This is a genomic window from Rhodoplanes sp. (genome assembly GCF_013377085.1).
Classification (GTDB): Bacteria; Pseudomonadota; Alphaproteobacteria; order Rhizobiales; family Xanthobacteraceae; genus Rhodoplanes.
Genome location: NZ_JACAAX010000002.1, coordinates 1 through 114,942, shown reverse-complemented (window position 1 = coordinate 114,942; position 114,942 = coordinate 1). Strand labels below are relative to the sequence as shown.

At 69.1% G+C, this 114,942-nt stretch carries 101 protein-coding genes and 1 tRNA gene (1 of these 102 only partly in view); 62 read left to right on the top strand and 40 right to left on the bottom strand.

Annotated elements, in window-relative coordinates:
- Positions 1-339 carry the 5' portion of a GNAT family N-acetyltransferase gene (locus HXX10_RS02445; protein WP_296519862.1) on the bottom strand. It extends 267 nt beyond the left edge of the window, so the window shows 339 of its 606 coding nt (coding positions 1-339); its start codon is at positions 337-339; its stop codon lies off the left edge, out of view.
- 403 nt (positions 340-742) lie between these two features.
- Here HXX10_RS02445 and zapE point away from each other — a divergent pair, with 403 nt between their 5' ends.
- From zapE to HXX10_RS02390, 11 genes are all read left to right on the top strand, one after another.
- Positions 743-1,915: a cell division protein ZapE gene (zapE, locus tag HXX10_RS02440; protein WP_296519859.1), complete on the top strand. Its 1,173-nt coding sequence runs from the start codon at positions 743-745 to the stop codon at positions 1,913-1,915.
- 216 nt (positions 1,916-2,131) lie between these two features.
- Positions 2,132-3,097, top strand: coding sequence for a malate dehydrogenase (mdh, locus tag HXX10_RS02435; RefSeq protein ID WP_296519857.1), 966 nt, complete (start codon positions 2,132-2,134; stop codon positions 3,095-3,097).
- 129 nt (positions 3,098-3,226) lie between these two features.
- Positions 3,227-4,396, top strand: coding sequence for an ADP-forming succinate--CoA ligase subunit beta (gene sucC, locus HXX10_RS02430; RefSeq protein ID WP_296519855.1), 1,170 nt, complete (start codon positions 3,227-3,229; stop codon positions 4,394-4,396).
- A complete protein-coding gene (gene sucD / locus HXX10_RS02425; RefSeq protein ID WP_296519853.1) occupies positions 4,396-5,280 on the top strand; it encodes a succinate--CoA ligase subunit alpha in 885 nt (294 codons plus the stop codon). Before sucC ends, sucD begins: the two co-directional genes overlap by 1 nt.
- 341 nt (positions 5,281-5,621) lie before the next feature.
- Positions 5,622-8,576: a 2-oxoglutarate dehydrogenase E1 component gene (locus tag HXX10_RS02420; protein WP_296519851.1), complete on the top strand. Its 2,955-nt coding sequence runs from the start codon at positions 5,622-5,624 to the stop codon at positions 8,574-8,576.
- 129 nt (positions 8,577-8,705) lie between these two features.
- The gene (gene odhB, locus HXX10_RS02415; protein WP_296519849.1) at positions 8,706-9,947 is read left to right on the top strand and encodes a 2-oxoglutarate dehydrogenase complex dihydrolipoyllysine-residue succinyltransferase; all 1,242 of its coding nucleotides are present in this window, start codon (positions 8,706-8,708) and stop codon (positions 9,945-9,947) included.
- A 102-nt stretch (positions 9,948-10,049) separates the two neighbouring features.
- A complete protein-coding gene (locus tag HXX10_RS02410; RefSeq protein WP_296519847.1) occupies positions 10,050-10,388 on the top strand; it encodes a hypothetical protein in 339 nt (112 codons plus the stop codon).
- Positions 10,389-10,444: 56 nt separating this feature from the next.
- The gene (locus HXX10_RS02405; protein WP_296519845.1) at positions 10,445-11,074 is read left to right on the top strand and encodes a LysE family transporter; all 630 of its coding nucleotides are present in this window, start codon (positions 10,445-10,447) and stop codon (positions 11,072-11,074) included.
- Position 11,075: 1 nt separating this feature from the next.
- Positions 11,076-11,483 carry an MAPEG family protein gene (locus tag HXX10_RS02400; RefSeq protein ID WP_296519843.1) on the top strand — a complete coding sequence of 136 codons (408 nt, stop codon included), beginning with the start codon at positions 11,076-11,078 and terminating at the stop codon, positions 11,481-11,483.
- A gap of 24 nt (positions 11,484-11,507) precedes the next feature.
- On the top strand, positions 11,508-12,908 hold the full coding sequence (gene lpdA / locus HXX10_RS02395; RefSeq protein WP_296519841.1) for a dihydrolipoyl dehydrogenase: 1,401 nt from the start codon (positions 11,508-11,510) through the stop codon (positions 12,906-12,908).
- 228 nt (positions 12,909-13,136) lie between these two features.
- Positions 13,137-13,739: a hypothetical protein gene (locus HXX10_RS02390; protein WP_296519840.1), complete on the top strand. Its 603-nt coding sequence runs from the start codon at positions 13,137-13,139 to the stop codon at positions 13,737-13,739.
- A 36-nt stretch (positions 13,740-13,775) separates the two neighbouring features.
- Here HXX10_RS02390 and HXX10_RS02385 read toward each other — a convergent pair whose 3' ends face one another.
- The 4 genes from HXX10_RS02385 to HXX10_RS02370 form a co-directional block, all read right to left on the bottom strand.
- Positions 13,776-14,369, bottom strand: coding sequence for a DUF4337 domain-containing protein (locus HXX10_RS02385; RefSeq protein ID WP_296519838.1), 594 nt, complete (start codon positions 14,367-14,369; stop codon positions 13,776-13,778).
- 129 nt (positions 14,370-14,498) lie between these two features.
- Positions 14,499-15,794: a RuBisCO large subunit C-terminal-like domain-containing protein gene (locus tag HXX10_RS02380; protein WP_296519836.1), complete on the bottom strand. Its 1,296-nt coding sequence runs from the start codon at positions 15,792-15,794 to the stop codon at positions 14,499-14,501.
- Positions 15,795-15,798: 4 nt separating this feature from the next.
- On the bottom strand, positions 15,799-16,227 hold the full coding sequence (locus HXX10_RS02375) for a secondary thiamine-phosphate synthase enzyme YjbQ (protein WP_296519834.1): 429 nt from the start codon (positions 16,225-16,227) through the stop codon (positions 15,799-15,801).
- 93 nt (positions 16,228-16,320) lie between these two features.
- Positions 16,321-17,292 carry a tyrosine recombinase XerC gene (locus HXX10_RS02370; RefSeq protein ID WP_296519832.1) on the bottom strand — a complete coding sequence of 324 codons (972 nt, stop codon included), beginning with the start codon at positions 17,290-17,292 and terminating at the stop codon, positions 16,321-16,323.
- Between the two features lie 272 nt (positions 17,293-17,564).
- Here HXX10_RS02370 and HXX10_RS02365 point away from each other — a divergent pair, with 272 nt between their 5' ends.
- Complete coding sequence (locus HXX10_RS02365) at positions 17,565-19,736, top strand: primosomal protein N' (protein WP_296519830.1); 2,172 nt, start codon at positions 17,565-17,567, stop codon at positions 19,734-19,736.
- Between the two features lie 305 nt (positions 19,737-20,041).
- On the opposite strand, the gene HXX10_RS02360 is transcribed toward HXX10_RS02365, so the two are convergent.
- From HXX10_RS02360 to HXX10_RS02345, 4 genes are all read right to left on the bottom strand, one after another.
- On the bottom strand, positions 20,042-21,868 hold the full coding sequence (locus HXX10_RS02360) for a cisplatin damage response ATP-dependent DNA ligase (RefSeq protein WP_296519827.1): 1,827 nt from the start codon (positions 21,866-21,868) through the stop codon (positions 20,042-20,044).
- Positions 21,865-22,944: a ligase-associated DNA damage response exonuclease gene (locus HXX10_RS02355; RefSeq protein WP_296519825.1), complete on the bottom strand. Its 1,080-nt coding sequence runs from the start codon at positions 22,942-22,944 to the stop codon at positions 21,865-21,867. Before HXX10_RS02355 ends, HXX10_RS02360 begins: the two co-directional genes overlap by 4 nt.
- 189 nt (positions 22,945-23,133) lie before the next feature.
- A complete protein-coding gene (locus HXX10_RS02350) occupies positions 23,134-24,231 on the bottom strand; it encodes a quinone-dependent dihydroorotate dehydrogenase (RefSeq protein ID WP_296519824.1) in 1,098 nt (365 codons plus the stop codon).
- 84 nt (positions 24,232-24,315) lie between these two features.
- Positions 24,316-25,671, bottom strand: coding sequence for a tetratricopeptide repeat protein (locus HXX10_RS02345; protein ID WP_296519822.1), 1,356 nt, complete (start codon positions 25,669-25,671; stop codon positions 24,316-24,318).
- 96 nt (positions 25,672-25,767) lie between these two features.
- On the opposite strand from HXX10_RS02345, the gene HXX10_RS02340 reads away from it, so the two are divergent.
- On the top strand, positions 25,768-28,365 hold the full coding sequence (locus HXX10_RS02340) for a ligase-associated DNA damage response DEXH box helicase (protein ID WP_296519820.1): 2,598 nt from the start codon (positions 25,768-25,770) through the stop codon (positions 28,363-28,365).
- A gap of 37 nt (positions 28,366-28,402) precedes the next feature.
- The gene (gene pdeM / locus HXX10_RS02335; protein ID WP_296519819.1) at positions 28,403-29,134 is read left to right on the top strand and encodes a ligase-associated DNA damage response endonuclease PdeM; all 732 of its coding nucleotides are present in this window, start codon (positions 28,403-28,405) and stop codon (positions 29,132-29,134) included.
- A gap of 291 nt (positions 29,135-29,425) precedes the next feature.
- Here the strand turns inward: pdeM and HXX10_RS02330 are convergent, their stop codons facing one another.
- From HXX10_RS02330 to HXX10_RS02295, 8 genes are all read right to left on the bottom strand, one after another.
- Positions 29,426-33,265 (bottom strand): PHP domain-containing protein, encoded by a 3,840-nt coding sequence (locus HXX10_RS02330; protein WP_296519817.1) that lies wholly within the window; start codon positions 33,263-33,265, stop codon positions 29,426-29,428.
- A 6-nt stretch (positions 33,266-33,271) separates the two neighbouring features.
- Entirely contained in the window at positions 33,272-35,158 is a 1,887-nt protein-coding gene (locus HXX10_RS02325) for a DNA polymerase Y family protein (protein ID WP_296519816.1), read from the bottom strand.
- Positions 35,055-35,816 (bottom strand): DNA repair protein, encoded by a 762-nt coding sequence (locus HXX10_RS02320; protein WP_296519814.1) that lies wholly within the window; start codon positions 35,814-35,816, stop codon positions 35,055-35,057. Before HXX10_RS02320 ends, HXX10_RS02325 begins: the two co-directional genes overlap by 104 nt.
- A 372-nt stretch (positions 35,817-36,188) precedes the next feature.
- Complete coding sequence (locus HXX10_RS02315; protein ID WP_296519813.1) at positions 36,189-36,944, bottom strand: DUF2865 domain-containing protein; 756 nt, start codon at positions 36,942-36,944, stop codon at positions 36,189-36,191.
- 123 nt (positions 36,945-37,067) lie between these two features.
- Positions 37,068-37,802 carry a L,D-transpeptidase gene (locus HXX10_RS02310; protein WP_296519812.1) on the bottom strand — a complete coding sequence of 245 codons (735 nt, stop codon included), beginning with the start codon at positions 37,800-37,802 and terminating at the stop codon, positions 37,068-37,070.
- A gap of 681 nt (positions 37,803-38,483) precedes the next feature.
- Positions 38,484-39,035 (bottom strand): hypothetical protein, encoded by a 552-nt coding sequence (locus tag HXX10_RS02305; RefSeq protein WP_296519810.1) that lies wholly within the window; start codon positions 39,033-39,035, stop codon positions 38,484-38,486.
- 198 nt (positions 39,036-39,233) lie between these two features.
- Positions 39,234-41,099 (bottom strand): HWE histidine kinase domain-containing protein, encoded by a 1,866-nt coding sequence (locus HXX10_RS02300; RefSeq protein WP_296519809.1) that lies wholly within the window; start codon positions 41,097-41,099, stop codon positions 39,234-39,236.
- A 685-nt stretch (positions 41,100-41,784) separates the two neighbouring features.
- The gene (locus tag HXX10_RS02295; protein WP_296519807.1) at positions 41,785-42,588 is read right to left on the bottom strand and encodes a response regulator; all 804 of its coding nucleotides are present in this window, start codon (positions 42,586-42,588) and stop codon (positions 41,785-41,787) included.
- Between the two features lie 200 nt (positions 42,589-42,788).
- On the opposite strand from HXX10_RS02295, the gene HXX10_RS02290 reads away from it, so the two are divergent.
- The 5 genes from HXX10_RS02290 to HXX10_RS02270 all read left to right on the top strand — a co-directional run bounded on the left by HXX10_RS02290 (position 42,789) and on the right by HXX10_RS02270 (position 47,361).
- On the top strand, positions 42,789-43,019 hold the full coding sequence (locus tag HXX10_RS02290; protein ID WP_296520058.1) for a NepR family anti-sigma factor: 231 nt from the start codon (positions 42,789-42,791) through the stop codon (positions 43,017-43,019).
- Positions 43,016-43,594: a sigma-70 family RNA polymerase sigma factor gene (locus HXX10_RS02285; protein ID WP_296519805.1), complete on the top strand. Its 579-nt coding sequence runs from the start codon at positions 43,016-43,018 to the stop codon at positions 43,592-43,594. Before HXX10_RS02290 ends, HXX10_RS02285 begins: the two co-directional genes overlap by 4 nt.
- Before the next feature lie 268 nt (positions 43,595-43,862).
- Positions 43,863-44,255, top strand: a complete 393-nt coding sequence (locus HXX10_RS02280; RefSeq protein ID WP_296519803.1) for a hypothetical protein — start codon at positions 43,863-43,865, stop codon at positions 44,253-44,255.
- 32 nt (positions 44,256-44,287) lie between these two features.
- Entirely contained in the window at positions 44,288-46,750 is a 2,463-nt protein-coding gene (locus tag HXX10_RS02275) for a DUF3772 domain-containing protein (protein WP_296519802.1), read from the top strand.
- A complete protein-coding gene (locus HXX10_RS02270; RefSeq protein ID WP_296519800.1) occupies positions 46,747-47,361 on the top strand; it encodes a CAP domain-containing protein in 615 nt (204 codons plus the stop codon). Before HXX10_RS02275 ends, HXX10_RS02270 begins: the two co-directional genes overlap by 4 nt.
- Before the next feature lie 34 nt (positions 47,362-47,395).
- Here HXX10_RS02270 and HXX10_RS02265 read toward each other — a convergent pair whose 3' ends face one another.
- The 3 genes from HXX10_RS02265 to HXX10_RS02255 all read right to left on the bottom strand — a co-directional run bounded on the left by HXX10_RS02265 (position 47,396) and on the right by HXX10_RS02255 (position 50,680).
- Complete coding sequence (locus HXX10_RS02265) at positions 47,396-48,532, bottom strand: GNAT family N-acetyltransferase (protein WP_296519798.1); 1,137 nt, start codon at positions 48,530-48,532, stop codon at positions 47,396-47,398.
- 3 nt (positions 48,533-48,535) lie between these two features.
- On the bottom strand, positions 48,536-49,921 hold the full coding sequence (locus HXX10_RS02260; RefSeq protein WP_296519797.1) for a lipopolysaccharide biosynthesis protein: 1,386 nt from the start codon (positions 49,919-49,921) through the stop codon (positions 48,536-48,538).
- A 336-nt stretch (positions 49,922-50,257) separates the two neighbouring features.
- Positions 50,258-50,680, bottom strand: coding sequence for a c-type cytochrome domain-containing protein (locus HXX10_RS02255; RefSeq protein WP_296519795.1), 423 nt, complete (start codon positions 50,678-50,680; stop codon positions 50,258-50,260).
- Between the two features lie 347 nt (positions 50,681-51,027).
- On the opposite strand from HXX10_RS02255, the gene HXX10_RS02250 reads away from it, so the two are divergent.
- Genes HXX10_RS02250 through HXX10_RS02240 form a run of 3 tightly spaced genes read left to right on the top strand, consistent with a single transcriptional unit; the run spans position 51,028 to position 51,911 of the window.
- The gene (locus HXX10_RS02250; protein WP_296519794.1) at positions 51,028-51,519 is read left to right on the top strand and encodes a hypothetical protein; all 492 of its coding nucleotides are present in this window, start codon (positions 51,028-51,030) and stop codon (positions 51,517-51,519) included.
- 32 nt (positions 51,520-51,551) lie between these two features.
- Complete coding sequence (locus tag HXX10_RS02245; RefSeq protein WP_296519792.1) at positions 51,552-51,740, top strand: hypothetical protein; 189 nt, start codon at positions 51,552-51,554, stop codon at positions 51,738-51,740.
- 21 nt (positions 51,741-51,761) lie between these two features.
- Positions 51,762-51,911: a hypothetical protein gene (locus HXX10_RS02240; protein ID WP_296519791.1), complete on the top strand. Its 150-nt coding sequence runs from the start codon at positions 51,762-51,764 to the stop codon at positions 51,909-51,911.
- Positions 51,912-51,933: 22 nt separating this feature from the next.
- Here the strand turns inward: HXX10_RS02240 and cysK are convergent, their stop codons facing one another.
- The 3 genes from cysK to HXX10_RS02225 form a co-directional block, all read right to left on the bottom strand.
- Complete coding sequence (gene cysK, locus HXX10_RS02235; protein WP_296519789.1) at positions 51,934-52,923, bottom strand: cysteine synthase A; 990 nt, start codon at positions 52,921-52,923, stop codon at positions 51,934-51,936.
- A gap of 260 nt (positions 52,924-53,183) precedes the next feature.
- Complete coding sequence (locus HXX10_RS02230; RefSeq protein ID WP_296519788.1) at positions 53,184-54,680, bottom strand: M48 family metalloprotease; 1,497 nt, start codon at positions 54,678-54,680, stop codon at positions 53,184-53,186.
- A 29-nt stretch (positions 54,681-54,709) separates the two neighbouring features.
- Positions 54,710-55,651 (bottom strand): thermonuclease family protein, encoded by a 942-nt coding sequence (locus HXX10_RS02225; RefSeq protein ID WP_296519787.1) that lies wholly within the window; start codon positions 55,649-55,651, stop codon positions 54,710-54,712.
- Between the two features lie 211 nt (positions 55,652-55,862).
- On the opposite strand from HXX10_RS02225, the gene HXX10_RS02220 reads away from it, so the two are divergent.
- A tRNA-Arg gene (locus HXX10_RS02220) sits at positions 55,863-55,939 on the top strand.
- Between the two features lie 153 nt (positions 55,940-56,092).
- Here HXX10_RS02220 and HXX10_RS02215 read toward each other — a convergent pair.
- A complete protein-coding gene (locus HXX10_RS02215) occupies positions 56,093-56,347 on the bottom strand; it encodes a hypothetical protein (protein ID WP_296519786.1) in 255 nt (84 codons plus the stop codon).
- Between the two features lie 202 nt (positions 56,348-56,549).
- Here HXX10_RS02215 and HXX10_RS02210 point away from each other — a divergent pair, with 202 nt between their 5' ends.
- Positions 56,550-56,984 carry a hypothetical protein gene (locus HXX10_RS02210; RefSeq protein WP_296519785.1) on the top strand — a complete coding sequence of 145 codons (435 nt, stop codon included), beginning with the start codon at positions 56,550-56,552 and terminating at the stop codon, positions 56,982-56,984.
- A 120-nt stretch (positions 56,985-57,104) separates the two neighbouring features.
- On the opposite strand, the gene HXX10_RS02205 is transcribed toward HXX10_RS02210, so the two are convergent.
- The 4 genes from HXX10_RS02205 to HXX10_RS02190 form a co-directional block, all read right to left on the bottom strand.
- On the bottom strand, positions 57,105-57,938 hold the full coding sequence (locus tag HXX10_RS02205; protein ID WP_296519783.1) for a fructosamine kinase family protein: 834 nt from the start codon (positions 57,936-57,938) through the stop codon (positions 57,105-57,107).
- A complete protein-coding gene (locus tag HXX10_RS02200) occupies positions 57,935-58,405 on the bottom strand; it encodes a low molecular weight protein-tyrosine-phosphatase (protein ID WP_296519781.1) in 471 nt (156 codons plus the stop codon). The genes HXX10_RS02205 and HXX10_RS02200 overlap by 4 nt, the downstream gene beginning before the upstream one ends.
- Before the next feature lie 77 nt (positions 58,406-58,482).
- Positions 58,483-58,794 carry a hypothetical protein gene (locus tag HXX10_RS02195; protein ID WP_296519779.1) on the bottom strand — a complete coding sequence of 104 codons (312 nt, stop codon included), beginning with the start codon at positions 58,792-58,794 and terminating at the stop codon, positions 58,483-58,485.
- 125 nt (positions 58,795-58,919) lie between these two features.
- Entirely contained in the window at positions 58,920-59,123 is a 204-nt protein-coding gene (locus HXX10_RS02190; RefSeq protein ID WP_296519777.1) for a hypothetical protein, read from the bottom strand.
- A 529-nt stretch (positions 59,124-59,652) separates the two neighbouring features.
- On the opposite strand from HXX10_RS02190, the gene HXX10_RS02185 reads away from it, so the two are divergent.
- The 10 genes from HXX10_RS02185 (at position 59,653) to HXX10_RS02140 (ending at position 69,979) form a co-directional block, all read left to right on the top strand.
- The gene (locus HXX10_RS02185) at positions 59,653-60,738 is read left to right on the top strand and encodes an ABC transporter substrate-binding protein (RefSeq protein ID WP_296519775.1); all 1,086 of its coding nucleotides are present in this window, start codon (positions 59,653-59,655) and stop codon (positions 60,736-60,738) included.
- Positions 60,739-60,748: 10 nt separating this feature from the next.
- Positions 60,749-61,591 (top strand): ABC transporter ATP-binding protein, encoded by an 843-nt coding sequence (locus tag HXX10_RS02180; RefSeq protein WP_296519773.1) that lies wholly within the window; start codon positions 60,749-60,751, stop codon positions 61,589-61,591.
- A 6-nt stretch (positions 61,592-61,597) separates the two neighbouring features.
- Positions 61,598-62,419: an ABC transporter permease gene (locus tag HXX10_RS02175; RefSeq protein ID WP_296519771.1), complete on the top strand. Its 822-nt coding sequence runs from the start codon at positions 61,598-61,600 to the stop codon at positions 62,417-62,419.
- A gap of 19 nt (positions 62,420-62,438) precedes the next feature.
- Positions 62,439-63,221, top strand: coding sequence for an SDR family oxidoreductase (locus HXX10_RS02170; protein ID WP_296519770.1), 783 nt, complete (start codon positions 62,439-62,441; stop codon positions 63,219-63,221).
- A gap of 220 nt (positions 63,222-63,441) precedes the next feature.
- A complete protein-coding gene (locus tag HXX10_RS02165; RefSeq protein ID WP_296519768.1) occupies positions 63,442-64,572 on the top strand; it encodes a pyridoxal phosphate-dependent aminotransferase in 1,131 nt (376 codons plus the stop codon).
- Positions 64,573-64,721: 149 nt separating this feature from the next.
- A complete protein-coding gene (locus HXX10_RS02160; protein WP_296519767.1) occupies positions 64,722-65,603 on the top strand; it encodes an alpha/beta hydrolase in 882 nt (293 codons plus the stop codon).
- A 27-nt stretch (positions 65,604-65,630) separates the two neighbouring features.
- Positions 65,631-66,890 (top strand): Zn-dependent hydrolase, encoded by a 1,260-nt coding sequence (locus HXX10_RS02155; RefSeq protein WP_296519765.1) that lies wholly within the window; start codon positions 65,631-65,633, stop codon positions 66,888-66,890.
- A 13-nt stretch (positions 66,891-66,903) separates the two neighbouring features.
- Positions 66,904-67,653, top strand: a complete 750-nt coding sequence (locus HXX10_RS02150; protein WP_296519763.1) for a GNAT family protein — start codon at positions 66,904-66,906, stop codon at positions 67,651-67,653.
- Between the two features lie 35 nt (positions 67,654-67,688).
- Complete coding sequence (locus HXX10_RS02145; protein WP_296519761.1) at positions 67,689-68,390, top strand: GntR family transcriptional regulator; 702 nt, start codon at positions 67,689-67,691, stop codon at positions 68,388-68,390.
- Between the two features lie 236 nt (positions 68,391-68,626).
- Positions 68,627-69,979, top strand: coding sequence for a UbiD family decarboxylase (locus HXX10_RS02140; RefSeq protein WP_296519758.1), 1,353 nt, complete (start codon positions 68,627-68,629; stop codon positions 69,977-69,979).
- A gap of 348 nt (positions 69,980-70,327) precedes the next feature.
- Here HXX10_RS02140 and HXX10_RS02135 read toward each other — a convergent pair whose 3' ends face one another.
- The gene (locus HXX10_RS02135) at positions 70,328-70,615 is read right to left on the bottom strand and encodes a hypothetical protein (protein WP_296519757.1); all 288 of its coding nucleotides are present in this window, start codon (positions 70,613-70,615) and stop codon (positions 70,328-70,330) included.
- Positions 70,616-71,649: 1,034 nt separating this feature from the next.
- On the opposite strand from HXX10_RS02135, the gene HXX10_RS02130 reads away from it, so the two are divergent.
- The 7 genes from HXX10_RS02130 to HXX10_RS02100 all read left to right on the top strand — a co-directional run bounded on the left by HXX10_RS02130 (position 71,650) and on the right by HXX10_RS02100 (position 79,775).
- The gene (locus HXX10_RS02130; RefSeq protein WP_296519755.1) at positions 71,650-72,573 is read left to right on the top strand and encodes an amidohydrolase family protein; all 924 of its coding nucleotides are present in this window, start codon (positions 71,650-71,652) and stop codon (positions 72,571-72,573) included.
- A gap of 19 nt (positions 72,574-72,592) precedes the next feature.
- A complete protein-coding gene (locus HXX10_RS02125) occupies positions 72,593-73,522 on the top strand; it encodes an amidohydrolase family protein (RefSeq protein ID WP_296519754.1) in 930 nt (309 codons plus the stop codon).
- A gap of 60 nt (positions 73,523-73,582) precedes the next feature.
- A complete protein-coding gene (locus HXX10_RS02120) occupies positions 73,583-74,446 on the top strand; it encodes a xanthine dehydrogenase family protein subunit M (RefSeq protein ID WP_296519753.1) in 864 nt (287 codons plus the stop codon).
- Between the two features lie 17 nt (positions 74,447-74,463).
- Positions 74,464-74,955 (top strand): (2Fe-2S)-binding protein, encoded by a 492-nt coding sequence (locus tag HXX10_RS02115; protein ID WP_296520057.1) that lies wholly within the window; start codon positions 74,464-74,466, stop codon positions 74,953-74,955.
- Between the two features lie 191 nt (positions 74,956-75,146).
- On the top strand, positions 75,147-76,160 hold the full coding sequence (locus tag HXX10_RS02110; RefSeq protein WP_296519752.1) for an ABC transporter substrate-binding protein: 1,014 nt from the start codon (positions 75,147-75,149) through the stop codon (positions 76,158-76,160).
- A 127-nt stretch (positions 76,161-76,287) separates the two neighbouring features.
- Positions 76,288-78,570, top strand: coding sequence for a xanthine dehydrogenase family protein molybdopterin-binding subunit (locus HXX10_RS02105; RefSeq protein WP_296519750.1), 2,283 nt, complete (start codon positions 76,288-76,290; stop codon positions 78,568-78,570).
- Positions 78,571-78,776: 206 nt separating this feature from the next.
- Entirely contained in the window at positions 78,777-79,775 is a 999-nt protein-coding gene (locus HXX10_RS02100) for a GTP-binding protein (protein WP_296519749.1), read from the top strand.
- Between the two features lie 186 nt (positions 79,776-79,961).
- Here HXX10_RS02100 and metZ read toward each other — a convergent pair whose 3' ends face one another.
- A complete protein-coding gene (gene metZ / locus HXX10_RS02095; RefSeq protein ID WP_296519748.1) occupies positions 79,962-81,179 on the bottom strand; it encodes an O-succinylhomoserine sulfhydrylase in 1,218 nt (405 codons plus the stop codon).
- A gap of 446 nt (positions 81,180-81,625) precedes the next feature.
- On the opposite strand from metZ, the gene HXX10_RS02090 reads away from it, so the two are divergent.
- From HXX10_RS02090 to HXX10_RS02060, 7 genes are all read left to right on the top strand, one after another.
- Positions 81,626-82,597: an ABC transporter substrate-binding protein gene (locus HXX10_RS02090; RefSeq protein WP_296520056.1), complete on the top strand. Its 972-nt coding sequence runs from the start codon at positions 81,626-81,628 to the stop codon at positions 82,595-82,597.
- Positions 82,598-82,610: 13 nt separating this feature from the next.
- Positions 82,611-83,360, top strand: a complete 750-nt coding sequence (locus tag HXX10_RS02085) for an ABC transporter permease (RefSeq protein WP_296519746.1) — start codon at positions 82,611-82,613, stop codon at positions 83,358-83,360.
- Positions 83,348-84,112: an ABC transporter ATP-binding protein gene (locus HXX10_RS02080; RefSeq protein WP_296519745.1), complete on the top strand. Its 765-nt coding sequence runs from the start codon at positions 83,348-83,350 to the stop codon at positions 84,110-84,112. Before HXX10_RS02085 ends, HXX10_RS02080 begins: the two co-directional genes overlap by 13 nt.
- Positions 84,113-84,441: 329 nt before the next feature.
- Positions 84,442-85,689, top strand: coding sequence for an ergothioneine biosynthesis protein EgtB (gene egtB / locus HXX10_RS02075; protein WP_296519744.1), 1,248 nt, complete (start codon positions 84,442-84,444; stop codon positions 85,687-85,689).
- 33 nt (positions 85,690-85,722) lie between these two features.
- Entirely contained in the window at positions 85,723-86,691 is a 969-nt protein-coding gene (gene egtD, locus HXX10_RS02070) for an L-histidine N(alpha)-methyltransferase (protein ID WP_296519742.1), read from the top strand.
- A gap of 279 nt (positions 86,692-86,970) precedes the next feature.
- Positions 86,971-87,852 carry a polysaccharide deacetylase family protein gene (locus HXX10_RS02065; RefSeq protein ID WP_296519740.1) on the top strand — a complete coding sequence of 294 codons (882 nt, stop codon included), beginning with the start codon at positions 86,971-86,973 and terminating at the stop codon, positions 87,850-87,852.
- A 250-nt stretch (positions 87,853-88,102) separates the two neighbouring features.
- The gene (locus HXX10_RS02060) at positions 88,103-90,085 is read left to right on the top strand and encodes an amidohydrolase (protein WP_296519739.1); all 1,983 of its coding nucleotides are present in this window, start codon (positions 88,103-88,105) and stop codon (positions 90,083-90,085) included.
- Positions 90,086-90,309: 224 nt separating this feature from the next.
- On the opposite strand, the gene HXX10_RS02055 is transcribed toward HXX10_RS02060, so the two are convergent.
- Complete coding sequence (locus HXX10_RS02055) at positions 90,310-91,245, bottom strand: methylenetetrahydrofolate reductase (RefSeq protein ID WP_296519737.1); 936 nt, start codon at positions 91,243-91,245, stop codon at positions 90,310-90,312.
- 9 nt (positions 91,246-91,254) lie between these two features.
- Entirely contained in the window at positions 91,255-92,652 is a 1,398-nt protein-coding gene (locus HXX10_RS02050) for a hypothetical protein (RefSeq protein WP_296519736.1), read from the bottom strand.
- Positions 92,653-92,890: 238 nt separating this feature from the next.
- Here HXX10_RS02050 and HXX10_RS02045 point away from each other — a divergent pair, with 238 nt between their 5' ends.
- Both HXX10_RS02045 and HXX10_RS02040 read left to right on the top strand, forming a co-directional pair.
- Positions 92,891-93,676, top strand: coding sequence for a TIM barrel protein (locus HXX10_RS02045; RefSeq protein ID WP_296519735.1), 786 nt, complete (start codon positions 92,891-92,893; stop codon positions 93,674-93,676).
- A gap of 127 nt (positions 93,677-93,803) precedes the next feature.
- A complete protein-coding gene (locus HXX10_RS02040; protein ID WP_296519733.1) occupies positions 93,804-94,019 on the top strand; it encodes a hypothetical protein in 216 nt (71 codons plus the stop codon).
- Positions 94,020-94,034: 15 nt separating this feature from the next.
- On the opposite strand, the gene HXX10_RS02035 is transcribed toward HXX10_RS02040, so the two are convergent.
- Positions 94,035-94,943 carry a metallophosphoesterase gene (locus HXX10_RS02035; protein ID WP_296519732.1) on the bottom strand — a complete coding sequence of 303 codons (909 nt, stop codon included), beginning with the start codon at positions 94,941-94,943 and terminating at the stop codon, positions 94,035-94,037.
- Positions 94,944-95,164: 221 nt separating this feature from the next.
- A complete protein-coding gene (mbfA, locus tag HXX10_RS02030) occupies positions 95,165-96,121 on the bottom strand; it encodes an iron exporter MbfA (protein WP_296519731.1) in 957 nt (318 codons plus the stop codon).
- 204 nt (positions 96,122-96,325) lie between these two features.
- Here mbfA and radC point away from each other — a divergent pair, with 204 nt between their 5' ends.
- From radC to HXX10_RS02010, 4 genes are all read left to right on the top strand, one after another.
- Entirely contained in the window at positions 96,326-97,045 is a 720-nt protein-coding gene (gene radC, locus HXX10_RS02025) for a DNA repair protein RadC (protein ID WP_296520055.1), read from the top strand.
- Between the two features lie 89 nt (positions 97,046-97,134).
- Complete coding sequence (locus HXX10_RS02020; RefSeq protein WP_296519730.1) at positions 97,135-97,800, top strand: GntR family transcriptional regulator; 666 nt, start codon at positions 97,135-97,137, stop codon at positions 97,798-97,800.
- Between the two features lie 14 nt (positions 97,801-97,814).
- Positions 97,815-99,077, top strand: coding sequence for a dicarboxylate/amino acid:cation symporter (locus tag HXX10_RS02015; RefSeq protein ID WP_296519729.1), 1,263 nt, complete (start codon positions 97,815-97,817; stop codon positions 99,075-99,077).
- On the top strand, positions 99,074-100,129 hold the full coding sequence (locus tag HXX10_RS02010) for a GntG family PLP-dependent aldolase (protein WP_296519727.1): 1,056 nt from the start codon (positions 99,074-99,076) through the stop codon (positions 100,127-100,129). Before HXX10_RS02015 ends, HXX10_RS02010 begins: the two co-directional genes overlap by 4 nt.
- A 71-nt stretch (positions 100,130-100,200) precedes the next feature.
- On the opposite strand, the gene HXX10_RS02005 is transcribed toward HXX10_RS02010, so the two are convergent.
- Together HXX10_RS02005 and HXX10_RS02000 are read right to left on the bottom strand one after the other, a co-directional pair.
- On the bottom strand, positions 100,201-101,073 hold the full coding sequence (locus tag HXX10_RS02005) for a hypothetical protein (RefSeq protein WP_296519725.1): 873 nt from the start codon (positions 101,071-101,073) through the stop codon (positions 100,201-100,203).
- Between the two features lie 127 nt (positions 101,074-101,200).
- Entirely contained in the window at positions 101,201-102,160 is a 960-nt protein-coding gene (locus tag HXX10_RS02000) for a DUF6282 family protein (protein ID WP_296519724.1), read from the bottom strand.
- A 181-nt stretch (positions 102,161-102,341) separates the two neighbouring features.
- On the opposite strand from HXX10_RS02000, the gene HXX10_RS01995 reads away from it, so the two are divergent.
- The 5 genes from HXX10_RS01995 (at position 102,342) to HXX10_RS01975 (ending at position 107,527) form a co-directional block, all read left to right on the top strand.
- Positions 102,342-103,142: a DNA-binding transcriptional regulator gene (locus HXX10_RS01995; protein ID WP_296519723.1), complete on the top strand. Its 801-nt coding sequence runs from the start codon at positions 102,342-102,344 to the stop codon at positions 103,140-103,142.
- A gap of 126 nt (positions 103,143-103,268) precedes the next feature.
- Complete coding sequence (locus HXX10_RS01990) at positions 103,269-104,147, top strand: 3-keto-5-aminohexanoate cleavage protein (protein ID WP_296519722.1); 879 nt, start codon at positions 103,269-103,271, stop codon at positions 104,145-104,147.
- 92 nt (positions 104,148-104,239) lie between these two features.
- Positions 104,240-105,208 carry a tripartite tricarboxylate transporter substrate binding protein gene (locus tag HXX10_RS01985; protein ID WP_296519721.1) on the top strand — a complete coding sequence of 323 codons (969 nt, stop codon included), beginning with the start codon at positions 104,240-104,242 and terminating at the stop codon, positions 105,206-105,208.
- 20 nt (positions 105,209-105,228) lie between these two features.
- Positions 105,229-105,990, top strand: a complete 762-nt coding sequence (locus HXX10_RS01980; RefSeq protein ID WP_296519720.1) for an SDR family NAD(P)-dependent oxidoreductase — start codon at positions 105,229-105,231, stop codon at positions 105,988-105,990.
- A 112-nt stretch (positions 105,991-106,102) separates the two neighbouring features.
- A complete protein-coding gene (locus HXX10_RS01975; RefSeq protein WP_296519719.1) occupies positions 106,103-107,527 on the top strand; it encodes an aldehyde dehydrogenase family protein in 1,425 nt (474 codons plus the stop codon).
- A gap of 62 nt (positions 107,528-107,589) precedes the next feature.
- Here the strand turns inward: HXX10_RS01975 and HXX10_RS01970 are convergent, their stop codons facing one another.
- Positions 107,590-108,564: a tripartite tricarboxylate transporter substrate binding protein gene (locus HXX10_RS01970; protein ID WP_296519718.1), complete on the bottom strand. Its 975-nt coding sequence runs from the start codon at positions 108,562-108,564 to the stop codon at positions 107,590-107,592.
- A 460-nt stretch (positions 108,565-109,024) separates the two neighbouring features.
- Here HXX10_RS01970 and HXX10_RS01965 point away from each other — a divergent pair, with 460 nt between their 5' ends.
- Together HXX10_RS01965 and HXX10_RS01960 are read left to right on the top strand one after the other, a co-directional pair.
- Positions 109,025-110,245 carry an efflux RND transporter periplasmic adaptor subunit gene (locus HXX10_RS01965; RefSeq protein WP_296519717.1) on the top strand — a complete coding sequence of 407 codons (1,221 nt, stop codon included), beginning with the start codon at positions 109,025-109,027 and terminating at the stop codon, positions 110,243-110,245.
- Between the two features lie 2 nt (positions 110,246-110,247).
- On the top strand, positions 110,248-112,221 hold the full coding sequence (locus tag HXX10_RS01960; RefSeq protein WP_296519715.1) for a MacB family efflux pump subunit: 1,974 nt from the start codon (positions 110,248-110,250) through the stop codon (positions 112,219-112,221).
- Positions 112,222-112,261: 40 nt separating this feature from the next.
- Here HXX10_RS01960 and HXX10_RS01955 read toward each other — a convergent pair whose 3' ends face one another.
- Together HXX10_RS01955 and HXX10_RS01950 are read right to left on the bottom strand one after the other, a co-directional pair.
- Positions 112,262-113,005: an AprI/Inh family metalloprotease inhibitor gene (locus tag HXX10_RS01955; protein WP_296519713.1), complete on the bottom strand. Its 744-nt coding sequence runs from the start codon at positions 113,003-113,005 to the stop codon at positions 112,262-112,264.
- A 68-nt stretch (positions 113,006-113,073) separates the two neighbouring features.
- Positions 113,074-114,051 carry a 2-hydroxyacid dehydrogenase gene (locus HXX10_RS01950; protein ID WP_296519712.1) on the bottom strand — a complete coding sequence of 326 codons (978 nt, stop codon included), beginning with the start codon at positions 114,049-114,051 and terminating at the stop codon, positions 113,074-113,076.
- Between the two features lie 147 nt (positions 114,052-114,198).
- Here HXX10_RS01950 and HXX10_RS01945 point away from each other — a divergent pair, with 147 nt between their 5' ends.
- Positions 114,199-114,816, top strand: coding sequence for a PH domain-containing protein (locus HXX10_RS01945; protein WP_296519711.1), 618 nt, complete (start codon positions 114,199-114,201; stop codon positions 114,814-114,816).
- Between the two features lie 7 nt (positions 114,817-114,823).
- Here HXX10_RS01945 and HXX10_RS01940 read toward each other — a convergent pair.
- Positions 114,824-114,942 (bottom strand): 2-oxo acid dehydrogenase subunit E2 (locus HXX10_RS01940; RefSeq protein ID WP_296520054.1); only part of this gene is annotated, 119 nt, incomplete at its 5' end.

Sequence of the window (114,942 nt, the reverse complement as noted above, 5' to 3'; positions counted from 1 at the left end):
GGCCAGCAGGCAGCGCTCCAGCAGCGCCGATCCGACACCGTGGCTCTGCCACCTTTTTTCGACGCTGAAGGCGGCCTCGGCCTCGCGGCTCGTCACCGGGGGCATCAGGCGCAGGTCGGCCGCGCCCCGCAGAATTCCGTCGACGAAAAAGCCGTGGATGATGGTGTCGGTGGCGTTCAGCGTTTCCGCATAGGCGCGGACCATCTCGTCCGAGACGGCGCCCCCGAAGCGGCTGCGACGGCTGTCGGCGTCGAGGCGCAAGAGATGGTCCCGGTAGGCATGCGCCTCCATGGGCCAGAGCTTGCGGATCAATCCACCTTCGACAAATACGACCTGCATTCCGGGGCTCCTGCGCTGTTCGCGTCTTCTGTCCCCGGACGTTCCCCCAATTTCCTGTGCCGGACGTTGCCGGCGATACGCTTATGGTGCAGTGCAATATGGTGGCGTCGAACTGGAATGCCAGGGCAGTATCTCAGTGCCGACGACACCGAGATTTGATCCAACGTAAGAAAACGGACGAAATTCCCGTTATCCGAGAAGACTTCGACGAAAGTCTAAAGCCGATTGTGGGCGCCGCAGCAAAACACCGGACCGTCCTCGCGGCTTGCCTGCACCGAGCCGGAAGACCGGCGCCGGCAGCCCGCCGAGAGGGGCCCATTCCGGCGCCAAGCCCAACGATCCGCTTGTGGAACGCCGGCCTCCCCCGCTATCTGAGGGTGCCAGCCCCGGTCGGAAACCCGCCTTGTCCATTACCGAGCGATATGCGGCCCTCGTCGCCGCCGGAGAGATCGAGCGCGACCGCGCTCAACTGCGGATCGTCGAGGCGCTCGGCGAATTGCAGGAGCGGCTGATCACCGACCGGATCGCCAAGAAGTCGTCGGCACTCGGCTGGCTGTTCGGCGGCCGCGACACCAAGCGGCCGCCGTTCGTGCGCGGGCTCTACCTCCATGGCGAGGTGGGGCGCGGCAAGACCATGCTGATGGACCTGTTCTACGGCACCAGCCGGGTCGAGCGGCGCCGCCGCGCCCATTTCCACGAGTTCATGGCCGACGTGCACGAGCGCGTCCACGTCTATCGGCGCCGCCTCAAGGCCGGCGACATCCCGGGCGGCGACCCGATTACGCTGACGGCCGGCGATCTCGCAGACGAGGCCTGGCTCCTGTGCTTCGACGAGTTCCACGTCACCGACATCGCCGACGCCATGATCCTGGGGCGGCTGTTCACCCGGCTGTTCGCGCTCGGCGTCGTGGTGGTCGCCACCTCCAATGTGGCGCCCGGCGATCTTTACAAGGACGGGCTCAACCGGGCCCTGTTCTTGCCCTTCATCGGCCTGCTCGAGGAGCACATGGAGGTGCTGCGGCTCGACGCCCGCACCGACTATCGCCGCGAAAAGCTCGCCGGCGTGCCGGTCTGGCACACGCCGGCCGACGCCCGCGCCGATGCCGAGCTCGACGATGCCTGGCGGCGCCTCACCCACGGTCACGAGACCGCCGACCACACCATCACGGCGAAGGGCCGCGTGCTGCGGGTGCCCCGCTCCGGCATGGGGGCGGCGCGGTTCTCGTTCCACGCCCTGTGCGAGCAGCCGCTCGGCGCCTCCGACTATCTGCGCATCGCCCGCGAGTTCCACACCATCGTGCTCGACCACGTGCCGGTGATGGACTTCCCCAAGCGCAACGAGGCCAAGCGGTTCATCGCCCTGATCGACACGCTCTACGACCAAGGCGTGAAGCTGGTCGCCTCGGCCGAGGCCGAGCCCGAGGGGCTCTATCTCGCCACCGTCGGCTACGAGGCGAACGAGTTCAAGCGGACCGCCTCGCGGCTGATCGAGATGGCGTCGGAGTCCTATCTGGAGCTGCCGCACGGGCGACGCGCCGGCCAGTCGGGCGACACCGCCGGGCTGGTCGAGACATGAGCGGCCAAATTCCGCAGCCTCGCCGGGCCGGCCTCGCCGGTGCCGGGCGAACTGTCGACCGGTCTCTTTCGGCGCCGTCGCGTCGACCGCTTCGGCTCGCGGCGAGGCGACGATCACGAGGACCGGCGCGACTTGCCGGCGCGACTTGAACGCACCGCGGGAACGCGTTAACACCCAAAACCCCCACCGGACATCCAGGTCGAGGACTCCCCCACTATGGCACGGCAAAAAATCGCGTTGATCGGCGCGGGTCAGATCGGTGGCACACTGGCCCATTTGATCGGCCTCAAGGAGCTCGGCGACGTCGTGATGTTCGACATCGCCGAAGGGATCCCCCAGGGCAAGGCCCTGGACATCGCTCAGTCCTCGCCGGTCGACGGTTTCGACGCCCGCTATGCCGGCGCCAACTCCTACGAGGCGCTCGAGGGCGCCGCGGTGTGCGTCGTCACGGCCGGGGTGCCGCGCAAGCCCGGCATGAGCCGCGACGACCTGCTCGGCATCAACCTCAAGGTCATGGAGCAGGTCGGCTCCGGCATCCGCAAATACGCGCCGGGCGCCTTCGTGATCTGCATCACCAACCCGCTCGACGCCATGGTGTGGGCGCTGCAGAAGTACAGCGGCCTGCCGAAGCAGATGGTGGTCGGCATGGCCGGCGTGCTCGACTCGTCGCGCTTCCGCTACTTCCTGGCCGACGAGTTCAACGTCTCGGTCGAGGACGTCACGGCCTTCGTGCTGGGCGGGCACGGCGACACCATGGTGCCGCTGATCAAGTACTCGACGGTCGCCGGCATTCCGCTGCCCGATCTGATCAAGATGGGCTGGACCACGCAGGCGCGTCTCGACGCCATCGTCGACCGCACCCGCAACGGCGGCGCCGAGATCGTCAACCTGCTGAAGACCGGCTCGGCCTTCTACGCGCCCGCCGCCTCGGCCATCGCCATGGCCGAGAGCTATCTGCGCGACAAGAAGCGGGTCGTGCCCTGCGCCGCCTATCTCAACGGCGAGTACGGCCTGAAGGACACCTATGTGGGCATCCCGGTGGTGATCGGCGCCAAGGGCGTCGAGCGCATCGTCGAGATCGAGCTCGCCGGGGCCGATCGTGCCGCCTTCGACAAGTCGGCCGAGGCGGTCAAGGGCCTGATCGACGCCTGCAAGAAGATCGCGCCCGACCTCGCGGCCTGACGCGGCCCGGCCGCGACGACAAGCTTCACAGCGACGTCGGAGCGCCCGGCTCATGGCCGCGGCGCTCCGGATGGTAGACCGATCGTGGCAACGCCGTCCGGCGCCGCCGGACACGAGCGAGGTGTGGGCATGAACATTCACGAATACCAGGCCAAGGCCGTGTTGCGGGAATTCGGCGTTCCGACACCGCGCGGGATCGCGGCCTTCTCGGTCGAGGAGGCCGTCAAGGCGGCGCGCGAGCTCGCCTCGGCCGTGACGGTCGTCAAGGCGCAGATCCATGCGGGCGGCCGCGGCAAGGCCGGCGGCGTCAAGGTGGTGAAGTCGGTCGAGGACGTCGAGAGGGAGGCCAAGCGCCTGCTCGGCTCGATCCTGGTCACCCACCAGACGGGGGCGCGTGGAAAAGAGGTGCACCGCCTCTACATCGAGGAAGGCTCGGCGATCGACAAGGAGTTCTACCTGTCGGCGCTGGTCGACCGCGGCACCGGGCGGGTGTCGTTCGTGGTGTCGACCGAAGGCGGCATGGACATCGAGCATGTCGCCGCCGAGACTCCCGAAAAGATCATCTCGTTCTCGGTCGATCCGGCGACCGGCGTGATGCCGCACCATGGCCGCCGCATCGCCCAGGCGCTGGGCCTCAAGGGCGATCTCGCCAAGCAGGCCGAGAGCCTGGTGGCCAAGCTCTACGAGGCGTTCCTGGCCAAGGACATGAGCATGCTCGAGGTCAACCCGCTGGTGGTCACCAAGTCCGGCCAGCTCGTCTGCCTCGACGCCAAGATCAGCTTCGACTCCAATGCCCTCTATCGCCACCCGGACATCGTCGCGCTGCGCGACCTGACCGAGGAGGACGAGAAGGAGATCGAGGCCTCCAAGCACGACCTCAACTACATCGCGCTGGACGGCACGATCGGCTGCATGGTCAACGGCGCCGGCCTCGCCATGGCGACCATGGACATCATCAAGCTGTACGGCGAGTCGCCGGCCAACTTCCTCGATGTCGGCGGCGGCGCCAGCAAGGACAGGGTGACGGCGGCGTTCAAGATCATCACGGCCGATCCCAACGTGAAGGGCATCCTGATCAACATCTTCGGCGGCATCATGCGCTGCGACGTGATCGCGGCCGGCGTCGTCGAGGCCGTCAAGGAGGTCGGGCTGCCGGTGCCGCTGGTGGTGCGGCTGGAAGGCACCAATGTCGACCTCGGCAAGAAGATCATCGCCGAGTCGGGTCTCAACGTCGTGTCGGCCGACGACCTCGACGACGCCGCCCAGAAGATCGTCAAGGCCGTGAAGGGAGCCGTCTGATGTCCATCCTGATCGACCGCAACACCAAGGTCATCTGCCAGGGCTTCACCGGCAAGAACGGCACCTTCCACTCGGAGGCGGCGATCGCCTACGGGACCAAGATGGTCGGCGGAACCTCGCCCGGCAAAGGCGGCTCGACCCATCTCGGCCTGCCGGTGTTCGAAACCGTCGCCGAGGCGAAGGAGAAGACCGGGGCTGGCGCTTCCGTCATCTACGTGCCGCCGCCCGGCGCCGCCGACGCGATCTGCGAGGCGATCCAGGCCGAGATCCCGCTGATCGTCTGCATCACCGAAGGCATCCCGGTGCTCGACATGGTGCGGGTGAAGCGGGCGCTCGAGGGCTCCAAGTCGCGCCTGATCGGCCCGAACTGTCCGGGCGTGATGACGGCCGACGAGTGCAAGATCGGCATCATGCCGGGCAACATCTTCAAGCCCGGCTCGGTCGGCATCGTATCGCGCTCCGGCACGCTGACCTACGAGGCGGTGTTCCAGACCACCCAGGTCGGCCTCGGCCAGACGACCGCGGTCGGCATCGGCGGTGACCCGGTCAAGGGCACCGAGTTCATCGACCTGCTGGAGATGTTCCTGGCCGACGAGAAGACCAAGTCGATCGTCATGATCGGCGAGATCGGCGGCTCGGCCGAGGAGGAGGCCGCCCAGTTCCTGGCCGACGAGGCCAAGCGCGGTCGAAAGAAGCCGGTGGTCGGCTTCATCGCCGGCCGCACCGCCCCGCCCGGCCGCCGCATGGGCCATGCCGGCGCCATCATCTCGGGCGGCAAGGGCGATGCCGACTCCAAGATCGCCACCATGGAGGCCTGCGGCATCACGGTGTCGCCGTCCCCGGCCCGGCTCGGCACCACGCTGGCCGCGCTGCTGAAGGGCTGACGCGGTCGGCCAGTGTCCCGGCCACCGCCGGGACCGCCTGCGCCCCACGCACAAAGAAGAGCGCCGTGACCCGTCACGGCGCTCTTTTCATGTCGAGTGTCCCACCGCGGGTTACCGGCACTGTGCATAGCCGCGAGGTGCGGCGGCCCGCGGCGTGTCGGCATCGGCTGGGTGTCAGCGGCCGATGAACTCGTGTTCAATCCTAACCCGATTCTTCGCATGAAATGATTGTGGCGGCGCGGCAAGACGCCTAAATAGAGCGTCCGGCCGCGGTGGTTCACGGGCCGGCCGGCTCGCTCCCGCTCCCCCCAGGGGCCCTGCCCCGCGATCAGGACTCGTTCATGTCCCGCCAAGACGCGAACGCTCAATTCGCCCTCACGTCGTTTCTCAATGGTGGCAACGCCGCCTATATCGAGGACCTCTACGCCCGCTACGAGGCCGACCCCAAAGCCGTCGACACCGAGTGGCGGGTGTTCTTCCAGGGTCTCAAGGACAGCCCGACCGACGTGGCGCGCTCCTCGCGCGGCGCCTCCTGGAAGGAGGCGCACTGGCCGGTCGTCGAGGAGGGGCCGATCCGGATCTTCGACACCGAGGTCGAGGAGGCGGCGACCCGGTTGCACGACCGGTTCTCGGCCAAGGCGAACCAGTTCGGCGTCGACCTCTCGGTCGCCGATGTCCAGCAGGCGACACGCGACAGCTTGCACGCCCTGATGCTGATCCGCGCCTACCGGATGCGCGGCCATCTGCATGCCGATCTCGATCCGCTCGGCCTCGAGTCGATCAAGGACCACGAGGAGCTCGATCCCAGGAGCTACGGCTTCGGCCCGGCCGACTTCGACCGCCGCATCTTCCTCGACCGCGTCCTCGGGCTCGAGTTCGGCACGCTGCGCCAGATCATCGCGATCCTGAAGCGCACCTACTGCCAGACGCTCGGCGTCGAGTTCATGCACATCACCGACCCGGCCCAGAAGGCTTGGCTGCAGGAGCGCATCGAGGGGCCCGACAAGGAGATCCACTTCACCCGCGAGGGCAAGCGCGCGATCCTCAACAAGCTGGTCGAGTCCGAGGGCTTCGAGAAGTTCTGCGACGTCAAGTTCACCGGCACCAAGCGGTTCGGCCTCGACGGCAGCGAATCGATGATCCCGGCGCTCGAGCAGATCATCAAGCGTGGCGGCGCGCTCGGCGTGAAGGAGATCGCCATCGGCATGGCGCATCGCGGCCGGCTCAACGTGCTGGCCCAGGTGATGGCGAAGCCGCACCGCGCCATCTTCCACGAGTTCAAGGGCGGCTCGTTCACGCCCGACGAGGTGGAGGGCTCGGGCGACGTCAAGTATCACCTCGGCGCCTCCTCCGACCGCGAGTTCGACGGCAACAACGTGCATCTGTCGCTGACCGCCAACCCGTCGCATCTCGAGATCGTCAACCCGGTGGTGCTCGGCAAGACCCGCGCCAAGCAGGACCAGCACGGCTGCACCACCGAGGACCGCACCGTCGTCATGCCGCTGTTGATTTCCGGCGACGCCTCGTTCGCGGGGCAGGGCGTGGTGGCGGAGTGCTTCGGCCTGTCGGGCCTGCGCGGCCACCGCACCGGCGGCTCGATCCACTTCATCGTCAACAATCAGATCGGCTTCACCACCTATCCGCGCTACTCGCGCTCGTCGCCCTATCCGTCCGACACGGCCAAGATGATCGAGGCGCCGATCTTCCACGCCAACGGCGACGATCCGGAGTCGGTGGTGTTCGCCGCCAAGGTGGCGACCGAGTTCCGGCAGAAGTTCCAGAAGCCGGTCGTCATCGACATGTTCTGCTACCGGCGCTACGGGCACAACGAGGGCGACGAGCCGTCGTTCACCCAGCCGCTGATGTACAAGAAGATCCGCTCGCACGAGTCGACGCTGGAGATCTACTCGAAGAAGCTGTTCGCCGAGGGCATCGTCACCGACGGCGAGGTCGAGAAGATGAGGGCCGACTGGCGGGCCCGGCTCGATGCCGAGTTCGACGCCAGCCACGGCTACAAGGCCAACAAGGCCGACTGGCTGGACGGCCGCTGGGCCGGCATGAAGGTGGCCTCGCCGAGCGACGATCCCCGGCGCGGCAACACCGGCGTGCCGATCGAGCAGCTCCGCGACATCGGCGAGAAGATCACCTCGGTGCCGCAGGGCTTCCAGGTCCACCGCACCATCCAGCGCTTCCTCGACGGCCGCCGCAAGGCGATCGAGACCGGCGAGGGCATCGACTGGGCGACCGCCGAGGCGCTGTCATTCTGCACCCTGCTGAGCGATGGCCATCCGGTCCGCCTGTCCGGTCAGGATTCCGAGCGCGGCACCTTCTCGCAGCGCCACGCGGTGCTGATCGACCAGGAGACCGAGAACCGCCACACGCCCTACAACTACGTGAAACCCGGCCAGTCCCGCTTCGAGGTGATCAACTCGATGCTGTCCGAGGAGGCGGTGCTCGGCTTCGAGTACGGCTACTCGCTCGCCGAGCCCAATGCGCTGGTGCTGTGGGAGGCGCAGTTCGGCGACTTCGCCAACGGCGCCCAGGTGGTGTTCGACCAGTTCCTGTCGTCGGGCGAGCGCAAGTGGCTGCGCATGTCGGGTCTGGTCTGCCTGCTGCCGCACGGCTACGAGGGCCAGGGGCCGGAGCACTCCTCGGCCCGCCTCGAGCGCTATCTGCAGATGTGCGCCGAGGACAACATGCAGGTCGCTTACTGCTCGACGCCGGCGAACTACTTCCACATCCTGCGCCGCCAGCTCAAGCGCGACTTCCGCAAGCCGCTGATCCTGATGACGCCGAAGAGCCTGCTGCGCCACAAGCGGGCGGTGTCGCGGCTGGAGGACATGGCGGCCGGCACGTCGTTCCACCGGCTGCTGCCGGACGACGCCGAAGCGCGTCACGGCGACCACATGCGGCTTTCGCCCGACCGCAAGATCCGCCGCATCGTGCTGTGCACCGGCAAGGTCTATTACGACCTCTACGAGGAGCGCGAGAAGCGCGGCGTCGACGACGTCTATCTGCTGCGGGTCGAGCAGCTCTATCCGTTCCCGACCAAGGCCTTGCTGGCCCGCCTCGCCCGCTTCAAGAACGCCGAGGTGGTGTGGTGCCAGGAAGAGCCGCGCAACATGGGGTCGTGGAGCTTCGTCGAGCCCTATCTCGAATGGGCGATGAACCAGGTCGGCGGCGAGTTCCGGCGGCCGCGCTATGTCGGGCGCCCGCCCTCCGCCGCAACCGCGACCGGCCTGATGTCGAAACACCTGGCGCAGCTCAAGGCGTTCCTGGACGACGCCCTGGGCTGAGCGCCATGGCTCTTGCTTCGTACCGCAGCGTCATGGCCGGACCCGTGCCCGGCCACTCCCGCCCCCCGACCGAACCCCGATCCGCGCCGTCCCTTCTGGTTCGCCGCCTGATCCGCTTGGACAAAGACGATGGTTGACATCCGCGTGCCCACGCTGGGCGAATCCGTGACCGAGGCCACGATCGGCCGCTGGTTCAAGAAGGCGGGCGACCCCGTCACCGTCGACGAGCCGCTGGTCGAGCTCGAGACCGACAAGGTGACCATCGAGGTGCCGGCACCCGCCGCCGGGGTGCTGTCCGAAATCGTCGCCGCGGACGGACAGACGGTCGCGGTCGGCGCCCTGCTCGGCCAGATCGCCGAGGGCGCCGGTGGGGCAGCACCGGCCCCGAAGGCTGAAAAGCCCGCCGCCAAGCCTGCCGCACCGCCTGCGGCACCTGCGCCCGCGCCGGCCCCGCCGACCAAGGCCAGCGCGGCGCTCGCGCCGTCGGTGCGCCGCATCGAGGCCGAGAGCGGCGTCGTCGCCGCCGGTGTCGAGGGCTCCGGCAAGGACGGCCGGGTGACCAAAGGCGACATGCTGGCCGCCATCGAGCGCGTCGCCGCGGCGCCGCCCCCGGTGTCGCAGGTCGCCGCCGCCGCCGTGCAGGTGCGCGCCCCCTCGCCCGCCGACGATGCCGCGCGCGAGGAGCGCGTGCGCATGACCAAGCTGCGCCAGACCATCGCGCGGCGTCTCAAGGACGCGCAGAACAACGCCGCCATGCTGACGACCTTCAACGAGGTCGACATGAGCGCCGTGATCGCGATGCGCAACCAGTACAAGGAGCTGTTCGAGAAGAAGCACCGCGTGAAGCTCGGCTTCATGGGCTTCTTCACCCGCGCCTGCGTGCAGGCGCTGCGCGAGGTGCCGGCCGTCAATGCCGAGATCGACGGCGTCGACATGATCTACAAGAACTATTATCACATCGGCGTCGCCGTCGGCACCGAGCGCGGCCTCGTCGTGCCGGTGGTGCGCGACTGCCAGAGCAAGACGCTCGCCGAGATCGAGAAGACGATCGCCGATTTCGGCCGCCGGGCCCGCGACGGCCAGCTCAAGATCGACGAGATGCAGGGCGGCACCTTCACGATCTCCAACGGCGGCGTCTACGGCTCGCTGATGTCGACCCCGATCCTCAACGCGCCGCAGTCCGGCATTCTGGGCATGCACAAGACCCAGGAGCGGCCCGTCGTGGTCGCCGGCAAGATCGAGATCCGGCCGATGATGTATCTGGCGCTCTCCTACGACCACCGCGTCGTCGACGGCAAGGAAGCCGTGACGTTCCTGGTCCGCGTCAAGGAGTGCCTGGAGGATCCGGCCCGGCTCGTGCTCGATCTGTGATCGCCGCGTGTCGGTGTCGGTTCTGCACGCACCGGTCGCGCAGCCGCGGCGATTCGTGATATACGATCGCAGTGGTGAGGCACAGGTTCGAAGGGCTCGGCCATGACCGACAACGTCGACTTGCGTTTTCTCGGCGAGCAGATCCGGCAGATGCAGTCCGACCTCCGCCAGGTGCGCTCGGACCAGCTCCGGGTCGAAAGCGAGCAGGTCCAGATGCAGGATCGGCTCGCCCGGGTGGAAGCCAAGGTCGATTCGTTGGACGGTAAGGTCGATTCGCTGGACGGCCGGGTCGAACGTTTGGAGGACAAGGTCGATCACCTCGAAACCAAGGTCGACAACGGCTTCCGGGCCGTCGATGCGCGGTTCGACCAGGTATTCCAAACGCTGGCCACCAACACGCAGGTCATTCTCGAAGCAATCAAGGCCAGACCGGACCGCTGAGCCGGCCCCGGGCTTGCCGGCATCGGGCGCCGGACAGCGACGCCCAAGAGCATGGAATGTCCCACACGGCCGAATTCCTCTCCCTGATGACGGTGTTCCTGGTCGCGGCGGTGACACCCGGCGCCGACTTCGCCTGCGTGATGCGCGAGAGCGTCGCGCATGGGCGCCGCGCCGGCCTCGCGGCCGCGATCGGCGTCGGCTCGGCGATCCTGGTTCACGTCGGCTACACGGTGCTGGGCATCGGCCTGATCGTCGCCCATTCGATCGTCGTCTTCACGATCGTCAAATGGGCCGGCGCCGCCTATCTGGTCTGGCTCGGGGTGAAGAGTTTTCGCGCACCCGCGCCCGTGCTGCCGGATCCGGGCGCGACAGATCCGGCGGCGCGTCCGCTGCATCGCTCGCTGGCGATCGGCGCGTTGACCAATCTGCTCAATCCCAAGGCGACGCTGTTCTTCGTCTCGCTGTTCTCCACCATCGTGTCGCCGTCGACGCCGCTGATGCTGCAGCTCGGCTACGGCCTCGCGATGGCGCTGGTTCTGGCCGGCTGGTTTTCGATCGTCGCGCTGTTCCTCACCACCGGGACGGCGCGCGCCGCCTTCGCACGGGTTGGCCGCTGGTTCAACCGCGCGACCGGCCTGATGCTGATCGCGCTCGGCGTTCGCGTCGCCCTGCAACGGAGCCACTGATTTGACCGCACCCCCCGTTCCGACCGAGCTGCTTCTCCTCGCTGCCAGCGTCGTGCTGCTGGTCGTGCAGATCTTCGTGCAGTCCGGCACCATGACCAAGGAGCTCGGCGGCGACTGGAATGCCGGTCCGCGTGACGACGGTCGCAAGCCGACCGGCGTGCTCGCCGGCCGCGCCGAGCGGGCGCTGAAGAATTATCTCGAGACCTATCCGGCCTTCGTGGCTCTGGCACTGGCGCTCGCCGTCACGGGCCGCACCGGCGGGCTCGGGCTCGTCGGCGCGCATCTGTGGTTCTGGGCGCGCGTCGTCTATGTGCCGCTCTATCTCGCCGGCGTGCCGAAGGTGCGCTCCGTCGCTTGGCTCGCCGCGCTCGTCGGGCTCGGCCTGATGCTCGCGGCCCTCGTCTTCTGATCCATCCCCGAACGGAACCTCACGATGTCCACTTATGATCTCGTCGTCATCGGCACCGGCCCCGGCGGCTATGTCTGCGCCATTCGGGCCGCCCAGCTCGGCCTCAAGACGGCCGTCGTCGAGAAGCGCAAGACGCTCGGCGGCACCTGCCTCAACATCGGCTGCATTCCGTCGAAGGCGCTGCTGCACGCCTCCGAGCTGTTCGACGAGGCCGGCCACGCCTTCGAGGGCATGGGCATCAGGGTCGGCAAGCCGAAGCTCGACCTCGCCGCCATGATGGCGTTCAAGGACGACGGCGTCGACGGCAACGTCAAGGGCGTCGAGTTCCTGATGAAGAAGAACAAGATCGACGTGCATGTCGGCACCGGCCGTATCGCGGCGCCCGGCAAGATCGAGGTGACGGGCGAGGGGGGTACCACCACGCTCGACACCAAGGCGATCGTGATCGCCACCGGCTCCGATGTCGCGCCGCTCAAGGGCGTCACCATCGACGAGACCCGCATCGTCTCGTCGACCGGCGCGCTCGCGCTGCCCAAGGTGCCGAAGAAGCTTCTGGTGGTCGGCGCCGGCGTGATCGGGCTGGAGCTCGGCTCGGTGTGGCGCCGCCTCGGCGCCGAGGTCGAGGTGGTCGAGTTTCTGGACCGCATCGTGCCCGGCATCGATCTCGACGTCGCCAAGCAGTTCCAGCGCATCCTGCAGAAGCAGGGCTTCGCCTTCCGCCTCTCTACCAAGGTGACGGGCATCGACTCGTCGGGCGCGCGCCTGGTCGCTGCCGTCGAGCCGGCGGCCGGCGGCGAGCCGGCCACGATCGATTGCGATGTGGCGCTGATCGCCATCGGCCGCGTGCCCTACACGGAGGGGCTCGGTTTGGAGGGCGTCGGTATCGCTTTGGACCCGCGCGGCCGCGTGGTCACGGACGCGCATTTCGCCACCAACGTGCCGGGCATCTACGCCATCGGCGACGTCATCGCCGGGCCGATGCTGGCCCACAAGGCCGAGGACGAGGGCGTCGCGGTCGCCGAGATCCTCGCGGGAAAAGCCGGCCACGTGAACTACGACGTGATTCCGGGCGTCGTCTACACGGCGCCGGAGCTCGCCACGGTCGGCAAGACCGAGGAGGAGCTGAAGGCCGCCGGCATCGCCTACAATGTCGGGAAATTCCCGTTCACGGCGAACGGCCGCGCCAAGGTGAACCGGCAGACCGACGGCTTCGTGAAGATCCTCGCCGATGCCAAGACCGACCGCGTGCTCGGTGTCCACATCCTCGGCGCCGATGCCGGCACCATGATCGCCGAGGCCGCCGTGGCGATGGAGTTCGGCGCCTCGTCGGAAGACATCGCCCGCACCTGCCACGCCCACCCGACGCTCCCCGAGGCCGTCAAGGAAGCCGCGCTGGCGGTGGAGAAGCGCGCGATTCACATGTGAGGGACGCGCCTGACGGGGCGGCACAGCGCCGGCGAATCGTCGTCGTCCGCGCATGCGGACGACCCAGTACGCTCGGCGATGGTGGTGCGGCAAATCCGCGCCGGGGTTACTGGGTGCTCCGCCTTCGCGGAGCACGACGATGGAGAGGCTGAACCGCGGCCGGTTCGGATGGCGCCTCAGGCATGCCCCTGGTGTGAACCGGCCCGGCGCCCCCATATACTCACCACTATGCGCCGCTTCGCCCGCCCGTTCTGGATCCTGCTCGCCATCCTCTTCTTGTTCGAGGCATGGCTGTGGGAGCATGTGCGGCCGCTGGTCGCCCGGGTGGTCGCCTGGATCGCCTGGCCGGCGCTGCGGGCAAAGCTCGCCGCCGCCATCGCGGCGTTGCCGCCCTATCCGACCCTGCTGGTGTTCCTGGTCCCGGTCGTGCTGCTGCTGCCGCTGAAGTTCCTCGGCCTGTGGATGTTTTCGCACGGCCATTGGGTCGGTGGCGTCGCCGTGCTCGGCTTTGCCAAGGTGATGGGCGTCGGTGTCAGCGCCTTCATCTTCGACCTCACCCGGCCGAAGCTGCTGCAGTTGTCCTGGTTCCGCCGCCTCTACGACTTGGTGATGCGCGGCCTCGCCTGGGCGCACGGTCTCGTCGACCCCTACAAGGCCGAGGTGCGGGCCTGGATCGCCGAGAACGTCGCGCCGCTGAGGCGCCGCCTGCGCCGGCTCGCCTGGTTCATGGGACCCGGCCGGCGCGGCCGCTTTTTTCGCCATGTGAGACGGTTGCGCCGCAGCGTGCAGCGCCGCCCCGGGCCGCGGCCCCAGCCCGCCGCGGCGGAGTGAACCGGCATTCAGGTGCCTGGCGCCTGCCAGCCGTCCTCAGACGATATGCACGGCGTGCGGCGCGAACAGGCCGATGCCCATGAACACGATGCCGAGCACGCCGACGCCGCCGGCCACGAAGGCCAGCGCCATCATGCCGGTGATCACGGCGGCCGAGCACAGCACGATGCCGATCTGGAACGCCGCCGACGCGACCTCGTAGTGGTGATAGCGGGCGAGCGCGGTATCGCGCTCGTGCTCGAGATGCTCGGCATGCGCCCGCAGCTCCTTGCGGCCGTCGCCTTCCTTGGGGTCGGATTCGTAACGCGCCACCGTCGCCTTCCAGGCGTCGACCTGCTTCTGCACCGCGACCTTCGCCTCCTCGTTGGGGGCGGTCGCGACTTGCAGCGTCAGGGCCTCGGCGGCGGCCCGGATCGCGGTCTGCCGCACCGTCTTGGCCTGGAAGAAGTTCCAGGTGTCGCTGGCCTTGATGTTGAGGCTGATGGACTCGGTCTGGGCGCTCTTGCCGAGCGTCTCGGAGAACGCCAGGAACAGCGCGATCACGGCGATCAGCAGCGCGATCTGCTTGTTGTGCCCGGCGGCGTGCTCGGCGTTCTCGTGGGTCTCCAGACTCTCGTGCGGCCCGCCCATGCTGTCTCCCCCGCTGGGTTGAATGGTCGTCCCGCAGCCATGTAGCGGGCCACCGGCAATGCGCAAGGGGACTTTCGGACACAGGGGCAGGTCACAGACCGGACATAAAGGTCCGGCGCCCCCGCCCGTTCAGCGTCCGCCGAAGGTCGCGAGCGCGGCGGCGAGCTCCGGATGGCTCTCCGCATCGCCGGCGACCGAGCGGCCCGCCGCGATGGCGTCCCAGGCCTGGCGGATGCTCTTGGCACCCCCGGCCGGCCCCATCGGATGGCCGAACACGCCGCGGCCCGGCACGAAGCCGAAGTCGACGCTGCCGACCTTCCGATAAACCCCCTCCAGCGTCGCGGCCGAGTCGCTGCCGCCCGGCACCGGCAGGCACGGCGCGATCGGCCCCATCGGCTCGAGGCAGGCGCGCACGCAGTCCAGCACCTCGCGCTCCGGCGTGAACATGCGCGGGCCGAAGCCCGGCATGATCACCACGTCGAAGCCGGCGAGCCGCTGCAGCCGGGTCAGCACCCGCGAATGGATGCCGTAGCCGGCGAGCCGGCTGAAGGCGGCGATGAACGGGAAATGGGCGATCAGCGGCACGGTGGCGTGCTTGCGCAGCATCCGGGCGGCGGAGAGGCCGACCGGCATCGCATTGACCAGCAGCGCGCCGGCGCCGTTCTCGACGGCGAGATCGTGCAACTCGACCAGCCGGTCGACCTCGTCGGTGATGTTGGCCAGATAGATCTTCGGCACCCCGGTCTCGCGCTCGGCCCGGCGGCAGGCCTCGCCCAGCGCGGCGGCGCGCTCGGCCAGCGGGCACCACGGGATGTCGGCCAGCATCTCGTCGTCCTTGGCGATGTCGAGCCCGCCGAGCCAGCTCTGGTAGCCGAGCTCGGCGAAGGGCGCGGCCGGCAGCCCGATATTCGGCTTGATGACGCCGAAGAAGATCGGCCGGTCGAAGGCCTGCAGGCGCCGGCGCAGTCCGGCGACACCGAACTGCGGACCCTGGAAGGCAGCGAGATACACGTCCGGGAAGCGGATGTCCTGCAGCCGGATCAGTGGAATGCCGGGGGCGAAGAACGCCCCCTCGCCGCACACGGCCGACAGGAGATTGGGAATCCGCGGGCCGAAATTGCCGTGCGGATGCGCGATGGTGACGCGGCAGGCATGAACCGACTTGTCCGGAACGCCGTCGACCGGAATGCTGAATTTTTCTCGCGGCGTCGCGTCGAGATCCAAGACCTTGGCGGCGAAGCGCGGCCGAAAATCCTCGTCGACGCCGACGCGGCGCCACTGCGCCGTCGACTGCTCGCTGCACAGATGCGCGGCCGCCTCGCGCGGATCGCCCGTGCACTCGAAGTCGAAGTCGAGCTCGACATAGTCGTCGAGGTTCAGATTCTTGCGCGCGGCGAAGAAGCCTGCGATGTCGTCCGGAGTCATCGGATCAGTCGGTTCCCAAGAGCTGCAGCTCGAGGGCGCGGCGCTCGCGCGGGCCGTCGAGCTCGATGAAGAAGATCGACTGCCAGCCGCCCAGCACCAGCGCGCCGTCGGCGACCGGAAGCGTCTCGGAGGCGTTGATGAACAGGCCGATGAGGTGCGAATGCGCGTTGTCGCGGCCGTCGACCGTGTTCAGATTGTGCAGCCAGTCGCCGTCGCGCGGCACCATGCGCTTGAGATACGTCACCATGTCGCGCTGGAGCTGCGCCTCGCGCTCGTTGACGTTGACGCGCGCCGTGGTGTGCAGCGACATCACGGTCACGAGGCCGTTCCGGATCCCGCTCCCCGCGACCCACTCCCGGATTTCTTCGGTGACGTCGATGATCTCGATGGGCTCGACGGTCGCGAGCTCCAGCCGGTGCCTGGCAATCTTCATGGATGAAAATCCGAAGCGACCCGGGCGCAATCCCGGGCCGACGGGCGGACGTTATCGCGCGCGCCGCGTCCGCGCAAACGCCCGGCGCGGCCCCTATCGCCGCGGATGGGCGGCGCGATACACCTCGAGCAGGCGCTCGCTGTCGATGCCGGTGTAGATCTGGGTGGTCGACAACGAGGCGTGGCCCAACAGCTCCTGGATGGCGCGCAGATCGCCGCCCCGCATCAAGAGGTGGGTGGCGAAGGAGTGGCGCAGCGCATGCGGCGTGGCGCTGTCGGCGAGGCCCAGCGCGCCGCGCAGCCGCTCCATCACGAGCTGGATGATGCGCGGCGACAGCGGTCCGCCCTTGGCGCCGACGAACAGCGGCCCGAGATCCGGCAGGTCGTAGGGGCACAGCGCCACATAGTCGGCGACCGCCTGCAGCACGCTGCGCAGCACCGGCACCATGCGGCGCTTGTTGCCCTTGCCCGTGACCACGATGACGTCGCCGGCCCCCGGCGCCGGCACGTCGCGGCGCTTCAGCCCCAGCGCCTCGGAGATGCGCAGGCCCGAACCGTACAGGAGCGACAGCACGGCGGCGTCGCGGGCCAGCACCCACGGCTCGCGGTCCTCGCCGGCGCGCAGATCGACGTCGGCGATTCGTCGCGCGTCGGCGATGGCGAGCGGCTTCGGCAGTGTCTTGGCGACTTTGGGGGCCCGCACGGCGGCGAGGGCGCCGATCTCGGCGAGCCCGTCGCGGGCCAGATAGCGGGCGAAGGAGCGCATGCCGGCCAGCGCCCGCATCAGCGAGCGCCCGGCGATGCCGTCGGCGCGCCGCGCCGCCATGAAGGCGCGGATGTCGGCCGTGGTGAGCTTGCCGAGGGCCGAAAGGCTCACCCGGCCGCCCAGATGCTCGGCCAGGAAGGCGAGCACCTGCCGGGCGTCGCGCCCATAGGCCTCGACGGTCTTCGGCGACATGCGCCGCTCGGCGCCGAGATGCACGAGCCAGTGCGCCATCGCGGCCGAGACCTCCGGCGCCGCGAAGGGCAGGTCGATCTCCGGTTGCGTCGCTGACCTCGGCTTCATCCCCGGCTCCGATCGTCCATGCTACATGATCGCCGATTCGTCGTAGATGGCGCTTCTTTACCCTCCCCTGGAGGGGGAGGGTCGGGGCGCGCGACAGCGCGCACCGGGGTGGGGTGAAGCCCCGAACGCCGGCTTCGCCGATCACCCCCACCCGACCGACCTGCGGTCGGTCGACCTCCCCCCTCCAGGGGGAGGTGGCTCGACGCGACCGCCACGACCATAATCGAGGTCGATCGTTCACCGCTCGTTAACTGCTCGGAATTGTTCGCCTCATGGCCCGACGCATCGTCGACGTGCTGGTTCCCCTCGCGCTCGACCAGCCCTACTCCTACGCGGCCGCCGACCTTGTCGTGGCGCCCGGCGACCTCGTGCGGGTGCCGCTGGGGACGCGCGAATGCACCGGCGTGGTGTGGGGCGACAACGCCAGCCCCGATCCGCGCCTCGACAACCGCATCAAGGACATTGCCGAAAAGCTCGACTTTCCACCCTTGCGCGACGAATTGCGAAAGCTGGTCGACTGGGTCGCCGCCTACACGCTGTCGCCGCGCGGCATGGTCTTACGCATGACTCTGAGAATGGGGGAGGGGCTCGGCCCGCAGCGCGAGCGCGTCGGTGTGCGGCTCGCCGGCCCGCCGCCCGAGCGCATGACCCCGGCCCGCGCCCGCGTGCTGGCGCTCCTCGCCGACCGCCTGGTGCGGGCCAAGGGCGAGGCCGCCAAGGAGGCCGGCGTGTCGCCCGGCGTGGTCGACGGGCTGATCGACGAGGGCACGCTCGAGACCGTGGTGCTGCCGCCCGAGCCGGTGGCGCGCGAGCCGGACCCGGACTTTTTCCGGCCCGATCTCTCGGCTGCGCAGGAGGCCGCCGCCGCCGCGCTGCGCGATGCCGTGCGGGCCGGCGGCTACTCGGCCATGCTGCTGGACGGCGTCACCGGCTCGGGCAAGACCGAGGTTTATTACGAGGGCGTTGCCGAGGCGATCCGGCTGCAACGCCAGGTCCTCATTCTGATGCCCGAGATCGCCCTGACGGCGCAGTCGCTCGATCGTTTTTCCGCGCGCTTCGGCGTCAGGCCCGCCGAGTGGCATTCGGAGATTTCGCCACGAAAGCGCGCCCGCATCTGGCAGGGCGTCGCCGAGGGCGAGGTGAGGGTGGTGGCCGGCGCCCGTTCGGCGCTGTTCCTGCCGTTCAAGGATCTCGGCCTGATCGTCGTCGACGAGGAGCACGACCCCGCCTACAAGCAGGAGGACGGGGTGCGCTACCACGCCCGCGACATGGCGGTGGTGCGGGCCCATATCGGCAAGCTGCCGATCGTGCTGGCCTCGGCGACGCCCTCGGTCGAGACCGAGGTGAACGCCCGAAAAGGCCGCTACCGCCGGCTGTCGCTGCCGCAGCGTTTCGGCGGCCAGGCGCTGCCGGCCGTCGAGGCGATCGACCTCTCCCGCGAAGGCCCGCCGCGCGGCCGCTGGATCGCGCCGCGGCTGGCCGAGGCGGTCGGGATCGCCATCGAGCGCAAGCAGCAGGCGCTGCTGTTCCTCAACCGCCGCGGTTACGCGCCGCTGACCCTGTGCCGGGCCTGCGGCTATCGCTTCTCCTGCCCGCAATGCGACGCCTGGCTGGTCGACCACCGCTTCCGTCGCCAGCTCGTCTGCCACCACTGCGGATTTTCAACGCCGCATCCGCCGGTGTGCCCGAACTGCGACGCGGCGGACAGTTTCGTGGCCTGCGGTCCGGGTGTCGAGCGACTCGAAGAGGAGGTCGCGACGCTGTTCCCGCAGGCGCGCGTGCTGGTGATGTCGAGTGATCTGCTCACCGGTGTGGAAAAGCTGCGCGAAGAGCTGAAGTCGATCGAGGAGGGCCGGGTCGACATCGTCATCGGCACCCAGCTCGTCGCCAAGGGGCACCACTTCCCGCGCCTCAACCTGGTCGGCATCGTCGACGCCGATCTCGGCCTCGCCAACGGCGATCCGCGCGCCGCCGAACGCACGTTCCAGCTCCTGCATCAGGTGTCGGGGCGCGCCGGCCGCGAGGAGGGGCAGGGGGTCGGGATGATCCAGACCCATCAGCCGGAGCATCCGGTGATGCGCGCCCTGATCGCCGGCGACCGCGAAGCCTTCTACGCGAGCGAGATCGCCGTGCGCGAGCGCCTGCACTATCCGCCGTTCGGCCGGCTCGCCAGCCTGATCGTCTCGGCGTCCGATCGCGCCGCTGCCGAAAGCCATGCGCGAAAACTCGCGGCGCTGGCGCCGCGCGACGAGCAGGTGCGCGTGCTCGGTCCCGCCGAGGCGCCGGTCGCACTCCTGCGCGGCCGCCACCGCTTCCGCCTGCTGATCAAGACGCCGCGAAACTTCGACCTCTCCGGCTGGATGCGCGACTGGCTCGACCGTGCGCCAAAAACCACGGGCGATCTCAAGCGCGAGATCGACATCGATCCGACCAGCTTTTTGTGAGGGTTGTTATAACGGGCTTCGGAAACTCAGACTCGTCATGGCCGGGCTTGACCCGGCCATCCATCAAACTGCGAAAGACACTGTTTTTCTGAAGGATGGATACGCGGGTCAAGCCCGCGTATGACGGATCATTGGTTTTGAGAGCTGGTATCATATCGCCGCGGTCGCTCTGGCTTGCCTATCGTCACGAGCGGAGATCGAGCAAGCTCGGTGTCCGAGGTGGCCACCCTCGCCCTTCGAGGCGCCCGCTGCGCGGGCTCCTCAGGGTGAGGGTGGAACAGAGTTGGTTTGTTTGGTGACGGCCCTCACCCGCCCTTGCGCTTGCCGGTGCGGGCGGCGGCGGGATCGAGGACGCGGCCGCCGGAGGAGGGGGTCTGCTCCGCGGCGTCCAGCATCGCCATCAGGGTGTCGAGGCGGTCGGCCTCGCCGGGCGGCTTGTCGAAGCGCAGGCGGCTGATGCGCGGGAACCGCATCGCGATTCCGGAGCGGTGGCGGGTCGAGCGCTGCAGTCCCTCGAACGCCACCTCGAAGACGAGTCCCTGATCGGCCTCGTGCGTCACCTCGCGCACCGGGCCGAAGCGGTTGACGGTGTTCTGGCGGACGAAGCGGTCGATCTTCAAAAGCTCCTCGTCCGTGAAGCCGAAATAGGCTTTTCCCACCGGCACCAGCTCGTCGCCGGCCTCACCTTTGCGCCACAGGCCGAACGTGTAGTCGGAATAATAGGACGAGCGCTTGCCGTGGCCGCGCTGCGCATACATCAGCACGGCGTCGACGATGAACGGGTCGCGCTTCCATTTCCACCAAAGCCCCTTGGGACGGCCCGGCAGATAGGGCGCGTCGCGGCGCTTGAGCATCACGCCCTCGATCGCCTCGGCGTCCGGGCCGGCACCCACTTGCGCCGGATTGGCCCGCGCATGGGCGAGCCCATCCCAGTCGGCGAACGGGATTTCTCGGGACAGATCGATGCGTGGCTCGCGCAGGCGTTCGATCAGCGCGGCGAGCCGGGCACGTCGCTCGGTGAGCGGCTTGTCCCTCAGGTCTTCGTCGCCCTCGACCAGAAGGTCATACGCGCGAAAATGCGCCGGGAACTCGGCGATCAGCTTTGCCGTGACGGCCTTGCGGTTGAGTCGCTGCTGCAGCACGCTGAACGACTGCACGCGGTTTTCGCGCACGATCAAGAGCTCGCCGTCGATGGCGCCGTCGAAGCGCAAGACCTCGATCAGATCCGGGAACGACGCGGAAATATCCTCGCCGGTGCGCGAGAACAGCCGCGCGACGCGCCGGCCGTCCGGACAGGTGCCGGCTGCGGCCTGCACCCTTATGCCGTCCCACTTCCATTCGGCGATGAAGTCTTTCGGCTCCAGCGTCGAAAAGTCGTCGGCGCCGATCGGGTGCGACAGCATCGGCGGATGGAATCGCGCCGGATCGCCGCTCGCCGGCTTTTCCGCGCGCCCCTCGATCCAGGCGAACAGGTTTTCGTAAGGCGGGACGAGTCCCGGCCACAGAACCTCGATCTCGTCGGGCTCCTTGTCGCCGAGCGCCGCCACCGCGGTCTTGGCCAGCCGCGCCGACACGCCGATGCGCAGACCCCCGGTGACCAGCTTCAACAGCGCCCAGCGGCCGGTCTCGTCGAGCCCGTCCAGCCAATGTGTCAGCTTGCTCGGCAGCTCCGCCTTGCCGAGCGTCTGGAGCGTCGTGATCACGTCGGCCAGGGAGGGTGTGCTTTCTTCACCTCCCCCTGGAGGGGGGAGGTCGGACCGCGAAGCGGTCCGGGAGGGGGTGATCGGCGAAGCCGGCGTTTGCGGCTTCACCCCACCCCACTCGCCTTCGGCGAGTGACCCTCCCCCTCCAGGGGAGGGTGAAGAGGGCCACATCAGCGCCACCGTCTCGGAGAGGTCGCCGACATAATCATAGGACATCTCGAACAGCACCGGGTCGGTGCGCTCGGCGATCAGGGTGCGAATCAGGCCCGGTTTTGCATGCGCGAATGTCAGCGCGCCCGTGAGCGCGGCGAGCGCGAAGCCGCGTTCGGGGTCGGGGACGTTACGGAAGTAGTCGGTCATCTGCCGCAGCTTTGCGGTGCGGCCGGGCTCGTAGGCGAGGCGGTCGAGCAGGGCGGCGAAGCGGTTCATGCGGGCTCGTCCGTCGCGGACCCGTCCGTTGGCGCATCAGGCGCCGCGGCTGCGGTGGCGGCCTCGATGACCTCGACCTCCTCCTCGTCGCCGTAGCCGACCAGATGCAACGGCTTTGCACGCAACCCCTTCGTCCCGCACCAGTGCACCAGCGCCTCCTCGGCGCCGTGCGTCAGCCAGATTTCCGAGGCGCCGGTCGCCGGGATGACGCGCGTCAGCCCGTCCCAGTCGCAATGATCCGACACCACCAGCGGCAGCTCGACGGCGTGCTGGCGGGCGCGCGCCCGGATGCGCATCCAGCCCGAGGCGAAGCAGGAGATCGGATCGGGGAAGCGCCGCGTCCAGCGATCGCCGAGCGCCGAGGGCGGACACAGCACCACGGCGCCCGCGAAGTCGCCCTTGGCGCCGTCGCGCACGGCACGAAGCTCGCCCAGATCCATGCGCGCCGCATAGTAGTGGGTGATCTCCTCCATGGCGCCGTGCAGGAAGATGGGCCGGTCCCAGCCGGCGGCGCGCAACAGCGCGATCAGGCGCTGCGCTTTTCCCAGCGAGTAGGCGCCGACCAGGTGGGTGCGCTCGGGAAACAGCGCGAGCGAGCGCATCAGCTTGGCGATCTCCGCGCCGATGTCACCGTGGCGGAACACCGGCAGGCCGAAGGTCGCCTCGCTGATGAAGACGTCGCACGGCACCAGCTCGAAGTCTTGGCAGGTCGGGTCCGGCACGTCCTTGTAGTCGCCCGAGGCGACGATCACGAGGCCGCCGCGCTCGACCCGGATCTGCGCGGAGCCCAGCACGTGCCCGGCCGGATGGAAGCTCACCGTGGTGCCGCCGATCGAAATCGTCTCGCCGTAGCTCACGGCCTGCGTCGTGCCGGCGAAGCCGTCGCCATAGCGCAGCCGCATCAGGTCGAGGGTTTCGCGGGTCGCCAGCACGGCGCCGTGGCCGGGTTTTGCATGGTCCGAATGCGCATGCGTGATCAGGGCCTTGTCGACCCGCCGCACCGGATCGATGTGGAAGCCCCCGTCGGGACAGCACAGGCCGGCGGGGGTGGGGACGAGCAGGCTTTCCGGACGCATGCCGAGAAGATATGGATTTTGCCTGCGATTGCGAGGGTGGCCGCGTTCCGCTCCATCGCCCGCTCGTCCCCGCGAAAGCGGGGACCCAGGAGTCCCATGAAGAAACTGGATTCCCGCTTGCGCGGGAATGAGCGGAATACGCGGGCCGTTCCTGCCGAAACCGCGATTGTGTCGACCGATATCTGGCTGTCAGACGACGTCGACGCCCACCACCTCGGAGATATGCTTGACGCCGTCGCGGTCCATCAGGTCGAGAAGCCCGCGGGTGATCTGCCGCACCACGCCGGGACCTTCGTAGATCAGCGCCGTCAGCAGCGCGACCAGCGAGGCGCCCTTGCGGATCTTGGCATAGGCGTCCGCGGCCGTGCTCACCCCGCCGGAGGCGAGCAGCACGTAGCGGCTGCGGTCCATGCGGCGGAAGCACTCGACCAGGCAGGTGTCGAGCAGCGCCGCCGCGGGCGGCCCGGAGACGGCGCCCGGCCAGGTCTTCCACACGCTCTCCGGCGTCGTCAGGCCGGCCGGCTTGATGCTCGGCAGGTTGAACATCAGGCCGGAGATCTTCTTGTGCCGTCCGACGATCTCGAGGAGCTGCTCGATCATGGCGACGCCGCCGAGCGGAGATACTTTCAGGAACGACGGCCGCGGCGTGTAAGGCGTCTCGTCGAGCGCCGTCAGCCAGGCGTCGAGGCGCGCCGGGTCGGCGAAAAAGTCGCAGCCGTCCGTGGTGTTCGGACAGCTCAGATTGAACATCAGATAGTCGGCCGCCGGCGCCAGCTTTCGCGCCGCCGTCATGTATTCGGTGATCAGTGCGTCGTCGCCGATCGCCGGGGCGCCGCGGCCGCGGTTGGTGGCGACGATGTTGATGCCGAGCGGCACCGGCAGGCGCTGTCCGGCGAGCCGGTGCGCCACCGCGTCGGCACCCTCGTTCGGCACCCCGTAGGCGACGACCAGCGCGCGATCCTCGGGCAGGCGGAACAGCCGCGGCGGCGGATTGCCGGCGGACGGCTCGGCCGACACCGAGCCGATCTCGACGAAGCCGAAACCGAGGCCGGCCAGCACCGCCACCGCCTCGCCGTTCTTGTCGAAGCCGGCGGAGAGACCGATCGGGGTCGGAAAGGTCAGGCCGCCGACCGTGACGGGGAGACGGGGGTCGTCGACCGCCGACAGCCTGCGCATCAGCGGCGCCGCGAAGGCCGCCCGCGCCCCGAGATCCATCGCGAGATGATGGGCGCGCTCGGGATCGAGCCGGAACAGAGAAGGCCGCAGGAACGTCGCATAGAGGGACATGGCGGGGCCGATCGCGCGATGAAGGGTGCGAGCCTAGCGTGCGCAGGAGCGAACGAGAACGTCGTCCGCGCGCAACGCTGCCGGTCAGCCGGCGCGCGGCCGCCGTCGCAGGCCGACCACCAGTGCGGTGCGGGGCCGGCCGAGCTGGTGCTCGTGGACGGCCTCGTCGAGCAACTCGACCGCGAAGCCGGCCGCTGCCGCGGCGCCCGTGACATAGCCGCGGCCGTGGACGAAGCAGCCGCCCTGCGCCAGCCCGTCGAGGCTGCCGACCGAGAAGCCGTCCGGGTTGCGATCGTCCGGGAACAGCGTCGCGACGAGCACGCCGTTGTCGCGCAGCGCCGCAGCCGCGGCCGCCAGAGCCGGGGCGAGGTCGCCGAAGTGGATCAGGGTCGCGGCGCAGGTGATCGCATCGTACGCGGCCGGCCTCGCCGCCAGGTACTCGATCAGGTCGGCGCGATGGAGCGCATCGTAGATTCCCTTGGCGCGCGCCTGCGCCAGCATCGCGTCGGAGAGATCGACGCCGTCGAGCTTTCGCGCCCGCGGTTTCACCAGCGCGCCGACCAGGCCGGTGCCGCAGCCGGCGTCGGCGATGTCGAGCGGCGCGTCGGGCACGAGCCGGGCCAAGGCCTCGGCGACCAGCGTTGCGCCGCGATAGCCGGTCGGGCCGCTCGCGCCCGCGTCCCAGCGGCCGGCCCGCTCGGCATAGATCGCGGCGTTCTGCCGGTCGGAGATGCGGGCCGGCAGCGGCGCGGCGCCGATCCCGGCGAGCAGCAGGGCGATGCCGTCGTCGGTCGGATCGCGCGCCTGGGCGGCGTCGAAGCAGGCGCGGGCGGCGTCCAGCGCACCGCAGCGGGCGAGCAGCACGCCGAGCAGGCGATGGGGAAAGCCGGGCTCCTCGGCGGCGCGCGCCGCGATCTCGGCGCAGCCGAGCGCCGCCACCGTGTCGCCCCTATCGGCGAGCGCGAGGCCGAGCTGGACATGTGTCTCGGTATGGAACGGCCGCAGCCGCAGCGCCGTGTGCAGATGGGCGATGGCCGCCTCGGTCTCGCCGAGCGTCGTCAGCGTCGAGCCGAGATTGAGATGCGCATCGGCATAGTCCGGCTTGGCGGCGATCGCGGCGCGGTAGTGCGCGATCGCGCCGGTCGTGTCGCCCAGGCGTTTGAGCGCATTGCCGAGATTGTTGTGGACCTCGACCGCCGTCGGGCTCGCCGCGAGCGCCTGGCGCAGATGCCCCGCCGCCTCGTCGATGCGGCCGAGCAGGGTGAGCACATTGGCGAGGTTGTTGTGGGCGATCGCCGAGCGCGGCGCCACCGCCAGCGCCTCGCGGTAGCGCTGGACCGCCTCCTCGAGCCGGCCCTGTGCCTTGAGGGCCGCGGCCGCCGCGCAGATCGCGTCGACATTGCCCTGCTTGGCGCCCGCCCGCCGGTCGCGACGATTCATGGCCCGCCCTTGTTGCCCGGATATCTCCTCCGAGCCGTAGCGGAAAAACGTTTACCGTCTGTTAACCATGATTTCAGGTTTGTCGTGCGGCTTGGAATGGGCGCGCTCGCGCGCTACCACCGGCGGGTGAGCGATCTCCCCCCGGTTCCGCCAACGCCGTCGCCGATCCTGCCGGAGCCCTTCGCCCGCTGGTTCTTTTCGCGCGGCTGGGCGCCGCGCGAGCACCAGCTCGCGCTGCTCGCCGCCGCCCGGGCCGGCCGCTCGGCCCTGCTGATCGCCCCCACCGGTGCCGGCAAGACGCTGGCCGGTTTTTTGCCGACGCTGGTGGAGCTTTTCGAAGGGCGGAGTGGAGCGAAGGGGGACCGGGCCAGGGGGCTCTTCGGGACGTCCGAACGAGCCGGCGGCCTGCACACGCTCTATGTCTCGCCCCTCAAGGCGCTGGCCGTCGACATCGCCCGCAACCTGGAGCGGCCGGTGGCCGAGATGGGGCTGCCGATCCGCATCGAGACCCGCACGGGCGACACACCGCAGAGCCGGCGCGCTCGCCAGCGTCGTGATCCGCCCGATATTCTGCTCACCACGCCCGAGCAGCTCGCGCTGCTGCTCGCCAGCGCCGATGCGCCCTATCTGTTCGGGAGCTTGCGCCGCGTCGTGCTCGACGAGCTGCACGCCCTCGTCACCTCGAAGCGCGGCGACCTGCTGTCGCTCGGCCTGGCCCGGCTGTTCGCGACCGCGCCGAACCTCACCACGGTCGGCCTGTCGGCGACGGTCGCGGATCCGGAGGAGCTGGCGCGCTTTCTGGTGCCGCAGCGCCCGGGCGAGACGTGCGGGGCCGACATCGTGCAGGCCGCGGCCGGCGCGGCGCCGATCGTCGAGATGCTCGACACGGCCGAGCATCTGCCGTGGTCCGGCCATTCGGCTGCGCATGCGCTCGCCGAGATCTACGAGTTGATCGGCCGCCACAAGACCACACTGGTGTTCGTCAACACGCGCAGCCAGGCCGAATTCCTGTTCCAGGCGCTGTGGCGCATCAACGACGACAATCACGCCATCGCGCTCCATCACGGCTCGCTCGACGTCGCCCAGCGCCGCAAGGTCGAGGCGGCGATGGCCGAGGGGCGATTGCGCGCCGTGGTGTGCACCTCGTCGCTCGATCTCGGCATCGACTGGGGCGACGTCGATCTGGTGATCAATGTCGGGGCGCCGAAGGGCGCCTCGCGCCTGATCCAGCGCATCGGCCGCGCCAACCATCGGCTCGACGAGCCGTCGCGCGCCGTGCTGGTGCCGGCCAACCGCTTTGAGGTGCTGGAGTGCCGCGCCGCCGTCGACGCGGTCGCCGAGAACGCGCAGGACACGCCGCCCTTGCGCACCGGCGCGCTCGACGTGCTGGCCCAGCACGTGCTCGGTTGCGCCTGCGGGGCGCCGTTTTTGTCAGACGATCTGTTCGACGAGGTCCGCGCCGCCGCACCTTACGCCGAGCTGACGCGCGAAAACTTTGACGCGACGGTCGATTTCGTCGCCACGGGCGGCTACGCGCTCAAGGCCTACGAGCGCTTCGCCAAGATCCGGAAGGGCCAGGACGGACGCTGGCGCGTCACCCATCCGCGCATCGCCCAGCGTTATCGGCTCAATGTCGGCACCATCGTCGAGGAGCCGATGATCAAGATCAGGCTCGTGCGGGCGCGGGGCGCCGCGACGCGCGGGCCCGCCGGTGCAATCGGCCGTGCGGGAAAACTGCTCGGCGAGGTCGAGGAGTACTTTATCGAGGGCCTGGTGCCGGGGGACACGTTCCTGTTCGCAGGCGAAGTGTTGCGCTACGAGGTGATGGCCGAGGACTCCGCCTATGTGTCGCGCGCGACCGCCGAGGATCCGAAGGTTCCGGTCTATGCGGGGGGAAAATTCCCGCTGTCGACCTATCTGGCTGCGCGCGTGCGCGACATCCTGGCGACACCAACAACGTGGCGGCGGCTTCCCGATCAGGTGCACGATTGGCTGGACCTGCAGCGCCGGCGCTCGCGCCTGCCGAAGCCGGGCGAGCTGTTGGTCGAGACGTTTCCGCGTGCCGACAAGCATTACCTCGTCTGTTATCCGTTCGAGGGCCGGCTGGCGCATCAGACGCTCGGCATGCTGCTGACGCGCCGTCTGGAGCGGGCGCACCAAAGGCCGCTCGGCTTCGTCGCCAACGAGTATGCGCTCGCCGTGTGGGGGCTCGGCGATCTGTCGTTCGCGGTGAAGCGCGGCGCGCTGTCGCTCGACGCGCTGTTCGACCAGGACATGCTGGGCGACGATCTCGAGGCATGGCTCGCCGAATCGGCACTGATGAAACGCACGTTTCGCCAATGCGCCGTGATCGCCGGCCTGATCGAGCGGCGCAGCGGCGGCGAGGAAAAGAGTCGCCGCCAGGTGACGATCTCGACCGACCTGGTCTACGACGTTCTGCGAAAGCATCAGCCCGATCACATGCTGTTGCGCGCCGCCCGGGCCGAGGCGGCGACCGGGCTGCTTGACATCCGGCGGCTCGGTTTGCTGCTGTCGCGGGTGAGGGGGCGAATCGTCCACGAGCCGCTGCCGCGGGTCTCTCCGCTCGCCGTTCCGGTGATGCTGGAGATCGGCCGCGAGCGGGTTGCGGGCGAGGCGTCGGAATCGCTGCTGGCGGAAGCCGAGGCGGATCTGGTTAGGGAGGCGATGGGGTGAAGGCAGGGAATGGCGCGCGCGTGAGGTCCCGTTCGTGATGGACGCCCGCACGGCGTCGTGGGGCTTGGCGAGCGGCGAGGCGCGCGCCGCCGGAACCATGCTGACGGTCGCCGGCGTGCCGATGGTCGCCGACCTCTCCGGCGCGCTGTGGTGGCCGGACCGGCGGATGCTGCTGGTCGCCGACCTTCATCTCGAGAAGGGCTCCGCCTGCGCGTCGCGCGGATCGCTGCTGCCGCCCTTCGACACGGCCGAGACGCTCGAGCAACTCGCCTGGGTGATCGGCTTCTATGATCCCTCCGTCGTCGTCGCGCTCGGCGACAGCTTTCACGATACGGGTGGCGCCGATCGGCTCGCCGCCGAGGCCCGGGCCCATCTGGTGTCGCTCCAGCGCGGGCGCGACTGGGTGTGGATCGCCGGCAATCACGATCCCGAGCCGGAGCGCGACGTCGGCGGGGTGTTCGCCCGCGAGATGCGGGTCGGTCCGCTGGTGCTCCGGCACGAGCCGGCGGCCGGCCACGGCGTGGTCGGCGAGATCGCCGGGCATCTGCATCCGTGCGCCCGTGTCGTGCAGCGCGGCCGCAGCCTGACGCGGCGCTGCTTCGCCGGCGACGGCCGCCGTATGGTGATGCCGGCCTTCGGCGCTTTTACGGGCGGCCTCAATGTGCGTCACGCGGCGTTCGAGGCCGTGTTCGACGGCACGGCCTTCACGACCCACCTGATCGGCGACAGCCGGCTCTACACATTCCCGGCCGCGCGGTGTGTGGGGTGACGGCTCTCCCCGTCATGGCCGGACTTGTCTGACGGATCATTATCAGCTTCGGCGTGGCCGCGGACACTCGTACCCTCTCCCCGGCGGAGGGCCTTGCAGAATTCACCTCGGTCGTTCCGGGGCGGCCCGCAGGGCCGAGCCCGGAACCCATAACCCCTGTGTTTCTGAAGCAATCGGCACCGGGGCTATGGATTCCGGGCTCGCGAACCTTCGGTTCGCGCCCCGGAATAACGAATTCTGCAAGGCCCTCCGCCGGGGAGAGGTGAACGGTGGTTGCCGCTGCGCATCGCCTCACCGAAAATTCCTCCCCTTCGGCATGGCGCTGCGCACGCGCGCGGCCGGGGCGATCTCGTCGCCGAGGTCGGGGGCCTCCCGCAGCAACGCGGCGAGCGAGGAGCCGGCGCGCAGCGGCTGGCGGTTTTCCGGGATCGGCCGCTTGAACTCGTCGCAGCGGGCCAGCGTCTCGACGCAGCCGGTGTCCTCGGCGAGCTTTCGCAGCAGCGGCGACAAGTCTTCCAGCTTTTCGGCCACCACATGGATCACGCCCTGCTCGTTCTGCAGCCGGCCCGTGACGGCGACCAGGCGTGCGCCCAGCACGATCGGGCGAAAAATCTCGAACACCTGCGGCCAGACGATGATGTTGGCGATGCCGGACTCGTCCTCCAGGGTCTCGAAGATGACGCCCTTGGCGGTGCCGGGCCGCTGGCGCACCAGCACGAGGCCGGCGACGCAGACGCGCCGCCCTGACGGCAGCGCGGCCAGCCGCTCGTTCGGCACGATGCGGCGACGCTCGAGGTCGACGCGCAGGAACGAGACGGGGTGCGCCTTCAGCGACAGATGCAGGTGGCGATAGTCGGCGACGACATGCTCGCCGAGCCGCATCGGCGGCAGCGCCACGTCGGGCTCGCGCTCCGGCGTCTCGACCCGGGCGAACAGCGGCAGATCCTCCTTGTCGCCGGTGCGGCGCAGCGCCCGCACGGCCCACAGCGCCTGTCGGCGATCGAGCCCGAGCGAGCGGAACGCATCGGCTTCGGCGAGCCTTTCCAGTACGGCCGGCGACAGTTTTGTGCGCAGCCACAGGTCGCGCAGCGAGTCGAAACCGTCCTTACGCATGGCGGCGATCTTTTTCCCGTCCTCCTCCTTGAGCCCGGAAATCTGGCGAAAACCGAGCCGCACCGCATGCGTCGCCTCGATATCATTCGCCATGTCGGCGTGGCGGGGGTGGAGGCGTGGCGGTGATGTACCGACTCCGTCATTCCGGGGCGCGGGCTCTTGCCCGCGAGTCCGGAATCCATAACCCCGGTCTGTGAGTATGGATTCCGGGCTCGCCGCTGCGCGGCGCCCCGGAATGACGGAAGGAGAGATCGCGGCCGCCTCCTCCAGCCCGTTGTCCCAATCCGAAAAGCTCACGTCGACCGGCAGCACCGCGACGCCGTGCTCCTGCGCGTCGCGGACGATCTGGGCGGGGGCGTAAAAACCCATCGGCTGGCTGTTGAGCAGCGCCGCGGCAAACACGTCGGGATAGCGGCATTTGATCCAGGCCGAGGCGTAGACCAGGAGCGCGAAGCTCGCCGCGTGGCTCTCCGGAAAGCCGTACTCGCCGAAGCCCTCGATCTGGTTGAAGCAGCGCTCGGCGAAGTCGCGCGGATAGCCGCGCGCCGCCATGCCGTCGATCAGCTTGGCACGAAAATATTTTATGGTGCCGACCCGGCGAAACGTCGCCATGGCGCGGCGGAGCTGGTCGGCCTCGCTGGGCGTGAAGCCGGCCGCGACGATGGCGATGCGCATCGCCTGCTCCTGGAACAGCGGCACGCCGAGCGTCTTTCCCAGCACCTGCGCCAGCTCGTCGGCGGGACCATGTTCGGGCGAGGGCGAGGGAAAGCGCACCGGCTCAAAACCCTGCCGGCGGCGCAGATAGGGATGCACCATGTCGCCCTGGATCGGCCCCGGCCGCACGATCGCCACCTCGATGACGAGGTCGTAGAACGCTTGCGGCTTGAGCCGCGGCAGCATGGTCATCTGGGCGCGGCTCTCGACCTGGAAAACCCCGACCGAGTCGGCCCGCGACAGCATGCGGTAGACGGCCTCGTCCTCCGGCGGAATGGCGGAGAGGTCGAGACGCGACGGTTCTTCTACCGTCGGCGCGTCCGGGTGGGGTACCCCCCTCCCTGTCCCTCCCCCACAAGGGGGGAGGGAACGCGAGAGCCGTGACGGCTTCGTGTGCGGCCCCGCCGTATCGGGCGTCTCTGCAGTCTCATGTCTGGCCGCTGTCTGCTCCCTCCCCCCTTGTGGGGGAGGGGTGGGGAGGGGGGTACCCGCGAATGAGGGCGCCCCGGCAAGTGCTCGAATCTGCTCCGCATAATGCCGCTGCAAAAAATCCAGCGCCCGCCTCAGGCACGACAGCATGCCGAGCGCCAGCACGTCGATCTTGAGAATCCGCAGCGTGTCGAGATCGTCCTTGTCCCATTCGATGACGGTGCGGTTTTCCATCGCGGCGTTCTCGATCGGCACCAGCTCGTCGAGCCGGCCGCGCGTGATGACGAAGCCGCCGACATGCTGGGAGAGATGCCGCGGGAATCCCGTCAGCTCGCGCGCCAGCGCGAGCGCCTGCGACAGCCGCGCATCGGCGGGATCGAAGCCGGCGCGGCGCGCATGCTGGTCCGAGATGGCGTCGCGCGAAAAACCCCACAGCGTGCCGGCGAGCGCGCCGATCGTGTCCTCGGTCAGGCCGAAGGCCTTGCCGACGTCGCGCACCGCGCTGCGGCCGCGATAGCAGATCACGGTGGCGGCGAGGCCGGCGCGCTCGCGCCCGTAGCGGCCGTAGATGTACTGGATCACCTCCTCGCGCCGCTCGTGCTCGAAGTCGACGTCGATGTCGGGCGGCTCGCGCCGCTCGGCCGAGACGAAGCGCTCGAACAGGAGGTCGCTGCGCGCCGGGTCGACCTCGGTGATGCCGAGGCAGTAGCAGACGGCCGAGTTCGCCGCCGAGCCGCGGCCCTGGCACAGAATGCCGCGCGAGCGGGCGAAGCGCACGATGTCGTGCACGGTGAGGAAATAGGGCGCGTAGGAAAGCGTGCCGATCAGCGCGTATTCGTGGTCGAGGGCGTGCCTCACCTTGGCGGGCACGCCGTCCGGGTAGCGCCGCGACGCGCCTTCCTCGGCGTAGGCGACCAGCGCCTCCTGCGGCGTGGCAAAGCCGTCGCGCACCTCGTCCGGATAGTCGTAGGCGAGCTCGTCGAGCGAGAAGCGGCAGCTCTCCAGAAACACCAGCGTCTGCGCCACCGCCTCCGGCGCGGCGCGGAACAGCCGTGCCATCTCGTCGGCGGATTTGAGATGGCGCTCGGCATTGGCCTCGAGCAGGCGGCCGGCGGCGTCGAGCGTGGTGTGCTCGCGGATGCAGGTGAGAACATCTTGAAGGGGTCGCCGCTCGGGCGCGTGGAACAGCACGTCGCCGACCGCGATCAGCGGCGTTTTCGTCTCGGCGCCGAGCGCCGCGAGCCGCGCCAGCCGCCGCGCATCGTCGCCGCGATAGAGCATGCCGGCGCCGAGCCAGACGCGGGCGCCGGCGGAGCGGAGCGAAGCAAACAAAAACGAGAAATCGTGGCGTGTGATTTGTTCTGGGCCTCTCCGCTCCGTCATGGCCGGGCTCGACCCGGCCATCCATCCTTTTCGCGAGACCCTCTTTTCAGCGATGGATGCGCGGGTCGAGCCCGCGCATGACGGGCTCTGGGCGGAGCGGCGCCGCTGCGCATCCATCAGCACGATCAGATTGAGGCCCTCGGCATGGGCGACGAGGTCGTCGAATGTCAGCGTGCAGGCACCCTTCCCGGCGCGACGCTTGCCGAGGGTCAGCAGCCGCACCAGCCGCGCCCAGGCGGCGCGGTCGCGCGGATAGGCCAGGATGTCGGGCGTGCCGTCACAAAACACCAGCCGGGCGCCGACCAAAAGCTTGACGCCGTGCTCTTTCGCCGCCTCGTGCGCCCGCACCACGCCGGCGACCGAGTTGCGGTCGGCGACGCCGAGCGCCGCCAGCCCGAGCGCCTTCGCTTGCTGCACCAGCTCCTCGGGATGCGAGGCGCCGCGCAGAAAGGAGAAGTTGGTGGTGACGGCGAGCTCGGCATAGGCGGCCATGGCGGCTCAGCCGAACAGGCCGTGCAGAAACCAGCGCGGCTGCGCCGTCTCGCGGCCGTAGAGGCCCTCGCGAAACAGCCAGGCGCGCAGGCCGCGCCGGCTCTCCACCCGGAAATAGTCGCGTGTCAGCGCGTGGCCGTCGGTGTCGCGCCACCAGGCGAGCGCGATGCGCTCGGGCCCCTCGGCCGCCGCCACCTCGTGCAGCACGCGCCGCCAGCGGAACCGCACCGGCGGCCCGTCCGGCACCGCTGCCACCGCCTCGACCGGCTCGGGTTTTTGCAACAGCCGCATCGGCCGGGCGGGCAGGAGGGTGTCTTGAGAGTCGGCGGATGCCGCGGGCTCCGAAGACCTCTCCCCGCGGGCGGGAAGAGGTCGGCGGGATGCGGAGCGTCCCGCCGGGTGAGGGGGCATTTCGAGGGACACGGAGCGCGGCGGCGCCCCCTCACCCGGATCGCTGCGCGATCCGACCTCTCCCCGCCCGCGGGGAGAGGTGAAGGTGCCGTGCGATACCGCCTGCCGTTCCCGCACCGCCTGGGCCGGCAGGGCCGCGACGGCGAGTTCCGGGACATGGGTGTCCTGGGCGACCTGCCGGGTGACACGGCGGGCGCCGAAGCGGGCGCCGAGCCGATCGACCAGATGGGCGAGCTCGGCCGCGTGATCGGCGGCGTTTTGGGCGTCGAGCCCGGCCTGCACCGGGTCGCAGCGCTCGACCGCGAGCGCCGACAGCCGCACCAGGTCGAAGCCGAAGCCAGGATCGCAGGGCTCGCCCACCGCCAGCCGGTCGGCGAACAGGCGGGCGATGCGGTCGGGATCGCGCACCGGCGCGCCGGTGCCGACTCCGATGCGGACCACGTGTCCGTCGGTGCGGAACAGCGCCGCCTCGAGGGCGCGGGCGCCGTCGCCGCGCGCCTCCAGCACGCAGCCGAGCCGGGCTCCGAGTCGCGCGATGATGCCGAGCACGTCGCGCTCCAGCATGATCGGCTCGGCGAAGCGCTGCTCGACCACGCAAGTGGGCGTCGGCAGGCGCGGCATGATCGGCTCGTCGGCGTCGCCGCGCGCCTGGTCGAGCCGGTCGAGCAGGCCGTCGAAGCGGGCCGCCAGCGTCGCCCGCGGCAGCGTCGCGACGTCGGCGATGCGCTTCAGCCCGACGGCGGCGAGCGCCGAGACCGTGGCCGCATCGAGCCGAAGGGCAGCGAGCGGCAGCGGCGCCAAGGCCTCGTCCTGGCGGCCGGGCGGGACGATGAACACAGCTTGGTCATTCCGGGGCGCGGGCGTAAGCCCGCGAACCCGGAATCCAGACGCCGTCACGCCGTCTCGTTGCGGGGCTGGATTCCGGATCGCGGCTGCTGACGCAGCCTCGTCCGGAATGACGAAGGCCTGGTCGCGCGTGCCGCAGCGCGCCACCGCGAACGCGCAGGCCGGCGTGTCGGCGACGGCGATGCGCACCGACAGGCCGGCCGCCGCGAGACGGGCCGCGAGGGCGCCGGCGAGCGCCGCCTCGCCGCCGAACAGATGGGCGCAGCCGGTGATGTCGAGCACGATCCCGTCGGGCGGATCGAGCGCCACCAGCGGGGTGAAGCGGTCGCAGGTGTCGGCGACCCGCTCCAGCAGAGCGTGGTCGGCGGCGGGATCGTGCGCCGCCACGGCAAGGCCGGGATGGCGGGCGCGGGCATCGGCGATGGTGACGCCGACGGCGAGGCCGAGCCGGGCGGCGGCGGCGTTCAGCGCAGCGATGCGCTGCGCCGACCTCACCATCTGGGCCGTGACCAGGGGCGCGTCGCTCGCCGCCTCATCCGGCCCGGCGCCCGACCTTCGCGTCGTCCCAAGAATCCGGTCGGTCGACAGCCGGCACAGCCACAGCGAGAGAAGGCGCCTCGACGAAGACGTGCTCATGGTGATCCCACGACAGGAGCCAGCGGCCGGTGGGGCCGTGGCGGTTACGCACGACAGACAACAGGACGGTCGGCCGCCCGAGGCCGCCGAAGGCGTCGGGCCGGCTCGGCGCGGCGGCGATCTCCAGACGGGTCGCGGCCGGGCTCGCCAGCGCGTCGGCGCGGTGGCGCAGCACCAGGCCGAGCCCGCCGCCGGTCGCGGCGGCGAGCGACAGCCGGCGCAGCGCCACCAGATCGAGGGCGCGGTCGTCGAAAAACTCGCCGACCACCACGGCGAGCGCCCGGCACTGCAGCGCCTCCTCCATGGCGAAGGCGCCGTCGCGCTCGCTCGCCACCCGCAGGTCGATCAGGCGGAGGAGGGGCAGGCCGAGCGCCTCCAAGCCGGGGCCGTAGAGCCGCCCCGCCTCGAAGCCGGCGAGATCGGGCTGGATCCACAAAACCTCGCGGCGGGCGAAGCGTCGCACCGTGCGAAGCGCGTGGGCCGCCAGCGCCAGCGCCATGCCGGCGGCGGCGGCGAGGTCGAAGGCCGCGGCCGGGACGATCTCGTGCAGGGCGCCGAGCATGAGGCCGCCGCCCAGCACGCGGTCGAGCGCCGGCACGCCGAGCGCCAGCGCCGCCTCGTCGGCCGGCACCGGCCGGTGCGCCTCGAGGGCGGCCACTCGGCTCCGGAGCGCGCGCAAGATCTCGCCCGGATCGGGGGGCGGCACAGCCACGATCGTTCCTCTATGTTCGCGATATGTTCTCTATAAATTCCGGAAACCCCGGCGGGAGTCAAGGAGGACCGGCAGGAGTCTTTCGGGGGTGCGGGGCAGGGTTGAGAAAGCGTGAAGAGGCAGGGCTTCGACGTCGTTCTCGGCGTCATCGCCGGGCTCGTCCCCACAGGGGCAAGTCAACGACCGAAGCCTCTCCTTCGTCGTGCTCCGCGCAGGCGGAGCACCCGGTACGCCGCAGCCGTTCGGGTGAAACAACAGGCCCCGGTGGATACTGGGTCGTCCGCCTTCGCGGACGACGACAGAAACGAGCGCCGGCGGTTACAGCCGCCGCTCGGGGAGCTTGAACTCCTTGGCGATGCGCATCCCGCGCAGCTTCTGGCGGGTGTCGCCGGAGACCAGGGTGGATTTGCGGAGCGGCGTGAAGCTCGCCGCCTTGTGCCGGCTGCCGGACCCGCCGTTGAACACTTTCAGGCCGTCGCTGGTGGCGACCACGTCGCCGGCCCGCAGGGTCGGATCGGCGGCGAGGTCGACCTTGGCGAGGCCGAAGGCGTCCCTGCCGTTGCAGGTGCAGCCGTCGACCAGCTCCTTGCGGTAGAGATGCGCGGTCGAGAGGCTCGCATAGCGGCTGCCGTCCGGCGTGGTCGCCTGATCGATGCCGGCGCCCTCGAACACTTTTGTGCGGCTCGCCGGGCAGAAGGCGCTGCACAGCTTGGCGGGCGTGACATTGGCGGTCGCGCTCAGCGGGAAGAACCGCCCGTCGCACAGGCGCACGCAATAGGCGGTCGGCGCCGGAGTGTTCGGGATCTCGACTCCCGGCGGCAGCGTGCCGGGGGCGCCGGGAGTCTCCGGCGGCGCATAGGCGAGCGTCGGGATCGGCTGCGGGCGCGTATCGCGCCGCTCGAACGGGTTGCCGAAGCTGCCGAAGATGTTGCCGAACACGCCGCCGGCCGGCGAAGCCGCCTGCGACGACGAGGCCGACCACGACTGCGCGTCGGCAGTCGCCGGCCCCAGCAGCGCAGCCGCGACGACGAACGCCGTCCACAAGCCAGGCGAGTGTTTGGGTGCGGAGCGCATTTTTATCGCCGGTGAGACGCGAGGCGGGCCGAGGGCCAAAAACCGCAGAGGAACATCACGGTTGAAAGACGACGGTCAAAACCGAAACGGCGGGGCCCGAGACCCCGCCGTCCGAGAAGGCGATCAGTAGACCCGGGCGCCGCCGAGCGTTCCGGCCGTGCGGGCCGGTTCCGCCGTGCGGGCGACCGGCGTCGCCTGCTGAACCGGGAGGCTCACGGTGCGGCGGGCGCTCATCGGCATCACCACCACCTTGGCGCCCTGCTTCACGCGGCCGTAGAGGTCGATCACGTCCTCGTTGGCGAGCCGGATGCAGCCCGACGACACGCGCTGGCCGATGGTCTCCGGGGCGTTGGTGCCGTGGATGCGGTAGACCGAGCTGCCCAGATACATGGCGCGGGCGCCGAGCGGGTTGCCGGGGCCGCCGGCCATGAAGCGCGGCAGATAGGGCTGGCGCTGCAGCATCTCCTGCGGCGGGTGCCAGTCCGGCCACTCGGCCATGCGGGAGACGTGCTCGACGCCCGACCAGGTGAAGCCCTCGCGGCCGACGCCGATGCCGTAGCGCATGGCCTTGCCGTTGCCGAGCACGAGATAGAGGTAGGTGTTCGGCGTGTCGATGATGATGGTGCCCGGGCCCTCGCTGCCCGTGTAGGCGACGACCTGGCGGCGCAGATGGGCCGGCACGGCGCGCGGCGCCTCGCTGGTGCGATCGTCGTGGATGTAGGGCGCGATGCGCGAGTCGCGATAGCCGTCCGGCGCGAAGAGCGAGAGCGGCTCGGCCTTGGCGGGCGTCAGCACCGAGCCGGCGACCATGATGGCGAGCGCGCCGATGACGAGATTGAGCTTCGCGGTGCGAGCCATGACCATCCCCCTGCTGTTCCCCGGCAGATCGACTGCCGCACATACAACGGACAAAGGGCAAAATGGTTCCGTCCCGTTAAGGATGAAAATTAAGGATGCGTGAAGATCGGCGCAGAAAGGTCGAAACCACGAGCTGATCAGATCGTCCTGCGAGGCCGTGTCGTGAACGCCTGTGCCGCAGGGGTTTCTCGGACATCCGTCGTCATCGAGGCAGCGTCCTTCTTCGCCATGGCCGGGCTTGTCCCCAAAGGCGTTGACTCAACGAATGAAGTGACAACTCCCAGTCTTGGTCGTTCCGGGGCGCGGCCGGCAGGCCGCGAACCCGGAACCCATAACCCCGGTCTGTGTGTATGGATTCCGGGCTCGCCGCTGCGCGGCGCCCCGGAATGACGGAGTGTTGGAGCTTCGGCACAGCACCAACTCAGCACCTTTGGGGCTTGTCGCGGCCATCCACGTCCTTGCGCGGCCTGCGGCCGCTGCGTGGATGCAAGCGACGAGCGCGGGCATGACTTGTCGGAATGCGGTGTACGGCCGCAAACGCCGACGCTCGCCGGCCGTCCTCGCCCATCCGAACGAAAAACGGCCGAGCATTGGCTCGGCCGTATCGTGATCAGATCGGGGTCTTCGGGTTGCAATCTCGTCGGTCGCAATCGACGACGCGTCACCTCACATCAGCAGCGACTAGACCAGGCACTTGCTGAGGATGTGCGAGAGCTGCGGGGCGGCGATCGGGCTGGCGGCCGCGTCGCACCCTTCCGGGATGCGGGGGCGGGCACCCGCCGGCTGGGCCGGCAGATCGCGCGAGCTGGCGGCCGGCTGGTTCGGCAGCGCGCGCGGCGGAATGGCGTCGGTGGCGACCGGGCGCACCGTGCTGCGCTGCGTCTCGCGCACCGTCACCTCGGGCAGCACCACGCCCTTGGTCACCACGGTGGCGTTGGTCAGCGGGTCGCTCTGGTAGAGAACGCGGCCGTCGCGATCGCGATAGATGATGGCGGCGTCGCGGATGCCCACCACCTCGACCGTCGAGATGATCTTGGCCTCGGGGCGCGCCGTCGTGGCGACCGGCAGGCGATCACTTTTCCGTGTGCGATCGATCGGCGCGGCCAGCGCAGCCGTGCGCGCCGCAGCCTCGGTCCCGAACACGCTGAACACCGGCTCCCCGCCGACCGCCAGGGCGGCCCAGGCGACGATGGCGGAAACGCCGACAACAGAAAGGATTTTTGTCTTGCACATCGGATTTTTCCAATATGCCGAGAAGGCCCCGTGCGACAGACCGCCCCCGTGAACGGTCCGAGCTGATAACGACTTGTTAACCAGTTGGTTCCTTCACGCTCCCGTGAGGTTCAACGGAAGGGCGTCATTCCAACGGCCAGGGGATTGGCTGGGGCAGTCGCCGGGCCGGCGGGGCGCCGGCAGGGGGCCTCGAAAAGCTCAGCGCGCGGCGAGCAGGTGCGAGCCCGGGATCACCATCCGGCAGCGCACGCCGCCTGGATCGAAGCTCAGAACGACCTCGGCGTCCAGTGCCCGGGCGAGGTTCTTCTCGACCACCAGGGTGCCGAAACCACGGGTTGCCGGCGCCGTCACGTCGGGCCCGTCCTTCTCGGCCCACAGGATCTCGACGCCCTCCTCGCCGGTTTCGCCGGCCGGCGTCATATGCCATTCGACATCGACCCGGCCGCCCGGCACCGACAGGGCGCCGTAGCGCTCGGCGTTCATGGCGAGTTCGTGCAGCGCGAGGCCGTAGCTCTGGGCGGCGGCCGGCTTGAGGTGCACGGCCGGGCCCTCGACCGAGACCCGCTTGGCGGCCCCGTCGAGATACTTGGAGAGCTGCCGGCGGGTGAGATCGCCCAGCGACGCCCCATACCAGCCCTCCTGGACCAGCAGGTCGTGCGAGGTGGCGAGCGCCTGCAGGCGGGCTCCGAAGGCCTCGAGGAAGGTTTCGATATTGCCGGCCGAATGACGGGCGGTCTGGCGCGCCATCGCCTGGATCACGGCGAGCAGGTTCTTGGACCGGTGGGTCAATTCGCGCATCAGGAGGCGCAGATGGCTCTCGCCGGTCTTGCGCTCGGTGATGTCGAACAGCGCGCAGGCGACCCCCGTGATGGTGCCGTCAGCCTCGGGCAGCGGCTCGACATGCAGCTCGTACCAGCGGGTGTCGGCCGCCTTGACGCTGACCTCGCCGCCCTGGGCCTTGCCGGTGGCGAGCGCGTCGCGGGCCAGCGCCCCGAACTGGGCGAGGCTCTCGGCCGGCAGGATCTCCTCGTCGGTGCGGCCGACGATCTCGGCGACGTCACGCCCGAACAAGGGATTGCTGATCGAGGTGAAGCGCAGGTCGCGGTCCTGGGTGAACAGCGTCATGTGCGAGCCGCGCAGCGCCATCTCGTAGCGCTGCAGGGCGGTGCGCAGCTCGTCGGCGAGGCGGCGCTGCTCGCTTTCCAGCGAGCGCAGCCGCGAGATGTCGATCGCCGCCCCGGTCAGCCCGTCGATCTGGCCGTCGAGCCCGCGGGCCGGCGCGAGATGGACCGCATAGAGGGCGCGCTCGTGCGGATTGACGGCGGTCAGCTCGCAGGTCTCGGCCTCGCCGCTCTCCAGCACGCGCCGCTTGATGGTCACCACGGCCTCGCGCTCGCCGACCGGGAAGAGCTCCTCGTCGGTGCGGCCGATCATGCCGTCGGCGCCGTCACCGGCCGGGTCGTAGACCCAGGTGTAGCGCAGCTCCCGGTCCTGCGAGAAGGCGTGCACATAGGCGCCGCGCAGCGCCGTCTCGAGCCGCGCCTTGACGGTCGACAGCTCGCGGGTCCGGTCGACCACCCGGGTCTCCAGCTCGCGCTGAACCGTCTCCAGCTCGCGCAGCGTCACCTCGTGGCCGGCGACCTCGCGGCGCAGGCTGTCGTTGGCCTGGGCGAGCTGGGCCGCCGAGGGGGCGCGGGCGAGCTGCGGCAGCAGCGGCAACAGCAGCACCACGGTAGCCGAGGCGAGAATCGCGACCGCGGCATTGGCGACGCCGACGGCGCCGTGCCAGGCCGGCAGGGCGGCGGCGGCCGCGCCGAGGAAATGGGCCGCGGCCGACAGCAGCAGGAAGATGCCGCCCGCCCAGATCAGCGGCCGGTACTCGCGGCCGAGGTCCGGCCGGCGCCGCACGATCCACACCAGCCCGAACAGAATCCCCAGGAAGCTGAAAGCGATGAAGGCTTCGGCCGTGAGCTGCAGCACGGTCAGGCCGGAGCGGACCCCGGATTCCGCGGCGGCCGGCAACCCTCCCGGCCCGGCGCCGAGCGTTTCGACCATGCCGCTCATTCCCCGCACTCCATCCCGGGCTCCGGGCCGGAGCGATCCTGCCGACCCGCCCGATCGCCGCCTTGATTTCGGGCAAGCGCCGAACGGCCGGGGACGGCCCTGCGGCGGTCTCCGCCCCCCGCCCGCCCGATCGCCCGGAACGACCCGTCGGGGCGGAACGCAACGCGGTGCCGGATGGTTTCTGGTGCGACGCGGCGGGCCGCCGAGGCCCCGGGGAAACGACGGTCGGGCCGGTGGTGAAAAAAATCAAAAAATAATCGACGAAGGCCGGAACCAAACCGCGCGTCGCCTGTTTTCCATCTGACCGGCCGCCATTCCCCCTCCCCCCCCGTGCTCGGCCGGCCATTTAAGGCGTGGTTGACTCCGTCAACCACGCCTTTTCTCTGTGGCGGGCCAGCCGGCAGATCGAGAGCGGGGCGCGTCTGGCTCATCTGCTTGCGACTGAAAGATTTCGGACCGGGGTGAGGTTTCCACCGGAGAACCGGTGCAGCCACTGTGCCGCGGGCGCGACACGGTCAGGGTCGTCACGTTCGCGACAGGGTCAGGTTCAGGGTCGCCAGCCTGCGGGACGGTTCGATCGGTGGGTCATGTGCGGATCCGCCGACTGCTCGCCGCATGCCTCCCCAAAACCTCCTCCGGAGGCGCAACGGATCGTCGCCGCCGGTCGTGCCGGCGGCGGACCCGGTCAGGCCGGGATGCGCCGCTCGCGCCGCGTCGCGTTGCGCTCGAAGAACAGCGCCTGGCTGACCACCGCCGAGACGGTCGCGGGCTGGAACGGCTTGGCGATCAAGAAGGCCGGCTCCGGCCGCTGGCCGGTGAGGAAGCGCTCCGGATAGGCCGTGATGAAGATCACCGGCACCTCGAAGGTATCGAGCAGCTCGTTCACGGCGTCGAGGCCGGATGAGCCGTCGGCGAGCTGGATGTCGGCGAGGATCAGGCCGGGCCGCTTCTTCTGGGCGATCTGCACGGCCTCGCCGTGGGTGCGGGCGATGCCGACCACATGGTGGCCGAGGCTCTCCACCAGCCCCTCGAGGTCGAGCGCGATGAAGGTCTCGTCCTCGATGATCAGCACGTCGGTGGCGATCTCGGCGGCGAGCTCGCGGCCGGCTTCCTCGACCAGGCTGCGCACGCGCGCCAGGTCGATGTCGAGGATCTCGGAGGCGTCCTCTTCCGAGAAGCCCTCGAGCGAGACCAGCAGGAAGGCCTGACGGGCCTGCGGCGTGAGCTGGCCGAGCCGCCGCTCCGCCGGCGTGTCGGGCTCGACCAGGTCGGACGCGCCGTTGACCGGCAGAGAGTTCCAGATCGCCGTGAAGCAGCGGAAGAGAGCGACCTTGGGCTTGCCCGCCTCACCGAGGATCGAGGGTTCCTTGATCATCGCCTCGAGCGTCGCGGCAACGTAGGCGTCTCCCGAGGTTTGACTGCCGGTGAGCGCGCGCGCATACCGGCGCAGATACGGGAGATGGTGAGCAACCATTTGCGCCGACGACAAGTTTGAACTCCCGATTGTTGTTGGTGTTCTGGTGGCGAGACAGGGGAAACGCCCCGGTCACATAAAAGTTCCCTTGGTTGGAACTATGGCAGGTTTCCGGAGTTGGTTCAAAGTTCACGGGGTCCGGCGTCACCCGGGTATCTCGGGCGGGTCGGTGTGAGGACGTGATGAAAGAAAGAAAGTCGTTGCGACCGGAAGGATTGGTTCAAGTGAGGGCTGCTTCGGCAAGACCGGATCCGACTTTGAATCGCGAGATCCAGACCAAGATCGGCCAGCAGCTCCGCGCCATTTACGACGACATCGTCGATCAGGGCGTCCCGGATCGCTTCGCCGACCTGCTGCGCAATCTCGACAGCCCGGTGGCGAACGGCCACGCGGGAAACGGCCACGCGGGGAACGGGAAGACGGCCGGCAAGGACTCCGGCGAATGAGTCGAGACCCCTCCGGCCGCGCATCGTCGCGAGACGACGCGTCCGTGCGCGAGGCGATGCTCGCGGCCGTGCCGTCTCTGCGTGCCTTCGCGATCTCGCTCTCCGCCAATGTCGACCGCGCCGACGATCTCGTCCAGGAGACGCTGCTGCGCGCCTGGTCCAATCTCGATTCGTTCGAGCCCGGCACCAACATGTCGGCTTGGCTGTTCACCATCCTGCGCAACCTGTTTCGGTCCGAGTATCGCAAGCGGCGCCGCGAGGTGCCGGACAGCGACGGAACCTATGCGGACAGCATGAAGACGCAGCCCGAGCAGTCGAGCCGCGTCGAGTTCGAGGAGTTCCGCGAGGCGCTCGGCAAGCTGCCGTCCGATCAGCGCGAGGCGTTGGTGCTGGTCGGGGCGTCGGGCTTCTCCTACGAGGAAGCGGCCGAGATCTGCGGCTGCGCGGTCGGAACCATCAAGAGCCGCGTCAACCGCGCCCGCACGCGCCTGGCCGAGCTTCTGGCCATCGAGAGCATCGAGGACCTCGGTCCCGACCGCGAGTTGCGTGCGGTTTTCTCAGGTGGTGGCAACTAGGCCGCCGAGAGGGCTGCCCGGCGCTCGCTCCGTTCTTCCTCGCAATTCCCCGCATCATCGATCCCTCCGGGATCTGCGTGCCGACCGTGCCCGGTGCGTACGTCTCCGCCGGGCCGCGGCCGTCGCTCCATCCGTCGCAGCCTCGATCCTTCGATCCTCCATGCTTCTGCCGTGAATCCGGCCCAGTCGGAGGGCGGCTCGACACGGCGATTCCGGTTGGGCCATAAGGATTGCGGCGGGCCGACGGCACGCCCGGCGGAGGACCCCCATGGTGCACCAGGATTCGACCCGGCAGGACGTTCGCGTTTCGGGCCCGGCCCGGCTGCTGCGGCAGCCGTTGCTGCGGCTGCTCGCCATCAACCTCGCCTTCGGATTGCTTATCGCCATGCTGGCGGTGGCCGCGCTGCTCGCGCTCGACGCGCATCGGCTGCGCAGCCTGGTGCTGGGCGACCAGTCGCCCGTGGTGGCGGTGGGGCTGCTGCTGTTCGGCTTCGCGATCACGCTGGGAAGCTGGGTGATGGGCAGCGCCATCATGCGGATCGGCGGGCAGGACGGCGGACCGGAGCGCGGGGCGGGCGCCCGGGTGACGGCGGCCGAGGTCGCGGCCGAGGCGGGGGCCGACGGTCGGGTTCCGGTGCGGGCGACCGCCGGGCGCCGGTGATCCGGCAGGCCGAGAGACCACGGGGGCGGGGGATGCAGGAGACGGAACGGCCGAAGCGCCGCATCGGGCGGCGCGCCGCCCGCGCGCCACTCGCCACGCTGGCGCTGGCCGTGTTGGTGCTGGCGACCGCATGGTTCGGCGGCGCGGCCGTCGCCCAGGGCGCCAAGCCAGCGCCGCCCAAGCCGGCCGCGTCGACCACGCCGGCCCAGCCGGCGCCGCAACAGCCGGCGGTCGTCGCCAATCTCGAGTCGGCCAAGACGGCGCTGGAGGAGATCGAGAAGGCGCTGGCCGCGGACTTTCATTTCGACGAGCCGCTCGCCGAGATGCGCCGTCGCCTGACTCCGATGCGGTCCGAGCTGCGCGACACCATCGCGTCGCTGGAGGACGAGGCCAACCAGGCGACCGCCCAGCTCAAGCAGCTCGGCGATGCGCCCGAGGACGACGAGCCCAAGGAGGACGCCGGCGTCGCCGCCGAGCGCGCCAAGCTGGTCAAGCGCCAGGGCGACATCGAGGCCGCGCTCAAGCAGGCCCGCCTCCTGACGGTGCGGGCCGACGAGGCGAGCGAGAAGGTGACGGATCTGCGCCGTGGCCTGTTCACCCGCGAGTTGTTCGCCCGCAACGCTGGCCTGTTCAGCCACACCTTCTGGACCGATGTGAGGGATGCGCTGCCGTCGGAGACGGGACGGATCGTCCAGCTCCTGCGCGCCTGGTGGATGTATGCGAGCACGTCCGCCAGCCAGGGCAGCCTGATCGGCGCCGCCCTGACGCTGCTCGGCTTCGGCCTCGCCGCCGTGCTGCTGCTGCGCTGGCTGCGCCATCGCATGGTCGACGAGGGCTTGGCGGTGCGGTTCGACCGCGCCTATCAGGCCGTCATGGTGCTGGTCGGCTACGCCGTGACGATGCCGGGCGCCGTGCTGGTGACGGTGCTGGTGCTGGAGAATTTCGGCCTGATGCCGGCCTGGATCAAGGCGCTCGGCATCGGCCTCGCGCTGTCGGTCCTGACCGCCAGCTCGGGCCGCGCGGTGGCGCATGCGCTGTTCGCGGCCGACCAGCCGAGCCGGCGGCTGTTCGGCTGGTCCGACGCCGAGGCGTCGCGGGCGACGGCGCACCTCACCTGGGCGTCGCGTGCGCTCGGCGCCGCTTACTTCCTCAATCTGCTGCACAAGACCACGACGGCGCCGATCGCCCTGACGGTCGCGACCAGCGCGCTCCTCTCCATCGTCATCGCGGGGCTCTCCTTCGACTTCATGTGGCGGACCGCCAAGGGCAGCGTCGTCGACGAGACGCCGTCGGGCCCGGGCCTGAGCGTCGTGCGGGTGCTGCTCGGCCTGTTCGTCGCCGCCATCCTGGTGCCGCTGGTCGTCGGCTACATCGCGCTCTCCGCCTTCGTCGCCAGCCGGCTGGTGATCGTGCTGACGCTCGCCGGTGCGCTCGTCATCGTCGACGCCTTCGTCGACGCGCTGTTCACCCAGGTGCTGTCCAGCGCCAGCGAGCGCGGCCGCGCGTTCGCGGCGCTGCTCGGCCTGTCGCCGCGCGGCCTCGACCTGATCGCGACGCTGCTCTCGGCCGTGATCCGGCTGTCCGTGCTGGTGCTCGCCATCCTGGCCGTGCTCGGCCCCTGGGGCGTGTTCGCCGACGACGTGCTGACGAAGCTCGCCGAGGCGGCGTTCGGCTGGCAGGTCGGCGGCGTCACCATCTCGATCCAGACGATCCTCGGCGCCATCGCCATCCTGCTGCTCGGCGTGCTCGCCGTGCGGGGCGCGCAGCGCTGGCTGGAGACGAGCTTCCTGCCGCGCACCGCGCTCGATCCCGGCCTGCAGCACTCGATCTCGACGCTGTTCGGCTATGCCGGCTTGATCGGCGTGCTCGCCGCCGTGCTCGGCGCCGTCGGCATCGACCTGCAGAAGATCGCCCTGATCGCCGGCGCCCTCTCGGTCGGCATCGGCTTCGGCCTGCAGTCGATCGTGTCGAACTTCGTGTCGGGCCTGATCCTGCTGGCCGAGCGGCCGATCCGGGTCGGCGACTGGGTGGTGGTGAAGAGCGAGGAAGGCTTCGTGCGCAAGATCAGCGTGCGGGCCACCGAGATCGAGACCTTCGACCGCGCCAGCGTGATCATCCCGAACTCCGAGTTCATCACCAGCGCGGTGAAGAACTGGACGCACGGCAACACGCTCGGCCGCGTCTCCGTGAAGCTGCGGGTCGCCTATGACAGCGACGTCGAGCGGGTCCGCGACATCCTGGTCGGCTGCGCCCGCGCCCATCCGCTGGTGCTGCGGGCGCCGCCGCCCAGCGTCTATCTGCTCGGCTTCGGCGAGATCGGGCTCGACTTCGAGCTGCGCTGCATCCTCGCCAATGTCGAGAACGGCCTCTCGGTGAAGAGCGACCTGCACGTCGCTGTGCTGCGAGAGTTCCGCGAGGCCGGCATCAAGATTCCCTATCCGCCGCACGACGAGCGCGTGCCCGGCCCGATCCTGCTCGAGGAGCCGACGCGATGACGTCCGCCTTGCACCCGTTCCGGCCGCGCCGGCGCGACATCGTCCTCTTGATCGGCGGCGGCGCCGCGCTGGCGCTGGCCGGCTGCGCCTCGGACCGCGATCCGTCGCAAGACGAGCCGAGCTTCTATCAGAACCTCACCAAGGGGGGGCAGCTCGATCCGGTCGCCGCCGCCTCGATGATCTCCGGCTATCGCCGCAACAACGGGCTCGGCGTCGTCGCGCTCGACCCGGTGCTGATGCGGCTGGCGCAGGAGCAGGCCGGCGCCATGGCCGCCAAGAACAAGCTCGACCACAATGTCGGGCGTGATTTCAAGACCCGCATGACGACCTCCGGCTTCGATGCCAGGATGGCGGTCGAGAACGTCTCGGCCGGCTATCACACGCTCGCCGAGGCCTTCTCGGGCTGGCGCGATTCGCCGCCCCACCGCGCCAACATGCTGTCCAAGGAGGCGACCCGCATGGGCATCGGCGCCGTCTACGCGCCGAGCACCAAGTACCGGGTCTTCTGGGCCCTCATCCTGGCCGCCCCCGACCAGCGCTCCGATGCGGCGGGGCCGGCGGCCGGTCAGCCGCACCAGTGGGGCATGACGCAGCAGGTGACGATCAGGTAATAGGCGGGCAGACGGTCGCAGCGACGAGTGCCGGTTATCGTCGCAGCCGGTCGCGGGCTGCCTTCGCGGTTGCGATGGCGGCGCGGCGGAGCCCTTCCAGCCGGTAGGCGAGCGTGAAGCCGGCGCCGCCCGGCCGCAGCGCGATCAGCCGGTCGGAGAGCACCCGGCGGTCCGCCCACAGCCGGTCGATCATCGGGTGGCCGGCGACCGCACAGGAGTCGACCACGGTGATGCGCGCGTCGCGCAGCAGCGCGTCGGACAGGTCGAGGGCGAGAAGAACGCCCGGCGAGAACTTCGCCAGCGTCTCGTCATAGGCGGTCTTCCAGAACCAGGTGCCGCCGCCGCTCGCCAGCACGATTCCGGCCGCCACGGTGCGCCCGTCGAGCCGCAGTCGCGCAATGCTGGCGTGGCCTTCGGCCGCGAGACCCGCGACGGCCGTCTCGATCAGGGCGCGCTGGGCCGGGCTCGCGATCGCCGCGGTGCCGGCCGTGCCCTTCCAGCCGCTCGCTTCGAGATCGAGGAAGTCCGCCAAGGCCGCAACCGTCGCCTCGCCCGCGGTGAGGTCGAAGGTGAGCGTGCCGCGCTCGGCGAGCCGGCGGCGCTGGCGGGCGTGCTCCTTGCGGCGTGGATCGACGACGGCCGGCCCAGCGTCGGGACTGGCCGGGCGCACCAGCTCGGCGCGGGCGTGGCGATCGAAGATCGCCATACGCCGGCCGCTGGCGATCAGCACGGCGCCGAGGGCCACGGCGACCGGACCGTTGTCTGCGAGGTAAGGCAGCAGCAGCGTCGTCGCACTTTTGCGAGCGAGATGATCGAGCGTCGCGGCGACGACGCCCTGCGGGTCGGCGGGATCGACGAGCGGCGTGCCGAGCGGCGCGAAGGGATGCGTCCAGCCGATCAGCACGGGGATCGGCACGCCCCAGCGGGTGCGGCTCGCCCGAAGCGGAAACAGGCCGGCGAGCCGGCCGCCGGCATCGCGCACCAGTACGGCGCCGACGCCGTGCCCATAGAGGGGCGCGCAGGCGAGCGCCACGGCAGGCGTGTAGAACACGTTCGGCTCGACGGCGCGCTCCGCGAGCGCGTCCCATTCGGTCCGCAGCGCGGCGTCGCCGGCGAGCCCGACGAGCGGCCGCCACTCGGTCCGGAAGGCGGAGCGGGCGGTCGTCGGCATGGCTCAGCCGCGCCCGCGTGGACGCCAGATGAAGGCGTGGAGATGGAGGCGCCGCTTCACCGCCAGGAACAGCAGCAGCGATTCGACCACCACGGCCCCGGCGGTCGCGAAGGCGGCGCCGAAGATGCCGTGGCGCGGGATCAGCACCACGCAGAGCACGACATTGGTGGCGAGCGCGAGCGCGTAGACGGCGGCGCACAGCGGCTGGTTCCCGGTCATGTTGAGCAGCCGGTCCGCCGGCCCGACGGCGCCGCGTGCGAGAAGCCCGATCATGATGATCCCGATCAGCGGATAGCCGGCGTCGAAGCCGGGCCCGAACAGCATCAGGATCGGCTTGCCGAGCGCCAACAGCAGCAGCCCGAAGGCGAGCGTCGGCCAGAACGTCCAGCGGATCGCGTCGGCGATGAACCCCTCGAGCTTGGTGCGCTCGCCGGCGACGTGATAGGCGCTGAAGCGGTGCGCCACCGCGGCGCCGACCGCATACGAGATGAAGTGGACGAGCGACAGCGTCTTGCTGGCCGCGTAGTAGATCGCCACGTCCTGCGGGCCGACGAAGAGCTGCAGCACCAGGATGTCGACGTAGAACAGCAGCACGAAGAAGCTGTCGACCAGGAAGATCGGCAGAGACGTCTTCAGCCAGTAGCCGACGTCGAAGCGGCGCGGGCCGGTCGGCACGGCTCGGCGCATCCGCCGGCCGATCAGCACGGCTTGGGCGATGGTGACGAGCCACATGGCGCCGCCGGTGACCGCCAGCGCCGCGACGGCGTCGATCGGGCCGCCGCCGGCGTGCAGGCCGCCCATCACGGCGAGGATCATCACCGGCTGGACGATGAACAGCGGCACCAGCGCGAGGGCGATCCAGTCGAACGAGCGGGCAATGCCGTCCTGGGTCATGCTGAGCGAGAAGATCGGCAGGGTCGCGGCGGCGATCAGGAAGGGGACGACGAAGCCTTGCGGCACCCGGTCGCCGAGCAACCAGACCGCGCTCGCCAGCAGCACGCCGGCGACCAGGCCGAAGCCGAAGCACAGCGCCCGGCCGCCGGCGACGAAGCCGCGCAGGCCGTCGCCGTCGTTGTGCATCCGGTATTCCGGGATGAAGCGCTGGGCCGAATAGGCGAGGCCGAGCGGGGCGAGCGGGCCGAGCACGCTGGCCCAGGCCCAGACGGCGACGTAGATGCCGAACTCGAAGCGGCCCATCCAGCGGGCCAGCAGGATCTGGGTGACGAAGATGATGCCGGCGCTCGCCACCCGGATCAGGAAGGCCGAGCCGGCGCTGCGCTGCGCCACCGAGCGGTCGCTTCCGTCCCGCCGCCAGGCGGTCAGGCGTGCCGTCAGGCGGGCGGCCAGCCGGGCGAGCGAAAGGCCGCGGCCGTGGTCGGTCTCCGTCAAGGCCAACGCATCCCCTCCGCTGCACGGCTGCCGAGCCGCGACCCTAGCGGATGCCTGTTAATGTTCGGTTCGCCGCCGCTTCTCGCGCGACGCCACGCCGCACGGCCGCGTGCGGCGCACTGCGATGCCCTGTTCCGCCTCGCGCGAGGTGCTCCTCGCACGAAGCCACGCCGAATTGCCTGCCGCACACTGCCCCGCCCGGCCAAACCCGGTCACATCGCGAGGACATCGTTCGGCGCGACCCCGAACGGCCGGAACCCGTCGCCGGACACTGCAGTCGATCTGCCTGAAACAGGCAGGCCCGACTTCAAAACTCCTGATTGAAAAGCCCAAACTCTAATTGTCGAGCGCGCCTTCCTGAATCCAGTGGCGGATGGCGTCGCGGTCGCAGGTGGAGAGCTTCTTCATGCCATGCGGCATCCGGATCTCCGGCTTCACCCGCCAGTCGAGCAGGGCCATCAGGCTCGATCCGTCGGGATCGCCCTTCACCACCATCGGGCCGAACTTGGTACCCTTCATCAGGCCCGCATGGGTCCGCAGGTCGAGGCCGCTGGCGTCAAAGCCGGCGCCGCCCGGCTGGTGGCAGTCGAGACACCGGCCCTTCAGGATCGGGAAAATGTCCTCCTTGAAGCTGACGGTCGGGGGGCGTTGTTTCTGGCGCGATTTGCCGCTCTGGGCGACGGCGTCGAACGACAACGACATCGTTCCAGCCGCCAGCACGGCGACGACGGCGGTGAAGCCCCGCAGCCATCTCGTCATTGTTCCTCTCCTCATGTCCAACGTTGTCGAACGCCAGCGCTGTCGGTCGAGGATCCGGACGGGCGGGGGCTCGGCGTGCCGGACACAGCGGAGGCGACCCCCGCACCGACGATGCTAGAGCCAGGAGAAACAAAAACAATCAGGGAGAGCGCGCAGGGAGGAATTGCCCGTCGGGGTTAGGTCGGGGCCGAGACGGACGTTCTGTGGTCGATCTCGTTCGGTCCGTCCTGGCAGTACCGCCGGTTCCGTTTCGCGGCGGGTCCGGCACGGTCCCGGCCCTGTGATTTGCCTTTGTGCCGGGGTCATGATGCGCTGACCGCAAAAGATCGGATTATCGGGAGCGCGCCATGCAGAACTGGATCGGCACCGCCTTCTTCGCGGCAGCGGCCGTGTTGCTGCTCGCCGGCTTCGCCCACAAGCGCCGGGTGCTGGCTGCCCGCGCCGCCGCCGCGGCTCGCGGCATCGTCCCGACCGAGCCGGGACTGCGTTCGGTCGCCGCCTTCGGCGAGATCATGCGGCCCGTGATCCTGTTCTTCCTCGCCTATGCGGGCCTCAAGACGGCGGTGCTGTTTCTCGTGCTGGACGGCGAGGAGCTGCTGTCCTGGTTCGATCTCGCCGGCGTGCTGGCGCTTCTTGCCGCCTACGGCACCTGGATGAGCCTGCGGACCAGCTACCGGATGAGCGATCTCGCGGTCGCCGAGGCCGCGGCGGCAGAGGCGAAGGCCGGGCCGGCGGCCGCGACGACGGCCGTCGCGAAGACGCCGTCCTATGTCGGCAGGCCGGCCAACGATCCCGGCCCGCCCGACGGCGGCATTCCGCGCAGGCGCGGCGCCCGCTGAGGACCGGAGGCATCCGGCCGGACGGAGGACGCATGGACGGCGATTCGAGTCTGGTCCTGGTCGAGCTGATCCTCGCCCTCGCCGTGGTCTTCGGGTTCGCGTTTCGCGAGCTGGCGACGCTGCGGCGGCCGCGCGCCCCGCAGCCGGGTGGCGACGCGTCCGCGCCGGCTTCGGCCCCGGTTCGGCCCACCGCCCGGTCCGGCCGGCCGCCGGCCCGCTGAGCCGCGCGAAAAGGCGATCCGATGGACTGGCCGCTGGTCGCCATCGAGGTGCTGTTCACCGGCAGTGCAGTCGCCTTTGCGGTGTGGCAGCTCGTCTCGGTGCGGCGTGCCAAAACGAACGGCCGGCCCTCGATCGAGGACCGGCCGCCGGTGTCGTCCGACCCGCCGTGAGGCGGATATCTCGTCGAGGCGATCAGAGCCCTTCGAACAGCGCGGTGGACAGATAGCGCTCGGCGAAGGAGGGCAGCACGGCGACGATGGTCTTGCCGGCGAACTCCGGCCGCGCCCCGATCTTGAGGGCGGCCGCGACGGCGGCGCCCGACGAGATGCCGCCCGGGATGCCCTCGTAGCGGGCGAGCGCCCGGGCGGTCTCGAAGGCCGTCTGGTTGCCGACCGTCACCACCTCGTCGATGATGGCGCGATCGAGCACGTCGGGCACGAAGCCGGCGCCGATGCCCTGGATCTTGTGCGGGCCCGGCTTGCCGCCGGACAGCACCGGGCTGTCCTCCGGCTCGACCGCGATGATCTTGATCGACGGCCTGTGGGCTTTCAGCACCTGGCCGACGCCCGTGATGGTGCCGCCGGTGCCGACCCCCGATACGAAGGCGTCGATGACGCCGTTGGTGTCGTTCCAGATCTCCTCGGCCGTGGTGCGGCGATGGATCTCGGGGTTCGCCGGGTTCTTGAACTGCTGCGGGATGATGGCGTTCGGCGTCTCCTGCGCCAGCTCGCCGGCGCGGGCCACGGCGCCGCTCATGCCCTGCGCGGCCGGCGTGAGCACCAACTCGGCGCCGAGCAGCGCCAGCATCTTGCGGCGCTCGATCGACATCGACTCGGGCATCACCAGGATCAGCCGGTAGCCGCGCGCCGCCGCCACGAAGGCGAGCGCGATGCCGGTGTTGCCGGAGGTCGGCTCGATCAGCACCGAGTCGGGCTTGAGCCGGCCTTCGGCCTCGAGCGCGTCGATCATGGCGACGCCGATGCGGTCCTTCACGGACGAGATCGGATTGAAGAACTCGAGCTTGGCGAGAATATTGGCCTTGACGCCCTGAATCTGCGGCAGGCGGTTGAGGCGGACCAGCGGAGTGTCCCCGATGGTGTCGGTGATCGACTCGAACACGCGTCCGCGGCCCGCGACGCGGGCCTGCGACGGCGGCACCGGTTTCAGCGCGGCTTCGGCCATGACATCTCTCCACTGCGGACGGGCTCAGCCCGTCGATGAGGACTTCGCGGGCCCGCGGCCCGTCGATGAGGGTCTCCTCATTAAAATATCCATCTCCCTGGGGCAACGCGGCGGGAGCAAAACGAAAAATCGTACTCTTCCGGAGGGTGCGCGAGGGATTTCGGTCTCGCCGGGCCCGCCCCGGCAGACATTCTTCTCGTGCCCGGTCGACGCGCCACGCCGCAGGCGTGATCGATGGGACGGTATTTCCCTGCCGGCGGCTACTCGACCACCAGCTTGACCTTGTCCCCGGCCTTCGGGGCGTCGGTCGCCGACAGGCCGTTGAGCACCCGGAAACGCTCGACCTGGCGGTCGATCAAAGCCATCCGGCCGGCGAGCTTCTCCACCGTGTCGCCCGGCCGCACCGTGACGATGCGCAGGCGCAGTGGCTTGGCGTTGCGGGCCTCGGCGAGCGACAGCCGGCGGATCGAGTTTGCCGATTCGCGAAAGGCGCGGTCGACCTCGGCCGAGCGGGTCTTGCTGGCATAGACGAAGCGGTAGACGTCGGCGCCGTTCTTGATGACGACGACGCGGAACCACCAGGGATCGCCCTTGGCCGCGGCCGTCACGGCCGGGAAGCCGCCGGCCGTGGTCTCCTCGACCGAGCCCGGCTCGATATTGTCGATCCAGCCGGCATTGAGATAGTCGGCCAGCGTCTGCTCGGCGGGCGGCCGGACGATGTCGAGCCGCAGCGCCTGGTCGCCGCCGTCGCGGCTGCCGAGCACCGCCTGGGCGGTGTTCTCCAGCGTGAAGCCTTCGGGCGCCGTGAACGCAAAGCCGAGCTTCGGGTGGAGGAAGCGCCGCCCGCGCACGAAGCCCTCGATCGGGTCCTCGCCATAGACGAGGCCGTCGACGGCGGCGAGGAACTCGGCGCGGTCGCGCTCGCCGGAGACGGGCTGGCTGTTGGCATTGGCGAGCGCGTTCTCGATGCGCTCCGGGGTCGCCGGATGTGACGACAGGAAGTCGAGCGAGCGCGGATCGGCGCCGCTCGCCGAGCGCAGGCCGGCGAAGCGCCCCATCGCGCCGAGGATGCGGGGCGCACCGTGCGGGTCGTAGCCGGAGCGCGCCGCGATGCCGACCCCGATGCCGTCCGCCTCGAACTCCTGGGCCCGCGAAAAGCTCGCCAGCGCCAGCTTGGTCTTGGCGATCGCCAGCGCCCCGGTGGTGTCGGACGGATCGGCCGCGGCGGCGCCCGCGATGGCGACCCGGCGGGCCTGGTCCTCGCGGATGGCGGCGTGGCGGGCCAGCACATGCGCCATCTCGTGGGCCAGCACCGAGGCGAGCTCGGAGCCGTCATTGGCCAGCCCGATCAGGCCGCGGGTGACATAGAGGTCGCCGGTCGGCAACGCGAAGGCGTTGATGGCGGGCGAGTTGAGGATCGTCACCTTGTAGTGCAGCTCGGGCCGCTCGGAGGCGGCGACCAGCCGGTCGACCATGCTGGCGATCATGGCCTCCAGGCGGGCGTCCTTGTAGGCGCCGCCATAGGAGGCGAGGATGCGGCGGTGCTCGCGCTGCGCCGGGGTGAGCTGCTCGGTGGTCCGGCGCGGCTCGGGAATGCCGCCGGTCTGGTCGAGGGTCGAGATCCAGGACGAGCAGCCGGCCAGCGCCGGCAGCGCCAGGGCAAGCGCCAGCACGGCGGCACGGCGCCATGCTGCGGCGCGCCACCCGAATCGCAAGCTGCCTCGGTGTCCGACCGACGTCACCGACTCCGACCCCATCCCTCGTGGTCTCAGTATTCCTTGCGGCCTCAGTGTCCCTCGATCGCGAGCTGCTCGGCCCGCAGAATCTCGATCCGCGGCCCACCCCGCTGCTCGACGATGCCCCGCAGCTCGACCCGGCGGCCGGCGAGCCGCCGCGGATCGAGCCCGGCCGCCTGGAGCGTCCGCTCGATCCGCTTGGGGATCGTGCCGGCGAACGCCTCGGACCAGCGGCGGCCGAAATTCACGTAAATCGTGCCGCCGCTCTCCCGCACCGAGTCCACGCGCCCGACAATCACGGCGAACCGCCCGCGTCGCTTGAGGATCTCGGCCGGTTGCTCGGCCGACAGGGCAGCATAGACGGGGTCGGACCACAGGCCAAGATTGGCCTTGCGGGCCTCCCGCTCGGCGGTACGCAGGGCCGGCATGCAGGGCGTGTCGTCGACCCGGGCGGCGACGCGGGCGAGCCCCTGCGCCAGCAGCTCGCGTTGCAGGGGGCGGTCGCCGTCGACGAAGCCCCAGGCGACCAGCCGATTCCAGCGGTCCGGCTGCGGCGCGCCCTGACGGAGCACCACCTCGCGGTCGCGCACCAGGGCGGCGAGTTTTTCGCGCGCCTCGGCTCCGGGGCTTGGCTGCGCGCCGGCAGCCGTGGTGGGGGGCGGGGTCGTGTTTCCGGGCGTGGCCACCGCTGCGGTCGACCCCGCTGCCGGTTCCGATGAGAACTCGACCGGCGCCACCTCGATGCCGGCCAGCAAGACCTCGCGGCCGTCGGCGAGCTTGAGCGAGCGCCCGTCCGGTACCGCCGTAACGGTGCCGCCGGGGAGGTCCGACAGGGCGCAGCCGAGCGCGGTCAGGCGCGGCGCGGCGGAACCGGACGGCGGCGCGGCGAGGGCCGAATGGGTCGGCGCCTGCGCGGGGGCCGGCGCTGCGCCGGCGACCGCCAGCGCCAGCACGGCCGTCATCAGCACGCCCATCCTGCCGGCGAGGCGCATCGGCCCTGGGGTCGGAGGCGGAGGGATCGAGGGCCGGGCGACGCGCATGGCACGACGATGCCGGGCCGCCCGGGGAAAGGCGAGTCCGGACGTGCCGGGCCACGGGTTCCGGTTCGCCCGTCTGGGGCGGCCCGGTGCCCGACAACCCCGCCCCGCAGGACGTCGCGGCCCGGATGCATCGTTTTCGACGATATGCTAGTCGTCGCCGCACGGTCCCGTAGCTCAGCCGGATAGAGCAGCGGTTTCCTAAACCGAAGGTCACAGGTTCGAGTCCTGTCGGGACCGCCATCCCCGTCGATCATCTGGGTCGCGGCCGCGACAAGCAGTGCGCAGGTCGCCGCGCGCGTTCGGTCTCGTCGTCGGCCATGCAGGACGCCGCGACGTGCGACGGTCGGGTTCGCCAGAGTCATGTGGTCCGCCTCGGTCGCAGACGACGCGCCGTCAGTCCGGCGGCTTCCTGCTCGGCTGCACCTGCGGCACGTTCTTTCGCTTGATCTCGGCCTTGCCCTGCGAGGCGGGCCCCGACCAGGAGCCGCCGGTGGCGACGCACCGACACATCGGCGGCCGCATCGGGTTTGCTCCCTTGCACTCGAGCCTCGTCCCCGGCGGGCACGAGGCGGCCGCCGCCGGGCCGGCTCCAAGACCGAGAGCGAGGGCGAGAGCGGCGAAGACCCAGGATGCCGACGAGTTGCGCATGGTTCCCTCCTGCGTCGGGTTCCGATTTCGGCATGCATCTTGAATGTGAGCCGGGGAGGTCGATTGACGCGGATCAACGGGCTCGCTCGGGCGAGCGATGGCCCGCGGAGACGCCGAACCGGAGAGCGCCGACAATGACGCTGTGGATGGCGCCGTGACGACCCCGGGAGATCCGCTCCAACGCGCCAAGACTGATGTCCAGATGGACGAACTGCCAACAACCGGCAGTGCATGCTGCCATGTTCTCTACACAATTGTGACTTCTAAGGACCGCTTCCCAAAAATTGGAGAGAGCATGCATATCACGATGTTCGTTGCTGCCCGCCTTTGTATTGTGGGTATCGTCGCTTTGGTCGCCGCTTTGGTCGTCTTGATTTCGACTAGTCAGTCCGAGGCCTCTTCTCAGGGGGGGATCTCATCCAACTATTCTGCAGGCGGCGCGTCCGACGGCCCGCGCGCCCATGTCGGCAAGCCGATGACCGCTTCGGCCGAACCGCTTCCGGTGTCGTGCCAGGAGGCGCAGGCCTATGCGGCGCAGTTCGGGCCCAAGGAGGCGGTTCGCGAAGCGCGCAAGCGGAAGCTCACCTGGGCTCAGATCAAGCGGGTCAAGTCCGAGTGCTTTGATCGGAACGCGTAGCACTGCGGCCACGGGGCGAACGCCGGACGATCGTTCGACATTCTCCAAGTCGAACCGCGAATGGTGCGATCGCTCGGCTCGGCGCCGCCGGCCGAGCCGATTCTCGACGGTCGGTTGTGATCAGACGCCGCTCGCCTGCAGGAATCGCTCGACCATCGATCTGTATCCGGCGCCGAACAGGCGCAGATGGACCAGCGCCGGCCACAGGCTGTAGACCGCTGACCGTTGCGCATGGCCCGGCTCCAGCGGAGCGTAGGCGTCGAAGAAGTCGCGACCTGGTCTGTCGAACAGCGCCAGCATCGCGAGATCGACCTCGGCATGGCCGTGACAGCAGGCCGGGTCGATCAGCCCGGTGATGCGATCGCCGGCGACCAGCACGTTGCCGCCCCACAGGTCGCCGTGCAGCAGCGCCGGCCGCGGCCGCGCCGGCAAACGGTTCTTCAGGTCGGCCGCCAGCGTTTCGAGGCGCCGCGCAACGGCAGCCGGCACATGTGGCGCGTGCGTGAGCAGGCGCCGCTCAGCCCAAAAGGTCGGCCAATCGTCGGTCCAGGCATTGACGATCGCGACCGGCCCGAACGCGCAGTCGCGATGCCAGCCGTAGCGGTCGCCGGTCGTCGCGTGCAGGCGCGCCAGCGCGGTCCCGAGGCTCGCCCAGGCGTCGTCGAGACGGCCGCCGGACCGAAGGATCTCGATCACCAGTGCGTCGTCGCTCGCGGCCAGCACGGCGGGCGCCGGCGCTCCGGCCGCTGCAATGGCGCGCAGCATCGCGGCCTCGACGTGCGGCGCCGGGCCGCCCTTGACGATCGCCTCGCGCCCGTCGGCCAGCACGATCCTGATCACGTCGGACAGATCGCCGCCATCGATCGGGTCGGCGCGGTGCAGCGTGCCGCCGAGCAGCGCCGCGCCGATCTCGGCGAGGCGGCTCGCCGCGGACGGGCTCGCGGACCGGCTCATGGGCCGGCGATCTTGCGGGCCAGTGCCGCGGCGCCGCTGGTCACGTCGGCCCAGGTGGTCTCGAAGCCGTCGTCGTCGCCGTAATAGGGATCGGCGACCGGCTGGCCGCGCCGCCCCTCGACATGGTCGAGCAGCAACGCGAGCTCGGCGATGCCGTTCTCGGGGCGCAGCCGGCGCAGCGCGGACAGCACCGGCAGATCGAGCGCGACAATGTGGGTGAAGCGGCGGAAATCGTCCCGGGTCACCTGGCGGGCGCGCTGTTGGCCGATCTCGGCGCCGTGGCGCCGCGCGGTCTCCTGGGCGCGGCGGTCGGGCGGCTCGCCGACATGCCAGTGGCCGGTACCGGCCGAGTCGACCTCGACGTCGAGGCCGCGCCGCGCCGCCTCGACCCGGAAGGCCGCCTCGGCCAGCGGCGAGCGACAGATGTTGCCGAGGCAGACGAACAGGACGGCGGGCTTTTGCGACACGGCAGGGCTTTCGATCAGGGCTGGATGCCCACTATGGCGCGGGCCGGACCGCCGGAAAAGCCGCCTTGGCGGGGCGATCAGGACAGCTTCTGAAGGGCGGCCAGGATGGCGACCGCGGCGGCCAGCATCGCGCCGAGCCGGACCGTGAGCTGCAGCCCGAGCTTGTCGATCCTGGATTCGAGCAGGTCGATTCGGCCGCCCAACCGCGCATCCAGCGCATCCATGCTGGCGCGCAGGGCGTCGGCGGTGACCTGGAGGTCCGCCTTGGTGACCAGCTCGGCCATGATGAAATCCCGCGCCGCCATCGCGTGAGCCTCTGCCTGAGCTTGCGGCACGCCGGCCTCTCGGAGCCGCGTGGCGTATCCGAGCGTATCGAACGCGTAGACCATATGCACCCTCACGATTTCGGAGGGCTATGATACCACGAACACGCCCATCTCCGGTTGTGTGAGGTTGTGGTGCTGTCGGCCCGACCCGGCCGCAACCGAACCGATCGGGCGGACGGGGCGATCGTTCAGCTCCGCGCGGCGCGCTTCTGGTCGCCGGAGCCCATGATCACCTCGGTCGCGACCTCGTCGACGCTGAAGCAACGGAAGCAGTCGTAGAGGATGCGGGTGCCGAGATCGCGGGTGTAGCCCTGGGCGATCTTCTTGCCGCACACGCTGCAGTCGAGCTCTCGGCGCGGCTCGCGGTCGTTCACGATGATGGCGGTCAACATCTTTGGGGGTGCTCCATCTATCCTGGATACGTAATGCAAGTTCCGCGCAACGGCAGGGTCGGAGCCCTGCCGGACGCTCAAGCGAGCCATGTCGGACGAGGAGCCCCGGGACCTGCCGCCGCAGGAGACGGGTCCTGCACCGGTTTCTCCAGTGTCATCCTCCCTGACCCTTGTCGAAGGGTTGCGCCGGGCCGAGGCCCAGCCCGGAATCGGGGGCCGGCGCGCAGTTCTCAAGAGCTTGGCTAACGTCCGGTTCGTTCGGCGTGAGCTGCCGTCGGGCTGTGGAGAGCGTGTCCGGCGGACGCCGGTTCGCATGCCCAAGTTCGCCGCGCCGGCGCTCAATCGCCGTGCAACGATGCTCGCGCGATCGGCGAAGTCCCTGATTCAGAGACCGAAAACGGTGGCGGATCGAACCTGCCCGCCTGATCGATATTTTTGCATGCAAATAATGTATTTTTCCATACAATATGGGACAACGCACTGAATTATTGCAGTTTTGACCCTGGCGGAGGTTCCTGTGAAGCGGTCGATGTCTCGTCGAAGCGTCTTGCGTGCCCTCGGGGGCGCCGGCCTCGCGGCCGGAGCGCTGCCGCTCGCCACCCCGGCGATCTCCCAGGGCCTCACCAAGGTGTCGTTCACCACCTCGTGGATCCCGGAAGGGCCGAACCTCTTCGCCTACGTCGCGCGCGACCGCGGTTTCTGGAAGAAGGTCGGGCTCGACGTCAGCGTGGCGCGCGGATCTGGCTCCGGTGCGGCCGCCCAGGCGGTCGGCGCCGGCACGTTCGACTTCGGCATGTCGGCGACCCCGACCGTGATCGTGCAGGCCGCCAAGAAGCTGCCGATCACCTGCATCGGCCAGATCAATTACGACGCCCTGATGGGCATCGGCGTGCTCGCCGGCTCGCCGATCAAGACGCCGAAGGATCTCGAGGGCAAGAAGCTCGGCGCCAGCGTGTCGTCGGGCGAGTACCCGTTCCTGCCGCTCTACGCCGAGAAGGCCGGCATCGATTTCTCAAAAATCCAGCTCGTGCAGGTGGACAGCAAGGTGCGCGAGCGCTCGCTGATCGAGAAGCAGGTCGACGCGGCCGCCGCCTTCGCCACCTCGACCGTGCCGTCGCTGGTCTCCATCGGCACCGACGTGCGCTTCCTGCTGTTCTCCGCGGTCGGCATCCAGTTCTACGGGCAGTCGCTGATCACCCAGCCCAAGCGCATCGCCGAGGATCCGAATCTGTGCGCCGCCTTCGTCGAGGGCGCCATGGAGGCGATCAGGTTCGCGATGACCAATTTCGACGAGGCGGTGGAGATCTTCCTCAAGGCCAACAGCGAGGTGGCGATCTCCTCGTCCGGCAAGGCCTACACCCAAATCGGCCTCGGCCTCACCAACATCACCAATCTGGTGCCGGAGGTGAAGGAGCAGGGTTTCGGCTATGCCGACCCGGCCAAGGTGAGGACGATGGCGGATCTGGTGGTGAAATACGCAGCCGGCGAGAACGCAGTGGCGCCGGACCTCGACGCGCTGTTCACTAACCGCTTCGCCGGCAAGCTCAAGCTTTCGGCAGCCGACCTCGTGGCCGCCGAGAAGAGTGCGCAGCCGTACCGGCGCTATCTTGTCTAGGGCCGAGGCCGTGCTCGCATCGCTGCATGCCGCGCCAGCCGGACCGCCTCTGGTCTCGGTCGACGGTGTGCAAAAAACCTATCCGGGGCGCAACGGGGCGATCCAGGCGGTCGCCTCCGCGTCGCTGACGGTGCGCAAGGGCGAGTTCGTCTCCCTGCTCGGGCCGAGCGGGTGTGGCAAGAGCACGCTGTTGATGATGGTGGCGGGCCTCGAGTCCGTCACGGCCGGCTCGATCGCCCTCAACGGGTCGGCCGTGACCGGCCCTCGCAAGGACATCGGCATCATCTTTCAGGACGCGACCCTGCTGCCCTGGAAGAGTGCGCTGGAGAACGTCCTCTTCCCGGTGCGGATCCTGAAGCTGCCGGTGGACAAATATCGCGACCGGGCCCACGAGCTGCTGCGTATGGTCGGGCTCGCCGGCTTCGAGAACAAGAAGCCGGCCGAGCTCTCCGGCGGCATGCGTCAGCGCGTCGCGATCTGCCGGGCGCTGGTCCACGATCCCGACATTCTGCTGATGGACGAGCCGTTCAGCGCGCTGGATGCCATCACGCGTGACCAGATGAACGTCGCCCTGTCGGAGATCCTGGAGACCTACCACAAGACCGTGATCTTCGTGACGCATTCGATCCGCGAGGCCGCCTATCTGTCCGACCGCGTGCTGGTGATGGGCGGACGGCCGTCCACCATCATCCTCGACATGCCGATGCCGTTTTCGCGCCCGCGAAAGTTCGACATCGAGGAGACGGCCGAGTTCACCCAGGTCTGCCGGCGGCTGCGTCTCAGCATCGAGGAGGCGCATGCCGATGCGTCGGCCTCGCCGCCGGTGCGGCCCGCCGGGTCGAAAGCCGAGTGATCGCCCATGGCCAACGCCACCATCGGAACCGAGACCGGCGCCAGCCTGAAGCTTCCGGCCGGCACCGCCATCCGAAGCCTCCGCTCCGTCGGACTGCCGCTGGGCCTCGCCTTCCTGCTGCTCGCCGGTTGGCAGGTGGCCGTCACGGTGGCGAAGATCCCCCCGGTGATCCTGCCGTCGCCGCTGTCGATCGCCGAGTACATCGTGTCGCGGCACGATATCTTGCTCATGCACGCCGTGCCGACCACGCTCGAATCGGCCGTCGGCTTCCTGCTCGCCACCGTGCTCGGCGTGGCGCTCGCGATCCTCATCACCTACTCGTCGCTGGCCCGCGACGCGCTCTACCCGAACCTCGTGTTCTTCCAGCTCATCCCGAAAATCGCGCTGGCGCCGCTGTTCATCATCTGGCTCGGGGTAGGCATGCAGTCCCGCGTCGCGTTCTCGGTGTTCATCGCCTTCTTTCCGGTCGTGATCGCCACCACGGCCGGCTTCATGAACGTCGACCGGAACATGCTGCGCCTGTGCCGGTCGCTGACCGCGACCGAGTGGCAGGTGTTCACGTCGATCCGCTTTCCTTCGGCGCTGCCCTACATCTTCAGCGGCATGAAGATCGCCATGACGCTCGCCATCATCGGCGTGATCATCGGTGAGTTCATCACGGCCCAGGCCGGGCTCGGCTATCTGATCATCTTCGCGACCGCGCGGGCCGACACCGAGGTGTCGATGGCGGCCATCGTCGTCCTGTGCCTCGCCGGTCTGCTTCTCTACGGCCTCGTCGCGTTCGGGGAATGGCTCGCCAACCGCGCATATTCCGCAGAAGCACTCTGACGTCCCATCGGAGAAAAAAGTGGATCTTCAACTCGAAGGGAAGAGCGTCCTGGTCACGGGCGCCTCGAAGGGGATAGGGCTGTCGTCCGCGCTGGCGTTCGCGGCGGAGGGATGCTCGCTGCATCTGGCGGCGCGGTCGGGCGAGCAGCTCGAGGCCAATCGCGACCGCATCCGCAAGGAGTACGGCGTCGCCGTCGCTGTCCATCCGACCGACCTGTCGGAGACCCCGGCGATCGAGGCCTTGGCCGCGGCCTGCGGGGACGTCGACATCCTGGTCAACAATGCCGGCGACATCCCGTCGGGCGATCTGGTTTCGGTCGACGAGGCGGCATGGCGGCGCGGCTGGGACCTCAAGGTCTACGGCTATATCAACCTGACGCGCCTGATCTACCCGCGCATGCAGGCGCGTGGCTCCGGCGTCATCGTCAACGACATCGGCAACTCCGGCGAGAACTGGGACGCCAACTACATCGCCGGCGCTTCCGGCAATGCGGCGCTGATGGCGTTCACGCGGGCACTGGGCGGCGTCAGCCTCGACCACGGCGTGCGCGTCGTCGGCGTCAATCCGGGGCCGGTCGCGACCGATCGCATGACCAAGATGATGAAGCGTCGCGCCACCGAGTGGTACGGCGACGACAGTCGCTGGGAGGAGCTCAACGACAAGTATCCGGGCAAGCGCCCCGCCACACCGGAGGAGGTCGCGGACCTGATCGTGTTCCTCGCCTCGCCGAAGGCCGGCTACATCACCGGCACGATCGTCACCATCGACGGCGGCATCGCATCGCGCCGCTCGATCATCTGAGCCGAATACCGATGAACCAGCCTCTCTCCGCCCTCACCCTGAGGAGCCCGCCGATCGCGGGCTTGCCCGGGATCGGCGGGCGTCTCGAAGGGCGGGGGCGGTCGCAGTGCCCGCCCATGGTTCGAGACGCGTTCCTTCGGAACGCTCCTCACCATGAGGCGGAGAGAGGCCTGCAGACCGGCATCCGCGAGATGCCCGGTCGCCTGCCGGAGCTTTGCCGATGAAGGACTTCGAGCGCCGCAACCAGCATTTCGACCGGCTGATGAGCACGCCGGGCCTGCGCTGGATGGGGCAGAACACCAATCACTATCCATCCCACCCGGCCGTGCGAAAGGCGCTGGTCGACTGCATCGAGGGCGAGAATTATCACGCCTACGCACCGCCCGTCGGGCTGGAGGAGCTGCGCGCCCTCGTGGTGCACGACCTCGGGCTCGACGGACTGTCGGCGCTGATCACCGACGGTGCGGTCTCCGGCCTCTATCACGTGTGCCGCACGCTGTGCGGGCCGGGCGACCAGTTCGTCACCACGGATCCGACCTGGGCATGGCCGATGTCGTTCGCCCGTGCCGCCGGCGCCGAGGTGATTCAGCTTCCGATCTACGGTGCCGAGCACGGCTGGCGGCTCGACCCGGAGCGGCTGCGGAAGGTGGTCACCCCGCGCACAAAGGTGATCTACATCGTCGATCCCAACAACCCGATCGGCACCTGCTGCACGGCCGACGAGATCGCCGCGATCGTCGACATCGCCCGCTCGGTCGGCGCCTGGCTGATCCACGACTGCACCTATCGCGACTTCGCCTTCGACCATCATCTCGCGGCAAAGCTCTATCCCGAGCGCACCGTCACGGTGTGGAGCTTCTCCAAATGGCTCGGCTTCGCCGGGCTGCGCATGGGGGCGGTGGTGACGCATCCGGATCTCGCCGAAACGCTCGCGGCGGCGCCGCCCAACAATCTCGGTTCCAGCATCTTGGCGCAGCGCGGCGCCATCGCCGGGCTGAAGGTCAAGGGCGAGTGGTTCCCGCAGGTGCTGGCAGCGCAGCGCGAGAGCCAGGGCCGCGTGCGCGACGTTGCCGAGGCCTGCGGCCTGCATCTGCCGGTGTTTCCGTCCAACGGCAATTTTCTGGTCATCGAGGTCGACAGAGCCGGGCTGCGGCCGGAGGCGATCTGCATGGCGATGGCCAAGCGGAACATCCAGATCCGTCACGGCGGCTATCACACCAAGGCGTTCGGCGACCGCTTCATCAAGGTGAGCGTCAGCGTGCCGACCGAGTGGGTCGACGCCTTTTGCGCGGCGCTGCCGCAGGCCGTGGAAGAGGCGCGTGGGATCAACGAGACGGTGGCGATGTTCTGAGACGTTTTTCAGTGGAGATGGTCGCCCCGATCTCCGCTCGTCCCGCGAAAGCGGGGACCCAAGGGCCGCCCGACGTGTGGCTCTGGATTCCCGCTTTCGCGGGAATGAGCGGAGGGGGCGGGATCGGCGATGGGCCGAGGGAGACGACGATGGGTTACGTGACGGCCAGTGACGGGGTGAAGCTCTACTACGAGGAGGCGGGCACCGGCACGCCGATCGTGTTCGTGCACGAGTTCGGCGGCGATCATCGCGGCTGGGAGCCGCAGATGCGGTTCTTCGCCCGCCGCTATCGCTGCATCACCTTTGCGGCACGCGGCTATCCGCCGTCCGACGTCCCGACCGATCTCGACGGCTATTCGCAGGCGCGCGCCACCTCCGACATCGCCGACGTGGTGACCGGGCTCGGTCTGGACAAGGCCCATATCGTCGGCCTGTCGATGGGTGGTTTCGCCACCGTCCATTTCGGGCTCGACCACGCCGACAAGGCGCTGTCGCTGGTCGTCGCCGGCGCCGGTTACGGCGCCGAGAAGCAGCACGAGGCGTATTTCAAGGGCGTCTCCGAAAACGTCGCGAAGAATTTTTTGGAGCAAGGCTCAAAAAAATTCGCCGAGACCTATGCGCTCGGCGCCTCGCGGGTGCAGTTCCAGAACAAGGATCCGCGCGGCTGGCGCGAGTTCGCCGACCAGCTCGGCCAGCACTCGGCGACCGGCGCCGCCAACACCATGCGGGGCGTGCAGGTCCGACGCCCGTCGCTCTACGATCTGGAGGACAGGTTGCGCAAGATGCCGGTGCCGACGCTCGTCGTCTCCGGCGACGAGGACGACCACTGCCTGCAGCCGGCGCTCTACATGAAGCGGGTGATCCCGGCTTGCGGCCTGCTGATCCTGCCGAAGACCGGCCACACCATCAATCTGGAGGAGCCGGCGGTGTTCAACGCGGCGCTCGCCGAGTTTTTGGCCATGGTCGAGGCAGGCAAGTGGCTGCCGCGCGATCCGCGGGCGGATCCGGGCCAAGTGATGCGAACAGATTGATGCGAACAGATTGATGCGGACCGACTGATGATGGAGACGCACGAGAGAAGCATTGCCGGCCACGTGGACGCGGAGCGCCTGTGGCGGCGGCACATGGAGCTGGCGCAGTATGGCGCGACCGCCAATGGCGGCGTCAACCGGCAGGCCCTGTCGGACGAGGAGGTCGCCGCCCGCCGCGTGCTGGTCGGCTGGGGCGAGGCGATCGGCCTCGTCGCCTCGAACGACGGCGCCGGCAACCTGTTTCTGCGGCTGGCCGGCACCGAGCCCGATCTCGCCCCGGTGCTGATCGGTTCGCACATCGACAGCCAGCCGACAGGCGGAAAGTTCGACGGCGCCTTCGGGGTGCTGGCGGCGCTGGAAAGCGTCGAGGCGATCGTGGCGGCGGGCGTGCGGCCGCGCCGCGCCATCGACGTGGTCGCCTGGATGAACGAGGAGGGCTCCCGCTTCGCCCCCGGTATGATGGGCTCGGCCGCTTTCACCGGAGCGCGAAAGCTCGCCGATATCCTGGCGGTTCACGATGCCGACGGTGTCGGCGTCGCGACCGAGATCGCCAAGGTGCTGGCTGCCGAGCCGGACCTGCCGCGGCGGCCGCTCGGTTTCCCGGTCGCCGCCTTCGTCGAGGCGCATATCGAGCAGGGGCCGATTCTCGAGGTGGAGGGGCGGACCGTCGGCGTCGTCACCGGCATCCAGGGCAAGCGCACGTTTCGCGTCACCGTCACGGGCGAGGAGAACCATGCCGGCACGTCGCCGCGCAGCGTGCGGCGCGACGCGCTGGTGTCGGCCGTCGCCATGGTCCAGGCCCTGCAGGAGGCGATGTGGGACGAGGCCGACGTGGTGCGCTTCACCATCGGCCGGTTCGAGGTGACGCCGAACGCGCCCTCGGTGGTGCCGGCCCGCGTCGTCTTCTCGATCGACCTGCGCCACCCCGACGCCGACACGCTGCGCGATCTCGGCGACCGCATCCCGCGGATTTGCACCGATGCTGCGGGGTGCTGCGCGGTCGATGTCCGCGAGCTTCTGCACGACCCGCCGCTCACCTTTCCGGACGCGGTCCGCGACCGCATCCGCGCCGCCGCCGCCGACCTCGGAATCACCTGGATGGACATTCCATCCGGCGCCGGGCATGACGCGCGATATCTGCACTACCATTGCCCGACCGGAATGATCTTCATCCCATGCAAGAACGGCCTCAGCCACCACGAAGCCGAGAGCGCCACGAAGGACGACATCGCCGCCGGCGCGCGCGTGCTGGCCGAGACGGCGTTCGGGCTGGCGAATGCGGAGTGACGCGATGCGCCCGGTGAACGATCCAGCCTCCGGCCTGCCGATCGGCCCGATCGACGACGGGCCGCCGGCGAAGCGGCCGGACCGCCGCATGCTCGCGGGCCGCTTCGTGACGCTCGTGCCGCTCGACCCGGCGGCACACGGCGACGACCTGTTCGCCGCCTCGCGCGGGCCCGACCACGATCCGCTGTGGCTCTATCTCAATGCCGGGCCGTTTTCGGAGCGCGCGGCCTTCGGCACCTATCTGGAGAGCGTCGCGGGCCGCGACGAGCCGGTGACGCTCGCCATCGTCGACATTGCGAGCGGGAAGGCGGCGGGCCATCTCGGCCTCATGCGCATAAAACCGGCCCACAAGGTGATCGAGGTCGGCAACATCCTCTTCACGGGCGCGGTCTCGCGCGCGCCCGGCGGCACCGAGGCGATCTTCCTCGCCGCGCGACATGTCTTCGACGACCTCGGCTTCGTGCGCTTCGAGTGGAAGTGCAATGCCCTCAACGCGCCGTCGCGGCGCGCGGCGCTGCGGTTCGGCTTCACGTTCGAAGGGATCTTCCCGCGCCACATGATCCAGAAGGGCCGGCTGCGCGACACCGCCTGGTTCTCGATGCTGGCCTCGGAATGGCCGGCCCGCCGGGCCGCCTTCGAGGCCTGGCTCGCGCCCGGCAATTTCGACGCGGACGGCCGGCAGAAGGTTCGTCTCGGCGATATGATGACGGATGCCGTGGCCCGCGGGCAGGGCGAGGACGAGCGGGCCCCGGTGCCCGGCTGAGACCTCTTGCGGTCCACCATACGACGGCGGCAGACATGCTGAAGACGAAGCGAGATGCACTCAGGAAGGCGGCCGGCTCCTCCGAGCGCGAGGCGGGCCAGACGCTCACCGACATGCTTTACCGCGAGCTCGAGGACGCCATCGTCAAGGGCACGGTCCAGCCCGGCGACCGCCTGGAGGAGCAGGACGTGGCCGAGCGTTACGGCGTGTCACGCACCCCGGTGCGCGAGGCGTTCCGGCTGCTCGCCGCGAGCGGCATGGTGGAGCTGAAGAGCCGGCAGGGCGTCGTGGTACGCAAGATCAGCATCAACACGCTGCTCGAGATGTTCCAGGTGATGGCCGAGCTGGAGGGGCTGTGCGCCCGGCTCGCCTCGCGCCGGCAGTCGCCCGAGCAGGATCGCGCGCTGAAGGCCATCCACGCGCGGCTCGAGCGGGCCGCCGAGGACGGCGACGTCGAAGCACTCTATCTGATCAACCAGGAGTTCCACGAGTCCATCTACGATGCCGCCCGCAACGCCTATCTGGCGGAGCAGGCCCGCCAGCTCCGCAACCGCGTCGCTCCGTTCCGCCGCCGCGTCACCTACAAGCCGCACCGGCTCGAAAAGACCGTGAAGGAGCACGAGGCCATCATGGCGGCCATCTGCTCCCACGACGCCGAGCGGGCCCACGCGGCGATGCGCGACCATGTCAATTTCCTCGGCGACGACCTGACCGACTTTATTGCTCTGTCGGAGTGATACGGACGCACCAGCCCTCCATTCGTCATTCGCGGGCTCGACCCGCGAATCCATCTCGAAACAAGGCTTGTTTCGAAGCGATGGACCGCCGGATCAAGTCCGGCGGTGACGACCGGGACGGGGCGGCGTTTCTCGCCCTCGGGATGAGCGCCGCGCCGCCGCTCGCCGCTGGACGCGTGCACTCGCGCCGGCTTCCGTATATGAGGGGCATTCCCTCGCCATCCTGCGGACCCGCCATGCCCAGCCTCGCCGACTTCCTCAAGGACCTTCCCGACAGCGAGAAGCTCGTCCTCTCCGGGACGACCGATCTCGACTTCCTGCCCACCGCCCTGGTGCTGGAGCTGGAGGCGAAGAAGCGCTTCCCCGTGGTGGTGGTCGAGCGGCCGGACGGGTTCGAGGGGCCGGTGGTGATGAACCTGTTCGCCGACCGCGCCCGCATCGCCCGCATCGCCGGCGTGCCGCCCGGCGGCTTCGCCCAGGCCTGGACCGACGCGATGGCCAATCTGGTGCCGGCCGTCGTCTCGCGCGCCCATGCCCCCGTGCAGGAGGTGATCGCGCTCGGCAACGAGGCCGACGCCGGCGAGCTGCCGATCTCACGGCACTTCGAGGCCGATGCCGGGCGCTACATCGGCTCGGGCATCCTGATCTGCAAGGATCCGGACACCGGGGTTCGCAATCTCAGCTTCCAGCGCATGCAGCTCAAGGGCCCACAGAAATTCGGCGTCAGCCTGCATTCGCGCGGCCACATCTGGGACCATCTGCAGCGCTGCGAGGCGCGCGGCAAGAATCTCGAGGTCGCCGTGGTGATCGGCTGTCATCCGGCCATCTACATCGCCGCCGCCGCCAAGGTCGCCATGGAGGTCGACGAGCTGGCCATCGCGGGCGCGATGATGAAGCAGCCCGTCCACCTGGTGAAATGCAAGACCATCGACATCGAGGTTCCGGCCGACGCCGAATACGTCATCGAGGGCGAGATCCTCGCCGGCATCCACGAGGACGAGGGCCCTTATGGCGAGTACACCGGCTACTCGACCTATCGCTCGACCCGCAACGTGTTCCACGTCAAGGCGATCACGCGCCGGGCGAAGCCGATCTTCCTCGACATCGTGCCGGGCTACTCGGCCGAGCATCTGCTGCTCAGCCGCTGCACCCGCGAGGCGCATGTGTTCGATCGCCTGAAGGAGATGGTGCCGACCCTCAAGGCGCTGAACTACCCGAAGTCGGGCACGCATTTCCACGCCTACATGTCGTTCCGCAAGACGGCAGAAGGGCAGGCGCGCCAGGCCCTGATGCTGCTGATGGGGCTCGACTCCTACATCAAGTTCGCCGTCGCCGTGGACGAGGACATCGACGTCTTCGACGAGGACGAGGTGATGTGGGCGTTGGCGACGCGTTTCCAGGCCGACACGGATCTCTTCATGGTGCCGCAGGTGTTTTGCAATCGGCTCGACCCGTCCTCGGTCGACGGCATGTCGACCAAGCTCGGGCTCGACGCCACCAGGCCGATGAAATTCGAGGGCGAGCGCACCAAGCTGCCGCAGCACGCGCTCGACTGGGCCCGCGAGATTTTGGCGGGGCGCAGCCGCTGACGGTTCGGGCCGCGGGCGCAGTGATACGTAAATCCGGCTGACCAGTTCACCGTCATTCCGGGGCGCGCCGCAGATGCGAACCCGGAATCCAGCGACGGATGCTCAGGATGGGGCTGGATTCCGGGTCCGGCGCTCCGCGCCGTCCCGGAATGACCACCGAGGTGATCGGCCGGATATTGGATGAGACGCGGCAAACGCCAAAAACGCGTATGGCCGGGACTTGCCCGGCCATGACCACGAGACGCGATGCTCACGGCTGTCGTCGGCGCTCACTGGATTTGACGACATCACCGCCTTCGACGGCCGCGCGGATTGCGCGGCCTTCGCGGCGTGACGGTGCGCGGACGATCAGCTCAGATCGACCGTGAACTCGAACTCGGCGAAGCCGTAAGTGTTGTCCTCGGACGGCGGGAACACGCCGCTGGCGATGTAGGAGCGCACCAGGCGCTCGATGATGGCGCGTTCCTCGTCGGTCGGCGCCTCGACGATCTGGCTCGGCGAGCGGTCCTCGGGAAGCTCGATCTCGGCGGCGACCTCGATGGCGACTCCCACGGCCGGATGCAGCCCGTGGCGCTCGATCCAGTCACGGGAGATGTAGGCGACGTCGCGCAGATAATTCGGTCGAAGATGGTCCACGTTTCCTCCTATGTCGGCATTCGGCGCGGCCCTGGGCCGAACCGGTCGGATCGCCGCCACCCGCGGCGGGAGCCGCCCCTGACACAAGTCGCCGTGGCCGGGCCACTATGGCCCGAGGCCCGGAGCGGTGACGGGGAGCGGCGCAACGCGCGTGGCTCGTCCGGCATCACCGTCGCAGGGGTCCGGCTTCTTGCCCTGCTGGTCCGGCCGGTCCGCTGCCGCCTCGTCTCGCCTGGCGCAACAACCAATCGATCGCGCGTCTGCTCGACTGCGGCTCGGGCGATCCGCATCCGGACCGCGCTCGCCCTCGGAACCGATCGTCCCGCGGTCTCTCCGACCGCGTTGCGTCGCAACCATCATGCCGCGACGCACAAATTCACTTCATCTCTGCACAAATAATCAGCAGGCCTAAGAAAACATCCTGCCGAGCGTCGAGATACAGCAATCATCTGGCAATCGGTATCCGTGAGACCACCGAGGCCGATCAACACAAACGTGTCACGATCACGCGTCGACGGGCGTGAGGGAGTCTCACGTCGCACAGGCGTGTCAGTTGGCTCGGCACTGCGCCGAGCCGCCGCGTTCACACGAAGACAGAACCCACGGTCACACCGGCGCATCGATTGCTGGTGGCCCGATGCGGGCGCGCACCAGCATCGCCGGCCGACTCTCTCGCGTGCGGAATCGTGTCCCGGCGGCGTTCTTGACCGCTCGGGGGGGATCGTCTATGCAACCGGCACGTCGGTAGAAGCGGTCAGCCGAACTCTTCTGCGCCCGTGCGGGTCTGTTCTCTCAACAGTGTCGCGACGCGGTCTTGGTTCGGTCGGAGATTGCTGACAGCATCGTCACTCGCGATCGTCACTTTCCGATTCTGACCGGACGTCCACCGTGCCGACCATCCGGGTGTCTCGTCGTCTGAAGCGCCGTGTCGTGGCGCATGCGTCCGGCGTTCTGGGGAACGCCGCGCCGTGTCTCGCCGTGCCGCCCGCGTGCCCGTTCCCTCTGCGACCCTCCGTACTGCCAGGAGCGATCTCATGATTATCGACATAAGCTGCTATCCGACGAAGGTCGTCGACCTCGCCTGGCGGCACGACGGCGAGCCGTTCACGGGCGAGCGTCTGCTGAAGATGATGGACGGGCCCTACTGGGTGAACGGCAAGCCGCGCCGCATCGACAAGGCCTTCATCCAGCCGCCGCAGGGCAACACCCTCTACACGGACGGCGTGCTCGAAAAGGCCGGGCGCGAGGGCATCGACGAGTACATGGCGTACACGCTCGAGCTGGTTCGGAAGTACCCGGACCGCTTCATCGGCTGCTTCGTCTACAATCCGCGCTACGGCGTCAAGAACGGCGTCGAGGCGATCGAGCGGTACGTCAAGGAGTACGGCTTCAAGATGGTGCAGTTCCAGGCGAACATGCACTGCTACCGGCCGGACCGTGCCGGCGATTGGCTGCGCCCGGCGCTGCAGAAATGCGCCGATCTCGGCGTGCTGGTGAAGCTGCATGTCGGCGACGGCCCCTACTCGATCCCGAACGAGTGGACGCCGATGATCTACGCGTTCCCCACCGTGAACTTCATCATGGCGCATTTCGGCGTTCAGACCGGCGGCGTCTACACGTTCGAGCCGTTCCAGCTCGCGATGGACAACGAGAACGTCTTTTGCGAATCCGGCTGGTGCCTGCAGTCGCGCATCGTCGAGTTCGCCAAGGATCTGCCCAAGCACAAGATCCTGTTCGGCACCGACACGCCGCCCAACGAGCCCGGCATGTGGCTGCGCCTGCTCGAGGTGCTGTGCATGGAGCCGCCGCAGGGCATGAACCTCGACGAGGACACGCTCGAGGACTATTTCGGCAACAACACCGCCCGGATGATCGGGCTCGAGCCGACCGCGCCGCCGCGCACGCGCGAGGAGGCGGAAGCCTATCTCGCCGCCTGCGCCAAGCGCGTCGCGGCCTGACGAATTCCGGAGAGAGCCGATGATCATCGACACCCACCTGCATCCCACCAATCTGGTCGACGAGGCGTGGCGCCACACCGGCACGCCCTTCACGGGCGAGCGCCTGCTGAAGATGATGGACGGCCCCTACATGATCAACGGCAAGCCGCGCCGGATCGACATGGGCTTCATCCAGCCGCCGCCCGGCAACACCGGCTATCGCGACGGCAACCGCATGGGTCGCGAGGGCATCCGCGACTACATGAAGTACATCGCCGATCTGTGCCAAAAGTACCCGGATCGGTTCATCGGCAACTTCTGCTTCAATCCGCGCTGGGGGCCGGAGAACGGCGCCGCCGAGCTCGAGTTCCACGTCAAGGAGTACGGCTTCAAGATGCTGAAGCTGCACGCCAACATGCACGGCTACCGGCCCGACCGCGCGCTCGACTGGCTCAGGCCCGCGATGAAGAAGTGCGCCGAGCTCGGCGTCGTGGTGCTGATCCACACGGGCGATGGCCCGTACACGATCCCGACCATGTTCTATCCGATCATCCGCGAGTTCCCGATGGTGAACTTCATCATCGGCCATTTCGGCATCCAGACGGGCGGCAACTACTCGTTCGAGGCGTTCTGGATGGCGATGGACACGCCGAACGTCGTTTGCGAGTCGGGCTGGTGCTTCCAGTCGCGCATCGTCGAGTTCGCCAAGGAGCTGCCGCGGCACAAGATCGTGTTCGGCACCGACTCGCCGCCGAACGAGCCCGGCATGTGGCTGCGCGAGCTGGAGGTGCTGTGCTCGCCGCCGCCGCACGGCATGAAACTCGACGAGGACGGGCTCGAGGACTACATGGGCAACAACATCGCCCGGATCTGCGGCATCCCGACGACGCCGCCGCCCCGCACCCAGGACGAGGCCTTGGCGCGCCTCAAGGACACCTACGCCATGGTCGAGCCGAAGGTTCCGGCCTGATTTGTTCGACAGCGGGTGCGGCCGGTGCCGCGCCCGCCGTCCCGCTTTGGCACGGTGGCCATGCATCCGTTCGCATATTTCGAACCGACGACGCTCGACGAGACGGTGGCGCTGCTCGCCCGGCACGGCCGCACGGCCGACCTGATGGCGGGCGGCACCGACCTGCTGGTCGAGATCAAGGAGCAGATTCGCCGGCCGGCCGCCGTCATCAACCTGAAGAAGATCCCCGGCCTCGCGGATCTCACCTGCGACGCCGCGACCGGCCTGCGCATCGGTGCGCTGGTCACGGTGCGGACGATCGAGACCTCGGCCGAAGTGCAAAAGCTCTATCCGGCACTCGCCCAGGCCGCGCGAGACATCGGCTCGATCCAGATCCGCACCCGCGCCACCATCGCCGGCAATGTCTGCCGCGCCTCGCCCTCCGCCGACACGCTGCCGCCGCTGATCGCCTATGGCGGGCGGATCGAGATGGTCGGGCCGTCGGGGCCGCGCAGCATCGCGCTGGAGAGCTTCTTCACCGGACCGGGCAAGACCGCGCTCGCCGACGGCGAGATCGTCACCGCCCTGGTGCTGCCGCCGCAGCCCGAGCAGGCCGGCTCCGACTACATCAAGCACGGTCGCCGCAAGGCCATGGAGCTGGCGACCGTCGGGGTCGCAGTGGCGCTGCGGCGTGACGGCGGCGTCTGCCGCGACGTGCGCATCGTGCTCGGCGCCGTGGCGCCGACGCCGATCCGGGCGCGCGCCGCCGAGGTTTTGCTCGAAGGCTCCACGCCGGACGAGACGACGATTGCCGCCGCAGGATGCGCAGCACGGGGCGAGTCCCGGCCGATCAGCAATGTGCGGGCGAGCGCCGACTATCGCCGCGCCATGGTCGACGTGCTGACCCGCCGCGCCGTCGCGGCAGCCTGGGAGCGCACCCGATGACCGCGCCGATCACGACCGTGGCCATGCCCGTCACCATCACGATCAACGGCGAGGCGCGCGACCTGGCGGTCGCGCCGTTCCGCACGCTGCTCGACGTGCTGCGCAACGAGGCGGGCCTCACCGGCACCAAGAAGGGCTGCGACGTCGGCGACTGCGGCGCCTGCACGGTGCTCTTGGACGGCGAGCCCGTGAACGCCTGCCTGGTGCTGGCCGTCGAGGTCGACGGCCGCGCCGTGACGACCATCGAAGGCATCGCGCCCGAGCCGGACCGCCTGCATCCGCTGCAAGAGAGCTTCATGGCGCTGGGCGCCTCGCAATGCGGCTTCTGCACGCCGGGCATCATCGTCATGGCCAAGGCGCTGCTCGACCGCAATCCCGACCCGACCGAGGACGAGATCCGCTTCGGCCTGGCCGGAAACATCTGCCGCTGCACCGGCTACACCAAGATCGTCGAGGCGATCCGCGCGACAGCGCGGCAGATGGCCGCGGCCGGCCAGCCGCGGGAGTGATGGCGATGGCCGTCGCCTCGTGCTCCGCTCATTCCCGCGCAAGCGGGAATCCAGTCTTTCGCGATGGTGCTGGGTCCCCGCTTTCGCGGGGACGAGCGGTTCGGGAGTGCCGTCCGACGCGAGTTGATGGCATGTCGCTTGCCTGAATTTCCCACATCCGATCCCAGTCGGGATCCACGGGAGCGTGAGACATGACGAAATCCGCACTGACCGCTGCGTTCGCCGCGATGCTCGTCGCCTTTGTTGCGGCGCCCGCGGTCGCCGAGACCGACATCAAGTTCGCCCTCGACTGGAAGTTCGAGGGGCCGACGGCGCCGTATTTCGTCGCCATCGACAAGGGCTACTACAAGGCCGAGGGCCTCAACGTCACCATCGACACCGGCGCCGGCTCGGTCTCGGGCATTCCGCGCGTCGCTGTCGGCACCCATCAGGTCGGCTTCTTCGACCTCAACTCCGTCGTCCGCTTCCGCGACCAGAATCCCGACAAGGACATCAAGGTCGTGATGATGCTGTACGACCGGCCGCCCTTCGCGATCGGCACGCTGAAGAAGACCGGCATCACCAAGCCGAAGGACCTCGAGGGTCGCGTGCTCGGCGCGCCGGCGGCCGACGGCGCCTTCGCGCAGTGGAAGGCCTTCGTCCAGGCCAACGGCATCGACGAGTCGAAGGTGAAGATCGAGAATGTCGGCTTCCCGGTGCGCGAGCCGATGCTGGCCGACGGCAAGGTCGATGCCATCACGGGCTTCACGTTCTCGATGCACTTCAATCTTCTGCAGAAGGGCATCCCGGCCGACGAGATCAAGATGCTGGTGATGTCGGACTACGGGCTGTCGCTCTACGGCAACGGCATCATCGTCAATCCGGACTTCCTCAAGAGCAATCCGGAGGCGGTGCGCGGTTTCGTGCGCGCCACCATCAAGGGCCTGCAGGACACCGTGAAGGATCCCAAGGCGGCGGTGAAGTCGGTGATGAAGCGCTACGAGATCGGCGACGAGAAGACCGAGCTGGAGCGGCTCGAGCTGGTGCTGCGCGAGCACATCGTCACCCCCTGGGTGAAGCAGAACGGCGTCGGCGACGTCGATCCGGCGCGGCTGGCCAAGTCGATCGAGCAGATCGGCGTCACCTACGAGTACAAGAACAAGGCGAAGGCCGCCGACGTGTTCACCAACCAGTTCCTGCCGCCGGCGGCGGACCGCAAGCTGTGAGGCACGAGAGCGTCACATTCTGACTCGTCATGCCCGGCCTCGTGCCGGGCATCCACGTCTTGTCAGGATCGCAGAAGAGCGTGGATGGCCGGGACGAGCCCGGCCATGACACAGGGGTAGCGCGGCGATGACATCGGTGATCGGCAAGAGCGTCAAGCGCACCGACACGCTCGGCAAGGTGACGGGCGGTGCCGTCTATGCGGGCGACGTCGTCCTGCCCGGCATGCTGTTCGGCAGGATGAAGCGCTCGACCGTCGCGCATGCGCGGATCGCGTCGATCGACGTGAGCAAGGCGCTGGCGCTGCCCGGCGTCAAGGCGATCCTCACTCACGCGGACGTGCCGCGCGTGCTGCACTACGGCTCGCCGCATCCGCGCTCCGCCTCGGTGACCCAGGACCAGTACATCCTCGACACCAAGGTGCGCTACTGGGGCGAGGGCGTCGCCGCCGTCGCCGCGACCAGCGAGGAGATCGCCGAGCTGGCCTGCGAGCTGATCACGGTCGACTACGAGCCCTTGCCGGCGGTCTTCACGGTGGATGAGGCACTGGCGCCGGCCGCGCCAAAAATCCACGACGTCGGTCCCGGCGGCAACTTGGTGCTCGACCCGTTCCTGATCAAACGCGGCGACGTGGAAAAAGGCTTCGCCGAGGCGGAGCTGATCATCGAGGGCGAGTACGGCATGGGCCGGCCGACGCCGGCCTACATGGAGCCGAACGTCTGCCTCTGCCAATGGGATCCGTTGGGAAAGCTCACCATCTGGACCTCGACCCAGAGCCCCTTCATGGTGCGCGGCACGCTCGCCGAGGTGCTGGGCCTGCCGCTCAACAAGGTGCGGGTGCTGGTCGACCATATGGGCGGCGGCTTCGGCGCCAAGCAGGACCTCTTCCAGCACGAATTTCTCTGCGCGCTCCTCGCCCAGCGGACCCGGCGCCCCGTGCGCATGGAGTTCACCCGCAAGGAGACGTTTCTGGGCGGCCGCACGCGCCACCCCGGCACCATCTGGTTGCGGCAGGGCTTCAAGCGCGACGGCACCATCACGGCGCGCGAAGCAAAGATCGTGTTCAACAGCGGCGCCTACGGGTCGCACGGGCCGGGCGTCACGGCGGTGGCCACCGCCTCGCTCACCTCGCTCTATCGCTGCGAGAACGTGCGGTTGGAAGGCCGCTGCGTCTACACCAACACGCCGATCGCCGGCGCCTTCCGGGGCTATGGCGTCGTGCAGTCCTATTACGCGCTCGACATCCAGATGGACGAGGTGGCCGAGACGCTCGGCATCGATCCGGCCGAGCTGAAGCTGAAGAACGCCGTGCGCGAGGGCGATATCGCGCCCTCGAACCATCCGCTCACCGGCCACGGTCTGGAGGACTGCATCCGCCGCGGCATCATGGAAACGGGCTGGGCGACGCGTCGGGCCCGCGGACGGGCGCCGCAGACCGGGCGCCTGAAGCGCGGCTGGGGCATGGGCTGCGAGATGCACGGCTCCTCGGCCTATCCGGGCATCAAGGAGCAGGGCAACGCCGTCGTCCGCATGAACGAGGACGGCTCGGTGACGCTGCTGACCGGCACGACGGGCCTCGGCACCGGCGCCCACACGGCGCTGGCCCAGATCACGGCCGAAGAGCTCGGCGTCAGGTTCGAGGACGTCGCCGTGGTGCACGGCGACACCGACGTGGTGCCGTGGGACATCGGCGCCTTCGCCAGCCACACCACCTTCATGGCCGGCCGCGCCTGCCAGATGGCGGCCGCCCAGGTGAAGGCCAAGGTGCTGGCCCGCGCCGCCGACAAGCTCGAAGTGTCGGCCGCGGATCTGGAGGTCCAGGACAGCGTCATCACGGTGCGCGGCGTGCCCGGCATGAGACTGACGGTGCGCGAGGCGATCGCGGCCGAGCGGGGCATCCCGGCGCCGCAGCTCCTGGGCGAAGGCAGCTACCACCCGACCAAGGCCTATTCGTTCGGGGCGCATTTCGTCGAAGTCGAGGTCGACACCGAGACCGGCCAGGTCAGCGTGCTGCAGGTCGTGCCCGTGCACGAGATCGGCAAGGTGATCCATCCGATCGCCGCCGCCGGCCAGATCGAGGGCGGCATCCAGCAGGGCATCGGCCACACGCTCTCCGAGGACTATGTGATCGACCCGAAGGACGGACGGTCGCTCAACGCGAGCTTCGTCGACTACAAGATGCCGCTCGCCATGGACATGCCGCCGATCCGCACCATCATCCTGGAGACGGCGCCCTCCGACGGCGGCCCGTTCGGCGCCAAGGGGGTGGGCGAGGATCCGATCATCGCCATCGGCCCGGCCATCGCCAACGCCATCCACGACGCGATCGGCGTGCGCTTCCGCCACTACCCGATCACGCCCGAGCAGATTCTGGCCGCACTCGCCGAGAAGGCGGGCGAGCAGGCGGCGTGACACGCACTGTGCCGGCAGTTGATCCGCCCTCACCCTGAGAAGCCCGCGCAGCGGGCGTCTCGAAGGGCGAGGGCGGCCCCCGAAGTCGAGTTGGCTCGACTTCGCACTCTTCAGGCACAGATCGACCAGGGTCGATCTGTGGCGGGGCCACATGGTTCGAGACGCGCTCCTCACCATGAGGTCGTGAGCATCAGGTGAGGCAGTTCATGAACGACAAATCGACGCCGGTTCCCGTCACCATCCTCACGGGCTTTCTCGGATCGGGAAAGACGACGCTGCTCAACTACATCCTCACCGAACGGCATGGCCATCGCATCGCCGTGATCGAGAACGAGTTCGGCGAGGTGAACATCGATTCCGGTCTCGTCCTCACCTCGGAGGAAGAGATCTACGAGATGACCAACGGCTGCATCTGCTGCACCGCGAGCGTGCGCCAGGATCTCATCGAGGTGCTGCGCAAGCTGATGGCGCGGCGGGAAAAGTTCGACCACATCCTGGTCGAGACGACGGGGGTCGCCGATCCCACGCCGGTCGCCGCCACCTTCTTCATCGACGACGACATTGCCCGCCGGGTGACGCTCGACGGCATCGTGACGCTGGTCGACGCGAAGCACATCGTACAGCATCTCGACGATCCCGACCTGCACGGCATCGACAACCAGGCGGTCGACCAGATCGTCGCGGCGGACCGGCTGATCGTCAACAAGGTCGATCTGGTCGACGAGCCGGCTCTGCAGAGGCTGGAGGGCCGCATGCGCGGCCTCAATGCGACCGCCGACATCATCCGCTCCAGCTACGCCAAGGTGGAGCTGGAGAAGATCCTCGGCATCGGCGCCTTCGACCTGTCGAAGACGTTGGCGAGCGACGAGCAGTTTTTGGACACGCACCACCATCATCACGATCACGACCCGGCGCTCGAGACGATGTCGTTCGTCGATACGGGTTCGTTCGTGCCGGAGACGCTGGAGGCATTTTTGCGCGGCCTTTTGGCCGAGCGCGGCGACGACGTCTTTCGGCTCAAGGGCATCGTCGCGATGCAGGGCGACGCGCGGCGCCACGTGATCCAGGGCGTCCACCGCCTGATGGAGATCCGCTCCGCCGACCCGTGGGGCAAGCAGCCGCGCTCGTCCCGCATCGTGCTGATCGGGCGGAGACTGGACCGCGCCGCCGTCGAGGCGGGGCTGAAGGGATGCCTGGCGGGGTAGGGGACAACGGCCCGCGCAACCGCGGCCTCTTCACCTCTCCCCGCGTGCGGGGAGAGGTCGGGTCGCGAAGCGATCCGGGTGAGGGGGCGCTTCCGCAAAGTCGAGCCGCCGCCGCCCCTCACCCCGACCCTCTCCCCGCTTCGCGGGGCGAGGGAGAGCGGGCGCCGTGCCCCATGACTCCGTGTCCTACAAGGCCGCCGCGGCCCGCTGCACATCCGCCAGCAGATCGTCGACGTGCTCCAGCCCGACCGAGAGGCGCAGCATGCCGTCCGTGATGCCGAGCGCGGCGCGCTCCGCCGGCGTGAAACGCGAATGTGTCGTGGTCGGCGGATGGGTGATCAGGCTCTTGGCGTCGCCGAGATTGTTGGAGATGCCGATGAGCTTCAGCGCGTTCTGGAACCGGAACGCGCCGGCCTTGCCGCCCGCGACCTCGAAGGCGATGAGGGTCGACGGCCCGCTCATCTGCCGGGCGATCAGGGCCGCCTGCGGATGGTCGGCGCGGCCCGGATAGATCACCTTCTGGATGCCCGGGATCGCCGTCATGGCGTCGGCGAGCTTTCCGGCGGTCTCGGTCTGGCGGCCGACCCGCAGCGGCAAGAGCTCCAGGCTCTTCAAGAGAACCCAGGCGTTGAACGGCGACATCGACGGGCCGGTCATCCGCAAAAAGAGCTGGATGCGCTCCTCGATCAGCACTTTGGAGGCCAGAATGGCGCCGCCCATGCAGCGGCCCTGGCCGTCGATGTGCTTGGTGGCCGAGTAGACGACCACGTCGGCGCCGAGCGCCAGCGGGCGCTGATAGAGCGGCGAGGCGAACACGTTGTCGACCACCAGGAGCGCGCCGGCCGCGTGGGCGATCTCGGCGACGCCGGCGATGTCGATCACCTCCAGCGTCGGGTTGCAGGGCGTCTCCAGGAAGAACAGCGTGGTCTGCGGGCGCACGGCGCGGCGCCACTGGTCGAGATCGGTGCCGTCGACCAGTGTCGACGTCACGCCGAAGCGCGGCAGCATCTCCTCGATGATCCAGCGGCACGAGCCGAACATCGCGCGCGGCGCCACCACATGGTCGCCGGCCTTGACCAGCCCGACGATGGCGCCGTGCACGGCCGCCATCCCGGTCGCGGTGGCCCGGCAGGCCTCGGCGCCTTCCAGCGCCGCCAGCCGGTCCTCGAACATCGAGATCGTCGGGTTGCCGTAGCGCGTGTACTGGTAGCCCGGATCCTCGTTCTTGAAGCGGGCCTCGGCCGTCTCGGCGCGGTCGTAGACGAAGCCCTGGGTCAGGAACAACGCCTCGGCGGTCTCGCCGTATTGCGAGCGCAGGATGCCGCCGTGCACCAGGCGGGTTTCGGGATGGAGGTCGGCGTCCGGCGCGGGCGGGCCGGGCGGGGAGGCTTTGCTGTCGAGCATCGGATGAGGATTTCGTCTGGCCGGGAGCGACACTGGGGCCGCTCAGAAGGGGAGGCGCTGTTGCCGCTGCGGCGACAGCCGGTTCACCGTCATAGAGCACAAGCGGGCGGCCGGGACCAGGGGCCGGTCGGGGGCGCGGGAACCGAACACTCCGCGCGGTCGATCAATCGTGAAACGTCCCGTCGGACGGACGGATCCGTTCTCCGAATGTGCGCTGCGGGGTGATGTTCTTCCTCTCGGAGATGCCGGGAGAGAGGAAGATTGCAAGTTTCGGCCAGCATATTGCCATCAGTAGAAAAGTATTCTTTCTCCGGAGAAACGCCCGTGATGCCCGCCCGGAGCTTTTTGCGATGACGCCGTCCCGTTGCCTTTCGTCCATTGCCCCCGTGTCCCGCCGGACCGTGCTGGCCGGCCTCACTGCTCTGTCGGCGACCGCGGTCGGTGGTCTGGACCGGGCCTTCGCACAGGCCGCGCCTGTAAAAGCGCGGATCGGCGTCATCCCGGTGCTCGGCGCCTCGCAGGTGTTCGTCGCCGACCGCGAGGGCTGGCTGAAGGCGGCCGGGCTCGACGTGTCGTTCACCACCTTCGAGTCGGGCCCGAACATGATCCAGGCGCTCGCCTCCGGCACCATCGACGTCTATGTGGCCGGCGTCGCGCCGCTGATCGTCGCGCGCTCGCGCGGCATCGACGTGCGGGTGGTGACGGCAACGGCTGTCGAGGAGATGACCTTCGTCGCGACGGCCAAGCTCGCCCGCCATTTCGAGTCGGGCGTCACGCCGGCCGAGGCGTTCAGGCGCTACCGCGCCAGCGCCGGCGCGCCGGCCCGGCTCGCCACTCAGCCGGCCGGCTCGGTGCCCAACACCACGCTGCAGCACTGGTTGTGGCAGGTCGGCAAGGTCGACAAGGCCGACGTCACCGTGGTGCCGATGGGCATCGACGCCACCCAGCAGGCCGTGCTGGTCGGCGCCGTCGAGGGCGCGACCGTGCGGGAGCCGGCCGTCACCATCGTCCAGACCCGCGATCCGGGCATCAAGCTGGTGGCGCTGGGCGGCGAGATGTTCCCGGGCCAGCCCGGCACCGTGGTGGCGGCGACGGCGGCGTTCCTCGACAAGAACCCGGCGCAGGCGCAGGGCCTGGTCGACGCCGTGGTGCGGGCGACTCGCCTGATTCAGCAGGATCCGGCCCGCGCCGGGCCGCATATCGAGGCGGCGCTCGGCAAGGGCATCACCGATGTGGCGACCATCCGCAAGGCGCTGGCCTCGCCGGCCTCGAAGTTCATCGCCGATCCGCGCAGCATCGTCGACGCCACTGCGGCGATGCAGCGCTATCAGGTGACGCTCGGCTCGCTCGACCGCGAGTTGCCGCTCGATGGGCTGTTCGACGCTCGTTACTTCGTCAAGGCGGCGGCGAGTCAGTAAACCGGTCAGTTCCGTGCGCTTTTCCACCTATCTTCTCCCGCCGCTCGGGCTCGCGGCCTTCCTGGCGCTGTGGGAGGCGGTGCCGCGCCTCGGCGTCGTCAACCCGGCCTTCCTGCCGCCGCCGAGCGTCATCCCGGCGGCCTTCATGCGCGAACTGTCGTCCGGCATCTGGGCCTCGGCGGTCGCGTCGAGCCTCGGCCATTACGCGATCGGCCTCGCGGTCGGCGCGGCGCTCGGCGTCGCCCTCGGCGTCCTCACCGGCCAGTACGGCGCGATGGAAAACCTCACCGCCTGGGTGGTGCGTTTGCTGCGCCCAGTCCCCGGTCTCGCCTGGGTGCCGTTCGCCATCATCTGGTTCGGCGTCGCGCCCGAGGCGGCCGTGTTCATCATCGCGGTCGGGGTGTTTTGGATCGTCTATTTCGCGGCGCATGGTGCTGTTCGCGCCGTCGATCGTGATCTGATCGAGCTCGCCGACGCCTTCGGCTTTCGGTCCGGCCCGCAGCGCCTGGTGAAGGTGCTGCTGCCGGCGGCGACGCCCGGCATCCTGGTCGGCTTGCGCACCGCGCTCGGCCAAGCCTGGATGGCCGTGGTGGCGGCCGAAATTTTCGGCGTGTTCGGGCTCGGGCAGCGAATGATGCAGGCGTCGAGCCTGCTCGCGACCGACATCGTCGTCGTCTACATGCTCACCATGGCGGGCCTCTACGGCCTGATCGACAGCGCCTTCGTGGCCCTGCAGGGATGGCTGCTGCGATGGAGAGCGTGATCACGCTGCGCGGCCTGTCGCTCACCTTCTCGCGCGACGGGACCGACACCGAGGTGCTGCAGGGCGTCGATCTCGACGTCCGTCGCGGCGAGCTTTTGGCCATCGTCGGCCCGTCGGGCGTGGGAAAGTCGACGCTGCTGCGCGTGATCGCCGATCTGGCGAAACCCAGCGCCGGGACCGTGACGGTCGAAGGCGCCGGACCCGGCCGACGCCCGGTCGCGCTGGTGTTTCAGGATGCGCGGCTGATGCCGTGGCGGCGCGTCATCGACAACGTGGCGTTCGGGCTCGAGCATCGCGATATTGCGCGCCGCGACCGAAAGACGCGGGCGGAGGCGTCCCTCGACGTGGTCGGCCTCGCCGATCTCGCGGCGCGCTGGCCGCATCAGCTCTCCGGCGGGCAGCGCCAAAGGGTCTCGCTCGCCCGTGCGCTCGCCGTCGATCCGGCCGTGCTGCTGATGGACGAGCCGTTCTCGGCCCTCGACGCCATCACGCGCGAAAGCCTGCAGGACGAGCTGATCCGCATCCGCGAAAAGACCGGCAAGACCATCCTGTTCGTCACCCACGACATCGAGGAGGCGACCTATCTGGCCGACCGCGTCGTCGTGCTGGCCGGCACGCCGGGGCGGATTGCCGCAACCCACACGATCGCGACGCCACTCCCGCGGCTGCGCACCGACCACGGCCTGCAGCACATCGCCCGGGCCGTGCGGGCCGACCTCGAGGCCGACGTCGCCTTCGGGGCGGGAATCTGACCTGATTGCCGTCATTTCGGGGCGCACCGAAGGTGCGAACCCGGAATCCAGCGACGAATTCAAAGTCGTCGGCTGGATTCCGGGTCCGGCGCGCTGCGCCGTCCCGGAATGACCGTCGCCTTGCGATCACCGCCTCGTGTCCCCGCGTGATCGTGTCGGGCGGTGACGCGCCGGCCTTCACGGCCTAGATGGTGGTCGACCCGGAGGCGGCGCGCCTCGCGGGCGGGAACCAGGGCGTTCGTGGCCGGTTTCCGATGAACGGCCGGGTATCGGGTTCGCCACAGGGGGATCCGGACGGCTGTTCGTGACCCCCGACTGCCGGATCCAGCATGAGCATGACGGCCCTGACGCCGCGCCGCGGCGCACAATTCGCTTCGGATGCCTTTGCGTCCGATGCCCGAGTCACCGGTCTGCGCCAGGCGTTCCGCAGCGTGCGGGCCCACACTGAGGCCTTGGCCGCGCCGCTCTCGGCCGAGGACCAGGTGGTCCAGTCGATGCCGGACGCCAGCCCCACGAAATGGCACCGCGCCCATACGACCTGGTTCTTCGAGCAGTTCCTGCTGGAGCCACACGCGCCCGGCTACCGCCGCTTCGACGAGCGTTTCGCCTTCCTGTTTAATTCCTATTACGTCGCGGCCGGCCCGCGCCATGCGCGGCCGCGCCGCGGCCTGGTCACCCGGCCCGACGCGGCGACCATCACGGCCTACCGGGCCCATGTGGACGCTGCGGTCGATGCCCTCCTGGCCGACGAGGCGGCGCTCGCGCCCGAGATCGCCACCATTGTCGAGATCGGCCTCAATCACGAGCAGCAGCACCAGGAGCTTATTCTCACCGACATCCTGCATGCATTCTCGGAGAACCCGATCGCACCCGCCTACGATCCGGCGCGGCGCTTTCGTCCGGCGACGTCGTCGGCCGGCATGCTGTCGCTGCCCGAAGGTATTCACACCATCGGCCACCAGGGCGACGGCTTCTCCTACGACAACGAAAGCCCGGCGCATCGTGTGCTGGTCGGACCGGTCGGGATCGACCGCGCCCTCGTCACCAACGCCGACTGGCTCGCCTTCATGCGGGCCGGCGGCTACGTCAACGCGGCGTTGTGGCTCTCCGACGGCTTCGCCGCCGTGCAGCAGGAGGGTTGGTGCGCTCCCGGCCATTGGCGCGAGCAGGACGGGCGCTGGCACGTGATGACGCTCGGCGGCCTCGTGCCGGTCGATCCGGCCGCGCCGGTCTGTCACGTCAGCTACTACGAAGCCGACGCCTATGCGCGGTGGGCCGGCCGCCATCTGCCGAGCGAGCAGGAGTGGGAGGTCGCGACCCGCAGCGGCGAACTCGCCGACGCCTTCGGCGTTGTCTGGCAGTGGACCCGCAGCGCCTACGCGCCCTATCCGGGCTATCGCGCCGCCGCGGGCGCGCTCGGCGAGTACAACGGCAAGTTCATGGTCAACCAGATGGTCCTGCGCGGCAGTTCGCTCGCCACCCCGCCGGGCCACGCCCGCACCACCTACCGCAACTTCTTCCCGCCGTCGGCGCGCTGGCAGTTCACCGGCCTGCGCCTCGTCACCTTCCCGGCCTGACGCGCGACACCCCCGCGATCACGAGGACCCCCGATGACTGCCCATGTTCGCCTGCCGCGTATCGCCGTGCCCGACGACGCGGGCCGCCGCGCCTTCCTGTCGGACGTGATCGCCGGCCTCTCCGCCGATCCCAAGCAGATCCCGCCGAAATACTTTTACGACGAGCGCGGATCGCAGCTCTTCGAGGTGATCACCCGCACGCCCGAATATTATCCGACCCGCATCGAGACCGGCATCCTGACCGAGCAGGCCGGCGCCATCGCCGGCTTCGTGCCGACCGGCGCCGCGCTGGTCGAGTTCGGCGCCGGCTCGCTCGCCAAGGCCCGCATCCTGCTCGCCGCAGCCTCCGTCAAGGCCTTCGTGCCGGTCGACATCTCGGCCGCCTATCTGGCCGGCGAGGCGGCGCGGTTCTCGCGCGAATTGCCGGGTCTCGACGTGCTGCCGGTCGTGGCCGATTTCACGGCGCCCTTCGTCCTGCCGGCCGAGATCGCGGCGCTTCCAAAAGTCGGCTTCTTCCCGGGCTCGACGATCGGCAATTTCGAGCCGCACGAGGCGGCGGCGTTTTTGCGCCATGCCGGCCGGCTGCTCGGTCCCGGCGCCCGGCTGATCATCGGCGTCGACCTGGTCAAGGATCCGGACACCCTCACCCGCGCCTACAACGATGCCGCCGGCGTCACGGCCGAGTTCAACCTCAATCTGCTGCGCCGGATCAACCGCGAGCTCGGCGCCAATTTCGATCTGAGCGGTTTCTGGCACCGCGCCGTCTACAATCGCGACCTTCGCCGCATCGAGATGCATCTCGCCAGCCGGGTCCGTCAGCGCGTGCGGATCGACGGCCACTGCTTCGATTTCCGTCGCGGCGAGACCATCCACACCGAGAGCAGCTACAAATATACGCCCGACCTGTTCCGCACGCTCGCCGCCGGCTCCGGCTGGCGGCTGGCCGAGACCTGGACGGACCGCGACGGCTGGTTCGCCGTGCATGCGCTGATCATGGCGTGACGGGCGCAGACATCGAGATCAGGACGAAGCCTTTCCTCCGTCGTGCTCCGCGCAGGCGGAGCACCCAGTACGCCGCAGTAGTGCGAATGAAACAACAAGCTCCGGTGGATACTGGGTCGTCCGCCTCCGCGGACGATGACGACTGATAGGTCGTGCTCGGGTCTGTTTCGGATTGCGTACCGATCGGGGCGCACGCGCGCAATGCGTCCGGCGGGGTGGACGGCGGATCGGGCTCTTCTATAGTCGGCGCCGCCCAAAACCCTCGCCTCGAGAGACCCCATGTCCGCTTCGTTCGACTTCGTCGCGCGTGACACGCGTGTCCAGCGCCTCGACCGCGCGTTCCGCTGGCCCGGCGGCCGCCATGTCGCCGTCATCCTCAACCTCGCCTACGAGGCGTGGTCGGACGGCAAGGCCCCCGGCGTCGGCCCCATGGGCAACCCGCTGCCGGCCGGCGCCTTCGACACCAACGCGCTGTCCTGGGGCCATTACGGCGTCGCCCGCGGCATCGACCGGCTGCTGCGCAACCTCGGCCGCCACAAGGCGCGCGCCAGCGTGATGACCTCGGGCGTGCTGGCCGAGCGCACCCCCGACGTGCTCAAGCGCATGGTCGAGGACGGCCACGAGATCGTCGCCCATGCCTGGGCCCAGGACGTCATCCCGGCGACGCTGACGACCGAGCAGGTGAAGGCCGACATCGTCCGCACCACGCAGGCGATCGAGGCGGTGTCGGGCAAGCGGCCGATCGGCTGGATCAGCCCGCGCGGCACGCCGTCGCGCGAAGGCTCGCGCCTCTTGATCGACGCCGGCTATCGCTGGCAGGGCGACGTGTTCGACGACGAGCGGCCCTATATCCAGATCTGCGAGAACGGGCGCATCGTCGCCATCCCGCTGACCATGGAGATCAACGACCTGCCGCATGCCATGCGGTTCGGCCGCTCGCCGCGCGACTTCGTCGCCCTGTTCGACGATCTTCTGGCCAATGTGCTGGCCGGCGAGGACGCGGCCGTGGTGATCGACGTGACGGCGCATTGCCACGTGTTCGGCCGCCCGAACGGCGCCTGGGCCTACGAGGCGATCGTCAAGACCGTGATGGGCCGCGACGACGTCTATGTCGCCACCCGCGCCGAGATGGCCGACTACGTGCTGAAGACCGCCGGCTGAGCGCGGCGGCTTTCGCGAGCCACCTCTGTTCGGAATTTCCGGCCCGTCGCGCACTCGCGGCGGGCCTGATGCGTTTCGGTGTTCGAGGGCGGAGACCGCGTTCCGTAGGACGGTTGACCGCGGCGTCGCGGTCCATCACTCTTGCACCGTCGCGTTCGGCACGCCCGTGCCGTCCCAGCACCACGCTCACAAAAAAACCGGATGCGCCCCGGCACGGGTCGCACCACCACGTCTCTCGGGAGAGAAGCGCATGTGCCTGTTCTGCGGAACAAAACCGTTCGGATTTAGCGCCGCGTCGCTGTCGCGGCGGCATTTCATGGCCGGCGCCGCCGCCATGGGCAGCCTTTACGCCACCGCGCAGACGATCGCGCCAGTCGCCGCCGTTGCGCAGGACGGCAAGGCCGACATCATCATCGAGAACGCCAAGGTGGTGACGCTCGATCCCAAGACCCCGACCGCGGACGCGATCGCCGTCGCGGGCGACAGGATCGTCGGCGTCGGGACGCGGCGCGACCTGGAAAAATTCCGCGGGCCCTCGACAAAGATCATCGACGCCGGCAAGCGCACCGTGATCCCGGGCCTCAACGACGCCCATTCGCATTTCATCCGCGGCGCGCTGACCTATTCGCAGGAGCTGCGCTGGGACGGCGTGCCGTCGCTCCAGCTCGCGCTGCGCATGCTGAAGGATCAGGCGGTGCGCACGCCGGCGCCGCACTGGGTGCAGGTGATGGGTGGCTGGACGCCGCATCAGTTCAAGGAGAAGCGGCTGCCGACACTCACCGAGATCAACGCCGCCACCGGCGACGTGCCGTGCTTCGTCATGCATCTCTACGACCGCGCCTACGTCAACAAGGCGGGCCTGCGCGCGCTCGGCTGGAACCGCGACACGCCGGAGCCGTTCGGCGGCGTCATCGCGCGCGACGGCAACGGCAATCCGACCGGCCTCGTGGTGGCCACCACCAGCCTGGTCAGCCTTCTCTCCGTGTTCGCCAAGGTGCCGAAATTCTCGGCCGAGGAGCAGGTCGTCTCGACCCGCCACATGATGCGGGAGATGAATCGGCTCGGCATGACCAGCCTGATCGACGCCGGCGGCGGCGGCCAGAACTATCCCGAGCACTATCAGGCGATCGCCAAGCTGGCGGCCGACAAGGCGCTCACCGTGCGCATCGGCTACACCCTGATGGCGCAGCGCCCGGGGCGCGAGATCGAGGACTACAAGGGCTGGCTCGCCAAGGCGAAGCTCTACGAGGGCGACGATTACTTCCGCCTGTGCGGGGCCGGCGAGTACACCGTGTGGGCGGCGGGCGACAACACCAACTTCGCCAAGGACCCGGTGAACCAGCCTCCCATCATGGAGGAGAAGCTCACCGAGGTCTTGACCTTCGTGGCGCAGAACGGCTGGCCGTTCCGCATGCACGCCTCGTTCGACTTCACGGCGCAGCGCATCCTCGGCGTCGTCGAGAAGGTCCACAAGGAGGTGCCGGTCGACAAGCTGCGCTGGGGCCTCGAGCATTGCGAGGGCATGACGGCGCGCTCGCTGGAGCGGCTGCAGGCGCTCGGCGGCAGCCTCGGTCTACAAAACCGCATGTCGCTCGACGGCGAGGCCTATGTCCAGAAATGGGGCCCGGAGGCGGCCGAGGACGCGCCCGCCTTCGCGCGCATTCGTCAGATGGGCATCCCGTTCGCGCTCGGTACCGACGGCAATCGCGCCTCGAGCCACAATCCATGGGTCGGCGTGCAGTGGCTGGTCACCGGCAAGACGGTCGGCGGGCTCAAGCACGCGGCCGAGCGCAATCTGATGAGCCGCGAGGAGGCGCTGCGCGCCTACACGGCGGCCGGCGCCTATATCAGCAACGAGGAGGACAGGAAGGGCACGCTGTCGGTCGGCAAATGGGCCGATCTCGCGGTCCTCAACGAGGACTATCTCTCGGTGCCGGCCGATCGCATCTCGCAGATGAGCGCGGCCCTGACCATGGTGGGTGGCCGCGTCGTCTACGGCGAGGGCAAGTATGCGGCTCTCGCGCCGGGGGCCCTCGCCGTCGCTCCCGACTGGCTGCCGATCAAGCACTATGGCGGCTATGCCAAGGTCGCGGCGATCGACAGCGACACCCGCACGGCCTCGGCCGAGGAGCGCCACGCGCTCGCCGCCGCCATGATCGCCGAGGCGATGCCGACCGTGGTCGGCGACGACGGGCGGAGCTGGACGCTCGGCTGCGGCTGCGGGCTGCTTTAGCCCTTGTCGTCATTCCGGAACGGCGCACCGATCCCGGGCTTGCCCGGGATCGGCATCGTAAGTTGCCGAAGTCGGCAGAAGCCGACTTCGGTGCGCCGGACCCGGAATCCAGACCCAGACTCGGAGTTCGTCGCTGGATTCTGGGTTCGCTGCTTTGCAGCGCCCCGGAATGACGGCGAACTGATCGTCCGGATCCGTATCGGAAGCATCGCTCTGGCCGCCGCTCACGGCGGCGCCACCGAAAAGCCGCCGGCGGTGTCGAGCTCGATGCGGCCGGCGGCGGTCGCCGCGACCCAGCGCAGCGTCGCAGCGAGGCCGCCGAAGGCGTAGAAATGCGCCGTCACGTCGCCGAGGCGGTCCGCCGCGCAGGCGGCGGCCACCGGCCGTACGACGCGGTCGGGCGCGGCGCTGCCCAGCATGTTGCGGGCGAGCCCGACATTGCGGGCGAGCCCCTGGGCCGAGGCGCGCACGCCGCAGATGCGGGCGAAGCGCAGCAGGCCCGCGACCGAGGTCGGCCCGGCGAATCCGACATGCACACGGGTGTCGACGCCCTGGTCGCGCAGCCGCGTCAGCCAGGCGACGATCGGCTCCGGCGACACGCTGAACTGCGTCACGATGTGGGCCGCGAGGCCGGTCTCCTCGGCCGCCGCGAGCTTGGCCGCCAGCGCGCGCTCGAGCGCGATCGGCGCGATGCGCGGATGGCCGTCCGGATAGCCGGCGACACCGATCTCGCGGATGCCGCGGCTCTGCAGGATGCCGCTCTCGATCAGCTCGATGGCGGCCCGGAACGGCCCGGCCGGCGCCGTGCGGTCGCCGCCGATCACCAGCACGCGCGTCACGGCGGCGCGCTCGACCAGACGGGCGACATGGTCGGACAGCGCGTCGGCGTTGGCGAAGCTGCGCACCGCGAGATGCGGCACCGGCTCGACGCCGGCAGCCCGCAGCGTCTCGACCACGGCGAGCTGCTCGTCGAGCGGCCGCGACGGCAGCTCGCTCACATAGACGAGCGTGCCTTGCGGCACGCGATCGCGCAGCGCCGCGATGTCGTCCGCTGCCAGCCGCGTCGTCTCGAACGACGCGCCGGCCGTGAACGCCGCGACACCCGCGGCGGTGTCGAGCGCGTCGCCGTGCATCTGCACGGCCGCCTGAAACAGTGCCATTGCCATCCTCTAATGCCGTCGCCGCGAGATCACATAGGACTCGTCGTGGAACCACAGGCCGCCATGGGCGTGAAGCACGTCGCGGGTGGCGTCGAGATAACGTCCGTCCGCCACCACGGCGGCGAGCCGGTCGTCCTCCACCTGGGCGACATAGACGGCGGCGTTCCACGCCGCGAACAAGGTCGACGTGCCGATCGACTGGCCGAGCTCGCTCGGCAGCGTGTGCATGTCGTAACGGAACAGCGCGCGGTTGTCGGCGAAGGCGTTGAAGACGAGGTCGCGCCCGTCCGGCCCGAGCTCCTCCTTGACGGCACGCAGGATGTCGTGGCGGTCGTGCACAAAGGGGTCGTCGCCGGGCCACACCCGCTGCACGATCTCCTGCCCGGGATCATGGCCGTAGGAATGCACCGCGATCAGCCGGCCGCCAGGCCCGAGCGCGCGGGCGAGCGGGGCGATCACGCGCCTGGCCTTGAAGGCGAGCGGCGAGCGCGCCCGGTAGGGCTGCGACGCGATCACCAGATCGTAGCCGGCGGTGGCGGCGCCCGGGCGCGGGATCACCGAGTCGAGCAGGAAGCGGTGGTCCTCGCGATAGATCACCAGCACGACCGGCCGCTCGCAGGTCGGATTGCCGGTGACCGGGTTGACGCCGGCATTCCAGTTCTCGGTCAGGAACGGCTCCAGCCCGGTGATCTGCTCCTCGAACCGGTGCGCCGAGTTTCCCGACAGCGCCAGCTCGTGCCACACCATCCGGCTCTCCTGCTCCGGATTGCGTGCGGTGAGCCAGGGCGCCTCCGCATAGGCGAGGTTGGTGAGCACGATCACCTGGGCCGGATGCTCGAAGAAGCGGTCCGGCATCTTCTGCAGGGCGAGGCGCACGTCCTCCAGGCTGATCTCCTTGCCGACCACGTAGAACGGCATGGTGGGGAAGCGGTCGTGCATGGCGCGCATCACCTGCGTCAGCACGGTGCCGTCGCCGATGCCGGCGTCGAACACCCGCACGGACGGCGGCCGCGGCACCAGGGTCGCGAGCTCCAGCGCGACGCGCTGCGCCACCACCCGCTTCTCGCTGCAGGTGTGAACGAAGAGCAGATATTTTTGGCGATTGTCGAAGAAGCGGAAATGGCGCTGCGGGCTGATCTCGGTCACCACGGCGCGGGGCGGCAGCGGCGTGCGCGCCGCGATGCCGTTCGCCCGCACCAGCAGGGCGGAGCGGAGATCCGGCGGCACCCGGTTCGCCTGCATGAAGGCGCGGATGCGGTCGAGCGTCTCGGTGGTGATGCGGCCGCCATTGCGCAGCCGCGCCGCGAGCTTGCCGTCGTTGACGGCGCGCCGGCCGAAGGTCGACTCGGCCAGCCCGGTCTCACGGCAATAGGCGGAGATCTCCTGGAGCAGCTCCTGGGCGTTCATCGGCGCATCCTCCGGGCCGTGGCCCACGTCTGATGCGCGGATTACGGCCCACTTATTCGACCGTCACCGATTCCGGCGGTCAACCACAAAGTGGCCCATGGGCCGGGTGGGACGCGGGTGGGCCGGTCACGTTCGTGTATCGACGCGTCGGGGCCGGGCGCCGGTGCCCACCGTGAAACGAAACGGTTGCGCGCCGGCGCACGGCGGCCGATAGGTCGGCGGCAGTCCGGAGGGCTCGATGCCGCGTCTCGCCGCCAACGTCTCTTATCTGTTCACCGATCGCCCGCTGCTCGATCGCTTCGCCGCCGCGGCGGCGGCCGGCTTTCCGGCCGTAGAGCTGCAATACCCGTACGACCAGGACCCGGCCGCGATGCGCGCCGCGATCACGCGGCACGGCCTGACGATGCTCGGCGTCAATACGCCGCCGCTGCCCGATGCGCCGTCGGGGCTCGCCGGCGTGCCCGGACGCGAACAGGAGTTCGTCACGCTGTTCGACCGCGCGCTGGCGCTGGCGACGGTGATCGGCGCCCGGGCGATCCACTGTCTCGCCGGCGTGCCGCCGGCCGGTCGGCGCGATGAGGCCGAGGCCGTGTTCGTGACCAATCTGCGCCACGCCGCCGACCGGGCCGCACCGCACGGCATCACGATCCTGATCGAGCCGCTCAACACGGTCGACCGGCCCGGCTATCTGCTCACCCGGGCCGAGCAGGCGGCCGTGATCCTCGGCCGGGTCGAGCGCGCCAATGTGAAGATGCAGTTCGACGTCTATCACCAGCAGATCATGGGGGGCGACCTCACGCGCCGCATCGAGCGCCATCTGCCGCTGATCGGCCACGTCCAGGTCGCCGCCGTGCCGAGCCGGGCCGAGCCCGACGAGGGCGAGGTGAACTGCCCGGCCGTGCTCGCCGCCCTCGACCGGCTCGGCTATGCGGGCTTCGTCGGCTGCGAATACGTGCCGCGCGGCCGCACCGAGGACGGGCTCGTCTGGGCTCGGCCGTTCGGGATCGGCGCCGCCGCGTCCTGATTGCACCGCACCATGAAATGCCGAGAATTCGCCCGTTTGGATTAGCTCACTCTTAACGGAGCGGGCGCACGCTTCGGTAGAGGCTCCGCCCTCGCCGGGCGGACCACCAAGGCCCGAGAGGGCCGCCATGTTGAGCTCTCGCAAGACGCGCTTCCAGTGGGGCAAGCAGGACCGCAGCAACGACCCGTCGCTGTTTCGATCCATGGCGCAGCACTGGCATCCGACGGTCCGGACTCACGCCGCCGACGCGGACGACGCCGTCAAGGTTTCGTCCCCGATCCTCGATCCGAATACCACCGGCAACGAGGCGCCGACCTGGACGCCGTGGCTGTGGGTCGACTGACCGGAGCGGCGTTCGCTACCCTGGCCGTGACAGGTTTTTGCGCGCCAACTCGGTGATCGTTGCAGCGCCGGGCGCAAAGCCGCGGGACAAAACCTCGCACGTGAAGGCGCCGGGGGCGCCGTCGATCCGGTAGAGATTGTAGGCGGCCGGCTGATGGTGTCCGTCCGCCGTCGCCGAGGCGGACGGCAGGCCGACGGCGGGAATCTTTCCGCCCGGTCCGTCGAGCCACATCAGCGCATGGACGTGATCGTGGCCGTGCAGCACCAGCTCGGCGCCGGCCCGCGCCAGCACGGCCCGGAATGCGTCCGCATCGACCAGCCGCTTGTGCCGGCTCGCCGGCGTCCTGTACGGCGGATGATGCAGCAGCACGACGCGGAACAGGCCCTCGGCACCGAGCGTCTGCAGCGCCGTCTCCAGGCGGGCGAGCTGATCGTGGCCGAGAAGGCCGGTCGCCAGAAACGCCGGCGTCGGCACGGCGCTGGACAGGCCGACGAGCGCGACGGACCCGCGCCGGCGCACATAGGGGAAGCGAGGGCCGGTGCCGCGGTCGGCCGCGCCGTCGCCCGTCATGTAGGCGTTCCAGTGCTTGCCCCACTGGGCGAGCGCGCTGCGCACATAGGCGTCGTGATTGCCCGGCACGAAGCTGACGTCCGCGGCCGGCCCGAGCGCCCGCAGCCATTCGCCCGTGGCGGCGAACTCGTCCGGCAGCGCGATGTTGACGAGGTCGCCCGTCACGGCGGTGTGGTCGGGTTTTTGGGCGGCGAGGTCGGCGATCAGGTCGGACAGGATCTCGACGCGGTGGCGCTTGTGGCGGTTTCGCCGCCAGTTCAGCCAGCCGAGGATCCGCTTGGAGGCGAGCTCGCGCAGCCGCGGCCGCGGCAGCGGGCCGATATGCGGGTCGGTGAGATGCGCGAGCACGAACATGACGAGCCAAAGGGGTTGAGAAATGCGACGGCACACCGCTCACTGGTCATTCCGGGGCGCCGCCAACGGGTCCGGCCTTCGGCCGGCCCAATGACAGGCTCCGCGGCGAGCCCGGAATCCATACACACAGTCTGTGGTTATGGATTCCGGACAGCCGACCTTTGGTCGGCTTCCGGAATGACGGCGGAGCGGTTACCTGATCGCCGATGTGACGCAGCTTGTCACGCGCTGCCGATGAGAATCCCGGCCAGAAACACCAGCACGCCGCCGAGCACGATCTGGAAGACCGCGGAGAGGAAGGGCGTGTCCATGTAGCGCCAGCGGATCCAGGAGATCACGGCGAGCTCGACCACCACCACGGCAAACGCCACACCGGTGGCGATGCCGAAATGCGGGATCAGGTAGGGCAGCGTGTGGCCGATGCCGCCCAGCGTCGTCATCAGGCCGCAGACGCCGCCGCGCAGCCAGGGCGAGCCGCGGCCGGTGAGCGAGCCGTCGTCGGACAGCGCCTCGGCGAAGCCCATGGAGATGCCTGCCCCGATCGACGCGGCCAAGCCGACCAGGAAGGTCGCCCAGGTGTTTTGGGTCGCGAAGGCGGCGGCGAACAGCGGCGCCAGGGTCGACACCGAGCCGTCCATCAGGCCGGCCAGCCCGGGCTGGACGTATTGCAGCACGAACATGCGCCGCGCCGTGGCGTCCTCCTCGGTGCGCACGTCGGTGGTCAGCAGCTCGCCCTCCAGCCGCTCGGCCAGCTTCTCGTGCTTGTCCTCCGCCTCGGCGAGCTTGATCAGGAGCTGGCGCATCGAGGCGTCGCGGCTCTGCTCGGCGGACCGCCGGTAGAAGCGGGCGGTCTCGTACTCCATGGTCTCGGCGTATTTGCGGACCTCGTCGAGGCCGAGCGGACGCACCAGCCACAGCGGCCGGTGCCGCACGAAGCCCTTCACGTCCTGCCGCCGGATCAGCGGAATGAAGTCGCCGAATTTCTTCCGGTAGAGGTCGAACAGCCAGGTCCGGTGATTGACCTCCTCCTCGGCCATGGCGTCGAACACGGCCGCCGACGTCGGATACTGGGCCCGCAGCCCGTCGGCGAAGCCGCGATAGATCCGGCTGTCCTCCTCCTCGTTGGTGATGGCGAGCGCGAGCACTTCCTGCTCGGTGAGGTCGACGAACCGTTTCATGGGGGGTCCTGCGCGTGGGAGAAGGTAGTTTAGAACGATTATATGGTGGGGTCGTTCCATATGGCACCGGGGCTCCGGCGGCCACCGCCGCGGCCGGGTGGGCGGGGTCTGCACAACCTCCGGTGAAGCTCCGATTGCCAATGCGGCGACGAGTCGGTCATGTTGTTGGGAGCGGGCAAGGGTCACCCGCGCGCGGTGTGCACCATGGCGGACGAGGCGGACCCCGACGACCGGGCCGGGCTGGCTGAGGCGGATCCGCACTACCACGGCCACCGAGACCGGCTGCGCGCCCGCTTTCGCGAGGCGGGCAGCGATGCCGTGACGGATTACGAGCTCCTGGAGCTGGTGCTGTTCCGGGCGCTGCCGCGGCGCGACGTGAAGCCGCTCGCCAAGGCCCTGATCGCCCGCTTCGGCTCGTTCGCCGAGGCCGTCGCGGCGCCGCCGCAGCGCCTCGCCGAGGTGCCGGGCCTGGGCGAGGCCGCCATCACGGAGATCAAGATCGTCCAGGCGGCGGCCCAGCGGATCGCCCGCGGCGAGGTCAAGCGGCGGACCGTGCTGTCCTCGTGGTCGGCCGTGCTGGACTATTGCCGGACCGCCATGGCCTTCGCCGACAAGGAGCAGTTCCGCATCCTCTTCCTGGACAAGCGCAACCAGCTCATCGCCGACGAGGTCCAGCAGGTCGGCACCGTCGACCACACGCCGGTCTATCCGCGCGAAGTGGTCAAGCGGGCGCTCGAGCTGTCGGCCACCGCCGTCATCCTGGTGCACAACCACCCGTCCGGCGACCCGACGCCGTCACGGGCCGACATCCAGATGACCCAGGCGATCCTCGACGTGGCGAAGCCGCTCGGCATCGCCGTGCACGACCACATCATCGTCGGCAAGGACGGCCACGCCAGCTTCAAGGGCCTGCGGTTGATCTGACGCGGGCGCATCCCGGCACCCCGCGTCCGGCGTGGCTGGACCGCGCCGGCCGGTTGACACCAAACTGGCATACCAGCAAAATGCCAGTGATGACCCAGCCGTCTTCCTTGCGCCGCGACGACGCCTATGCCCGCATCCGCGAGCTCGTCGTCAGCCGAGCGATCGATGCGAACGAGCCGCTGTCCGAGCGCGGGCTCGCGGAAACGCTCGGGATCGGCCGCACGCCGGTCCGCGAGGCCCTGAAGGCGCTCACGCGCGACGGCCTCCTGGTCGTGCATCCGATGCGCGGCACCTTCGTGCGGCAGCTCTCCTTCGACGACTTGCGAGAGATCCACGAGATGCGTCTGGCGCTCGAAGGGCTCGCGGCCTTCCTGGCGGCGAGCCACGGGCCGACGGCCGAGCTCGACGACTGCGCCGCCCAGCTCCATGCCCTGGACGGAACCGAGGATCCCGACGTCGAGCAGGCCCAGCACGTCGGCTGGGCGTTTCACGACGCGCTGTTCCGCGCCGCCGACAACGGCCGGCTGTCGTCGACCTACGACGCCCTGCGGGCGCAGAGCGGCCTCGCGTTGCAGAAGATGCGCCAGTACAGCCTCGCCCGCACCCGCCAGGTGGTCCGCGAGCATCTCGACATTCACGCCGCCGTCGCCGCCCGCGATCCCGAGCTGGCGCAGCAGCGCATGTGGCGCCACCTGTCGGCCGCCTTCGAGGCGCGCCTGCAGGCGCTCGGCGCGATCCGGCCCCAGCGACCCTGACGAAAGGCCCGCCCATGAGCAGCGCCGTCTCGAACCCGTTCCGATGGCCGCTGGCCGTGCAGATGCTGGTCGGGCTCGCGCTCGGCCTCGGGGTCGGCATGCTGTGGCCCGAGATCGGCATCGCCTTGCGGCCACTCGGCACCGCCTTCGTCGAGGCCATCAAGATGATCGTCATCCCGGTCGTGTTCGCGACCGTGACGCTCGGCATCTACCGGATGGGGACGGAGCTGCGCACGCTCGGACGCATCGCCGCCGTCTGCTTCCTCTATTTCTATGTCGCGACCGTCATCTCGATCGCCATCGGCCTCGGCCTCAACGCCATCTTCCACCCCGGTGCCGGTGCCTCGCTGGCGGCGACCGGCAAGATCCCGGCGAACCTCGCCGTGTCGGTCGACTGGGTGAAGTTCTTCATGGACATGATCCCGTCCAACATCATCGCGGCGATGGCCGAGCAGAAGGTGCTGCCGACCCTGGTGTTCTCGATCCTGCTCGGGCTCGCTTTGGCGTCGATCGGCGAGCCGGCGCGGCCGGTCGTCGGGGCGCTCGAAGCGATCATGCTGGCGATGTTCAAGATCACCCGCTGGATCACGGCGACGGCGCCGGTCGCCATCTTCGCCATCGTGGCCTGGCTGTTCGCCTCGCAGGGGCTCGCCACCGTGACGGCGCTGGCGAAGCTCGTGCTGGTGATGTATCTCGGCCTCGTGCTGATGGTGCTGGTGTTCTGGCTGATGCTCCTCGCCATCGGCGAGCGGCCGATCGCCGTGACGCGCGCCATCATGGAGCCGGTGATCCTCGGCTTCACCACCCGCTCCTCCGAGGCGACCCTGCCGGTCCACATGGAGAAGCTGCGCGCCATGGGCGTGCCGGACCGCATCATCGCCGTGGTGCTGCCGCTCGGCTACGCCTTCAACCGCGACGGCTCGATCATGTATTTCGCGCTGGCCGTGACGTTCCTGGCGGAGGCTTACGGGATCGCGCTGACCGGCTCGGCGCTGTTCACCATCCTGATGGTGACGACCATCGCCAGCAAGGGCAGCGCCAATGTCCCCTCCGGCGGCCTGGTGGCGATCGCCATGGTGCTGACCGCGATCGGCCTGCCGGTCGAGGCGCTCGCCGTGATCGCCGGGGTCGATGCCTTCCTCGACATGGGCCGCACCGCCGTCAACGTGTTCGGCAACACGGTCGCCGTGAAGCTGGTGCAGAAATTCGCCGGCGACAGCGTCCGCGACGAGGCCGCCGGCCTGTCGCTGGCGCCGGCCGAGGCGGGCGAGGCATGACCGGCGCGCCGATGCGCGGCACCGACGAGCCGATCGACCTGCGCAGCGACACGGTCACGCGGCCGACCGAAGCCATGCTGGAGGCGATGCGCGCGGCGCCGCTCGGCGACGACAGCCGCGACGGCGACCCGACCGTGGTGCGCCTCGAAAGCCTCGCCGCCGCCCGGCTCGGCAAGGAGGCGGCGCTGTTCCTGCCCAGCGGCACCATGGGCAATCTGCTCGCCGTGCTGGTTCATGCGGGCCGCGGCCGTGACGTCTTGGTCGATCCGCTCGCCCATCTGGTCGGCTCGGAGCTGGCCGGCCTGGTGAGCGTCGCCGGCGTGGTGCCGCGACCCGTCGCCAGCCGCGCCGGGCAGTACGACCTCGCCGCACTGGAACGCGCGCTCGCGGCCGCACCCTCGGGCCGGGTCGGAGCCGGCCTGGTCTGGCTCGAGACCAGCCACAACGGCGCCGGTGGCCGCGTGCTGCCGCTCGATCATCTGCGCGACACCGGCCGGCTGGCGCACCAGGCCGGCGTTCCCGTGCATATCGACGGTGCCCGGCTGTTCAACGCCGTGGTGGCGCTCGGGGTCGGCGCCGACGTGGTCGCCGCGCCGGCCGACACCGTGATGGTTTGCGTGTCGAAAGGCCTGAGCGCGCCGATCGGCAGCCTGCTGGCCGGTCCGGTGGAACTGATCGGACAGGCGCGCGCCTTGCGAAAAATGCTCGGCGGCGCCATGCGCCAGGCCGGCGTCATCGCGGCCGCCGGCATCGTCGCGCTGGAGACCATGGTCGAGCGCCTCGCCGACGATCATGCGGTGGCGCGCCGGATGGCGGCTGGACTTGCCGCCCTGGACGCCTCGCTGATCGACCCGGCCGCGGTGGAGACCAACATGCTGCGGCTCGACGTGTCCAAGACCGGCCGCAGCGCGGCCGACTGGGCGAGCCGGCTCGGCGCGCTCGGCATCCGGGTCCAGGCGAGCGGGGAGGCGCAATTGCGTCTCGTCACCCATCGGCACGTCGACATGGCGGCCGCCGACCGCGTCGTCGCGGCAATTGCGCAGGCGGCCTAGCTCCGGGACTGGTTCGAGGGGGTGACCGCCTCGGATGCGCTCAGACCGGCTCGTTTCGATGTGTGTGCGGGTTACGGCATCGGATAATCGTCGGCGTTCAGCACCCAGCCGGGCTTCTGCGAGAAATCGATACGCGGCGGGCAGAAGATGTCGACGAGCTGGTTGAGGTCGCGGCCGACCGCTTCCGTCGTGTGGATCGACGGCGGCGGGATGACGGCGATGGAGGGGCTGGCGCACAATTCGTGATCGTCGGCGCGCCAGAAATTCTTGTTCACCGTCCATGGCCAGCGCAGATGGTGGACGAACTCGCCCTCGAGCGCGAGCGAGCACTGCTCGAAGTCGTCGTGATGATGTGGCGAGAGCCTGGTTGCGTCACGCGGCCCCTGGTAGGAGTCGAGGAAATTGACCATGAAGGTGGTGCATCGCCAGATGCGGCCGAAGCGGCCTTTCTCCGAGGGCACATCGAGGCTGTAGACGCGCAGCCGGTAGCCGCCTTTGGGTTCGGGCCAGGGCACGTCCGGCGCGACATGAGGCTTGGCCGTGGCATAGGCGGCGGCATTGCTGCACTTGGCCGCGAGGTCGGTGGCGCGCGTGGTGAACATGCGCACGATGCGGCCCGGCGTGATCACGCGCAGGCTCGACTGTCCCGGCGGCACGAAAGCAAGCGAGCGGCCGTTCACGCGCTCGGTGCCGTCCTTTGTGGTGATCTCGACTTCGGTCTGCTTGTCCGGGATGAGCACCACATATTCGTCCGCCTGCGCGTCGCGGGTGAAGACAGCGTCCTTGGCCGGCTCGGTGAAGGCAATGATGAAGTTCTGTCCGCGCCCATACCAGGTCTTCCCGGCGGGCCCGCTTTCCTGCGGCGACTCGGCGTAAAAGCGAAGATATTCGGCGCCGCCGAAAGGGCCACCGGCCGCCTGCTTTACGGCCGGCGCCGCGGCCAAAGCCGCGCGGGGATCACTGACGTCGTACATGAAAGGCCTCCCGATCTCATCTGGTTCCGGACAGCGACAGCGGCTCATTGCAGTGCAGGCAGGTCAGCTCACAGTTCCGGCTGGAGAAACTGTGTTGCTATGCAGAGGATGCGGGTCGCTTCGCCTCCAGATCCAGAAGACCAGCCGCGTTGATGCTGACGAGCTGCCGAATGTCGGCCGCCGAGAATTGCAAGTCCAGCAGCATTCCGACGATCTGGCGAAACCCGTCCACGGGCCGAGGATTGTCGCGCAAGCCCAGGTCCGATGACAGGATGGTGTGATCGACGCCGCCGACTTCGATCAGACGTGCAAGCTCCTCGGCGTCGAACTTCTTCGACTTTCCATCTGCAAACATGCAAATCGAGTGCTCGATATAGGCCCCGGCCGCGACGAGCGACCGAATATCCTCGTCGGTGCAGCCGACGATGTAAGTGGGATGGTTGACGAGCATTTTCGTCACGCCGCGCCGCCTTGCTTCCTCAAACAGCAGATGCAGCTCGCGGGCGGGAAGGTGGCCGCCGGCCAGGATGATGTCGGCTTGCGCGATGATGTCCAGGCAGGCCTTGGCCGCATCGGAGACCTCGCCGCCAGCATCGAGGGCGCTGAGCGGGATGGGGTCGAGCATCTTCCTGGCTGTCTTCGGGAAGGTCTTTCCCTGTCCGCTCAACTGAGCGATGTGGTTCTCCGCCGAGACGGTCGGCATCCAGATGATCTTGGCACCGATCATTGCGGCGTGGTCGACAGCATGCGGATTTATGCCTCCGCTCGCGTTGTTGAGCGCCAGCCCCGAGAACAGGCGTACGCCGGTGTCGGGGAACAGCTTCTCGAGCATCGCCGCGTGTGACACGCCGAGATAATAGTGATCCTTGTAAAGCAGCGCTCTGAAGCCCGCCGCGGCGCAATCCATCATTGCGTCGTGGTGGTCGAGGATGCGCGGCATCGCGGCCGGTCCGCTGTGGCAATGGAGATCGACAGCGCCGACCAGCAACCCATTCACCTCGGCAGCACGGGTATCGGGGACGGATTTGGTCACGGCCGATGCCTCACTGATCGACATGCTTTCATCCCTGCGTCGTGTCGTGGCCCGGTTGTGGCCTCAGAAAAATACCGTCACGGTTCGGCCTCCTGCCGAGACCGCGGTCGCGTCCTTGTTGCAGATTGCAAATGGCGAGCTCGCGCTCCAGTATCGCATGTCGTCGTTCCGTCAGGCGGAATGACGACAGGGGCTGGCATGATCCATGACCGAGAATACCGTCGAATCCGTCCGTCGGGCCTTGGATCTCCTTCGCGAGCTCAATCGGCAGCGTGTGAGCTCGGTGCGGCATCTGCACCACGCGACCGGATTGCCCAAGCCCACGATCGTGCGCATGCTGGATACGTTCGCCGCGCTCGGCTATGTGGTCAACGATCGCCGTCAGGGCGGCTATCAAGTCACGTCACTCGTCCGTTCGCTGAGCGCGGGATTCCACGGTGATCCGCTGGTGGTCGAAGCGGCTCGTCCATGGGCGATCGCCTTCACGCGCAAGTTTCAGTGGCCGGTCGCTGTTGCCGTGCTTGACCGCGACGCGGTTGCGGTACGCTTCAGCACCATTCCCGACAGCCCGGTGTCGCCGTTCCACGTGACCATCAACAACCGGCTGAAACTGATGTCGCGCGCGTTGGGGCGGGCCTATATCGCCTTTTGTCCGCCCAACGAGCGCAACCTGCTGCTCCGCATGCTCGCGATGTCCGACGATCCCGAAGACGAGGCGGCACGCGACCGCGATGCGGCGCTGACGCTGCTGGCCATGGTCCGGCGTGCGGGCTTTGCCGACCGCTCGGCCACGGTGGAGCCGAAGTCGTCTTCGACGATCGCGGTTCCGGTGATGCTCGGGCGGAAAGTGCTCGCGACTGTCGGCGTGACCTATTTCACGTCGGCGATTCCGAAGGCAGAGGCCATCGCGCGATACGTGCCTCTGCTGAAGGAGATGGCGAAGAACATCCAGACCAGTGTCGTTCTGCTCGAGCAGGGCGGCGCGCCGAACGACGGCGCTCACTGACCTGGCGTTCCGTACAGTGGAATGGCGGGACATTTCCCCGACAGCCGCCGCTGCTTCCATCGTAAAAATCCCGACAAGGATGCCGTCGACGACGGTAGCGAAAAACTCCTGGGGTCGAGGCCGCCGATGCAATCGCGTGTCGTCATCACATGCGCCGTGACCGGCAACCAGACCACGCCGGAGATGACGCCGCATCTGCCGATCACGCCCGAAGAGATAGCCGAAGCGTGCCTCGGAGCAGCCGAGGCCGGAGCCGCCGCCGTGCATATCCACGTGCGCGATCCGAAGACCGGCCGACCGTCCATGGATATCGATCACTATCGCGACGTGATCGAGCGCATCCGCGCCAAAGACAATCAGGTCATCATCAATCTCACCACCGGGCCGGGCGGCCGTTTCGCCCCGGATCCGGACGATCCGAAGGTCGCCGGGCCCGGCACGACGCTGACGCGGCCCGAAAACAGGGTTGGGCACATTGCGCTTCTCAAGCCGGACATCTGCACCCTCGACCTCAACACCATGAACTCCGGCAAAGAGGTCGTCATCAACACGCCGCCGAACATCCGCCGCATGGCCGCGGTGATCCGCGAGGCGCGCGTAAAGCCCGAGATCGAACTGTTCGACTCCGGCGACATCTCCCTGTGTCGCGATCTCGTCAGTGACGGCACGCTCGAAGGCCCGATCTTGTGCTCGATCGTCATGGGCGTGAAATACGGCTTCCGGCCGTCGCCGGAGACGGTGCTTTACGCGCGCGGGCTGCTGCCGACCGGCGCCGTGTGGACGGCGTTCGGCACCGGCCATATGGCCTTTCCCATGGTGGCGCAGTCCTATCTGGCCGGCGGCCATGTCCGTGTCGGGCTGGAGGATGCCGTCTATCTGGCGAAGGGCGTCCTCGCACCGTCCAACGCCGCCATGGTCGCGAAGGCTCGCCGCATCATCGAATCGCTCGGTGGGCAGATCGCGACCGCGCGGCAGGCTCGCGACATGCTGTCGCTGCCGGCGTGACGGAAGACCCAACGGCCTGAAGAGCCAATGATCTGAAGACGACGTCGTAAAAACGCGGGCGACAATGCCTGCATCGCAAATTCGGAGGAAACATGCGGCTGCTGTCTTTCGGCCTCTTCGGGCTTGCGCTTGCTCTGGCACCTTGTCACGGCGCCGCCGCGGACGTGTGGCCGGACCGCCCGGTCACCATGGTCGTGCCGTTCCCGGCAGGCTCCGCCGTCGACACCCTTGCGCGTGCCGTCGCCAATGTGCTGAGCGAAAGCCTCGGCAAGCAGTTCATCGTCGACAACCGCGCGGGAGCGGGGGGCAATCTCGGTGGGGCTGCGGTCGCCAGGGCGCCTGCCGACGGCTATACGCTGCTGTTCGGGACGCCGGCGCCGATCGCGCTCAACAGGCTCATGTACAAGGGCCTCGCCTATGACTCCGAGCGGGACTTTGCGCCCGTCGTGCTCGTCGCCAAGTCGCCCCTGATCGTCACGGCGAAGCTCGACTTTCCAGCGAAGACGCTCGGAGAGCTGATCGCCTACGCCAGGCAGAACCCAGGCAAGGTCAATGTCGGCCATCCGGGCAACGGCACGCTCGGACACATTACGTCGTTGCTGATCCAGAAATTCGCCGGCGTGGAGATGACGAGCGTGCCGTTCCGCGGCTCGGCGCCGCTGATGACCGATGTGCTGGCGGGTCAGATCGACGTCGCCATGGATTTCATGCCGACCTATCTGCCGCTGGTGGCCGACCGCAAGATCAGCGTGCTCGCAGTGACGTCGCGCCAGCGCGCCACGCAACTGCCCGATGTGCCGACGGTGCAGGAAGCGGGTTTTTCGGGCTTCGAGGCAACCGCGTGGTTCGCGATCGTCGCCCCGACCGGTACGCCGCGTGATATCGTCAGCAAGCTGAACAGCCTGGCGAACGCGTTCCTCAAGAGCGACAAGGGCAAGGCCATCCTCGAGCAGAACGCCCTGCAGGGTGTCGGAGGTTCTCCGGAAGACCTCAAGACCTTCATCGCCGGCGAGCTCGCCAAGTGGAAGCCGGTGATCGAGGCGGCAAAGATCACGATGTAGCAAAAGCGAGGTCGCCGTAGATGACGAGCATCGAAGTTCCTGCACTGTCGGTTCCGAAAATTGCGCTCGTCACGGGCGGCAGCAGCGGTATCGGCAAAGCGACTGCGGCGCGCCTCGCCGCCATGGGGTCCGCTGTCGTGGTCGGCTACAACAGCCGCCGCGCACTGGCCGAAGAGGTGGTCGACGGGCTGCAGGGCACCGGGCATCTGACCATGCGCATTGCGATCGACGATCCGGTGTCGATCTCCGCGACCGTGGCGGCCGTGCAGGACCGATACGGGCGGCTCGATGCGCTGGTCAATTGCGGCGGCGCGACGACTCCGGTGCCCGCCAAGGATCTCGACGGGCTGACGGACGACATCTTCGACCGAACCGTCACGATCAATCTGCGGGGGCCCTTCGCCATGGTTCGAGCTTTCCGTCCATTGCTGGAACGCGGCAACGGGGCAGCAATCGTGAACATTTCGTCGATAGCGGCCCGTACGGGCCTGGGCAGCAGCCTGGCTTATCTGGCCGCAAAGGCCGGCGTCGATGCGCTCACGATCGCGCTCGCGAAGGTTCTTGCGCCGCACATCCGCGTGTTCTCCGTCTCGCCGGCCGGAGTCGATACGGACTTTGTCGCCGGCCGGACCCGCGAGCAGCTACAGAAAACCGCCGAAAGAATGCCGCTCGCCCACATCACCATGCCTGACGACGTCGCAAGAGCTGTGGTTGCCTGCATCGTCAATCTGACCAGCTCGACCGGTATCGTCGTGCCGGTGGACGAGGGCCGACACCTTTAGGTCCGACGGAACGCGGGCGCGACGAAAGTCGCAGCGACTAATGGACGGCCTGGTCCTTCAGGCTGCGGACACAAAAGACCCGCCGTCGTGCGGACGTCATGGGCAGGGAACGATGGACACGTCGAAATTCTACATCGATGGCGCTTGGGTGGATCCAGCCGCGCCGTCGACTTCGGGAGTCGTCAACCCTGCGACGGAGGAGACCTTCGCGCAGATCAGCCTGGGCTCGGGGCAGGATGTGGATCGGGCCGCCAAGGCGGCGCGCCGCGCCTTCGCCGCCTGTTCCGACGTGAGCGTCGAAGAGCGTCTCTTCTGGCTTCGGAAGATCATCGAGGGCTTTCGAGCGCGTCTGCCGGAACTGGCGCGGATGATGACCCTCGAAATGGGCGCGCCGATCACGTTCGCCACCGAGCGCCAGGCGACCGTTGCGCTCTTTCATTTCGAGGAAGCCGCGCGGGTCCTTGCAGGATACCGTTTCGAGGAGCGGATGGGCAACGGCATCGTCCGCCGCGAGCCGATCGGTGTCTGCGGACTGATCACGCCGTGGAACTGGCCGCTGAACCAGGTCGCCTCCAAGGTCGCGCCAGCGCTCGCGACCGGTTGCACCGTCGTTCTCAAGCCCAGCGAGATCGCGCCGCTCAGCGCGATGCTGTTTGCAGAGATCGTCCACGACGCCGGGATCCCGGCCGGTGTCTTCAATCTCGTCAACGGCGACGGACCCACGGTGGGCGAGGCGATCGCGGCCCACCCGGAGATCGACATGGTGTCGTTGACCGGATCGACGACGGCCGGCGTGCGCGTGGCCAAGCTCGCGGCGGACACGGTCAAGCGCGTCGCGCAGGAGCTGGGCGGCAAGTCCGCCAACATCATCCTCGCCGATGCCGACCTGAAAGCCGCCGTGATCGCCGGCGTCCACGCCTGTTACACGAACGCCGGCCAGAACTGCCAGTCTCCCACGCGCATGCTGATCCCCCGCGCGCAGCGGGACGCGGCCTTCGCGGCTGCGCGCGAGGCCGTCGACACCATTCGGCTGGGTGACCCGCTCGATCCGGCGGCCACCATGGGGCCGCTGGTGAGCCGAGCGCAGGTCGAGAAGGTTCAGGACCTCATCCGGTCGGGCGTCGACGAGGGGGCGACTCTGGTGGCCGGCGGAACGGGGCGGCCTCCGGGTCTCGACCGTGGATTCTATGTTCGCCCGACCGTCTTCGGTGATGTGACGCCGCACATGAGGATCGCACGCGAGGAGGTCTTCGGCCCGGTGCTGTCGATCATGAGCTACGATACCGAGGACGAGGCGATCGACATCGCCAACGATACGCCGTTCGGATTGGCGGGCTTCGTGCAGTCCAAGGATCTCGCCCGCGCTCGCGCCGTCGCCAACCGCATCCGGGCAGGACGCGTCTACCTCAACGGCGCTGCGTTCGACCGCGGCCTTCCCTTCGGGGGCTACAAGCAGTCAGGCAATGGACGTGAGTTCGGGGTCTTCGGATTCGAAGAGTACCTCGAGGTAAAGGCCATACTCGGCGACAGAGAGTAGTGGCGTCGCTCAGGCGATGGTCGAGGCCGCTCGCGACATTGTCGAATCGCGTGGCGGACGGATCAATCCTGCTTGAGCCCGAACTCCTCGACGACCTGCTTCTGCGCCGCGATCTCGCGGATCGCGTAGGTGCGATAGTCCTCGCTGCCGAGATACCAAATCTCCTGGTCGAGCTTCTCCATGGTGGCTCGGAACGCAGGATCGTCCATGCCCTTCCGCAGCGCGTCGTGAAGTGTCTTGACGACGGCGGGGTTCATGCCTTTGGGGCCGGCGAGGCCGTAGGGCGACGTGGCGACCAGGTCGAATCCGACCTCCTTCAAGATCGGCACGTCCGGCCAGCGTTTGGTCCTGTTGGCCCCGAAGGTGACCAGAAGGCGGAGCTGGCCGGCATCCACCTGCGGCGCCCAGACGGTCACGTCGGCGACGGCGTCGATGTGGCCGCCGAGCAGGGCGTTGATGCTTTCATTGCCGCCCTTGTAGGGCACGTGGAGCCAGTCGACGCCGAAATGCTTGCCGATCTGCAGCATCGATACGTGCTGCGTCGAGGTCGGGCCGTTCGTCCCGTAGCTGATCTTGCCGGGATTGGCCTTCGCATATGCGATCAGATCCTGGAACGTCTTGAACGGCGAGTCGGCGCGCACGACGATGCCGTAGACATAGCCGGTGACGCCGATGATGTAGGTGAAGTCCTTGGCGGGATCGTAGGCCGTCTTGCGCAGGAACGGCGTCCGGAACACGGTCAGCGGAACCTGAACGATGCTGTAACCATCCGGCTGCGCCGACGTCGCCACCTGTTGTGACGCCAGGACGCCGGCGGCGCCCGGCCGGTTCTCGATCACGAACGGCTGTCCGAGGTGCTTCTCCGCCGCGGACGTCAGTGTGCGCAGCGTGATGTCCGTCGCCGTGCCGGCCGGATAGGAGACGTACAGCGTCACCGGCCGCGACGGATAGACTTGTGCCCCTGCGCTGCGCGGCAAGGCGGAGAGCGAGACGGCACCTGCGGCGAGACTCAGGATCTGACGGCGGTGCAGTTCCACGGCTGACTCCCTGATCAAATGCAGGAACGTCACGCATCCCGGCGTGCGCCCCAGGGCGCGGATCGACCGACGACCGCTCTCGGCGCGCCTCCGCATCTGCCGATCGGAGCAGCGTACCTGCTCTCGGCCCAGCACGTTCGTCTCGACGTGACTCTACACCGACCTTTTCAGCGGCCGGACATTCTTTGTCGATCCAGGACGATAAGAAAAAGATATGCCGGTCTGAACGGCCCACGGCGCGCACGCCGTGTCGTCGCCGGCGGCGGAAGCGACAGCCCGCCTTGTTTGTTTCGATGTATTTCATTTGTGTCTGCTCTATTGCAGACGTAAAGAAATATACGTGCGTTGACGTGAACCGCGGCATCCGAATACAAAGCGCATTCTCGATGCGGTTTTGGGTGCGCCTGGTGTTGAACTTGTCGAGCGGTGACCTTCGACGGCCGGTGCAGTGTCACGCCGCATGACCCCGCGACTCCGCATTACGCTGGTCGCCGCGATCGTCGGACTCGTTGCGCTCGCCGGCTTCGTGGTCAGGGCGGTGCTGGCGCCGGCGCCCGCCGCCGACGTGATGACGGCGGCCGTGACGGTCGGCGACATCGAGGAGACCGTGCTGGCGAGCGGCACGCTCAAGCCGGTCAAGCTGGTCGCGGTCGGGGCGCAGGTGTCGGGCCGCGTCACCGCCCTGAAGGTGACGCTCGGCCAGGCCGTCGCGGCCGGCGACCTGATCGCCGAGATCGATTCGCTCACCCAGCAGAACGCCTTGCGCACCGCGATCGCGTCGCTTCAGAACACCCGCGCCCAGCGCACCGAGAAGGAGGCGACGCTCGCCAATGCCGAGGCGTCGCTCGGCCGCCACCAGGTCACCTTCGCCCAGAAGGCGTCGTCGCGCGCCGACTACGATTCGGCCGAGACGACCGTGAAGACGACGCGCGCCCAGATCGCCCAGCTCGACGCCCAGATCGTCGAGGCCGAGGTGGCGGTGGAGACCGCCCGCATCAATCTCGGATACACGCGCATCACGGCGCCGATCGACGGGACCGTGCTGGCGATCGTCACGCAGGAGGGCCAGACCGTCAACGCCGTGCAGTCGGCGCCGACCATCGTGGTGCTGGGCCGGCTCGATGTGATGACGGTGCGGGCCGAAATCTCCGAGGCCGACGTCGTCAAGGTGAGGTCCGGCCAGCAAGTCTATTTCACCATCCTGGGCGATCCCGAGCAGCGCTTCCACGCGACGCTGGAGTCGATCGAGCCGGCGCCCGAATCGATCCGCAGCGATTCGAGCTTCAGCACCTCGACGACGTCGAGCTCGTCGAGTTCCACATCATCCTCCACCTCCACGTCGGCGATCTATTACAACGGCATCTTCAACGTGCCTAACCCGGAGGGCCGGCTGCGCACCTACATGACGGCGCAGGTTCGCATCGTGCTCGGCACGGCGACCAAGGTTCTCACGGTTCCGGCCGCGGCGCTCGGGCCCGGCAACGGCGACGGCGCCCAAACCGTGCAGGTGGTCGGACCGGGCGGAGAGATCACGTCGCGGCCCGTCACGGTCGGCCTCAACAACAAGGTGATGGCCGAGATCCGCACCGGCCTGCGCGAGGGCGAGCGCGTCGTCACCGGCCGGCGCAGCAGCGAGGGCCAGACCCGCACGATGGGCCCGCCGCCGCCGATGGGGTTCTGATCGTGGCGGAGCCGCTGACCCCTGCGCCCCTCATCGTGCTCTCGGGCGTGCGCCGGGAGTATCCGGCCGGCGACGGCACCATCGCGGCGCTGGCCGGGGTCGACCTCGTCATCCCGGCGGGCGAGATGGTGGCGATCGTCGGGCCGTCCGGCTCCGGCAAGTCGACCCTGATGAACATCTTGGGCTGCCTCGATCGGCCGACCGCGGGCAGCTACCGCATCGCCGGAAGCGAGACCGCGGCGCTCGGCATGGACGAGCTGGCGGCGCTGCGGCGCGAGCGGTTCGGCTTCGTCTTCCAGCGCTATCACCTGCTCTCCGAGCTGACGGCGCTCGGCAATGTCGAGATGCCGGCGACTTATGCGGGCCTGTCCCTCGCCGACCGCAAGGCGCGCGCCGGCGCCCTGCTGGGCCGGCTCGGCATGGCCGATCGCCTCGGCCATCGGCCGGGCCAGCTCTCCGGCGGCCAGCAGCAGCGCGTCTCGATCGCGCGCGCCCTGGTCAACGGCGCCGACGTCGTCTTCGCCGACGAGCCGACCGGTGCGCTCGACCGTGCCAGCGGCGAGGAGGTGCTGAAGATCCTCGACGAGCTCAACGCCGAGGGCACTACGGTCGTCATCGTCACGCACGACATGGCGGTGGCCGGCCGCGCCGAGCGTATCGTCGAGCTGAGCGACGGCGTCATCGTCGCCGACCGCCGCGTGCGCGACCGGCACGCCGCGCGGCCGCGCCCGGCCGCGACGGCGGCGGCGCCCGTGGCGTCGCCCTGGCGCGTCGCCGCCGACCGCTTCCGCGAGGCGCTCAGGATGGCGCTGCTCGCCATGAACGCCCACCGGCTGCGTACGGTGCTGACCATGCTGGGCATCGTCATCGGCATCGCCTCGGTGGTGTGCGTCGTCGCGCTCGGCGAAGGCTCGCGCCGCAAGGTGCTGTCCAACATCTCCAGCCTCGGCACCAACACGCTGGAGATCTTTCCCGGCAAGGATTTCGGCGACGTCCGCTCGGCCAAGGTGAAGACCCTGGTGGTGGCGGACGCGCGCGCGCTGGCCGAGCAGCCTTGGGTCGCCGGCGTCACCCCGACGGTGTCGACCAACAGCACGCTGCGCTACGGCGCGCTCGAGGTCAGCGCCCAGATCAACGGCGTCGGGGAGCAGTACTTCATCGTCAAGGGGACCAAGCTCGCCGAAGGCCGCATCTTCGACGGCGACGGCGTGCGCCGCATGGCGCAGGACGTGGTGATCGACGAGAACACCCGCAAAGCCTTGTTCGCGACCGTGGCGGGTGGCGCCGTCGGACAGACGCTGTTGATCGGCAAGGTGCCGTTCCGGGTGATCGGCGTCACCCAGGCGCAGCAGGGTGGCTTCGGCTCCAGCGCCAACCCGTCCGTCTATCTGCCCTACACGACCGTGCAGGCGCGCCTGCTCGGCACCTATTCGCTGCGCAGCATCACGGTACGGGTGAACGACGACACCGACACGTCGCTGGCCGAGCAGGCCGTGATCCAGTTGCTCACCCAGCGCCACGCCGCCAAGGATGTCTTCATCCTCAACACCGACGACATCCGCCGCACCATCACGTCGACGGCCGCGGTGCTCACCCTGCTGGTCGCGGCGATCGCCGTCATCTCGCTGATCGTCGGCGGCATCGGGGTGATGAACATCATGCTGGTGTCGGTGTCGGAGCGGGTCGCCGAGATCGGCGTGCGCATGGCGGTCGGGGCACGGCGCAGCGACATCCTGCAGCAGTTCCTGATCGAGGCCGTGCTGGTCTGCCTGATCGGCGGGCTGATCGGCATCGCCGCGGCGCTCGGCTTCGGGGCCGCCTTCGCGGCCTTCGGGTCGAGCTTCAGCCTGGTCTATTCGGGCACCTCGATCGCCGCCGCGGTGCTGTGCTCGACCCTGATCGGCGTGCTGTTCGGCTTCCTGCCGGCCCGCAACGCCTCGCTGCTCGATCCGGTCGCGGCGCTGGCCCGGGATTGAGGCGGCCGTCGCAAGGAAACTCGAATGGGGCGTACGCCCCCTACTGCTTCACCATCAGGATCGGGTCGGGCGTCTCGGGGACGCGCTGCCAGGTCTTCGGGTCGGTTTCCTCGAAGCGCCAAGTCTGGTTGCGCGCGCCGTTGAGCACCAGCTCGTCGCGGTCCATCGACCAGGTCGTCGGCGCGAAGCGGGCGACGACGGCGTCGCAATTCGTGCCGAGCTTCAGCGCGAAGGCGTCGCCTGCCGGCGTGGCGGCGAGCGTCACGGCGCACAGCGTGCGGCCGCCGCGGGTCAAAGACCATTGGCCGGCCATATCGTCGAGGCTCGGCGGCGGCCGTTTCAGCGAGGCGACCGTCTGCAGGAACAGGATGCCTTCGCCGGGCTTCGGCGCCTCCCACAGGCCCTGCTCGACCTCGCTGAACTCCAGCATCACCCTGCCGCGCGCATCGACGAAGCGCAGGAAGTCGTTCTCGCCGAGCGTCCAGGCGGCGGCCTCGCGCAGGAACGGGAAGAGGCCCGTGCAGGATTTCTCCAGCTCCAGCTTCATGCCGGGCGACCCGGCCGCATCGGTGCGGAAGGCGACGGAACAGCGCCGGTCGCGGTCGGCGTTGGAGAACTCCCACTGGGTTCCCGCCACGTTGCGGGCGGTTTCGCTGGGGCCGGAAGGCGCCGGCGCCGGCGACTGGGCCGTGGCCGGGCCGGCGGCGGGCAGGGTGGCGAGCAGCACGGCCACGAGGGGCACGGCGGCGAGAAGCGCAAGGCGCGCGGTCGATCGAGTCCACATCGGATCAGGCTAGCACGGGGTCGCCGGCCTCGCCACGACGCCGGCGTGCAGGCCGGCGCCGCGTCGCCTCACTGGGCCGGCGGCCACGGCGTCTCCGGCACCGGCGTCAGCGGACCCTTGCCGGCGAACCAGGACGCGAGATTGTCGACGACGAGCTGGTCCATGGCGGCGCGGGTCTGGGCCGAGGCCGAGCCGAGATGCGGGAACAGCACGACGTGGTCCATGGCGATCAGCTCGTCCGGCACCCGCGGCTCTTTGGCGAACACGTCGAGCCCGGCCGACAGGATGGTGCGGGACTTCAGCGCCTCGATCAGGGCGGCCTCGTCGACCACCGAGCCGCGCGCCATGTTGATCAGGATGCCGTTCGGTCCGAGCGCCTTCAGCACGTCGGCGTCGATCATGTTGCGGGTCGTCTCGCCGCCCGGCACGATGGCCAGCAGCACGTCGACGTCGCGCGCCATGTCGAGCAGGTTCGGGTAGTGCCGGTACGGCACCTCTGCCACGGGTCGGCGCGTGTGATAGACGACCGGCACCCCGAAGGCGTCGAGCCGGCGCGCGATGGCGCGGCCGATGCGGCCCATGCCGACCAGGCCGACCGTGCGGTCGCGCAGCGTCGCCTTGCTGAGCGGGTAGGGACGCTCGACCCATTTGCCGGCGCGCAGATGCCGCTCCGCCTGCGGCAGCTCACGCGCCGTGCACAGAAGCAGGCCCAGCGCCGTGTCGGCGACCTCCTCGTCCAGCACTTCGGGCGTGTTGGTGACGACGATGCCGTGCCGGCCGGCCCAGCCGGCGTCGATGTGGTCGTAGCCGACCCCGAAGCTCGACACGATCTCCAGCTCGGGGAAGCGCTGCAGGAAAGCGCCGTCGATCTTGTTGGCCGTGTAGGCGACCGCGATGCCGCGCACGCGCGGCGCGATCTCGACGAGGAACCGCTCCGGGTCCGGTGCCTCGATCAGCCGGTGCAGCGTCGAGATCGGCTCGAGGCCGCCGACGATCACGGGCTTGGTGTTCCCGACCAGCAGAATGTCGGGCTTCTCGACGGTCATCACAGCCTCCCCGGCCTTCTTTTGCACGCGCCCCCGGATTAACAGCACCGGGTCGGGGCCGGCAAGGCCGGGGTCGCCGGGTGGCGCCGGGCGATTCCACCCTGCGGCGAAACGCGGTATGGCTACGCCGACGTCGGGGACGCGCGCATGGGCTATGTCGACACTGTTCTGCAGCCGGGCGAGACGGTGCGGTTCCGCACCGGCCGGCATTGGGTTGTCTATCTGCCCGGGGTCGCCATCGCAGTAGCCGCAGTGGCGGGGCTCGCGGCGGCGCTGACGGTCTATCTGGAAGCCGACTTTCCGACGACCTGGGATGCCGTCTGGGTCGGGGTCGCGCTGGCGGTCCTCGCTTTCGGCATGGTCCTGCTGGCGCGGAACTGGTTCCGGCGCCGGTTCACCGAGATCGCCGTCACGGATCGCCGGGTGATCTACAAGTCCGGGGGCTGGCGCCGCTCGACCAGCGAGATGCCGGTCGAACGCATCGAGACAATCGAGGTGGAGCAGGGGCTTCTTGGCCAAATGCTCGACTTCGGCAAGGTCAGCATCAACGGCATCGGCAGTGGCATCGGGCCGGACAAGCTGTGGTGCATCGCGTCGCCTCTCCGGCTCCGCAGCGAGGTGACGGCGGGCAGCGGCGCAAGGCGGTTGCCGGCCGGTCCGGTGATCGCCGATGTTGGCAGTCCATCGGTCTTCGTGGCCCCGGTCCAACCGAGCGCGCCGCCGGTGGCGCTGCCGGAAAACGCGGCGGCCGCTCCGGCGCGTTGAGCGTCGCCTACACCAGGAGACCGACGGGGTGCTCGAGTCCGCGTTTGACGGCGGCGAGGAGCTTTGCGCCGAGCGCGCCGTCGACGACGCGGTGGTCGCAGGAGAGGGTCAGGGTCATGCGGGTCT

Bases quoted from the DNA above. Each gene is read 5' to 3' on its own strand.
- HXX10_RS02125 (WP_296519754.1), top strand. From the start codon at position 72,593: ATGATCATCGACACCCACCTGCATCCCACCAATCTGGTCGACGAGGCG.
- HXX10_RS02215 (WP_296519786.1), bottom strand. From the start codon at position 56,347: ATGCGCAACTCGTCGGCATCCTGGGTCTTCGCCGCTCTCGCCCTCGCT.
- HXX10_RS02185 (WP_296519775.1), top strand. From the start codon at position 59,653: ATGTCTCGTCGAAGCGTCTTGCGTGCCCTCGGGGGCGCCGGCCTCGCG.
- HXX10_RS02240 (WP_296519791.1), top strand. From the start codon at position 51,762: ATGGACTGGCCGCTGGTCGCCATCGAGGTGCTGTTCACCGGCAGTGCA.
- HXX10_RS02330 (WP_296519817.1), bottom strand. From the start codon at position 33,265: ATGGCCGCCTATGCCGAGCTCGCCGTCACCACCAACTTCTCCTTTCTG.
- HXX10_RS02315 (WP_296519813.1), bottom strand. From the start codon at position 36,944: ATGCGCTCCGCACCCAAACACTCGCCTGGCTTGTGGACGGCGTTCGTC.
- HXX10_RS02365 (WP_296519830.1), top strand. From the start codon at position 17,565: ATGGCCCGACGCATCGTCGACGTGCTGGTTCCCCTCGCGCTCGACCAG.
- HXX10_RS02105 (WP_296519750.1), top strand. From the start codon at position 76,288: ATGACATCGGTGATCGGCAAGAGCGTCAAGCGCACCGACACGCTCGGC.
- HXX10_RS02015 (WP_296519729.1), top strand. From the start codon at position 97,815: ATGAGCAGCGCCGTCTCGAACCCGTTCCGATGGCCGCTGGCCGTGCAG.
- HXX10_RS02375 (WP_296519834.1), bottom strand. From the start codon at position 16,227: ATGAAGATTGCCAGGCACCGGCTGGAGCTCGCGACCGTCGAGCCCATC.
- egtD (WP_296519742.1), top strand. From the start codon at position 85,723: ATGACTGCCCATGTTCGCCTGCCGCGTATCGCCGTGCCCGACGACGCG.
- mbfA (WP_296519731.1), bottom strand. From the start codon at position 96,121: ATGAAACGGTTCGTCGACCTCACCGAGCAGGAAGTGCTCGCGCTCGCC.
- HXX10_RS02195 (WP_296519779.1), bottom strand. From the start codon at position 58,794: ATGGTCTACGCGTTCGATACGCTCGGATACGCCACGCGGCTCCGAGAG.
- HXX10_RS01950 (WP_296519712.1), bottom strand. From the start codon at position 114,051: ATGACCGTCGAGAAGCCCGACATTCTGCTGGTCGGGAACACCAAGCCC.
- HXX10_RS02420 (WP_296519851.1), top strand. From the start codon at position 5,622: ATGTCCCGCCAAGACGCGAACGCTCAATTCGCCCTCACGTCGTTTCTC.
- radC (WP_296520055.1), top strand. From the start codon at position 96,326: ATGGCGGACGAGGCGGACCCCGACGACCGGGCCGGGCTGGCTGAGGCG.
- HXX10_RS02285 (WP_296519805.1), top strand. From the start codon at position 43,016: ATGAGTCGAGACCCCTCCGGCCGCGCATCGTCGCGAGACGACGCGTCC.
- HXX10_RS02055 (WP_296519737.1), bottom strand. From the start codon at position 91,245: ATGGCACTGTTTCAGGCGGCCGTGCAGATGCACGGCGACGCGCTCGAC.
- HXX10_RS02370 (WP_296519832.1), bottom strand. From the start codon at position 17,292: ATGAAGCCGAGGTCAGCGACGCAACCGGAGATCGACCTGCCCTTCGCG.
- HXX10_RS02020 (WP_296519730.1), top strand. From the start codon at position 97,135: ATGACCCAGCCGTCTTCCTTGCGCCGCGACGACGCCTATGCCCGCATC.
- HXX10_RS01985 (WP_296519721.1), top strand. From the start codon at position 104,240: ATGCGGCTGCTGTCTTTCGGCCTCTTCGGGCTTGCGCTTGCTCTGGCA.
- HXX10_RS02210 (WP_296519785.1), top strand. From the start codon at position 56,550: ATGGACGAACTGCCAACAACCGGCAGTGCATGCTGCCATGTTCTCTAC.
- HXX10_RS01995 (WP_296519723.1), top strand. From the start codon at position 102,342: ATGACCGAGAATACCGTCGAATCCGTCCGTCGGGCCTTGGATCTCCTT.
- HXX10_RS02045 (WP_296519735.1), top strand. From the start codon at position 92,891: ATGCCGCGTCTCGCCGCCAACGTCTCTTATCTGTTCACCGATCGCCCG.
- HXX10_RS02310 (WP_296519812.1), bottom strand. From the start codon at position 37,802: ATGGCTCGCACCGCGAAGCTCAATCTCGTCATCGGCGCGCTCGCCATC.
- HXX10_RS02410 (WP_296519847.1), top strand. From the start codon at position 10,050: ATGACCGACAACGTCGACTTGCGTTTTCTCGGCGAGCAGATCCGGCAG.
- HXX10_RS02360 (WP_296519827.1), bottom strand. From the start codon at position 21,868: ATGAACCGCTTCGCCGCCCTGCTCGACCGCCTCGCCTACGAGCCCGGC.
- HXX10_RS02110 (WP_296519752.1), top strand. From the start codon at position 75,147: ATGACGAAATCCGCACTGACCGCTGCGTTCGCCGCGATGCTCGTCGCC.
- lpdA (WP_296519841.1), top strand. From the start codon at position 11,508: ATGTCCACTTATGATCTCGTCGTCATCGGCACCGGCCCCGGCGGCTAT.
- HXX10_RS02155 (WP_296519765.1), top strand. From the start codon at position 65,631: ATGATGGAGACGCACGAGAGAAGCATTGCCGGCCACGTGGACGCGGAG.
- HXX10_RS02255 (WP_296519795.1), bottom strand. From the start codon at position 50,680: ATGACGAGATGGCTGCGGGGCTTCACCGCCGTCGTCGCCGTGCTGGCG.
- HXX10_RS02385 (WP_296519838.1), bottom strand. From the start codon at position 14,369: ATGGGCGGGCCGCACGAGAGTCTGGAGACCCACGAGAACGCCGAGCAC.
- HXX10_RS02275 (WP_296519802.1), top strand. From the start codon at position 44,288: ATGCAGGAGACGGAACGGCCGAAGCGCCGCATCGGGCGGCGCGCCGCC.
- HXX10_RS02305 (WP_296519810.1), bottom strand. From the start codon at position 39,035: ATGTGCAAGACAAAAATCCTTTCTGTTGTCGGCGTTTCCGCCATCGTC.
- HXX10_RS02265 (WP_296519798.1), bottom strand. From the start codon at position 48,532: ATGCCGACGACCGCCCGCTCCGCCTTCCGGACCGAGTGGCGGCCGCTC.
- HXX10_RS02040 (WP_296519733.1), top strand. From the start codon at position 93,804: ATGTTGAGCTCTCGCAAGACGCGCTTCCAGTGGGGCAAGCAGGACCGC.
- HXX10_RS01975 (WP_296519719.1), top strand. From the start codon at position 106,103: ATGGACACGTCGAAATTCTACATCGATGGCGCTTGGGTGGATCCAGCC.
- HXX10_RS02165 (WP_296519768.1), top strand. From the start codon at position 63,442: ATGAAGGACTTCGAGCGCCGCAACCAGCATTTCGACCGGCTGATGAGC.
- odhB (WP_296519849.1), top strand. From the start codon at position 8,706: ATGGTTGACATCCGCGTGCCCACGCTGGGCGAATCCGTGACCGAGGCC.
- HXX10_RS02350 (WP_296519824.1), bottom strand. From the start codon at position 24,231: ATGTCCCTCTATGCGACGTTCCTGCGGCCTTCTCTGTTCCGGCTCGAT.
- HXX10_RS01980 (WP_296519720.1), top strand. From the start codon at position 105,229: ATGACGAGCATCGAAGTTCCTGCACTGTCGGTTCCGAAAATTGCGCTC.
- HXX10_RS02340 (WP_296519820.1), top strand. From the start codon at position 25,768: ATGGGCGCGCTCGCGCGCTACCACCGGCGGGTGAGCGATCTCCCCCCG.
- HXX10_RS02160 (WP_296519767.1), top strand. From the start codon at position 64,722: ATGGGTTACGTGACGGCCAGTGACGGGGTGAAGCTCTACTACGAGGAG.
- HXX10_RS02175 (WP_296519771.1), top strand. From the start codon at position 61,598: ATGGCCAACGCCACCATCGGAACCGAGACCGGCGCCAGCCTGAAGCTT.
- HXX10_RS01965 (WP_296519717.1), top strand. From the start codon at position 109,025: ATGACCCCGCGACTCCGCATTACGCTGGTCGCCGCGATCGTCGGACTC.
- HXX10_RS02270 (WP_296519800.1), top strand. From the start codon at position 46,747: ATGACGTCCGCCTTGCACCCGTTCCGGCCGCGCCGGCGCGACATCGTC.
- pdeM (WP_296519819.1), top strand. From the start codon at position 28,403: ATGGACGCCCGCACGGCGTCGTGGGGCTTGGCGAGCGGCGAGGCGCGC.
- HXX10_RS02065 (WP_296519740.1), top strand. From the start codon at position 86,971: ATGTCCGCTTCGTTCGACTTCGTCGCGCGTGACACGCGTGTCCAGCGC.
- HXX10_RS02190 (WP_296519777.1), bottom strand. From the start codon at position 59,123: ATGTTGACCGCCATCATCGTGAACGACCGCGAGCCGCGCCGAGAGCTC.
- cysK (WP_296519789.1), bottom strand. From the start codon at position 52,923: ATGGCCGAAGCCGCGCTGAAACCGGTGCCGCCGTCGCAGGCCCGCGTC.
- HXX10_RS02250 (WP_296519794.1), top strand. From the start codon at position 51,028: ATGCAGAACTGGATCGGCACCGCCTTCTTCGCGGCAGCGGCCGTGTTG.
- HXX10_RS02060 (WP_296519739.1), top strand. From the start codon at position 88,103: ATGTGCCTGTTCTGCGGAACAAAACCGTTCGGATTTAGCGCCGCGTCG.
- HXX10_RS02300 (WP_296519809.1), bottom strand. From the start codon at position 41,099: ATGAGCGGCATGGTCGAAACGCTCGGCGCCGGGCCGGGAGGGTTGCCG.
- HXX10_RS02380 (WP_296519836.1), bottom strand. From the start codon at position 15,794: ATGACTCCGGACGACATCGCAGGCTTCTTCGCCGCGCGCAAGAATCTG.
- HXX10_RS01990 (WP_296519722.1), top strand. From the start codon at position 103,269: ATGCAATCGCGTGTCGTCATCACATGCGCCGTGACCGGCAACCAGACC.
- HXX10_RS02390 (WP_296519840.1), top strand. From the start codon at position 13,137: ATGCGCCGCTTCGCCCGCCCGTTCTGGATCCTGCTCGCCATCCTCTTC.
- HXX10_RS02000 (WP_296519724.1), bottom strand. From the start codon at position 102,160: ATGTCGATCAGTGAGGCATCGGCCGTGACCAAATCCGTCCCCGATACC.
- sucD (WP_296519853.1), top strand. From the start codon at position 4,396: ATGTCCATCCTGATCGACCGCAACACCAAGGTCATCTGCCAGGGCTTC.
- HXX10_RS02100 (WP_296519749.1), top strand. From the start codon at position 78,777: ATGAACGACAAATCGACGCCGGTTCCCGTCACCATCCTCACGGGCTTT.
- HXX10_RS02035 (WP_296519732.1), bottom strand. From the start codon at position 94,943: ATGTTCGTGCTCGCGCATCTCACCGACCCGCATATCGGCCCGCTGCCG.
- egtB (WP_296519744.1), top strand. From the start codon at position 84,442: ATGAGCATGACGGCCCTGACGCCGCGCCGCGGCGCACAATTCGCTTCG.
- HXX10_RS02120 (WP_296519753.1), top strand. From the start codon at position 73,583: ATGCATCCGTTCGCATATTTCGAACCGACGACGCTCGACGAGACGGTG.
- HXX10_RS02345 (WP_296519822.1), bottom strand. From the start codon at position 25,671: ATGAATCGTCGCGACCGGCGGGCGGGCGCCAAGCAGGGCAATGTCGAC.
- sucC (WP_296519855.1), top strand. From the start codon at position 3,227: ATGAACATTCACGAATACCAGGCCAAGGCCGTGTTGCGGGAATTCGGC.
- HXX10_RS01945 (WP_296519711.1), top strand. From the start codon at position 114,199: ATGGGCTATGTCGACACTGTTCTGCAGCCGGGCGAGACGGTGCGGTTC.
- mdh (WP_296519857.1), top strand. From the start codon at position 2,132: ATGGCACGGCAAAAAATCGCGTTGATCGGCGCGGGTCAGATCGGTGGC.
- HXX10_RS02205 (WP_296519783.1), bottom strand. From the start codon at position 57,938: ATGAGCCGGTCCGCGAGCCCGTCCGCGGCGAGCCGCCTCGCCGAGATC.
- HXX10_RS02140 (WP_296519758.1), top strand. From the start codon at position 68,627: ATGCCCAGCCTCGCCGACTTCCTCAAGGACCTTCCCGACAGCGAGAAG.
- HXX10_RS02225 (WP_296519787.1), bottom strand. From the start codon at position 55,651: ATGCGCCTCGCCGGCAGGATGGGCGTGCTGATGACGGCCGTGCTGGCG.
- HXX10_RS02080 (WP_296519745.1), top strand. From the start codon at position 83,348: ATGGAGAGCGTGATCACGCTGCGCGGCCTGTCGCTCACCTTCTCGCGC.
- HXX10_RS02280 (WP_296519803.1), top strand. From the start codon at position 43,863: ATGGTGCACCAGGATTCGACCCGGCAGGACGTTCGCGTTTCGGGCCCG.
- HXX10_RS02245 (WP_296519792.1), top strand. From the start codon at position 51,552: ATGGACGGCGATTCGAGTCTGGTCCTGGTCGAGCTGATCCTCGCCCTC.
- HXX10_RS02230 (WP_296519788.1), bottom strand. From the start codon at position 54,680: ATGGGGTCGGAGTCGGTGACGTCGGTCGGACACCGAGGCAGCTTGCGA.
- HXX10_RS02405 (WP_296519845.1), top strand. From the start codon at position 10,445: ATGTCCCACACGGCCGAATTCCTCTCCCTGATGACGGTGTTCCTGGTC.
- HXX10_RS01955 (WP_296519713.1), bottom strand. From the start codon at position 113,005: ATGTGGACTCGATCGACCGCGCGCCTTGCGCTTCTCGCCGCCGTGCCC.
- HXX10_RS02010 (WP_296519727.1), top strand. From the start codon at position 99,074: ATGACCGGCGCGCCGATGCGCGGCACCGACGAGCCGATCGACCTGCGC.
- HXX10_RS02130 (WP_296519755.1), top strand. From the start codon at position 71,650: ATGATTATCGACATAAGCTGCTATCCGACGAAGGTCGTCGACCTCGCC.
- HXX10_RS02050 (WP_296519736.1), bottom strand. From the start codon at position 92,652: ATGAACGCCCAGGAGCTGCTCCAGGAGATCTCCGCCTATTGCCGTGAG.
- HXX10_RS02145 (WP_296519761.1), top strand. From the start codon at position 67,689: ATGCTGAAGACGAAGCGAGATGCACTCAGGAAGGCGGCCGGCTCCTCC.
- HXX10_RS02325 (WP_296519816.1), bottom strand. From the start codon at position 35,158: ATGAGCACGTCTTCGTCGAGGCGCCTTCTCTCGCTGTGGCTGTGCCGG.
- metZ (WP_296519748.1), bottom strand. From the start codon at position 81,179: ATGCTCGACAGCAAAGCCTCCCCGCCCGGCCCGCCCGCGCCGGACGCC.
- HXX10_RS02355 (WP_296519825.1), bottom strand. From the start codon at position 22,944: ATGCGTCCGGAAAGCCTGCTCGTCCCCACCCCCGCCGGCCTGTGCTGT.